103 protein-coding genes, 1 tRNA gene, 1 other RNA gene and 2 riboswitches (1 of these 107 running past the window's edge) are annotated in these 115343 nt (G+C 68.7%); of the genes, 44 read left to right on the top strand and 61 right to left on the bottom strand.

The genetic code is table 11. The features are described from left to right. The 20 genes from ACFW3F_RS11765 to ACFW3F_RS11670 form a co-directional block, all read right to left on the bottom strand. On the bottom strand, window positions 1–583 hold the 5' portion of the coding sequence (locus tag ACFW3F_RS11765) for a DivIVA domain-containing protein (RefSeq protein WP_388057429.1). Its footprint begins 233 nt before the window's first position; only the first 583 of its 816 coding nucleotides appear in the window; it begins with the start codon at window positions 581–583; its stop codon lies off the left edge, out of view. A gap of 300 nt (window positions 584–883) precedes the next feature. Then, window positions 884–1225 (bottom strand): YggT family protein, encoded by a 342-nt coding sequence (locus ACFW3F_RS11760; protein ID WP_388057427.1) that lies wholly within the window; start codon window positions 1223–1225, stop codon window positions 884–886. A 56-nt stretch (window positions 1226–1281) separates the two neighbouring features. Next, a complete protein-coding gene (locus ACFW3F_RS11755; RefSeq protein WP_388057425.1) occupies window positions 1282–1986 on the bottom strand; it encodes a cell division protein SepF in 705 nt (234 codons plus the stop codon). Window positions 1987–2099: 113 nt separating this feature from the next. Further along, complete coding sequence (locus ACFW3F_RS11750; RefSeq protein WP_388057423.1) at window positions 2100–2882, bottom strand: YggS family pyridoxal phosphate enzyme; 783 nt, start codon at window positions 2880–2882, stop codon at window positions 2100–2102. A gap of 25 nt (window positions 2883–2907) precedes the next feature. Then, on the bottom strand, window positions 2908–3714 hold the full coding sequence (pgeF, locus tag ACFW3F_RS11745; protein ID WP_388057421.1) for a peptidoglycan editing factor PgeF: 807 nt from the start codon (window positions 3712–3714) through the stop codon (window positions 2908–2910). Between the two features lie 8 nt (window positions 3715–3722). Next, the gene (ftsZ, locus tag ACFW3F_RS11740; protein ID WP_388057419.1) at window positions 3723–4889 is read right to left on the bottom strand and encodes a cell division protein FtsZ; all 1167 of its coding nucleotides are present in this window, start codon (window positions 4887–4889) and stop codon (window positions 3723–3725) included. Between the two features lie 328 nt (window positions 4890–5217). Then, the gene (locus ACFW3F_RS11735; protein WP_388057417.1) at window positions 5218–5919 is read right to left on the bottom strand and encodes a cell division protein FtsQ/DivIB; all 702 of its coding nucleotides are present in this window, start codon (window positions 5917–5919) and stop codon (window positions 5218–5220) included. Continuing rightward, window positions 5916–7451, bottom strand: coding sequence for a UDP-N-acetylmuramate--L-alanine ligase (gene murC, locus ACFW3F_RS11730; protein WP_388057456.1), 1536 nt, complete (start codon window positions 7449–7451; stop codon window positions 5916–5918). Before murC ends, ACFW3F_RS11735 begins: the two co-directional genes overlap by 4 nt. 49 nt (window positions 7452–7500) lie before the next feature. Further along, the gene (gene murG, locus ACFW3F_RS11725; protein ID WP_388057415.1) at window positions 7501–8691 is read right to left on the bottom strand and encodes an undecaprenyldiphospho-muramoylpentapeptide beta-N-acetylglucosaminyltransferase; all 1191 of its coding nucleotides are present in this window, start codon (window positions 8689–8691) and stop codon (window positions 7501–7503) included. Window positions 8692–8773: 82 nt separating this feature from the next. Then, on the bottom strand, window positions 8774–10591 hold the full coding sequence (gene ftsW / locus ACFW3F_RS11720) for a putative lipid II flippase FtsW (protein ID WP_388057413.1): 1818 nt from the start codon (window positions 10589–10591) through the stop codon (window positions 8774–8776). Between the two features lie 5 nt (window positions 10592–10596). Then, window positions 10597–12192 carry a UDP-N-acetylmuramoyl-L-alanine--D-glutamate ligase gene (gene murD, locus ACFW3F_RS11715; RefSeq protein ID WP_388057411.1) on the bottom strand — a complete coding sequence of 532 codons (1596 nt, stop codon included), beginning with the start codon at window positions 12190–12192 and terminating at the stop codon, window positions 10597–10599. Further along, the gene (gene mraY, locus ACFW3F_RS11710; RefSeq protein WP_159371047.1) at window positions 12185–13282 is read right to left on the bottom strand and encodes a phospho-N-acetylmuramoyl-pentapeptide-transferase; all 1098 of its coding nucleotides are present in this window, start codon (window positions 13280–13282) and stop codon (window positions 12185–12187) included. The genes murD and mraY overlap by 8 nt, the downstream gene beginning before the upstream one ends. Window positions 13283–13406: 124 nt before the next feature. Further along, window positions 13407–13892, bottom strand: coding sequence for a UDP-N-acetylmuramoyl-tripeptide--D-alanyl-D-alanine ligase (locus ACFW3F_RS11705; protein WP_388057409.1), 486 nt, complete (start codon window positions 13890–13892; stop codon window positions 13407–13409). After that, entirely contained in the window at window positions 13889–15550 is a 1662-nt protein-coding gene (locus ACFW3F_RS11700) for a UDP-N-acetylmuramoyl-L-alanyl-D-glutamate--2,6-diaminopimelate ligase (protein WP_388057407.1), read from the bottom strand. Before ACFW3F_RS11700 ends, ACFW3F_RS11705 begins: the two co-directional genes overlap by 4 nt. A 286-nt stretch (window positions 15551–15836) precedes the next feature. Continuing rightward, entirely contained in the window at window positions 15837–17762 is a 1926-nt protein-coding gene (locus ACFW3F_RS11695) for a peptidoglycan D,D-transpeptidase FtsI family protein (protein ID WP_388057405.1), read from the bottom strand. Between the two features lie 108 nt (window positions 17763–17870). Next, on the bottom strand, window positions 17871–18749 hold the full coding sequence (locus tag ACFW3F_RS11690) for a hypothetical protein (RefSeq protein ID WP_388057403.1): 879 nt from the start codon (window positions 18747–18749) through the stop codon (window positions 17871–17873). 2 nt (window positions 18750–18751) lie between these two features. Continuing rightward, the gene (rsmH, locus tag ACFW3F_RS11685; protein ID WP_388057401.1) at window positions 18752–19735 is read right to left on the bottom strand and encodes a 16S rRNA (cytosine(1402)-N(4))-methyltransferase RsmH; all 984 of its coding nucleotides are present in this window, start codon (window positions 19733–19735) and stop codon (window positions 18752–18754) included. A gap of 245 nt (window positions 19736–19980) precedes the next feature. Continuing rightward, window positions 19981–20421 (bottom strand): division/cell wall cluster transcriptional repressor MraZ, encoded by a 441-nt coding sequence (gene mraZ, locus ACFW3F_RS11680; RefSeq protein WP_388057399.1) that lies wholly within the window; start codon window positions 20419–20421, stop codon window positions 19981–19983. 606 nt (window positions 20422–21027) lie between these two features. Next, window positions 21028–21426: a DUF3040 domain-containing protein gene (locus ACFW3F_RS11675; protein ID WP_388057397.1), complete on the bottom strand. Its 399-nt coding sequence runs from the start codon at window positions 21424–21426 to the stop codon at window positions 21028–21030. Window positions 21427–21592: 166 nt separating this feature from the next. Next, window positions 21593–22066, bottom strand: a complete 474-nt coding sequence (locus ACFW3F_RS11670) for an SAV_6107 family HEPN domain-containing protein (RefSeq protein ID WP_388057395.1) — start codon at window positions 22064–22066, stop codon at window positions 21593–21595. A 370-nt stretch (window positions 22067–22436) separates the two neighbouring features. On the opposite strand from ACFW3F_RS11670, the gene ACFW3F_RS11665 reads away from it, so the two are divergent. From ACFW3F_RS11665 to ACFW3F_RS11655, 3 genes are all read left to right on the top strand, one after another. Beyond that, entirely contained in the window at window positions 22437–23111 is a 675-nt protein-coding gene (locus tag ACFW3F_RS11665; protein ID WP_388057393.1) for a GNAT family N-acetyltransferase, read from the top strand. 2 nt (window positions 23112–23113) lie between these two features. Beyond that, window positions 23114–24733, top strand: coding sequence for a phytoene desaturase family protein (locus ACFW3F_RS11660; RefSeq protein ID WP_388057391.1), 1620 nt, complete (start codon window positions 23114–23116; stop codon window positions 24731–24733). A gap of 189 nt (window positions 24734–24922) precedes the next feature. Continuing rightward, on the top strand, window positions 24923–25885 hold the full coding sequence (locus ACFW3F_RS11655) for an LppM family (lipo)protein (protein ID WP_388057389.1): 963 nt from the start codon (window positions 24923–24925) through the stop codon (window positions 25883–25885). A gap of 42 nt (window positions 25886–25927) precedes the next feature. On the opposite strand, the gene ACFW3F_RS11650 is transcribed toward ACFW3F_RS11655, so the two are convergent. After that, on the bottom strand, window positions 25928–26905 hold the full coding sequence (locus tag ACFW3F_RS11650; RefSeq protein ID WP_388057387.1) for a methylenetetrahydrofolate reductase: 978 nt from the start codon (window positions 26903–26905) through the stop codon (window positions 25928–25930). Between the two features lie 11 nt (window positions 26906–26916). On the opposite strand from ACFW3F_RS11650, the gene ACFW3F_RS11645 reads away from it, so the two are divergent. After that, window positions 26917–28059, top strand: coding sequence for a polyprenyl synthetase family protein (locus ACFW3F_RS11645; protein ID WP_388057385.1), 1143 nt, complete (start codon window positions 26917–26919; stop codon window positions 28057–28059). Continuing rightward, complete coding sequence (locus ACFW3F_RS11640) at window positions 28056–29633, top strand: alpha-(1->6)-mannopyranosyltransferase A (protein ID WP_388057383.1); 1578 nt, start codon at window positions 28056–28058, stop codon at window positions 29631–29633. The genes ACFW3F_RS11645 and ACFW3F_RS11640 overlap by 4 nt, the downstream gene beginning before the upstream one ends. Here ACFW3F_RS11640 and ACFW3F_RS11635 read toward each other — a convergent pair. Beyond that, window positions 29602–29967, bottom strand: a complete 366-nt coding sequence (locus tag ACFW3F_RS11635) for an Rv2175c family DNA-binding protein (RefSeq protein ID WP_388057454.1) — start codon at window positions 29965–29967, stop codon at window positions 29602–29604. The two genes, ACFW3F_RS11640 and ACFW3F_RS11635, sit on opposite strands and share 32 nt — an antisense overlap. A gap of 155 nt (window positions 29968–30122) precedes the next feature. On the opposite strand from ACFW3F_RS11635, the gene ACFW3F_RS11630 reads away from it, so the two are divergent. Continuing rightward, window positions 30123–31337, top strand: a complete 1215-nt coding sequence (locus tag ACFW3F_RS11630; protein ID WP_388057381.1) for a protein kinase — start codon at window positions 30123–30125, stop codon at window positions 31335–31337. A gap of 61 nt (window positions 31338–31398) precedes the next feature. Here the strand turns inward: ACFW3F_RS11630 and ACFW3F_RS11625 are convergent, their stop codons facing one another. Together ACFW3F_RS11625 and ACFW3F_RS11620 are read right to left on the bottom strand one after the other, a co-directional pair. After that, the gene (locus ACFW3F_RS11625) at window positions 31399–32790 is read right to left on the bottom strand and encodes a class II 3-deoxy-7-phosphoheptulonate synthase (RefSeq protein ID WP_388057379.1); all 1392 of its coding nucleotides are present in this window, start codon (window positions 32788–32790) and stop codon (window positions 31399–31401) included. Between the two features lie 43 nt (window positions 32791–32833). Next, a complete protein-coding gene (locus ACFW3F_RS11620; protein WP_388057377.1) occupies window positions 32834–33316 on the bottom strand; it encodes a polyadenylate-specific 3'-exoribonuclease AS in 483 nt (160 codons plus the stop codon). Between the two features lie 103 nt (window positions 33317–33419). Between ACFW3F_RS11620 and ACFW3F_RS11615 the strand changes: the two genes are divergently transcribed. Then, complete coding sequence (locus ACFW3F_RS11615; RefSeq protein ID WP_388057450.1) at window positions 33420–34991, top strand: mannosyltransferase; 1572 nt, start codon at window positions 33420–33422, stop codon at window positions 34989–34991. A 50-nt stretch (window positions 34992–35041) separates the two neighbouring features. Here the strand turns inward: ACFW3F_RS11615 and ACFW3F_RS11610 are convergent, their stop codons facing one another. The 6 genes from ACFW3F_RS11610 to ACFW3F_RS11585 form a co-directional block, all read right to left on the bottom strand. Beyond that, the gene (locus ACFW3F_RS11610) at window positions 35042–35749 is read right to left on the bottom strand and encodes a lysophospholipid acyltransferase family protein (protein ID WP_388057375.1); all 708 of its coding nucleotides are present in this window, start codon (window positions 35747–35749) and stop codon (window positions 35042–35044) included. Window positions 35750–35902: 153 nt separating this feature from the next. After that, window positions 35903–36910: an ROK family protein gene (locus ACFW3F_RS11605; protein ID WP_388057373.1), complete on the bottom strand. Its 1008-nt coding sequence runs from the start codon at window positions 36908–36910 to the stop codon at window positions 35903–35905. Next, a complete protein-coding gene (locus ACFW3F_RS11600; RefSeq protein WP_388057371.1) occupies window positions 36910–37416 on the bottom strand; it encodes a hypothetical protein in 507 nt (168 codons plus the stop codon). Before ACFW3F_RS11600 ends, ACFW3F_RS11605 begins: the two co-directional genes overlap by 1 nt. Before the next feature lie 184 nt (window positions 37417–37600). After that, complete coding sequence (locus tag ACFW3F_RS11595; protein ID WP_388057369.1) at window positions 37601–38830, bottom strand: ArsA-related P-loop ATPase; 1230 nt, start codon at window positions 38828–38830, stop codon at window positions 37601–37603. A 20-nt stretch (window positions 38831–38850) separates the two neighbouring features. After that, the gene (locus ACFW3F_RS11590) at window positions 38851–39288 is read right to left on the bottom strand and encodes an SRPBCC family protein (RefSeq protein ID WP_388057367.1); all 438 of its coding nucleotides are present in this window, start codon (window positions 39286–39288) and stop codon (window positions 38851–38853) included. Beyond that, the gene (locus tag ACFW3F_RS11585; protein WP_388057365.1) at window positions 39288–39740 is read right to left on the bottom strand and encodes a hypothetical protein; all 453 of its coding nucleotides are present in this window, start codon (window positions 39738–39740) and stop codon (window positions 39288–39290) included. The genes ACFW3F_RS11590 and ACFW3F_RS11585 overlap by 1 nt, the downstream gene beginning before the upstream one ends. A 108-nt stretch (window positions 39741–39848) precedes the next feature. Here ACFW3F_RS11585 and ACFW3F_RS11580 point away from each other — a divergent pair, with 108 nt between their 5' ends. Continuing rightward, entirely contained in the window at window positions 39849–41657 is a 1809-nt protein-coding gene (locus tag ACFW3F_RS11580) for an AMP-dependent synthetase/ligase (protein WP_388057363.1), read from the top strand. Between the two features lie 41 nt (window positions 41658–41698). Here the strand turns inward: ACFW3F_RS11580 and ACFW3F_RS11575 are convergent, their stop codons facing one another. From ACFW3F_RS11575 to ACFW3F_RS11555, 5 genes are all read right to left on the bottom strand, one after another. Then, on the bottom strand, window positions 41699–42823 hold the full coding sequence (locus tag ACFW3F_RS11575; RefSeq protein WP_388057361.1) for a glycosyltransferase family 4 protein: 1125 nt from the start codon (window positions 42821–42823) through the stop codon (window positions 41699–41701). Further along, a complete protein-coding gene (locus ACFW3F_RS11570; RefSeq protein WP_388057359.1) occupies window positions 42823–44238 on the bottom strand; it encodes a hypothetical protein in 1416 nt (471 codons plus the stop codon). The genes ACFW3F_RS11575 and ACFW3F_RS11570 overlap by 1 nt, the downstream gene beginning before the upstream one ends. Window positions 44239–44244: 6 nt before the next feature. Next, the gene (locus ACFW3F_RS11565; RefSeq protein WP_388057448.1) at window positions 44245–45264 is read right to left on the bottom strand and encodes an NlpC/P60 family protein; all 1020 of its coding nucleotides are present in this window, start codon (window positions 45262–45264) and stop codon (window positions 44245–44247) included. 231 nt (window positions 45265–45495) lie between these two features. Next, a complete protein-coding gene (locus ACFW3F_RS11560; protein WP_388057357.1) occupies window positions 45496–46179 on the bottom strand; it encodes a C40 family peptidase in 684 nt (227 codons plus the stop codon). 16 nt (window positions 46180–46195) lie between these two features. Beyond that, window positions 46196–46426, bottom strand: a riboswitch (cyclic di-AMP (ydaO/yuaA leader). Window positions 46427–46533: 107 nt separating this feature from the next. Beyond that, window positions 46534–46764, bottom strand: coding sequence for a hypothetical protein (locus tag ACFW3F_RS11555; protein ID WP_388057355.1), 231 nt, complete (start codon window positions 46762–46764; stop codon window positions 46534–46536). 245 nt (window positions 46765–47009) lie between these two features. On the opposite strand from ACFW3F_RS11555, the gene ACFW3F_RS11550 reads away from it, so the two are divergent. Together ACFW3F_RS11550 and ACFW3F_RS11545 are read left to right on the top strand one after the other, a co-directional pair. Then, window positions 47010–48842 (top strand): DEDD exonuclease domain-containing protein, encoded by a 1833-nt coding sequence (locus tag ACFW3F_RS11550; protein WP_388057446.1) that lies wholly within the window; start codon window positions 47010–47012, stop codon window positions 48840–48842. Window positions 48843–48865: 23 nt separating this feature from the next. Next, on the top strand, window positions 48866–49144 hold the full coding sequence (locus ACFW3F_RS11545) for an Lrp/AsnC family transcriptional regulator (RefSeq protein WP_014927322.1): 279 nt from the start codon (window positions 48866–48868) through the stop codon (window positions 49142–49144). A gap of 59 nt (window positions 49145–49203) precedes the next feature. Here ACFW3F_RS11545 and trpD read toward each other — a convergent pair whose 3' ends face one another. Continuing rightward, on the bottom strand, window positions 49204–50274 hold the full coding sequence (trpD, locus tag ACFW3F_RS11540) for an anthranilate phosphoribosyltransferase (protein ID WP_388057353.1): 1071 nt from the start codon (window positions 50272–50274) through the stop codon (window positions 49204–49206). Between the two features lie 100 nt (window positions 50275–50374). Further along, window positions 50375–50860, bottom strand: coding sequence for a hypothetical protein (locus tag ACFW3F_RS11535; protein ID WP_388057351.1), 486 nt, complete (start codon window positions 50858–50860; stop codon window positions 50375–50377). 153 nt (window positions 50861–51013) lie between these two features. On the opposite strand from ACFW3F_RS11535, the gene ACFW3F_RS11530 reads away from it, so the two are divergent. From ACFW3F_RS11530 to ACFW3F_RS11510, 5 genes are all read left to right on the top strand, one after another. After that, window positions 51014–51625, top strand: a complete 612-nt coding sequence (locus ACFW3F_RS11530) for a heme-copper oxidase subunit III (RefSeq protein ID WP_388057349.1) — start codon at window positions 51014–51016, stop codon at window positions 51623–51625. A 63-nt stretch (window positions 51626–51688) separates the two neighbouring features. Further along, window positions 51689–52585, top strand: a complete 897-nt coding sequence (locus ACFW3F_RS11525; RefSeq protein ID WP_388057347.1) for a c-type cytochrome — start codon at window positions 51689–51691, stop codon at window positions 52583–52585. After that, complete coding sequence (locus tag ACFW3F_RS11520; protein WP_388057345.1) at window positions 52582–53754, top strand: ubiquinol-cytochrome c reductase iron-sulfur subunit; 1173 nt, start codon at window positions 52582–52584, stop codon at window positions 53752–53754. The genes ACFW3F_RS11525 and ACFW3F_RS11520 overlap by 4 nt, the downstream gene beginning before the upstream one ends. Further along, window positions 53751–55373 (top strand): cytochrome bc complex cytochrome b subunit, encoded by a 1623-nt coding sequence (locus ACFW3F_RS11515; protein WP_388057343.1) that lies wholly within the window; start codon window positions 53751–53753, stop codon window positions 55371–55373. The genes ACFW3F_RS11520 and ACFW3F_RS11515 overlap by 4 nt, the downstream gene beginning before the upstream one ends. Window positions 55374–55572: 199 nt before the next feature. After that, complete coding sequence (locus ACFW3F_RS11510) at window positions 55573–57018, top strand: diacylglycerol kinase family protein (protein WP_388057341.1); 1446 nt, start codon at window positions 55573–55575, stop codon at window positions 57016–57018. Window positions 57019–57122: 104 nt separating this feature from the next. On the opposite strand, the gene ACFW3F_RS11505 is transcribed toward ACFW3F_RS11510, so the two are convergent. Next, window positions 57123–57539 (bottom strand): cytochrome c oxidase subunit 4, encoded by a 417-nt coding sequence (locus tag ACFW3F_RS11505; protein WP_388057339.1) that lies wholly within the window; start codon window positions 57537–57539, stop codon window positions 57123–57125. Between the two features lie 2 nt (window positions 57540–57541). Next, the gene (locus tag ACFW3F_RS11500) at window positions 57542–58642 is read right to left on the bottom strand and encodes a cytochrome c oxidase subunit II (RefSeq protein ID WP_388057337.1); all 1101 of its coding nucleotides are present in this window, start codon (window positions 58640–58642) and stop codon (window positions 57542–57544) included. A 406-nt stretch (window positions 58643–59048) separates the two neighbouring features. On the opposite strand from ACFW3F_RS11500, the gene asnB reads away from it, so the two are divergent. Then, window positions 59049–60974: an asparagine synthase (glutamine-hydrolyzing) gene (gene asnB, locus ACFW3F_RS11495; RefSeq protein WP_388057335.1), complete on the top strand. Its 1926-nt coding sequence runs from the start codon at window positions 59049–59051 to the stop codon at window positions 60972–60974. Between the two features lie 140 nt (window positions 60975–61114). On the opposite strand, the gene ACFW3F_RS11490 is transcribed toward asnB, so the two are convergent. From ACFW3F_RS11490 to ACFW3F_RS11475, 4 genes are all read right to left on the bottom strand, one after another. Beyond that, complete coding sequence (locus ACFW3F_RS11490; protein ID WP_388057333.1) at window positions 61115–61429, bottom strand: DMT family transporter; 315 nt, start codon at window positions 61427–61429, stop codon at window positions 61115–61117. Window positions 61430–61438: 9 nt separating this feature from the next. Then, window positions 61439–61505, bottom strand: a riboswitch (guanidine-III (ykkC-III) riboswitch). 65 nt (window positions 61506–61570) lie between these two features. Continuing rightward, complete coding sequence (locus ACFW3F_RS11485) at window positions 61571–62548, bottom strand: carbohydrate kinase family protein (protein WP_388057331.1); 978 nt, start codon at window positions 62546–62548, stop codon at window positions 61571–61573. A gap of 169 nt (window positions 62549–62717) precedes the next feature. Next, window positions 62718–63077, bottom strand: coding sequence for a HesB/IscA family protein (locus ACFW3F_RS11480; protein WP_388057329.1), 360 nt, complete (start codon window positions 63075–63077; stop codon window positions 62718–62720). 218 nt (window positions 63078–63295) lie between these two features. Further along, complete coding sequence (locus ACFW3F_RS11475; protein WP_388057328.1) at window positions 63296–64390, bottom strand: glycerate kinase; 1095 nt, start codon at window positions 64388–64390, stop codon at window positions 63296–63298. A 239-nt stretch (window positions 64391–64629) separates the two neighbouring features. Between ACFW3F_RS11475 and ACFW3F_RS11470 the strand changes: the two genes are divergently transcribed. The 3 genes from ACFW3F_RS11470 to ACFW3F_RS11460 are packed head-to-tail and all read left to right on the top strand — an operon-like array spanning window position 64630 to window position 67991. Next, complete coding sequence (locus ACFW3F_RS11470) at window positions 64630–65319, top strand: DUF3043 domain-containing protein (protein WP_388057326.1); 690 nt, start codon at window positions 64630–64632, stop codon at window positions 65317–65319. A gap of 3 nt (window positions 65320–65322) precedes the next feature. Then, complete coding sequence (cobT, locus tag ACFW3F_RS11465; protein WP_388057324.1) at window positions 65323–67176, top strand: nicotinate-nucleotide--dimethylbenzimidazole phosphoribosyltransferase; 1854 nt, start codon at window positions 65323–65325, stop codon at window positions 67174–67176. Between the two features lie 17 nt (window positions 67177–67193). Next, on the top strand, window positions 67194–67991 hold the full coding sequence (locus ACFW3F_RS11460) for an adenosylcobinamide-GDP ribazoletransferase (protein WP_388057322.1): 798 nt from the start codon (window positions 67194–67196) through the stop codon (window positions 67989–67991). A gap of 15 nt (window positions 67992–68006) precedes the next feature. On the opposite strand, the gene ACFW3F_RS11455 is transcribed toward ACFW3F_RS11460, so the two are convergent. Together ACFW3F_RS11455 and gcvT are read right to left on the bottom strand one after the other, a co-directional pair. Continuing rightward, complete coding sequence (locus ACFW3F_RS11455; protein WP_388057320.1) at window positions 68007–69113, bottom strand: branched-chain amino acid aminotransferase; 1107 nt, start codon at window positions 69111–69113, stop codon at window positions 68007–68009. 91 nt (window positions 69114–69204) lie between these two features. After that, a complete protein-coding gene (gene gcvT / locus ACFW3F_RS11450; RefSeq protein WP_388057318.1) occupies window positions 69205–70323 on the bottom strand; it encodes a glycine cleavage system aminomethyltransferase GcvT in 1119 nt (372 codons plus the stop codon). Between the two features lie 119 nt (window positions 70324–70442). Between gcvT and ACFW3F_RS11445 the strand changes: the two genes are divergently transcribed. From ACFW3F_RS11445 to ACFW3F_RS11420, 6 genes are all read left to right on the top strand, one after another. Next, on the top strand, window positions 70443–71987 hold the full coding sequence (locus tag ACFW3F_RS11445; protein WP_388057316.1) for a leucyl aminopeptidase: 1545 nt from the start codon (window positions 70443–70445) through the stop codon (window positions 71985–71987). Between the two features lie 241 nt (window positions 71988–72228). Further along, complete coding sequence (gene sucB, locus ACFW3F_RS11440) at window positions 72229–74025, top strand: 2-oxoglutarate dehydrogenase, E2 component, dihydrolipoamide succinyltransferase (RefSeq protein ID WP_388057314.1); 1797 nt, start codon at window positions 72229–72231, stop codon at window positions 74023–74025. A gap of 37 nt (window positions 74026–74062) precedes the next feature. Then, a complete protein-coding gene (locus ACFW3F_RS11435) occupies window positions 74063–74962 on the top strand; it encodes a TIGR01777 family oxidoreductase (protein WP_388057312.1) in 900 nt (299 codons plus the stop codon). Continuing rightward, window positions 74955–75680, top strand: a complete 726-nt coding sequence (gene lipB, locus ACFW3F_RS11430; RefSeq protein WP_388057310.1) for a lipoyl(octanoyl) transferase LipB — start codon at window positions 74955–74957, stop codon at window positions 75678–75680. The genes ACFW3F_RS11435 and lipB overlap by 8 nt, the downstream gene beginning before the upstream one ends. Beyond that, window positions 75677–76765, top strand: coding sequence for a lipoyl synthase (lipA, locus tag ACFW3F_RS11425; RefSeq protein WP_388057309.1), 1089 nt, complete (start codon window positions 75677–75679; stop codon window positions 76763–76765). Before lipB ends, lipA begins: the two co-directional genes overlap by 4 nt. 80 nt (window positions 76766–76845) lie before the next feature. After that, window positions 76846–77586, top strand: coding sequence for a DUF4191 domain-containing protein (locus tag ACFW3F_RS11420; RefSeq protein ID WP_388057307.1), 741 nt, complete (start codon window positions 76846–76848; stop codon window positions 77584–77586). A 196-nt stretch (window positions 77587–77782) separates the two neighbouring features. On the opposite strand, the gene ACFW3F_RS11415 is transcribed toward ACFW3F_RS11420, so the two are convergent. Further along, window positions 77783–78286 (bottom strand): RDD family protein, encoded by a 504-nt coding sequence (locus tag ACFW3F_RS11415; protein WP_388057305.1) that lies wholly within the window; start codon window positions 78284–78286, stop codon window positions 77783–77785. A 322-nt stretch (window positions 78287–78608) separates the two neighbouring features. Here ACFW3F_RS11415 and glnA (ACFW3F_RS11410) point away from each other — a divergent pair, with 322 nt between their 5' ends. Both glnA (ACFW3F_RS11410) and ACFW3F_RS11405 read left to right on the top strand, forming a co-directional pair. After that, window positions 78609–80042 carry a type I glutamate--ammonia ligase gene (gene glnA, locus ACFW3F_RS11410; RefSeq protein ID WP_086537680.1) on the top strand — a complete coding sequence of 478 codons (1434 nt, stop codon included), beginning with the start codon at window positions 78609–78611 and terminating at the stop codon, window positions 80040–80042. A 142-nt stretch (window positions 80043–80184) separates the two neighbouring features. Next, on the top strand, window positions 80185–80442 hold the full coding sequence (locus ACFW3F_RS11405; RefSeq protein ID WP_388057303.1) for a hypothetical protein: 258 nt from the start codon (window positions 80185–80187) through the stop codon (window positions 80440–80442). A 57-nt stretch (window positions 80443–80499) separates the two neighbouring features. Here ACFW3F_RS11405 and ACFW3F_RS11400 read toward each other — a convergent pair whose 3' ends face one another. Then, a complete protein-coding gene (locus ACFW3F_RS11400; protein WP_388057301.1) occupies window positions 80500–81561 on the bottom strand; it encodes a zinc-binding dehydrogenase in 1062 nt (353 codons plus the stop codon). 217 nt (window positions 81562–81778) lie between these two features. Here ACFW3F_RS11400 and ACFW3F_RS11395 point away from each other — a divergent pair, with 217 nt between their 5' ends. After that, window positions 81779–81964: a hypothetical protein gene (locus ACFW3F_RS11395; RefSeq protein WP_388057299.1), complete on the top strand. Its 186-nt coding sequence runs from the start codon at window positions 81779–81781 to the stop codon at window positions 81962–81964. Window positions 81965–82007: 43 nt separating this feature from the next. Here ACFW3F_RS11395 and ACFW3F_RS11390 read toward each other — a convergent pair whose 3' ends face one another. From ACFW3F_RS11390 to glnA (ACFW3F_RS11375), 4 genes are all read right to left on the bottom strand, one after another. Then, window positions 82008–82676, bottom strand: a complete 669-nt coding sequence (locus tag ACFW3F_RS11390) for a heme oxygenase (biliverdin-producing) (protein ID WP_388057297.1) — start codon at window positions 82674–82676, stop codon at window positions 82008–82010. After that, entirely contained in the window at window positions 82673–83623 is a 951-nt protein-coding gene (locus ACFW3F_RS11385; RefSeq protein ID WP_388057295.1) for an endonuclease/exonuclease/phosphatase family protein, read from the bottom strand. Before ACFW3F_RS11385 ends, ACFW3F_RS11390 begins: the two co-directional genes overlap by 4 nt. A gap of 97 nt (window positions 83624–83720) precedes the next feature. Continuing rightward, the gene (locus ACFW3F_RS11380; protein WP_388057293.1) at window positions 83721–86768 is read right to left on the bottom strand and encodes a bifunctional [glutamine synthetase] adenylyltransferase/[glutamine synthetase]-adenylyl-L-tyrosine phosphorylase; all 3048 of its coding nucleotides are present in this window, start codon (window positions 86766–86768) and stop codon (window positions 83721–83723) included. Between the two features lie 67 nt (window positions 86769–86835). Further along, entirely contained in the window at window positions 86836–88176 is a 1341-nt protein-coding gene (gene glnA / locus ACFW3F_RS11375) for a type I glutamate--ammonia ligase (RefSeq protein ID WP_388057291.1), read from the bottom strand. Between the two features lie 329 nt (window positions 88177–88505). Between glnA (ACFW3F_RS11375) and panB the strand changes: the two genes are divergently transcribed. The 3 genes from panB (at window position 88506) to ACFW3F_RS11360 (ending at window position 92033) form a co-directional block, all read left to right on the top strand. Beyond that, window positions 88506–89351, top strand: a complete 846-nt coding sequence (gene panB / locus ACFW3F_RS11370; RefSeq protein WP_388057289.1) for a 3-methyl-2-oxobutanoate hydroxymethyltransferase — start codon at window positions 88506–88508, stop codon at window positions 89349–89351. 88 nt (window positions 89352–89439) lie between these two features. Continuing rightward, entirely contained in the window at window positions 89440–90408 is a 969-nt protein-coding gene (pip, locus tag ACFW3F_RS11365; RefSeq protein ID WP_388057287.1) for a prolyl aminopeptidase, read from the top strand. A 131-nt stretch (window positions 90409–90539) separates the two neighbouring features. Further along, on the top strand, window positions 90540–92033 hold the full coding sequence (locus tag ACFW3F_RS11360) for a CHAD domain-containing protein (RefSeq protein ID WP_388057284.1): 1494 nt from the start codon (window positions 90540–90542) through the stop codon (window positions 92031–92033). Between the two features lie 148 nt (window positions 92034–92181). Here ACFW3F_RS11360 and ACFW3F_RS11355 read toward each other — a convergent pair whose 3' ends face one another. The 6 genes from ACFW3F_RS11355 to cobC form a co-directional block, all read right to left on the bottom strand. Further along, window positions 92182–93630 (bottom strand): RNB domain-containing ribonuclease, encoded by a 1449-nt coding sequence (locus tag ACFW3F_RS11355; RefSeq protein WP_388057283.1) that lies wholly within the window; start codon window positions 93628–93630, stop codon window positions 92182–92184. 115 nt (window positions 93631–93745) lie between these two features. After that, window positions 93746–94162: RNase P RNA component class A (rnpB, locus tag ACFW3F_RS11350), an RNA gene on the bottom strand. An 87-nt stretch (window positions 94163–94249) separates the two neighbouring features. After that, the gene (locus ACFW3F_RS11345) at window positions 94250–94942 is read right to left on the bottom strand and encodes a histidine phosphatase family protein (RefSeq protein WP_388057281.1); all 693 of its coding nucleotides are present in this window, start codon (window positions 94940–94942) and stop codon (window positions 94250–94252) included. A gap of 4 nt (window positions 94943–94946) precedes the next feature. After that, on the bottom strand, window positions 94947–95684 hold the full coding sequence (locus tag ACFW3F_RS11340; protein WP_388057279.1) for a zinc ribbon domain-containing protein: 738 nt from the start codon (window positions 95682–95684) through the stop codon (window positions 94947–94949). 80 nt (window positions 95685–95764) lie between these two features. Further along, entirely contained in the window at window positions 95765–96907 is a 1143-nt protein-coding gene (locus tag ACFW3F_RS11335) for a Nif3-like dinuclear metal center hexameric protein (protein ID WP_388057277.1), read from the bottom strand. Next, window positions 96885–98081: an Rv2231c family pyridoxal phosphate-dependent protein CobC gene (cobC, locus tag ACFW3F_RS11330; protein WP_388057275.1), complete on the bottom strand. Its 1197-nt coding sequence runs from the start codon at window positions 98079–98081 to the stop codon at window positions 96885–96887. The genes ACFW3F_RS11335 and cobC overlap by 23 nt, the downstream gene beginning before the upstream one ends. 30 nt (window positions 98082–98111) lie before the next feature. Between cobC and ACFW3F_RS11325 the strand changes: the two genes are divergently transcribed. Beyond that, window positions 98112–98798, top strand: a complete 687-nt coding sequence (locus ACFW3F_RS11325; protein WP_388057273.1) for an HAD hydrolase-like protein — start codon at window positions 98112–98114, stop codon at window positions 98796–98798. A gap of 48 nt (window positions 98799–98846) precedes the next feature. Further along, entirely contained in the window at window positions 98847–99326 is a 480-nt protein-coding gene (locus ACFW3F_RS11320; RefSeq protein WP_388057271.1) for a low molecular weight protein-tyrosine-phosphatase, read from the top strand. A 369-nt stretch (window positions 99327–99695) separates the two neighbouring features. Here the strand turns inward: ACFW3F_RS11320 and ACFW3F_RS11315 are convergent, their stop codons facing one another. Beyond that, a complete protein-coding gene (locus ACFW3F_RS11315; RefSeq protein ID WP_388057269.1) occupies window positions 99696–100700 on the bottom strand; it encodes a putative zinc-binding metallopeptidase in 1005 nt (334 codons plus the stop codon). 37 nt (window positions 100701–100737) lie between these two features. On the opposite strand from ACFW3F_RS11315, the gene ACFW3F_RS11310 reads away from it, so the two are divergent. Then, on the top strand, window positions 100738–101724 hold the full coding sequence (locus ACFW3F_RS11310) for an SURF1 family protein (RefSeq protein ID WP_388057267.1): 987 nt from the start codon (window positions 100738–100740) through the stop codon (window positions 101722–101724). Here the strand turns inward: ACFW3F_RS11310 and ACFW3F_RS11305 are convergent. Continuing rightward, window positions 101702–102637, bottom strand: a complete 936-nt coding sequence (locus ACFW3F_RS11305; RefSeq protein WP_388057444.1) for a cobalamin biosynthesis protein — start codon at window positions 102635–102637, stop codon at window positions 101702–101704. The genes ACFW3F_RS11310 and ACFW3F_RS11305 overlap by 23 nt on opposite strands. A gap of 226 nt (window positions 102638–102863) precedes the next feature. Here ACFW3F_RS11305 and ACFW3F_RS11300 point away from each other — a divergent pair, with 226 nt between their 5' ends. Both ACFW3F_RS11300 and ACFW3F_RS11295 read left to right on the top strand, forming a co-directional pair. After that, complete coding sequence (locus ACFW3F_RS11300; protein WP_388057265.1) at window positions 102864–103673, top strand: spermidine synthase; 810 nt, start codon at window positions 102864–102866, stop codon at window positions 103671–103673. A gap of 152 nt (window positions 103674–103825) precedes the next feature. After that, on the top strand, window positions 103826–105823 hold the full coding sequence (locus ACFW3F_RS11295; RefSeq protein WP_388057263.1) for a protein kinase: 1998 nt from the start codon (window positions 103826–103828) through the stop codon (window positions 105821–105823). Between the two features lie 46 nt (window positions 105824–105869). Here ACFW3F_RS11295 and ACFW3F_RS11290 read toward each other — a convergent pair whose 3' ends face one another. Beyond that, window positions 105870–106694 (bottom strand): maleylpyruvate isomerase family mycothiol-dependent enzyme, encoded by an 825-nt coding sequence (locus ACFW3F_RS11290; RefSeq protein WP_388057260.1) that lies wholly within the window; start codon window positions 106692–106694, stop codon window positions 105870–105872. Window positions 106695–106852: 158 nt separating this feature from the next. Between ACFW3F_RS11290 and ACFW3F_RS11285 the strand changes: the two genes are divergently transcribed. The 6 genes from ACFW3F_RS11285 (at window position 106853) to ACFW3F_RS11260 (ending at window position 112394) form a co-directional block, all read left to right on the top strand. Continuing rightward, complete coding sequence (locus ACFW3F_RS11285; RefSeq protein ID WP_388057258.1) at window positions 106853–108460, top strand: protein kinase; 1608 nt, start codon at window positions 106853–106855, stop codon at window positions 108458–108460. 75 nt (window positions 108461–108535) lie between these two features. Beyond that, window positions 108536–109519: a helix-turn-helix transcriptional regulator gene (locus tag ACFW3F_RS11280; protein ID WP_388057256.1), complete on the top strand. Its 984-nt coding sequence runs from the start codon at window positions 108536–108538 to the stop codon at window positions 109517–109519. 103 nt (window positions 109520–109622) lie between these two features. After that, the gene (locus ACFW3F_RS11275) at window positions 109623–110714 is read left to right on the top strand and encodes an NAD(P)H-binding protein (protein ID WP_388057254.1); all 1092 of its coding nucleotides are present in this window, start codon (window positions 109623–109625) and stop codon (window positions 110712–110714) included. Between the two features lie 53 nt (window positions 110715–110767). Then, a complete protein-coding gene (locus tag ACFW3F_RS11270; protein WP_388057252.1) occupies window positions 110768–111475 on the top strand; it encodes a type II CAAX prenyl endopeptidase Rce1 family protein in 708 nt (235 codons plus the stop codon). A gap of 183 nt (window positions 111476–111658) precedes the next feature. Beyond that, window positions 111659–111733: transfer RNA gene (locus tag ACFW3F_RS11265), tRNA-Val, on the top strand. 139 nt (window positions 111734–111872) lie between these two features. Next, window positions 111873–112394, top strand: coding sequence for a hypothetical protein (locus ACFW3F_RS11260; RefSeq protein WP_388057250.1), 522 nt, complete (start codon window positions 111873–111875; stop codon window positions 112392–112394). Here ACFW3F_RS11260 and ACFW3F_RS11255 read toward each other — a convergent pair. After that, window positions 112391–113590 (bottom strand): tyrosine-type recombinase/integrase, encoded by a 1200-nt coding sequence (locus tag ACFW3F_RS11255; RefSeq protein WP_388057248.1) that lies wholly within the window; start codon window positions 113588–113590, stop codon window positions 112391–112393. The two genes, ACFW3F_RS11260 and ACFW3F_RS11255, sit on opposite strands and share 4 nt — an antisense overlap. Window positions 113591–113923: 333 nt before the next feature. Between ACFW3F_RS11255 and ACFW3F_RS11250 the strand changes: the two genes are divergently transcribed. Together ACFW3F_RS11250 and ACFW3F_RS11245 are read left to right on the top strand one after the other, a co-directional pair. Then, window positions 113924–114121, top strand: coding sequence for a helix-turn-helix transcriptional regulator (locus tag ACFW3F_RS11250; protein ID WP_388057246.1), 198 nt, complete (start codon window positions 113924–113926; stop codon window positions 114119–114121). A gap of 274 nt (window positions 114122–114395) precedes the next feature. Further along, complete coding sequence (locus tag ACFW3F_RS11245) at window positions 114396–115319, top strand: bifunctional DNA primase/polymerase (RefSeq protein WP_388057244.1); 924 nt, start codon at window positions 114396–114398, stop codon at window positions 115317–115319. Window positions 115320–115343 lie beyond the last annotated feature (24 nt).

The following is a 115343-nucleotide window of genomic DNA, read 5'->3' as shown; positions in this document are numbered from 1 at the left end:
GCTTGCGCTCGGCGTCGCTCTGCAGCGCATCAGCGCGCTCCTGGGCCTGACGCAGCTGCGCCTCCGACCGGGTCTGCGCGTCGGCCAGGATGGCCTCCGACCGCTGGCGGGCATCGGCGAGCATGGCGTCGGACTTGGTCTGAGCCTCGGAAACCAGCGTGTCGGCGCGGGTCTGGGCATCGGAGAGCATCGCGTCCGCGTCCGCTCGGGCGCTGCCCGTGAGACGGTCCGCGGTGTCCTGGGCCAGTGCGAGCACTCGAGCAGCGCGCACATTGGCGTCGTCGTTGGTGGCCTGCGGGGCCGGGGGTGGTGTGGGAGCCGGGGGCTCGGGCGCCGCCGCGGGCTTGGCGAACATCTGGGTCCGGTCGTCCGCCGAGGCGCCGCCACCGGAGCGGGCGTCGGCGAGCTCACCTTCGAGCTCCTCGACGCGCTGCTTGAGGTCGGTGTTCTCCTCGATCAGCCGGGCGAGCTCGGCTTCGACGAAGTCGAGGAACTGATCGACCTCATCCTCGTTGTAACCGCGCTTACCGATGGGCGGTTTGCTGAACGCGACGTTGTGCACATCAGCTGGAGTCAGCCGCATGTCGGTTCCCCTCGTGTCTGGTGGTGAACTTGTGTTCAGTTGGCGGGCCGTCCAACCCGGATCGCGCGACGGTGAGTCGTTCGACCAATACAGGTTGTCACTAACTATTCATACCAGTCAAAAATTGTAACTGGCGACCAATCCTGTCACATGCGAACCGCTGGTTGCATCTCTCCGATGCGCTGTTGGAATGAAACAGTCATCCGAAGATGACTTAACACGGTAGACCATCGCCGTACCGCGGGATACCCGCCGCCGGATCGAGTGCGCCCCGTCGGTGCACGATCCGGGGCGGGGACATCACGGGCGGAGGAGGGGTCCGGCGATCGCCAGCGAGTCGGCCAGGGCGTCGGCGCGCAGACCGTTCACGATGTTCATACCGATGATGACGACGAGCATGACGATCATCAGCGACAGGTCGAGCCGGATGGGACCGAGCGGGATCGGCGGGAGGATGCGACGCAGAGCCTTGATCGGCGGGTCGGTCACCGTGAACACCATCTCGATGACGACCACCGCGGGCCCGGTGGGTCGCCACTCGCGGGCGAAGGTGCGGACCAGTTCGACGACCAACCGGCCCAGGAGGAGCAACCAGAAGATCAGCAGGAGGTAATACAAGACGCTCAACAGAATCGCAGCCACGCGTCAAGAGTGCCTGAACATCACGGGCGACGGCGAACCGAGGTACCCGACGTGGGTCAGGCGTGGTTGTAGAAGCCCGTCTCGGCGATCTTGCGGCGGTCCTCCGGCGATACGTCGACGTCGGCGGGCGACAGCAGGAACACCTTGGTGGCCACCTTGTCGAACGATCCACGCAGTGCGAACGCAAGGCCCGCGGCGAAGTCGACGAGTCGCTTGGCGTCGTCGTTGCTCATGTCGACGAGGTCCATGATGACCGGGTTGCCGTCGCGGAACCGCTCGCCGATGGTCCGGGCCTCGCCGTAGTCCGACGGCCGAAGCGTGGTGATCTTCTGCAGCGGGCTGTCGGCGAAGACGCGCTCGAGTTCGACGCGCGGGTCGGCGGCCATCGATCGCGGCGCGGCCGCGGCGCGCAGGGCCGCACTCGACGAGCGCTGCAGCGGCTCGAGACGGCCGGGCGCCCGCATCGGACCGTCGCCCGCCGCGCGCGGAGCCGCGTAGGCGAATTCCGCCACGTACTCCGGGGCGAGCTCGTAACCGGCATCGTAGTGGTGGCGGTCGGCCAGCTCGTCGCGGTAACCGGAGTCCCGGAACGAGGGCTCGTAGCCGGGATCGTAGGACGACTCACCGTAGTAGTCGTCGCGGTAGGCGCGCTCACGTGACCGCTCACGCAGCGACGGGGCCGACTCCTCGAGGTAGTCGTCCTCGTACTCGCTGGGCGGCACCATGCCGAAGTAAGCCTTGAACTTCTGCATCGTGGTCATTGACGGCCTCTCTCGTAGTGCGACGCCGGTTGCTGCCGTGCCGGGTGGTGCATCTGTTGTCAGTGAGCTATTTGCGCTTGCTGTGTCACTTGGTTCTGGTGTTACCAATGTGATTACTGAGAGACTAGCGGCCGCTCACCCATGATTCCGGTTCCGACACGCACGCATGTCGAGCCAGCGGCAATCGCCGTCTCCATGTCCCCGGACATACCCGCCGACAGCTGCGCCGCGTCGTCGAATCGGCCCCGGAACGCCTCGTGGATGCGCGCCGTCTCGGCCATCCAGTACTCGGGATGGCCGTTCAGCGGCGCGATGACCATCAGACCGCGCAGCCGCAACGAATCCGCGCCGACGACGAGCTCCGCCAAGCCCGGCAGGTCGTCTTCGACGACTCCGCCGCGTTGCGGGTCGCCATCGAGGCTGACCTGGAGCAGGATGCCGAGCGGGTCGGCACGCTCGTGTTCGTCCAGTGCCGCGGCGGTGGCGCGGTCGAGGGCGTCGACCACCTTGGGACGGTCGACGGAGTGCACCGTGCGCGCCCACCGGGCGACCGAACGCGCCTTCTTGGACTGCACCGAACCGATCATGTCGAAGACGGGAACGTCGCCGGGGTCCGGCGACTCCCGGTCACCGAGCACCCGGTCACCGAGCACCCAATCCCCGAGCACACTGGCCACCTTCCGTCCGGCCTCCGGCTCACGCGACTCCCCGAATGCGCGCTCCCCCAGCCGCATCAGCCTGCGGATGTCGTCCGCGGGGAAGAACTTCGTCACCACGAGGAGTTCGCAGGAACCTGCCGGACGGCGGGCGGCCTCGACCGCGGAGTCCAGGCGGCGACGCACAGACGCGAGCCGTTCCCCCAGTTCGACGGTGCGCGCATCAGATGACCCGGTCATGTCCCCATCCTTCTCGCCTCCGGGGTCATTCCCCGAGCGGACGCCGCTCGTCGTGTCGCTTCGGCCCGCCCGCTCCGCTCGCTCCGCTCCCGGCGCCGGGACCGTCGTCGTCGCGCTCGTCGTCGGAATCCGGGTCGATCCAGATGACCGACGCCAGTCGGCCCGTGGGCGCCCCACGCCGATGACTGAACAGGCTCGGGTCGGAGATCGTGCACCGCGGGTCGACCGCGACGCCGGCGACACCTGCTTCCAGCAGTTGTCGCCGCAGGCCGGCGCGCAGGTCGAGGCCGGCCGTGCCCTTCTTGGTACGGACCGCGCTGCCAGGCAGGTGCTTCTCGACGTCGGCCTGCATCTGCGCTGGGACCTCGTAATGGTCCCCGCTCGCGGCGGGACCGAGGAAGGCGCCGATGGAGTCCATACGGGCGCCGAGCTCGACCATCGCGCGCAAGGTGGCGGGCACGATGCCGATCCGGGCCCCCACGCGTCCGGCGTGGACCCCGGCGATCACACCGGCCTCGTCGTCGCTCAGCAGCACCGGGACGCAGTCGGCGGACAGCACCGCGAGGGCGAGACCGGGCGTGGTCGTGACGAGCGCGTCGGTGACCGGCACCGGCTCGTCGACCGGCCCCTCGACCACGGTGACGTTGCGGCTGTGGACCTGTTCCATCCACACCACCGACCCGGCGGCCACCCCGATCTGCTCGGCGAGGCGAATCCTGTTGGCCGCGACCGCTTCTGGATCGTCCCCGACGTGATCGCCCAGATTGAACGAATCGTACGGTGACACCGATACCCCGCCGGCACGGGTGGTGATCACACGACGCACCCGCATCCGGGAGCTCAGCGCTTCATGAACGACGGCACGTCGACGTCGTCGTCATCGAGCCGAACGGTGTTGCGACGGGGCGGTTCCTGCTCTTGCTCGAACGGATCGCCCGCACCCTTCGGCATGTCCCCGAAGAGCGGATCGTTCTTCGGCGGCGGGGTCACGGCACCGGCCTGACCCTGCCCGACAGCCGAACGTCCGGCTGCCGACGGAACCTCGGAACGCTTCTTCGGCGTGCCGCCGTCGAAGCCAGCGGCGATGACCGTGACCCGGACCTCGTCGCCGAGGTTGTCGTCGATCACCGTGCCGAAGATGATGTTCGCGTCCTCGTGCGCAGCTTCCTGCACCTGGGTCGCCGCGTTGTGGATCTCGAACAGGCCGAGATCGCTGCCACCGGCGATCGAGATCAGCACGCCGCGGGCGCCTTCCATCGACGCCTCGAGCAGTGGCGAGTTGATCGCCGACTCCGCGGCCTTGCGCGCACGCTCCTCGCCGCGCGCGGAGCCGATGCCCATCAGCGCACTGCCTGCATCGCTCATGACGCCCTTGACGTCGGCGAAGTCGACGTTGATCAGGCCGGGGGTCGTGATGAGGTCGGTGATGCCCTGCACGCCGTTGAGGAGGACCTCGTCGGCACTGCGGAACGCGTCCATCAGGCTGACCTGCGCGTCGCCGAGCTGGAGCAACCGGTCGTTCGGGATGACGATGAGCGTGTCGCAGGACTCGCGCAGAGCGGTGATACCGGCCTCGGCCTGCCCGCCCCGACGCTTGCCCTCGAACGAGAACGGCCGGGTGACCACGCCGACGGTCAGCGCACCCAGCTTGCGGGCGATCTGGGCGACGACCGGCGCGCCACCGGTGCCGGTGCCGCCCCCCTCGCCCGCCGTCACGAACACCATGTCGGCACCCTTGAGGAGTTCCTCGATCTCGTCGCGGGCGTCCTCGGCGGCACGGCGACCGACCTCGGGGTCGGCACCCGCGCCGAGTCCACGCGTCGAATCCCGACCGACGTCGAGCTTGACGTCGGCGTCGCTCATCAGCAAGGCCTGCGCGTCGGTGTTGATCGCGATGAACTCGACTCCCTTGAGTCCCTGTTCGATCATCCGGTTGACGGCATTCACGCCGCCACCGCCGATGCCGACGACCTTGATGACGGCCAGGTAGTTGTGCGGTGGCGTCATGCGCTCGCCTTCCTTGTGTGGTCGATCTCGTGTTGATTCGCGATCGTGTCTTGATTAGTCCGTGTGAACCGGCCGGCCCACGTCCGCTCGCCACAAACCCTAAACCTGAACCATAGATTTAGAGTTATGTCAAGTAACTCGTTGTGGTCATGACGCTAGGCATCGAGGGCCCAGGTATCCAGATCCGCCCTCGGCGTGTCGGGAAGTCGCACCGAATTCCGCCGAGATTCCCGGCTTTTCGTCAGTACTCGCCGATATCCGGGCCCTCTGACCCGGGTCCGCACCCCCGCGCACGCCGACCTCGACGACGACCCGGTGCGCCGCGATGTCACCGATAGGCCGGGAACTCGGGGCTCGACACGTTGTACATCGTCGCCTTCCGGGTCAGCAGATGCGTGAGGGTCCGGGCCTTCTCGGCGCCGCGGTCACTGTCCCCCCACACCACCGTGCGCTTCTCCGACAGAGTGAACTCGATGTCGACCGGCGAGGTCGCGGTCACCCGGATGACCTGCCTCGCCAGAGATTCGGGTAGTCCCGCCACTGCCGCGATGGTCTCCCTGGTGGTCGGGTCCGCCGGCCCCGGGTTCGGGGTGTCGAGCACCGGGAGCTTGAGCACCTCGGGCGGGACGCCCTGTGCGCGGTCGAAATCGAGGAACGCGACCCCCGACTTGTCGAGCACGTGGACGTCATCGCCGTTGTTGACGATCACGACCGGCACCCGCTCGACGACGGTGATGGTCAGCGAGGACGGATAACTCCGCTGGACGCGCGCCGACTCGACCGATGGGATCGTGGCGACGCGCTGCGCCACCGCCCGGGTGTCGACCTGCAGCAACGGAGTTCCGGACGGCACGGCCGCCACCCGCAGGATCTCGTCCGCCGGGATGGACCCGTTGTCGCGGACGTCGGTGCCGCGCACCGACATCAGCGGGGTGAGGTAAGCGATCAGGACGAGCCCGACGCCCAGCGCAACGACCATGAGCGTGCCGAGGACAACGCGGGACCGGCGGCGCTCCGGCCACCGGATCACGACACCCGCCCCGTCCGGTCGTCGGAATCTCCTGAACCGTCGACCGGTGATCCCGTCGAACTCGTCCGGGTCGCGGTGTCGTCGGGTGTCGACGCCGAGGCGAGCGCGTCGAGGATCTCTGGTCCCTGCATGGTGATGTCGCCCGCCCCCAGGGTCAGGACGACGTCGCCGGGCCGCGTCAGCCGGGCGACCTGCGCGGCCAGCCGCGACAGGTCCGGGGCGAAGATGCCGGGCACGGTCAGCTTGTCCGAGATCGTCCGACCGCTGACGCCGGGGATCGGGGCCTCGCGGGCTCCGTACACATCGGCGACCACGACCGCGTCGGCGAGGTCGAGGGCGGCTGCGAACTCGTCGGCGAATTCGACCGTGCGCGAGTAGAGGTGCGGCTGAAACACCGCGATGACGCGCCCGCCCGGCCCGCCGCGGGCGGAGACCATGTCCTGCGCCGCCGACAGCACGGCACGAACCTCGGTCGGATGGTGGGCGTAGTCGTCGATGACCTCGACACCGCCGCGCTGCCCGCGGAACTCGAAGCGGCGGTGGACGCCGCCGAAGGAACCGATACCGGCCACGATGCCGTCGAGCCGACCCACGCCGGACGGCGCATCGACCCGTGCCGCACCGATCACCGCGGCGATCGCGTTGAGCGCCATGTGCTCTCCCGGCAGCGGGAGGACCAGCTGGCGATCCTCGACATCGGGGCACAGCGGGGCGGTGAAACGGACCGTCGCGGCTCCCCCGACCCCGCGCGGTTCCCAGGACAGCATGGTCGCGACGTTGGGGACGGTCGGCGCCGACGCCGCGTGCGTCCCGCGTCCGTATCCGAGGACCTCCACTCCGCGCGCGGCGAGCGACTCCGCGACACGACCCGCCAGGGCCGCCGATCCGGCGTCGTCGAGGCACACGACGAGCGAACCGCCGGTGGTGATCCGCGCGACGAACCGGTCGAACACCTCGACGTAGGCATCGAGGGAACCGAAGAAGTCGAGGTGGTCGGCATCGATGTTGGTGACCACGACGACATCGGGCGTGTACTCGAGCAGCGAGCCGTCACTCTCGTCGGCCTCGGCGACGAAGACCGGGTCACCGCCGTGGTGGGCGTTGGTTCCCGACTCGTTCAGTTCACCACCGATCGCGAACGACGGATCGGTCCCGGCGTGCTGCAGCGCGACGACCGCCATCGAGGTCGTGGAGGTCTTGCCGTGGGTGCCCGCGATCAGCAGGCTGCGGTAGCCCGACATCAGCTGGGCCAGCACACGCGGACGCAGGAGCACCGGGATGCCGCGCGAGCGTGCCGCGACGAGCTCGGGGTTGGTCTTGGGGATCGCGGCGTGCGTGGTCACCACGACCGACGGGCCGCCGGGGATCTGGTCGAGCGCCGACGGATCGTGTCCGACCTGGACCCGGGCGCCACGCGTCCGGAGTTCGAGGATGCCGCGACTGTTCTTGGCATCCGATCCCGACACCTGACCGCCACGGGCCAGCAGGATGCGGGCGAGCCCCGACATCCCGGCGCCGCCGATACCGACCATGTGCACGCGGCTCAATTCGTCGGGGAGCGACCCCGGGGTCGACGCGGTGTCATCGCTCACGACGCGACCTCCCGCCCCGACGGCGCCCACCCCGGAAATCCCGGGCGAGTTCGATCGCCGCGCCGGCCACCGCCGCGGCCGCATCCCGGTGCCCGGTGCCCGCGGCAGCAACCGACATGCGTTGCAACCGCGCCGAATCCTTCAGCAGCGCAGGCACTTCGCGGGCGACCCACTCGGCATCGACCGTCGCATCGTCGACGATCAGTCCCCCACCGGCCTCCACGACGGGCAGCGCATTCAGCCGCTGCTCGCCGTTTCCGTGGGGCAACGGGACGTAGATCGCGGGCAAACCGGTCGCCGACACCTCGGCGACGGTCATCGCACCGGACCGGCACATCACCAGATCGGCGGCGGCGTACGCGAGATCCATGCGCTTGAGGTACCCGACGGCCCGGTAGGGCGGTGCGTCGTCGACGACGGCGGGGTCGATCGAGTTCTTGGGGCCGTATGCGTGCAGCACGCCGATGCCGGCCCTGCCCAGCGTCTCCGCCGCACCCGACACGGCATCGTTGAGTCGTTGCGCGCCCTGCGATCCGCCGAAGACGAGCAGCGTCGGCGCATCGTCGTCGAGCCCGAAGTAGTGGCGGGCCTTGGCGCGCAGCGCCGACCGGTCGAGTTCGGCGAGCACACCGCGGACCGGGATCCCGACGACCGTCGCATCCAGACCCGAGCCGTCGACCGCGGCCAGGACACGGTCGGCGAACCGGGCACCGACCTTGTTGGCGATGCCGGCCGAGGCATTGGCCTCGTGGATGACGATCGGGATTCGGTTGCGCCGGCGCAGGTGCATCTGCGCGGCCAGATACGCCGGCACGGAGACGTAGCCCCCGAAGCCGATGACGACGTCGGCGTCCACCTCGTCGAGCACCTTGCGGGTGGCGGCCACCGAACCGAGCAGCCGGCCCGGCGTGCGCGCCAGGTCGAGGCCCGGTTTGCGTGGCAGCGGCACCGGCGGGATCAGCTGCAGGTCGTATCCGCGTTCGGGGACGAGGTCGACTTCGAGGCCCCGGCTGGTGCCCAGCGCGGTGATGCGGGCGGTCGGATCGATACGGCTGACCGCGTCGGCGACGGCGAGAGCGGGCTCGATGTGGCCGGCCGTACCACCGCCGGCGACGACCACCGACAACGGACGGCCGTTCGGCCGCCCGGTCGTATCAGCATGTCCTGCACCCGAACTCACCGGCGTCGTCACTCCATTTCAGCCTTGATCATGTCTGCGGAGAACCCGTGTCAGCGGGTCTCCGGTCGCGGTGCCGGACCGTTCACCAGCGGCCCGCGCCGCGTACGCGACCATTCGGCCCACTCCGGCCACTCCCCCGATACCCGACACCGTAGTCGACGCCGTCTCGCGGAGACGTCCCAGGTCGGGGGCGGCGTGCGGGACCGCCGGCGCGCCCGGAGGCCGCCGATCGGGCGCCCCAGGTGTTGCCGCCGCCGGTCCGCGGAGCCGACCGGTCCTGCCTCCGATCGTCGCGCGGTGGCTGCGACGACGACTTGCCGCGCTTCCAGGGCAGCGCGAAGCGCCCACGGCTGCGTCCGGCGTCGGGCGACGGTGCTCGTCCGCTCGGTGGCCGACGCCGCGACACCGGCCCTCGACCCCCGCGGCCGCCTGCGGTGGCCGCACGCGGTCCCCCCGTGCGGCGCTGATCCAACCGGTCGCGCAACGACTCCGCACGAGTCTGCCGGTAGGCCACCGGCGTGGGGAGGCGTAACCACCGTGCGACGCGGCTCGGCGACCCACTGGTCAGGGTCGCCACCGCTTCGGGCTCGTGTCTGGCGGCGTTGGCGAGTAGCCCGAGCATCGCGAGGACGGTCAGGGTCGACGTGCCGCCCGCCGAGATCAACGGCAGCTGGATTCCGGTGACCGGTAGCAGCCCGATGACATAGCCGATGTTGATGAAGGCCTGCGCGGTGATGAGCACGGTGATGGTCGCCGACATCAGGCGCAGGAAGGGATCGGTCGACCGATGCGCGATCCGGAAGCCGATGTAGGCGAGGACGACGAAGAGGAACACCACCATGAGCCCGCCGAGCAGCCCGAGTTCTTCGCCGATGATCGCGAAGATGAAGTCGTTGTGCGCGTTCGGCAGATAGTTCCACTTGGCACTCGACTGTCCGAGCCCCACTCCGAAGACCCCGCCGTTCGCCAGGGCATACGTCGCCTGGCGTGCCTGGTAACCGGCGCCCTGCGGGTCATCGACGTTGCCGAGGAAGCTCATCACGCGCTGGGACCGGTACCCCTCGGCGAGGGCGAGGATCACGGCGAGCGCGATGCCGGACACCGCGAACGAGACGAACACCTTGACCGGCAGGCCCGCAAACCAGAGGAGGGCGCCGACGATGATCGCGATGGTGATCGTCGTCGAGAGGTTCGGTTCCAGGATGATGAGCAGGCACACGAGCATCGCCACCGGGACGAGCGGCACCAGCAGTTCGCGCAGTGAGGCGTTGTCTCGCCGACGGGAGGCCAGCAGGTGCGCGCCCCAGATACAGAGTGCGACCTTCACCAGCTCGGACGGCTGCACCGACAATCCGTAGATGACGAACCAGCGTCGTGCGCCCTGGCTGAGCGTGCCTATACCGGGGATGAGGACCAGCGTCAGCAGGACCACCGCGACGAACATCGACGGGGCGGCGAACCGCCGCAGGAGTCGCACCGGGACGCGCAGCATCAGATAGAAGACCACGAGGCCGAGCAACGCGAAGATCACCTGCGTGGCGAACAGTCCGTACGCCGATCCCTCTTTGGAGTACCCCTCGACCGATGACGCCGAGAGCACCATCACCAGACCGAATGCGGTGAGCAGGAACGACATCGTGAGGATCAGCTGATACGACGCCAGCGGCCGGGCCAGCAGGTTGCGGATCGCCTCCACGACGATCGCCGGGATCGATGCGGCGGCCGCGGCACCGGCGGATCGACCGGACGCGTCGCCGGTCGTCGGCTTGGTGGCGGCATTGCGCGTCGCGCCCGGTCGTTCGTTCTTCGTCCGCTTACCGCTGTCGGCGTCCTCGACACCGGCCGAGTCGTCGACGTCGTCGACGGGTTCGGTGTCCGCGGCCGGGGTCCGGCTGCTCATCCGACTCACCGTCCGGCGCGCGGAGAGCCGGCGACCCGATGCGCGGCGGCGGCGAAGGCGTCGCCGCGCGCGCCGTATCCGGCGAACATGTCCAGTGAGGCCGCCGCGGGGGCGAGGAGCACCGCGTCGGGGGCGGGCGAGCTCGCGACGGCGAACGCCCAGGCCTCCTCGACGGCCCGGTCCATGACCGCCACCGATGCCGACGAGCCCGTACCCGGGAGATCAACCGCTGACGTTTGGGGACCGGCCTGGCCCGGACGATGCACGTTCACCGTGCCATCGTCTCCTGTGAATACTGTGACTGTTGGGACTTCTGGGGCGTGTCGCGCGATCGCCTCGATCACGAGGTCGCGGTCGCGCCCGATCGCGACCACGCCGACGAGCCGTGCGCCCACCGCGGTGAGCATCTCGTCCATCGACGCACCCTTGAGCAGGCCACCGGCGATCAGGACAACCCGATCGAAGGCAGCCACGGCTGCCTGCGCGGCATGCGGGTTGGTGGCCTTCGAGTCGTCCACGAAGGCGATACCGTCCCGGGACGCGACGACCTCACCACGGTGACCGGCCGGCCGGAAGGCCGTCAGACCGGCCCGGACGGCCTCCGGTCCGATGCCGACCGCGAGCGCCAGGGCCGACGCCGCCAATGCGTCGGCGACACCCGACGGCCCGGACGGCCGGACGGCGTCGGCGTCGAACAGGTCGCCGGCCTCGAAGGCGCGGTCGGTCAACCGCCCGTCCTCGACTCCGAGCTGCCCGGGTTGCGGCTCGTTCAGGGTGAAGCCGATGCGCCGGCCCGCCGTGGGCAGGCGGGACGCGATCGGATCGTCGAGTCCGACGACGCTCACCGCGCCCCGCAGCGCGCCCGCTTTGGCGAGGGCGTAGGCCTCGAACGTGCCGTGCCAGTCGAGGTGATCCTCGGCGACGTTCAGCACGACCCCGGCATGCGGACGAACCGAGGGCGCCCAGTGCAGCTGGAACGACGACAACTCGGCACAGAGCACGTCCACTCGGGGGTGGGCCTGCATCGCATCGAGCACCGGCAGTCCGATGTTGCCGCAGGCCGCGCCCGCACGCCCCGAGGCCTCGACGATCCCGGCGAGCATCGAGGTGGTCGTCGTCTTGCCGTTGGTTCCGGTCACCACGAGCCAGGTGCGCGGTTGGCCCAGCAGTCCCGACGCGTCGACGCGCCAGGCCAGCTCGACCTCACCCCACACCGGCACGCCGCTCGCGGCCGCCGCCCGGACCAGGTGGTGGGTGGGCGCGAAGCCGGGCGACACGATGACCACCGCGGCCGTGGCCAGGGGGCCGGGGTCGGGCCCGGGGGCGGCGAGCAGATCCGACACGGCGACCGGTTCGACACCGTGCGACGCCAGTTCCGCGACGCCGGCGACCGTCACCGCCGCTGCCTCGCGATCGGCCGGGGAGGCATCGCGATCGGCGAAGCGGTCGTCGGCCAGCAGAACCCGCGCGCCGAGCGTCACCAGGAACCGGGTCGCGGACAGGCCCGCGGTGCCGGCACCACCGACCACGACGGTCCGGCCGGCCAGTTCGCGCGGGTCGGGCCCGGCAGTCTTCGGGTCCGGCACCGGGCGATCAGCCATTGGTGGTCAGGAACTCGCCGTAGAACAGGGACAGACCGAGGGCACAGGCGATGGCGGTGAGCAACCAGAATCGGATGATCACCGTCGTCTCGGCCCAGCCGCCGAGTTCGAAGTGGTGGTGGAAGGGCGCCATCCGGAACACGCGTCGGCCGGTGGTCCGGAAGAAGGCGATCTGGATGACCACCGACATGATCTCGGCGACGAACAGGGCGCCGATGACGACCGCGAGCAGCTCGGTACGCGTGGTGATCGACAGGCCGGCGAGCATCCCGCCGAGGGCCAGCGAGCCGGTGTCACCCATGAAGATCTTGGCGGGCGCGGCATTCCACCACAGGAAGCCCAGGCATGCACCGCCGCCGGCCACCGCGATGAGCGCGAGGTCGAGGGGATCGCGAACCTGGTAGCAGCCGGTGGGGATCTCGCTGGGTGGTTTCGCGCCACCCGCGCAGGCATTGACGAACTGGAAGAAGGTGACCAGGACGTAGGAGCCCAGGACCATCGCCATCGACCCGGCTGCCAGGCCGTCGAGTCCGTCGGTGAAGTTCACCGCATTCGACCACGCCGCCACCACGAGCCAGCAGAAGACCACGAACACCACCGACCCGAGCGTGATCGCGTCGATGTCGCGGACGTAGGACAGGTTGGTGCTCGCCGGGGTGTACCCGTAGTCGTTGCGGAACTGCAGCACCAGGATGCCGAAGAGGATGGCGGCGATGAACTGGCCGATCGACTTCGCCGTCTTGTTCAGGCCGAGATTGCGGTGCTTGCGGATCTTGATGATGTCGTCGAGGAATCCGACGACGCCCAGCGCGGTCGCGAGTCCGAGGACGAGCAACCCCGATGCGGTCGGTCCGTTCCCGGCGTCGGTGAAGACCCCGATCAGATGGGCGCCGAAGTAGCCTGCCCAGAGCGCGGCGAGGATCGCGACACCGCCCATCGACGGTGTGCCGCGCTTGGTCTGATGACTCTGCGGGCCCTCGACCCGGATCTCCTGCCCGAATCCCTGCCGGGAGAACACCTTGATGAGGACCGGCGTCAACAGGATCGACACCGCGATCGCGATCGCGCCCGCGAGGAGTATCTGTGTCACCGCGTTGCCCCCGCATCCTCTTCGTACCCGACCGGAATCCTGTGCTCGACCACGAGCGTCTCCCCGAACCTGTCCTGTGCCCCGCACCGGTGCGGCATCGCCGACCTGCTGGTTCCCCCGTAGGTCATGGCGCCGTCTCCTCGCCGGTCGCGGCGTCGACGACCTGCCATCCCCCGCTTCGCCCCCACGCGGTGATCACCGCGTCGAGATCGGCCGTGGCCGTCGCCAGCAGGACGACGTCGCCGGCCGCAGGCCGCCAGTCCGGGTCGGCGTCGGCGAGACCCGCGGCCTCGTCCACCGACTCGACGATGCGCGCTTCGTCGCCCCACGAACCCTCCATGACCGCGCCCTGATGAAGCGCGCGCACCGACCGCGAGTCGCCCACGCAGAGAGTCTTGTCGACAGCCAGCCGGACCGCCAGGCGACCCAGCAGATCGTGTTCGACCACGCGCTGGTTCTCGGTCAGGCCGCTCGGTGAGGCCAATTCGGCGATGATCGCCCACGTGCGGCCCGCGCCGGCCGACTCGGCGAGGCGCCGGAGCAGCAGGCGGGCGTCGTCGACGGAGACCGGCGGGTTCCCGCGGATCACCGTGACCGATGGTGTGGTCATCGCCGGTCCTCGGCAGCCGAGCCCGGGGCCTCGTCCGTGCGCGGCCCCCACGTGCGGGACTCCAGCGCGCGGGCCACGACCTCGCGGTCGTCGAACGGATGCTTCACGCCGTCGATCTCCTGACCTGCCTCGTGTCCCTTACCTGCGAACAGCACGATGTCGCCGGGTCGCGCCCACGCGATCGCCGCCTCGATGGCCGCGGCCCGGTCGCCGATCTCGCGGATCGGTTCGGCGCCAGCGGGTCGGTCGGTCCCGGGCACCGTCTGCGCCCCGGCGAGCACCTCGGCACGGATCACGCCGGGTTCCTCGGTACGCGGGTTGTCGTCGGTGACGATCACGAGCTCGGCGCCGCGTGCCGCCGCCTCCCCCATGAGTGGTCGCTTCCCGGTGTCGCGGTCGCCGCCGGCGCCGATGACGATGGCGACGCGTCCGCCCGTCTGTCCGCGCAGCGTCGCCAGCACCGCTTCGACGGCACCCGGTTTGTGCGCGTAGTCGACCAGAGCCAGGAAGGACTGCCCACGGTCGATGCGCTGCAACCGTCCCGGCACGCTCACCGACGCCACCGCATCGAGCGCAGCCGGCACCGACACACCTGCGGCGTGCGCCACGGCGACCGCGAGCAGACCGTTGGCCACGTTGTATCGGCCCGGCAGCGGGATGTGGAGCTCGTGGGTTCCGTCCGGCTCGGAGAACGGTGTGCGCGACGACCCATCCGCGTCGAGCGACGACGCACCCGCGTGCCAGTGGGCCGGCGTCGGTCCGGTGGACACCGTCACCGGTTGCAGGTGGGCGGCCTCTCCCGGACGCCGCGCGAGCTCGGCCATGCGTCGTCCCCACTCGTCGTCGACGCACACGACCGCACGGACGGCGTGGGTGGGCGCGGACGGGACGAACAGCTGCGCCTTCGCATCGAAGTAGGCACGCATGGTCTGGTGGAAGTCGAGGTGGTCCTGCGAGAGGTTGGTGAACGCACCGATCGCGAAATGCGCACCGTCGACGCGGCCGAGCGCCAGTGCGTGACTCGACACCTCCATGACGACGATGTCGACGCCGTCCTCGAGCATCGACGCGAGCAGCGCCTGCAGGGTCGGCGCCTCGGGTGTCGTCAACGAACTCGGCTGGGCGACGCCGTTCACCCGCGTCTCGACGGTGCCGATCAGTCCCACCGAATGGCCCGCGGACAGCAGGGCCGCCTCGACGAGGTAGGACGTGGTGGTCTTGCCCGACGTGCCGGTGATGCCGATCAGCTTGAGCCGCTGGGACGGGTTGCCGTAGACGCGGGCACTGACGTTCCCGAGGACCGTGCGCGGCGTGGGATGGATGAGCACCGCCACGGCGGTCTCCGGCGGCAGCACGCGGGCGAGTTCGGCCCGGCCGGCCGGGTCGGTGAGGATGGCCGACGCGCCGGCCGCCACCGCCTGGTCGGCGAACCGCGCGCCGTGCGTGCTCGACCCGGGCAGCGCGGCGAACAGGTCCCCGGGGCGGACCTCCTGGGCCCGCAGGGTCACCCCCGTCACCTGTGTATCGGCGTCGGCGCCGCCGACGAGGTCGAGTCTGGCCCCGGTGGCGGTGGACAGCACGGACACGGGGGTCGGCATGACCTCGCGCGGACGAATGGGTCCATCACCTCGGTCGGGTGATCGTCGACGAGACGCCATCGGTGCTCCTCGCCTCCTCGGTTCTTCTGTCGGCAGTTCTTCTCGGGCGAGCGGGCCGGCCGGCCTGCTCGGGGCTGCGCCCCACGCTGGACTGTGGGTTGTCGTGCGGGACGGACCGGTTGTTCGGGCGGCGGATCAGGTTGACCGCGGGCCGCGTCGGACCTCCGCCGAGGGCACAGAATCGCACTCACGATACCGACCCACCCGGACGGTCCCGGCACACGGTGCGCCCCGGGCGACCGGCCTGCGATCGCCCGCCGGTCCGGGTCGGACGAAGTGCCCGGGCCTAGCGCGCGGTCAGGGTCAACCGCGGTGTCGGCGCGGACAGCGGCACCTGCGCACGCTGGAGCATCCACGACGTGATGGTCGAGAACAACGGGGCGGCCGACTGGCCACCGGAGCCGTCGGAACTCCGCCGCGGGTTGTCGAGCATGATTCCGACGACATAGCGCGGGTTGTCGGCGGGAGCGATGCCCGCGAACGTGATGTTGTACCGCGAGTTCGAGTAGCACCCACACGACGGGTCCACCTGCTGCGCGGTGCCGGTCTTGCCGCTCACCTGATAACCGTCGACGGCCGCCTTGGTCCCGGTGCCCTGTTGCTCGCCGGTCGGATCGTCCTGCACCACCGACCGGAACATGTCCCGGACGGCACGGGCGGTGGACTCGCTCACCACACGGACGGGTTGAGGCCGCGCGCGGTCGTCCGGTGCCTCCCCGTCGCGCTGTTCCGAGGACAGTATCCGCGGCGAGATACGCAGCCCGTCGTTGGCGATCGCCTGGTACATCGCGGTCATCTGGAGCAGCGACATCGAAAGTCCCTGTCCGATGGGCAGGTTGGCGAACGAACCACCCGACCACTGACTCAGCGCGGGCACCTCTCCCGCGCTCTCCGCAGGCAGCCCCACCCCGGTTCGCTGTCCGAGTCCGAACTTCTTGACCATGTCGGCGAAGCGCTCCTCCCCGATCCGCTGCGCGAGCATCAGGGTGCCGACGTTCGACGACTTACCGAAGATGCCGGTGGTCGTGTAGGGCTCTACCCCGTGCGGCCACGCGTCGCGCACCGTCACGCCCGCCATCCGGATGCTCCCGGGCACCTGGTGGACCGTGTCCGGCTTGGTGATCCCGTATTCGACGGCCGCCGCGGCAGCGATCAGTTTGTTGACCGACCCCGGCTCGAACGGGGACGTGACCGCGGGATTGCCCAACTCGGCGTCCGGTTGCTCCGAGAGCGGGATCGACGCGTTGAAGGTCCCGTCGTTCGCCATCGCCAGCACCTCGCCGGTCTTCGCATCCAGCACGACCGCCGACGCCCCACGAGCACCCGAGGCCTGCTTGGCCTTCATGATCTGGCTCTGGACGAACCACTGGATGTCGGAGTCGAGTGTGAGACGGACCGTCGCACCGTTGAGGGCCGGGTGCACATTGCGCATGCTGCCGGGGATCACCGCGCCGTCCGACCCACGGTCGTAGGTCCGCGAACCGTCGGTGCCGGACAGGATCGAATCCAGCGACGCTTCGAGTCCGATGAGTCCGTTGCCGTCGTAGTTCACGTCGCCGACCACATTCGCCGCCAGGGACCCGCCCGGATAGAGACGAATACTCTGCGGGTCCGCGCCGACCTCCGGGAACTCTTCGGTGATCCGCGACGCGACGTCGGGACTCACCGACCGTGCGAGATAGACGAAGGTGTCCTCGCCGGTGACCTTCTCGAGGAGATCTTCTTCGCTGATCGACCCGCCGAGCGCCACCGACACCCCCTTGGCGATCTCCTTCAGTCTGGTCTCGACATCGGGCAGAGCCGGGTTCTTGCGATTCTCTTCCTCGATCGACTTGCGAACGGCCTTGGGCAGGAACGTCAACGACCTGGCCTCGTCGGTATAGGCCAGTGGACGCCCGTTGCGATCGAGGATCGCTCCGCGCTTGGCGGTGAGAACCTGGGTGTACTCGCGTTGTTGCGCGGCTTCGGCAGAGATCGAGCCCGCCTGCACGGTGTGCACGACGATCATCTTGACCGCGACCGCGAGGACCACCAGCAGGACCAGCACACCCGCCGCGCGCGCACGGAACACGAAAGTCTGCGGACCCCGGCCGTTTCGCCCACCGGGCCCCGTGCGCTTGGGACCTCCCGACCCCGCGCCGGGTCCTCGCCCGGGGCGACGTCTCGGGCCCGACGGCCCGGCGCCGAGCCGCTCGAAGGTCGCACGTGTCATGGTCGTCAATTGTTCACCGCTTCAACGTGGTTACACCGGATTTGACCCCGGCGGGTTGGAGATGACACCGGAGACCCGGCGCACGTCGTGCGCTGGGAGCCGACGAACTCACGGGGCGGGCACCACATTCGGCGCGGGGGTCGGCGTCGACGGCGCGGCCGGGGGCACCGCACTAGTTCCCGACGGCGTCGGATTCGCCCCGGACGGCAGCGGATTCGCGCCGGGCGGAGCAGTCTGCGACGGAGTGGATCCACCGGGCGTGGATTGACCCGGCGTGGATTGACCCGGAGTCGGTTGCCCGGAGGCGTCCGACGGTGTGGGCTGCGGCGTCGTGGTCCCGCCCGCGTCCGGCCCCTCGGAACCCGACCGTCCGCCAAGGCCGATCGAGTCATCCACCTGGCTCGGGTCGACCGATTCCGCGGGATCCGGTGCGGTGTCGGGATTCAGGCTCCCCATCGGACGGCCGGAAGCCGGCGCTGGTTTGCCCACCACTCGCGGACGTCGCGGATCGTCGACGATCATCCGGGCGGGATTGTCCGCCGGGATCATGCCGAGACGTGCTGCCTTGTCGGACAATTCGGGCGCCGAGTTGCCCGATTCATAGGTGCGCTTGAGCGCGTCGCGCTGGTCGATGAGGGACTGATTCTGCGTCCGTTCGATCCCCAGCTTGTAGGAGTCCTGTGCCGATTTGGTGGAAAGCCACAGACTCAAACCCAGCCCGAGTACCAGCAGCGCGATGACCGGCACCACGAATGGGGTGTGCTGCAGCCGCTGTCGCAGGGATACCCCGGTCATGGAGAGGCCGCCACCGGTTCGACGCGGTGGTGTGGCACGACCCGCCGCGGTGCGGCGGTGACGTCGGTCGAGCGCGCGCTGGGCGGCGCGCGATCGCGTGGCGCGTTCGGATTCGATGCGGGTCCGGCGTGACCGTCGTGAGTCGCGATCGTCGTCGGCGGCACGCGACGGGGCCTCGTGCAGGATGGTCATGCTCAGCCCTTCTCGACTCGTTCGATCGCGCGGACACGAACCGGCGCCGAGCGCGGGTTGGTGGCCAGTTCGTTCTCGTCCGGACGCTCTGCTCCGCGGGTCACCAGCCGGAATTCCGCTGCCGTACCCGGCAATTCGACCGGCAGCCCAGGCGGCGAGGTCGACGATGTGCGCGTGGCGAACTCGCGCTTGACGATCCGGTCCTCGAGCGATTGATAGCTCATCACGACGACCCGACCACCGATGACGAGGAAGTCCAGCGCCGCAGGCAATGCCTCACGCAGAACGTCCAATTCGTGATTGACCTCGATGCGCAGCGCCTGGAAGGTCCGTTTCGCCGGGTGACCGCCGGTCCGCCTGGTGGCGGCCGGGATCGCGGCATAGAGCAGTTCGACGAGGCGCGCACTGGTCGTGAACGGCTCCTTGTCCCGCTCACGCAGAACCGCCGACGCGATGCGTCCGGCGAAGCGCTCCTCCCCGTACTCGGAGAGGACGCGCGCCAGGTCACCGTGCGAATAGGTGTTGAGTACGTCGGCGGCCGTGAGGGGGTCGTCGGCGTTCATCCGCATGTCCAGCGGGGCGTCCACGGCGTACGCGAATCCACGCCCGGCCTGATCCAACTGCATCGACGACACGCCGAGATCGAACAGCGCGGCGTCGACCGCCGACTCCCCCGCGGCCTCCATCACATCTCGGATCTCGTGAAATGTCGCCTGATGCAGGGAGATCCGGTCGACATACGGGGCCAGGCGGGTACGGGCGATCTCGAGCGCCGAGGCATCTCGGTCGATCCCGACCACACGGGCGTTCGGGAACGACTCGAGAATCAGCTGGCTGTGCCCGCCGGCGCCGAGCGTGGCGTCGAGGAACACCCGCGGCTCATCGGATTCCAGTGCCGGGCTCAGCAACTCGACGATGCGACCACCCATGACGGGGATGTGTCCGAACTCGCCGGAGCGGCGCGGTTCGTCACCTGCATCGACCATGATGAAGACCCCCCATCGGCGTGTGTGCGGTATCGGCGGTGGGCGGCTTCTTCTCGTCGGCGAGAGCAGGCGGTCGGATGGAGCGGGGTCCCGGCCCGATCACGCACCTGGCGTTGGGGAAGTACGCCAGGGTCGGACCGGGCCGGGGCCTCGTGCCACCCGAAGCCTTTGGGCACCGAACTCGCCCATCGGTTGCTGTCTCTAGTCGGTTGCGTCTCTTGCGATCGCCGCGCCGAGCCTCCCGGCTACAGCACCGCGTTCAGTGCAGCGGAGTTGGCGGCCGAGAAGTTCTCCTCATGCCGGGTCTGGTACTCGTCCCAGGCGGCCGAGTCCCAGATCTCGAGGTGATCGAAGCTGCCGAACACCACGCACTCCTTGGACAGTCCCGCGTACACACGATGGTCGGGGGACAGGCTGATCCTGCCCTGACCGTCCGGTCGTTGTTCTTCCGAACCGGCGAAGAACGTTCGCTGGAAAGCCCGCAGATCAGGGTCGTTTCGGGACGCCTCGACGATCCTTGCCGCAATCGCATCGAACTCTTCGGTCCGGTACACCGACAAGCTGTGATCTTGGCCTTTTGTGACCACTACCCCTCCTGCCAGTGCATCGCGGAACTTGGCGGGCAACGTGAGTCGCCCTTTGTCATCCAATTTGGGCGTGTAGGTACCGACGAATCGCACAGACACGTCGACACCTCCTGCCCACTGGGCTCCGCGCCTTCCCTACACAGCCCGCTCGCTTCGCTCCCGGCGCTGCGGTTGTGTGCAGCCCGCTCGCTTCGCTCCCGGCGCTGTGGTGAATCGCTTCACCCAGTGATGCCACAGTACCCCACTTTCCACCACTTTCCACCCCCAGAACCCCCTAGCTCACCCCCACCCAGCAAAGTTGCAGTTCAGAGCGGTGAAACACCGCTCTGTCAGCGCGTGTTCCGGCGCGTCGCCTCCAGGTTCCACGCTGTAGCCACGTGACAAATGAGGTCTGATGAGGCCAAAGGGACGTCAAAGGTACGTCTACCGCCCACCCATTCGTGCAGGTGGGGCAAAGTGGGGCACCCGGGTGGGGAGAAGTGGGGCAGACCGGTGGGGAGAAGTGGAGCCCGTCGACCGTGCGCCCGATCCCGTCGACTGTGCGCCGCGTGGTCATCCAGTCAGCGCGAGAGGCGGGCGGCAACACAACAGAGCCGCGTACCCGTGGGGCACGCGGCTCTGACGTATGCGGTTGTCGCGGTGGTGTCGCGGTTGTTCGCCGGGGTCGTTCAGCCGATCGGCGAACGCGGAGTCAGGATCGGCAGATCACTCCTGCTCGAATCGGCGATTGAATCGCTCCTCCATACGTTCGGACAGCTTGCGCTTGGCACCGGAGGATCCGGACTGCTTCTTCCCCGCCCTGGGCGTCGGCGAACCGGCCTCGGTGGAATTGTCTCCCCACAGCGCGAAGAGGCCTGCCCCGAACATCACCAGGAACCCCAGAAGGCTCACTATCGGGAACCCGCCGATGTTGATGTTGACTATGAGTCCGCCGACCAGCATCACCAGACCGACGACGAAGACCGCCGCCGCCTGCAAGCGACGTCGTCCGCTCGACTTCCCCAGACGTCGACGCTTGACACTGGACGCAAACTTGGGGTCTTCCGCGTACAGCGCGCTCTCGATTTGTTCGAGCATGCGTTGCTCGTGCTCCGAAAGTGGCACCGACCCTCCTTCTCACTGATCCGCGACGCCGACGAAGGTCACCCGCGACCGGAAAGGCGTCTGCGCCTATATCGTCCCATGATACGAGGTGAAATCGACCGCGACCACCATTACTCGCCGTTGCAGATGACCGTCCGGTGCGTCAACCGGCAAAGTGTGGCCGGTTTCACGCTGTCGCCCCGATCTGAGGGGCGTCGGAACCGAGTTTTCCTTGCTCGTAGGCGATGACCATCGTCTCGACCTGACGGAGAAAGTCGAGGACGAGGAGCCGCATCCCCGCGACACTGTCGGGATCGACCGTGCGGATGATGCCGGACTCGATCTTCATCCGAACCGGTGAGAGCGCGGCGAAGCGGGCCGCGATCGGCGCCAGGTCCGGTGCGACCACGCCGATGCGGGTCCAGGCGTTCGACGTCCTACGCCGGACCGTGCCGACCGGCTCGTGCACCGCGAGGGCCGCACCCGAGGCACGAAGGGCGACGAGGTAGAGCTGGCGGAAACGCTCGGCACCATCCTCGACGCCATCGGCGTTGTCGAGGAGTAGGTGTGCACGCTCGAGGAGATCCCGGGCACGGCCGACCATCATCGGGTCGACCAAAGCCGCGTGGGTGAGAGCTGTGGCGCTGCGCTGCCTGGCCATGCCGTCCTCCTCATCGTGTTGCTGCGTCCGGCGGCAGACGCTTCCCTCGTCCGCCGCCGGACCGTGTCGAGGATGAACGCGAACAGCTTGCGGAGGCACATTCATCGAACATCCGTTCGACACGTTCAATATAGCTATCCCGGCGTCGGTGTTCAAGACATCTGTGACCCGACTCCATCGCCTGCGATGTACAACGCCACCACCTGCGACCCGATTCCTGCCGAGTGTGCATCATCGATAGGACAACTCCCGGGAGTGGCCCGCGATGCGATGCCCCAGGACGGGACGGTCCCGCCGTCCCCGATGCCGGGCGACCTCGCATGCGGGTCGACGACGACCGGAGACCGACGACGCAGAGAACGGAAGTCCGTTGACCATCCGTCTGGTGAGCTTGAGCGGCGACGACGCCCGCGCCTGGCTCGAGCCCGCATTGGAGATCTACGTGACCGCGATGAACTATCCGCGCGGCACCGAGATCCATCGGGCCGGCCTCTGGCGCGAGCACATCGCCCGGCCGGGATGGCGCGCGGTGGGCGCGATAGAAACCGTGACCCCGTACGAAGCACGGACCATGCCGGCAGCTCGACGCCGGGTGGGTCCACCGGTCGGCGTCGGACCCGACGACCTGCTTGTCGGGATCGCCTACGGCTACACCGGCGCGACGGGCCAGTGGTGGAATCAGCAACTGCGACTCGGACTCCGCGAGACGGGGCGCCCACCCGCGACGGTCGAGGCGATCGCCCGCGACTACTTCGAACTCACCGAGCTGCATGTGCACCCGACGGCCCAGGGACGAGGGATCGGACAGTGGCTGCTCGCCCGGCTACTCGCCGACCGGCCCGAACGTCATGTGTTGCTGTCGACGCCGGAGATCCCCGCCGAGGACAACCGCGCGTGGTCGCTGTACCGGCGGATGGGCTTCACCGACGTCCTGCGCCACTTCACCTTCACCGGCGACCCACGTCCGTTCGCCTTCCTCGGGCGTCCACTCCCGCTGGAACTACAACCCCCGACCGCGGCACAGCGCGTCGGTACCGGGAGCTGACCGTGCACGGCACTCGACGCGATGCCGTCGTCATCGGCGCGGGCCACAACGGCCTGATCGCCGCGGCCTACCTGGCGCAGGCCGGACGGAACGTGGAAGTCCTCGAGCGGGACGAGATCCCGGGCGGCGCCGTCTCGACCGTCGAACGCTTCCCCGGACATCGGGTCGATCGCGGGTCGTCGGCACACCTGATGATCCGGCACTCCCCCGTGCTCGACGACCTGGACCTGGCCGCACACGGCCTGCGTTACGTCGACTGCGATCCGTGGGCGTTCGTCCCGGCGACCGCGACAGCCCCGCCGATCGTCTTCCGCACGGACCTGGACGCGACCTGCGCTTCCATCGAAACTGCCTGTGGCGCAGCCGATGCAGCCGCGTATCGGCGATTCGTCGCGACGTGGATGCCGCGTGCCCGGGCTGTCATGGACGCGTTCTACCAACCCGCGACGATGGGCCGGTTCGGCCGGGCGTTCGGCGGCCTCGGCGACACCGCGAGCACGGCACGCACCGGGTTCCTCGGCCGGCGGAGCGGCCGGGTCATGAACCTCACCGCCGAGTTGATGACGTCGGGCGACTCCCTCCTCGACGAGTACTTCGAGTCCGAACAGCTCAAGGCCGGTCTCGCCTGGTTCGGCGCCCAGTCCGGGCCGCCCATGAGTGCACCCGGGACCGCACCGATGGTCGGCTTCGCCGCACTCATGCACCTCATTCCGCCCGGCCGCGCGATCGGGGGAAGCGGCGCCCTGACCGACGCGCTCGTGCACCGGATCGATCGGGACGGCGGCCGCGTCTCGTGCGGGGACCCGGCGGTGTCGGTCGCCCGCTGCGGCGACCATTGGCGGGTGCTCACCAGCAGTGGCGAAGCCCGCTGCGCCGGCACCGTCATCAACGCGTGTCACGTGCTGACCACGCTGGATCTCCTCGCGGCCGGCGGTTTCGACGCGGGGATCATCGACCGTTGGCGACGCGCCATCGTCGTGGGCAGTGGCATCGGGATGGCCGTCCGACTCGGGACGACGAGCCTGCCCGATTATCGGGATCTGCCGTCCGACCTGCCCGAACACGGTGTCCACTCGGCCCTCGGCCTACTCGTGACCGACCGTGCCCACCTCACCAGGGCCCACGCCGCGGCGTCGGTCGGTGAGCTCCCCCCGCGTCCCGCGGTGGTCGCGATGAGCTATTCGGCGATCGATCCGACGCTCGCACCGCCGGGCCGGTCCGTCATCAATCTCTGGGCGCAGTGGCATCCGTACCGGCTGGCCGAGGGCGACTGGTCCTCCGCGGCCGACCGCGCCGCGAAGGCCGTGTGCGAGGAGGTGGATCGTCATGCACCCGGATTCGCCGAATCGATCGCCCACCGATACATCCAGACACCGCGAGACCTCGCCGACGAACTCGGTCTGATCGGCGGCAACATCATGCACGTCGAGATGTCCATCGACCAGATGTTCATGTGGCGTCCGACCCCGGATCTCGCGGGTCACCAGGTCCCGGGCGCCGACGGTGTGTTCCTCGCCGGCGCGTCGACCCATCCCGGCGGAGGTGTCACCGGAGCGAGCGGATACATCACCGCGCACCTCGCGCTGCGTCGCGGACGCCGAGGGCTCCGCCGCCGATCCTGATCAGCGCGGTACCTCCGCGGTCCCGGCGGGCCGCGGCTGTGTCCGTTGTCACTGGTCCCTGAGATGCGCCCTGAAGACGGGCCCGAAAGCGCTGTGTCGCCGACGCCCACACGCGGGGCGGCTTCGGCCGGGCACCCGGACGCGGCGCGGCGTGACGGGTGACCCGCAGCGCGGCCGGGGTCTGGCACGATGAGCACCGTGCGTTCGTCGAATCCCGTACCGGGTGCGCCCGAGTCCCGCCGAGCCCGGCGCCTGTTGCCGGCCGCGGTGGCCATCGTCCTCGTCGCCCTGTCCCCGCTGATCGCCGGTTGTCTCGAGCGGTCGACGACGGTCGGTGACCGCTATTCGGGCAGCGTCGTCGTCGCGACCACCCCGGACAACCCGCGCGGGACGCCGCAGCTCGACCTGCCCGAGTCGATGGTCGGGCAGGTCTCGGTGACCGACTACCGGCAGGTGCCGGAGCAACCCGACGCGCCGTCGTCGACCCCCGGTGACACCGCCGAGCCCGGATCTCCTGCATCATCGGAGACCGCCAGGAACGACGACGCCGGCGCAGAGGGGAATCCCGACGAGGACGATCCCGCCACCCGCGTGGGGACGCGCGCATCGTTCAGCGACCTCACTGCGGGCCAGTTCGCCCAGCTCGGCGACATCGTGGCCGATGCCTACGGCGACACCTCGCTGACCATGGACCTCACCGCCAAGCGCAGCGGCGAGGTGGTGCGTTTCCGCGGCGACGCGGATCTGTCGGAACTCGTCCCGGCGCGCGACTACGTCCAACTGACCGTCACCTTCGGCGGTCCGGTGACCGCGACGAACGGCGAGCAGGTCGGCGAGTCGACGGTGACCTGGACACCTGCCCCCGGTGAACCGTCGGACTTCAGCGCCGACGCCACCTACCCGGACCCGGCGACCGCCGCGGTCAGCAGTTGGTCGTGGTTCGTCGCCCTGCTGTGCGTCGTGGTCGTCCTCGTGATCGTCCGGATCGCCTACGCCAAGCGCCACCGCGGTCCGCGACCCGGACGTCCCGTCCCGGGAAAGACTGCACCGCCGACGATCTCCGGCGAGGGACTCGCCGCCGCCGCCGATCCTGTCACGGGTCCGGCACCGGGGGCGACCGGACCGGACCAGACGCCGCCCGCCGCCAGGTGATCTGGACCGGCTGACGGCGCGCCGCCGCTCCGGCCGAGCAGCTCAGGCCGGGACGTGCAGGGCGGCGTCGACATCCACGCCGAGCCGCCCGAGGACCTCCGTGGTGGCCTTGGCGAAGTTCAGGCTGCAGAAATGCAGGCACGGCGCATCCTCGGCGATGAGGCGCTGTGCCATCTCGGTCGCGAAGTCGATGCCGACGGCGCGGACCGACGCGCGGTCCTCTTCGGCACCGTTGCCCGCGGCCTTGACGAAACGTTCCTCGACGTCGGGCGGGATCACCGAGCCCGACAGCTCGACCATCCGCCGGGCGGTGGCCAGCGAGGTCACCGGCATGATGCCCGGGATGATCGGCTTGGCCCCCTGTTCGGGATCGGCGGCCGCGACTCGATCGCGCAGCCGCAGGTAGTGCTCGACGTCGAAGAACATCTGGGTGATGGAGTACTCGGCACCGGATCGCAGCTTGCTGACGAGCGTGCGGGTGTCGTGGTCGACGTCGGGCGACCGGTGGTGGGTCTCGGGGAACGACGCCACGCCCACGTGGAAATCACCCAGGGTGTCGATGAGCCGAACCAACTGCTCGGCGTACTCGACGCCGTCGGGATGAGCGATCCACTCGCCGAGCGGATCACCGGGCGGGTCGCCACGAAGCGCGAGGATGTTGGTGATGCCCCGGTCGGCGTAGGCCCCGACGAGTGCGCGCAACTCCGCGATGCTGTGATTGACCGCGGTCAGGTGCGCGACCGGGAGCAGCGTGGTCTGCGCCGCCAGCTCACCGGTGATGCGCACCGTCCGGTCCCGGGTCGAGCCGCCCGCACCGTAGGTCATCGACACGAACGCCGGGGACAACCGCTCGAAGATGCGCACCGCCCGCCACAGCCGGGACTCGGCCTCGGCGTCACGCGGCGGGAAGAACTCGACGGAGAACGGGACCGGTCCGCGGTGCGGAGCGGACAGTCGTTCGACGATCGAGGGTGCGGGAGCGGTTGGGGTCACCGGCACAGTGTACGGAGCTGGTCGCATAGCCTGGCAGGGTGACCTCCACGATCCCCACGCCCACCTCGCTCGATGCGGTCCCGGGCGCCGTCGAGGCCGAATTACGTGCCTTCTTCGCCGATGCGGTTCCGGCCGCCACTGCGATCGCGCCGGTGGTCGGTGAGGCCGCCGAACTGATCCGGGAGTTCGTCCTGCGCGGCGGCAAGCGCATCCGGCCGGTCTTCGCATTCGCCGGCTGGCGCTGCGGGACGTCGTCCTCGGACCGAACCGTCACCGACGACGACGCTCCCGGCCCGCACGACGCGCTGCGCGTCTGCGCCGCGCTCGAACTCGTACAGGCCTGCGCTCTCATCCATGACGACATCATCGACCGGTCCGACACCCGACGCGGACATCCGACCGTGCACCGGGAGTTCGAGGCTCGGCACGCGGGCGCGGAGTGGACCGGGGATTCCGGTGCACACGGGGTCGCGGCCGCGATCCTGGCCGGCGACTTCGCGCTCGCCTGGGCGGACGACCTGGTGCACGGACATCGGCCGGGCGGCTCGACGAGTTGGGACGGCGACCGGCGATTGCCCGCCGAGGTGGGTGCGACGTGGGCGGCCATGCGGACCGAGGTGCTCGGTGGCCAGTTCCTCGACATCGTGAACGAGGCCGGCGGCGACGACTCGACCGAGGCCGCCTATCGCGTGATGGAGTTCAAGACCGCCGCCTACACCGTCGCGCGGCCACTCGAACTCGGCGCGCGACTTGCGGGCGGCTCGGAACAACTCGTATCGGGTCTGCGTTCGATCGGGCACGATCTGGGGATCGCCTTCCAGCTCCGCGACGATCTGCTCGGCGTGTTCGGCGACCCGGAACGGACGGGCAAGCCCTCCGGTGACGACCTGGTCGCGGGTAAGCGCACAGCCCTGCTGGCGATCGCCCTGCAGCGCGCCGATGCGGCCGACCCGGCCCTCGGCGCGCGGCTGCGCTCTTATCTGGGGCGTTCACTGGATGATGACGAGTTGAACACCGCCCGAAACATTTTCGTGGAGGTGGGCGCGGTGGACGAGGTGGAGAACTCGATCGACGAACTGTTGCGGTCGGCATTGACCGCACTCGACGCCGCCGATATCGGCGCGGACATCCGAACCGAATTGATCGCGGTCGCACATCGCGTCGCGCATCGCGAGGCGTGAGCACTCCCGCACCACGCGCTGCCGGCGGCGGCGCGGCCGGTCGACGCGATCTCGTCCTCGGCGCGATCGGGTCCGCCCTTGTCTGCCTCGGCAGCTTCGGTGTCGGCGACCCACCGCGCAATTCCGCTGTCCTCTCCGATCTCGGGCTGAGCTGGATCACCTACGGACACGGGAAGAACGTCTTCGGCACCCTGTTCTGGCTGGGTGTCTTCCTGATGGTGTTGGGGTGGGTCCGGCTCGGGCGCCGGATCTTCGGGACGGCGGCGCCGGGAGCGAAGCGAGCGCCCTCCCCTTCCGACGCCGTACCCACGACCCGCACGCTCGGTCGGTGGGTGCTGGTGTGGGCCGCACCGCTTCTCGTCGCGGTGCCGGTGTACTCCCGCGATGTCTACGCATATCTGGCGCAGGGGGCCGTGTTCGGCGCCGGGTTCGATCCGTACGCCGACGGTCCCGCCCATGCACCTGGTCCGCTCGTGGACAGCATGGCGCAGGTGTGGGCCACCACGACGGCACCTTATGGCCCGTTCTTCATGGGCATGCTGCGCGTCGTCACCGAGATCACCGGCGATCAGGTGGTCGTCGGTGTGCTGGCCATCCGGCTCGTACTGCTACCCGGACTCTTTCTGTCCCTGTGGACGATCCCGCGCCTGGCCGAACGGTTCGGCGCCTCTCCCCAGGCCGGGCTCTGGCTGGTGTTGTTCAATCCGTTGATTCTGATCCACCTCGTGGCGGGCCCCCATGTCGAGCTGCTGATGATGGGCGTACTCGTCACCGGGATCGTCTTGGTGGTCGACGGCAAGCACGTGCTGGGCACGTCGGTCCTGGCACTCGCGGTGTCGATCAAGATCACGGCCGGGATCGCGATGCCGTTCGTGTTGTGGATCTGGTTGTCGCACATCCGTTCTCGCCGACCGGTGACGGCTCGCGACGTGGTGACCGTGTTCGCGTCGATCGTCGGCATCGCGGTCGCGGTCTTCGGTGTGTGGACCCTGGCGATCGGTCTGGGACTCGGTTGGCTCACCGGTCTGGGTTGGGCCGACGTGATCATCAACTGGTTCACCATCCCCACCCTTGCCGCCCACCTGGTGACCTTGGTCGCGGCGCCGTTCGTCGCACTCAACCTGCAACCGGTGCTCGAGGTCACGCGGGCGATCGGTTACGTGGTTCTCGCGGTGACGCTCGTCGCGCTGTGGTGGCGCCACCGCCACGATGTGCGCGACGCGGTGGCCGGAATGGCCTGGGCGATGCTGGCCGTCCTACTGCTCGAACCGTCGACGCTGCCCTGGTATTACACCTGGGTGCTGGTGATCGCGGTGGCGTTCGAACTGCCGATGTGGGTACGGGCCACGGTCGTCGGAGCCTCGACCTTCCTGCTGATCGTGTTCCAGCCCGACGACGCGATCGTGTTCTACAAGCCGGTCGAGGTGGGCCTGGCTGCGGCACTGGCGGGCCTCGCAGCCTGGTCGCTCACCCGCCGGGACCCGTTGCGACTGGGCCGATTCGGCCGATGGGCGTGGGGCACGACCCCGGCCGGGGAGTCCGTCAGAAAGCCTGGGCCTGCGCCCGCCGGATGACCTCGCGGGCGAAATCGGTGCGCAGTGCCGCCGCGGGGTGCAGGCCGAGGTCGTCCTGCTCGGTGAACAGCCACTCCATCACCTCGTCGCGCGTGTAACCGCCGTCGAACAGCACCGCCACGAGACCGTAGAAGTGTTTGACGACACCGTCCTCGTCGAAGAAGAGCGCCGGGATCGCCGGATACCCGCCGTGGGAGACCGCGAGCAGGTGATGGTCACGGATGAGTGTTCGCACCCGGTTGGTCGACACCCCGAGGCGGTCGGCGACATCGTCGATCGACAGGAACTCGGTGTCGGAAGGCAGAGTGTCAGGCGACAACGGTAGGGAACCCACGTCGAAAGCGTAGCCGGTAGTGGGGATCGGGAGAAACCATCGGGTCGGGACGACCGTGATGCAGGAGACCGGCGTGACACCCGGTGTCACGACGCTCGGTGCCGGCATCGTGCCGATGCTCTCGACCGGCCCGGCCTGCAGGTAGATTCGGCAGCGTGAACTCCGCCGTCGACACGCTGCTCGGGACCGTCCTCGAGGGCCGGTACCGGATCGACGCGCCCATCGCGCGCGGCGGCATGTCGGCCGTGTACCTCGCCGTCGACCTCCGATTGGGGCGCGACGTGGCGGTGAAGGTGATGGACTCCCGGTACTCGGGCGACTCACAGTTCCTGCGCCGCTTCGAGTTCGAGGCACGTGCGGTCGCCGGACTGAAACACCCGGGGCTCGTCGCCGTGTACGACCAGGGCATCGACAACGGCATCGCGTTCCTGGTGATGGAATTGGTCGACGGGGGCAGTCTGCGAGAGCTGTTGCGCGAACGCGGTCCGATGCCGCCCCACGCGGTGGTCGCGGTGGCCGCGCCGGTTCTGGGTGGGCTCGGCACCGCGCACGCGGCGGGCCTGGTCCATCGCGACGTGAAACCGGAGAATGTGCTCATCTCCGACGAGGGCGAGGTCAAGGTCGCCGACTTCGGGTTGGTGCGAGCCGTGGCCGAGGCGGGGGTGACCTCGGCGAGCGTGATCCTCGGGACCGCCGCCTACCTGTCCCCCGAACAGGTCGAGTCCACCCACGCCGACGCCCGCAGCGACGTCTACTCCATGGGCGTGATGATGTTCGAACTCCTCACGGGCAGAACACCGTTCTCTGGTGACTCGCCGCTCGCACTCGCCTACCAGCGACTCAGTTTCGATGTGCCGGCGCCCGGTGACGTGATCGCCGGGGTACCCGAGGAGTTCGACGAGATCGTGCTGCGCGCGACCGAGCGCAACCCGGCCGATCGGTACGCGGACGGGTTCGACATGCAGCGCGCGCTGCTCGCCGTCGCCGACGAGCTCGATCTCCCGCCCTTCACGGTGCCCGCCCCGCGCCGATCGGCCGAACGACAGACGGTGTCCCGCTACCGGGGCCCGGATCCCGGCGGGCACGGCACCCGAGTGCAGTCGGTGCCGGGTCCGCACACCCCGGCGTCCGAGCCGGTGCGGCAGGCGCACACCGACACCCCGGTCGACCAACCGGAGATCGAACGCGACGACCCTGCACCGCCGCGCCCGGCGAGCCGACGCACCTCACGGCCCGAAGCCGGGGAACCCGAACTCATCGGCGGCAGCCGCCTGGGCGCGCTGCTGTGGATCGTCGTCGTGCTCCTGCTGACCGGCGGGCTGGGTGCCCTCGGTTTCTGGGTCGGCAGCACGTTCCTGGCCATCGGCTGACCCAGCCCTCAGTCGCGCCGCCCCTCAGCAGCGCCGCCCAACATCTCAGCCGCCCAACATCTCAGCCGCGCAGCATCTCCGCGACGAGGAACGCGAGTTCGAGCGACTGCTGGGTGTTCAGCCGCGGATCGCAGGCGGTCTCGTAGCGTCCGCCGAGGTCGAGATCCGAGATCTCCTGCGCGCCACCGAGACATTCGGTGACGTCCTCGCCGGTGAGCTCGACGTGGACACCGCCGGGATGACTGCCCAACGCGCGGTGCACCTCGAAGAAGCCCTGCACCTCGTCGACGATCCGGTCGAAGTGCCGGGTCTTGAAACCGGTCGACGCCTCGTGGGTGTTGCCGTGCATCGGATCGCACTGCCAGATGACCTTGTGCCCGGTCGCCTCGACGGCGCCGACGATCGCCGGCAGCACGTCGCGGACCTTGCCGTTGCCCATCCGCGCGACGAGCGTGAGCCGCCCCGGCACGTTGTGCGGGTCGAGACGCTCGACGTACTCGACCGCCTGCTCGGGCGTCGTGGTGGGTCCGATCTTCACGCCGATCGGGTTGCTGACGAGCTCGGCGAACGCGATGTGCGCGCCGTCGAGCTGGCGGGTCCGCTCTCCGATCCACAGGAAGTGCGCCGACAGGTCGTAGAGGACCTTGCCGGGACCGTCGGGGTCGTCGGCGAGTCGCAGCATGGCGCGCTCGTAGTCGAGGACGAGCGCTTCATGCGACGCGAAGATCGCCGCCGAGTTGAGGCTGCTGTCGGTGACCCCGCACGCGTCCATGAAGCGCAGACCGCGGTCGATCTCGGACGCGAGCGCCTCGTAGCGTGCGCCGGCCGGTGACGTGCGCACGAACTCACGGTTCCAGTCGTGCACCCGGCTCAGGTCCGCCTCGGCCTGGGTGAGGGCGCGGACGAGGTTCATCGCGGCGGCCGCGTTCGCGTACGCACGCACCAGCCGGGACGGGTCGTGTGCCCGAACCGCGGCGTCGGCCGGGAAACCGTTGACCATGTCCCCGCGGTACGACGGCAGACCCAGGGCGTCCACGTCGGACGAGCGCGGCTTGGCGTACTGACCCGCGATCCGGGCCACCTTGACCACCGGCATGCTGGCGCCGTAGGTGAGCACGACGGCCATCTGCAGCAGCGTGCGGATGTTGCCCTTGATGTGGGGCTCGGTGTTGTCGGCGAATGTCTCCGCGCAGTCGCCGCCCTGCAGCAGGAAGGCACGCCCCTCGGCGACGTCGGCGAGCTGCGCGGCGAGGGTCTGGACCTCGGCCGGCATACAGATCGGCGGCACCGATTCGAGGACCGTACGCATCTTGCGCGCCTCGTCGGCCGGCCAGCTCGGCTGCTGCACCGCCGGGCGGCTGAGCGCGTCGTCGAAACGCGTTTGGAGATCACCCGGAAGCGGAGGGAGCTCGGGGAGCTCGTCGATCGGCACGTCTACGGTCCAGTTCACCACCCGTCCAGGGTAAAGGAGACGCGGCCGTCGTCCCGTTCGCGGGTCAGACGCGGGCCTTCTCGATCGCCTCCCACCGGCGCAGGTTGTGCCGGGCGTCGCTCAGTGCGTCGTGTGCGTCCGAGGGGGTCGGCGGCAGCGCCGGACGACCCGCGGCCTCCCAGTGCTGGCGCAGTTCCCGTGTGAACCGGGGGATCGCGCGCGGCAGCGCGGTCATCGGACCCCAGAGCTGGCAGAGCACGACGTGGTCGTAGGCCCCCACCCAGGCCCACAGCTCGATGTCGGAGCCGTCGGCGGTGAGGAATTCGAGGAGGTCCTCCCGGATGCGGCGCCGATCCCGCCAGGCGGACGACGACGGCGACGGCAGCTTCGGCAACACATTGGCCCGCACCCAGTCCCCGGCCCGGCCGGGATCGAAATCGGTCGACACCGCGTAGAACTCGCGACCGTCCTCACCGACGACCCCGATCGAGACGAGCTCGATGGTGGTGCCGTCCTCGATGAACTCCGAGTCGTAGAAGAAGCGCATGGGTCAAGTATTCACACACCCTCGCGCCCACCCGTTCATCGCGCACCGTTTCGCCATACCGCCCTCTGCCTGTCTACCCTGGTATTTCGTGCGCTCCAGGTCTGTGCTGGCGACCGCTCTCCTGGCGGCGTCGATCATCGCGCGGCTCGTCTGGGACACGCTGACCGTGAACGGCAGGAACTTCGTGGACCTGCACGTTTACCGTGACGGTTCGGCGGGTCTCGCCGACGGGTCGCTCTATTTGTTCACCTACGCCGGTGAGACCGACTTCGCGCTGCCCTTCACCTATCCGCCGTTCGCGGCCGTCGTGTTGTACCCGCTGTCCCTCGTGCCGTGGGACCTCGTGGCGATCGGATGGCAGCTGGCCACGTTCGGCGCGTTGTACGCCTGCGTCGTGCTCGCCCTGCGCCTGTGCGGCTCGACCACCCACGTCTACGCGGTCGCCGCGCTGTGGACCGCGCCGGCGATCTGGTGCGAGCCGGTCCGGGTGACCCTCGACTACGGCCAGATCAACGTCTTCCTGATGCTCGGCACGCTCCTGGCGGTCACCTGGGCACGCAGCGATCGAGGAGTACTGGCCGGCGGTGCGCTCATCGGCCTGATGGCGGGCATCAAGCTGACCCCGGCGATCTCCGGTCTCTGGTATCTGGCCGCACGCCGACCGCTGGGCGCCGTGTCCGCGGCGATCGCCTTCTTCTTCACGGTCCTCGGCTGCCTGCTGCTGTTCCCTGACGTCACCCGGACGTACTACGGCAAGCTGTTCGGCGACGCCGAGCGCATCGGCCCCGTCGAGGCGGTGATCAACCAGAGTCTGCGTGGCACCCTGTCGCGCTTCGTCGGATTCGACGTGGGGACGGGCTGGATCTGGATGGTCGGCGTCCTGGTCGCGATCGTGGTGGCGGTGTTCGCCTGGCGGGCGGTGTCCGACGCGCTGGGCATCCTGCTCGTGGTGCAGTTCTTCGGACTACTGGTGTCGCCGATCTCGTGGGTACATCACTGGGTGTGGGTCATCCCGCTGGCGATCTGGCTCGTCCACGGTGCCGGATCGCGGCGTCGGGGCGCGCGGGCCGTGCTCGCGATGTGGGTCGCGGTCGCGGGGCTGGGTATCCCGTGGCTGCTCCGGGTCACCATCGAGTACGGCCCCGAGCCCCCGGCGGCCCTCGAGGCGATCTTCGGGGCTGCGTGGCCCTTCGCCACCGTCGTCACCTTCGCCTGGTTGATCGCGACCCGGGCCGCGCGCGACGACCCCCGGGACACGCGACCGCTCGACGTGGTCGCCGCGGCGATCGTCGCCGACGGCCGGTTGCTGCTCGCACAGCGATCCCGTCCCGCCGAACTCGCCGGCCAGTGGGAACTACCCGGTGGCCGTGTCGAATCAGGGGAAACGCATGCGGCCGCGTTGATCCGAGAGATCCGTGAGGAACTCGGCGCCGAGATCGAGCCGGGTGAGGGTGTGGGCTCCCCGGTGACGCTGCCCGGTGGACTGGCCCTCCACGCCTACCTGGCGCGGGTGCGCTCGGGCACTCCGACGGCACTCGAGCACCTCGACGTGCGCTGGTTCTCCGCCGACGAATTGCGACTCTTCGACGCCGCCGAGATCGTTCCGGCCGACCGCGAGTGGATCCCGGAGTTGTGCGAAGTCCTCGACGGCACCCGGGTAGGCGACGCCGGCTGATCCGGAAGGGGACTCGCTGCTCGCTCGCCGAGCCGGTTGTGCGGAGCTCCTCAGGCGGCGTCGGCTGCCGGCGGCTCGACCGGCGGGACCTGATTCTTGAGGCTCGCGGCGTAGACGTCGACGTACTGCTGGCCCGAGAGCTGCATCAGCTCGTACATGATCTCGTCGGTGACCGAGCGCTCGATGAAGCGGTTGCCCTCCATGCCCTCGTACCGCGAGAAGTCCAGGGGCTTGCCGATGCGCACCGCGACCCGGGTGGGTCGCGGCAGGATGCTGCCGGGCGGGTTGAACTTGTGGGTGTCGATCATGGCAACGGGGATGACCGGCACCCCGGTGTCCATGGCCAGACGCGCGAGCCCCGTCTTTCCCTTGTAGAGACATCCGTCCGGGGACCGGGTGCCCTCGGGGTACATCCCCATCAGTTTTCCCTTGTCGAGCTGACGGCGTGCCGCGGTGAGCGCACCCTCGGCCGCCTCGGCCCCGGACCGGTCGATGGGGATCTGGCCGACGGCGGTGAAGAACCAGCGCTGCAGACGTCCCTTGAGACCGGTGCCGGTGAAGTACTCACTCTTGGCGAGGAAGTAGATCCGGCGGTCCACCATCAGCGGCAGGAAGAAGCTGTCCATCACCGCGAGGTGATTGCTCGCCAGGATCGCCGGACCGTCGGTCGGGATGTTCTCGTGCCCTTCGATGGTCGGCCGGCCGAGGACCCTCAGGATCGGGCCGAGAAAGATGTACTTGAACGCCCAGTACCACATGAGATTCTCCTCGCCGCGCACACGACCCGATGACTTCCCGCCGGCCGATCGTCCCACGGAGACCGCGGGAACCGGCGGGTGCCCCGACGCCAAGACCTTACCCGCGTCGAACTCTACCGTCCGGCCAGGACCGGCCGTGGACTCGCGGAGTGCTCAGAGGCCGGAGACCGGACGAGTCTCGGCACGGGGATCGGCCAGTGGCCGTGCGGCCGTCCGGATCGCCTGCCGCGCAACCTCTGCCGCACCGACGACACCGGCGGTCTCGCCGAGTTGGGTACCGCGGATCCGAGCGAGCTGGCGGTGTCCGGCACCGGTGACCTGACGGGCGTAGTGTTCCCTGGCCTCGTCGAGGAACAGGCCCGACGCCGCGCCGACGCCACCGGCCAGCACGATGAGGTCGGGGTCGAAGATGTCGGCGATCATCGCGAGCCCCTGGCCCAGCGATGTCGCGAACCGCGCGAACGCCGCCACCGCGACCGCGTCCCCGTCGGCGGCGGCTCTGGCCACCCGGCGGCCGGTCAGCGACCCGGGATCGGCCGCGACGTCTGCGGCGAGCTGACTGCGACCCCAGTCGCCGTCGGCGAGCAACTCCACCACCGTGTCCACCAGCGCGGTGCCGCTGCAGTACCGCTCCCAGCAGCCGCGCTTGCCACAGGCGCAGGCGCGCCCGTCCGGGACGATCGTCAGATGCCCGAGTTCCGGTGCGACGCCGTAACTTCCGCGGTAGATCTCCCCCTCGATGACGAACCCGGCACCGATGCCGGTGCCGATCGCGAGGACAACGGTGTTGTGACCGCGCGCGGCCGCACCGAACCGCCATTCGGCCACGGCGGCCGCATTGGCGTCGTGCTCGGCGTAGACCGGGATGCCGACGCGCCGGGTCATCTCCTCGGCCACCGGCGCCTCGCGCCACGGCAGGTGCGGCGCGAACCGGACGATCCTGCGGTCGGTCGTCAGGAAGCCGGCGATCGCGAGTCCGACAGCCTTCGCGTCCCAGCGCGAGGTCAGCTCACCGACGAGCCGGTCCAGGCAGTGTTCGAGCGCTTGCGCGGTCGGCGGGGTCTGCGCGCGCAGCGTGTCCAGCATCGTGCCCCGGTCGTCGACCACCGACGCGCGCACACTGGTGCCGCCGATGTCGATGCCGATGGTCAAGTCGCCCATCAGTTCTCCTGCCCGGAGCCGGGTCCGGGTGACGGCGCGCTCCGCCCCGGTCCATCACCGGGACGCGGTGTCCCGGTGTCGCGACCGGCCGCCGGACCGTTGAAGCGCACTGCGATCGGTTCGTACTGCCGTGGCGCCGACGAGGTCGTGGGCGAGGAGCGCAGCGCCTCGGCGATGGCCTCCAGCACGGCGATGACCGCCGCGATCAGACGGGCGACCAGGTCACCGATCTCGGCGAGCAGCGAGGTGATCTCCCCGGATGCCCCCGAGAGCGCGTGTCCCAGTGGACCCCCGTCGACGAGGGCCGCGAAACCGGGTCGGGCTCCCGCCGCTTCCCCACTGCCGGGGGTGTGCGACTGTGGAGCCGGCGCGAAGAGCCCGGCCAGGTTGTCGATCTGGGTGGCCAGCCCGAGCAGCAGGTCGCGGACCGGGTCTGCGGGGCCGTCTCGGCGGTCGTCCGCGGACCCGTCACCGGCCTGCCGGAACGTCTCGTCGTCCGTGCCCATCGCGAACTCTCCCCTTCTCTGGCCCCGCGCGTCCACCCACCCGCGTGTCTGGCGTCCGGGTCACCGGAACCGTACCGCGCCGGTTCGGACAGTGCGGTCTCCGAACGTACCCCGCCCGGGCCGGTCCGTTCCACCATTGCCGTCGCGCAGGATCGTGCCACCTCGTCGCGGCCGGTCAGCTGGATCAGTCCTGTGGTCGTGGCCAGACCGACGGGTCGGGGACGAACCTGATACCCAGGGTCGTTCCGTCCCAGTCGGCGTCGACCACCGCGCACCGCCGCAACACAGACGGTAGGCGCACGGGATGGCGGAATCCGGCGATCGTCACCAGCAGGTCGTCTCCGCTGCGCCCGAGAGCAAGCGAATCCGGGTCCGGGAGGCGCTGCGGCCAGGACAACCGATACACCGGACCGGCGGGACGGCCGTCCACGCGCCCCTGCCCCGCCTCGACCTCGGCCGCTGCCGAACCCCGTGGCACGCCGTGCGGCGCAGGCAGCGACACCGAGAGCTTCCGCAACCGGGCCATGCGATCGATCCTGTCGACCGATTTGTCGACCACCTCGACGCGCACCGATCGGGAACTGTCGGAACCCGCGAGTTCGGCCCGCACCGTCTCGGCGATCTCGGTCGCGGATTCTGCACCGACGCCGCCGTTGACCTGCACCGACGCCAGCGGGAGCCCCATCAGGTCCGCGGTGGCGACGTGGTGGCCGGTCAGTCGCCGGCTCCGGTCGTCGGCGGCGAGAACGAGGTGCACTGCCACCGCGTGCGGATCGGCGAACAGTTCCGCGATGTCGAGGCAATCCCGGTCGATCGCGTCGACCGCGGCCGTCAACTGCGCGACCATCGGACGCTCGGCAGCCATCGCGAGACGTCGGTGCCGCGGCCAGAACCGGTTGAGCGCCTGGCTGAGAACCGCTCCACCACGCAAGAACTGCAGCGGGTCGCCGCATCCGGAACAGTCGACGACGATCCGCTGCCACCGGCCGCTGACCGCCTCGTCCCGAATGCGTCGCAGGAGGAGGAAGTCGTCGATCCCCGGCAACGAGGTGAGCTCGGCGGCATCGATCCCGGCCAGCGTGCCGACCCCGGGCAGCGCCGTCTTGCTGCGGCTCACCGTGTGCTCGAGCACCTCGACGAAAGCCGACCAGGTGCGCTCGGTGAGGTCCAGCCGGTCCAGGGTCAGCAGATGGAGGTACTTGGAGACGACGACCGGTTCGCCGGGCCGGCGATACACCCGCGCCCAGTCGGGCACCGGCGACCAGCGGTCGACGGTGATGAGAAGGGTGTCGGATTCGGCGACCGTCAGTCCCGATCGGGGCGCCGACCGGTCCGACCGGGAGGCGACGGGGCGCTGGGTCGCACCGGCTGCTGCGATCGCGGAGACACCAGAACCCCCCGGACCGAGCACCACGTGGATGGGCGTGAGATCGATCAGCCTTCGACCCTCTTCTTGAGGTCGTTCAGCGCCGCATCGGTGATGGCCTTCTCGGCACGCCTCTTGAGCTGCCCGATCATCGGCACCTGCAGGTCGACCATGAGTTCATAGGTCACCTTCGTCGATCCCGGAACCTGTTGGGTCAGAATGTATCGCCCGCGCTGATCCTTCTGCAGATCACTGGACACCAGGCGCCACGACACCGATGTGGTGTTCGAATCCCACTCGTAGGCAAGTACATACGTGTCCTGAAGGACACCGGCGTCGAGCACGAAGCGGACCTCGAGGGCCCGGCCGGACTCATCGGTGCGCAGCACCTCGACCTCGCGGGCGGCGGTCACCCACTCGGGATAGTGCTCGAAGTCGGCGATGACGGCGAGGATGGCGTCGGCATCGGCGCCGATGACTATGTCGCGTTCGGTGTGATCGGCCATCACCGAGTCCCGGCCGGAGTCGCGTCGGCCCCCGTGGCCGGCCAACCGGCGGCGGGACCACCGACGACCCGGCCTTCCTCGAGCAGTCGCTTGACCTCGAAGGAGACCTCCTTACCGATCACGCGACGCTCTTTGTTCGCCTCGGCCAGCACGTCGGCACGGACACGTGGGTCCTCGGGCAGTCGGCCGGTGGGTTCGGCGTGGAGGAAGTAGTGCAGGACGAAGCCGTCGAGGACCGCCTCGTTCCAGATCTCCATCGTTCCCGACACCGGGCCCTCGACCCGCCAGCGCACGCCCTGCTCGCCCCGGTCCTCGGTGACGGCCAGACGGAGGTCCGGCCACCACTGACGCCACTTGGCGGGGTCGCCGATCACGGCGGCTGCCGACGGCGGTGCCGCGGCGACGAAGACCTCGTCGGCCACCTGGATGCTCGTCACGCCCACTAGCTTCACATACTCGTGTCGACGCAGGGTAGTGCACCCGAAAGCGACGTCGCGATGAGTGCGGTTCAGCAGCGGGGATACGATTCGGTGACTGATGTCTACTGGAGGGTAACCACGATGGGTGAGTACAGCGTGCCCGCGACGTTCTCGATCGACGACGACGAGAACTGCACGAACATCATCTTCGGCCTGGCGCAACGATCGCCGCAGCACATCGTGTTCCGCCACAAGCAGGGCGACCGGTGGGAACCGGTCACCGCCGCCGATGCCGCCGCTCGTATCTCCGCGATCGCCAAGGGCCTGATCGCGTCCGGCGTCAACCCCGGCGACCGGGTGGCACTGTTGTCACGCACACGCCTCGAGTGGAACCTCTTCGACTTCGCGATCTGGTCCGCCGGTGCGATCACCGTCCCGATCTACGATTCGTCCTCCGCGGGCCAGATCGAATGGATCATGCAGGATTCCGGCGCCGTGGCGATCGTCCTCGAGGACGACGGACATCGCGCTGAATTCGAGTCCATCGACTCCCTCACCGCGCCGGTGACCGTCTTCCAGATCGACCGCACCGATGCGCCGGGTGCCGTGGACGAGCTCGTCGCGGCGGGTGCGGACGTCCACGACGACGAGGTCGCGGCACGCCGCGGGACCGTGAAGGCCGCCGACGCGGCGACCCTGATCTACACCTCGGGGACGACCGGGCGCCCGAAGGGCTGCGAGCTCACCCACGCCAACATGCTCTCCGAGGTGCGGGCGGTTCTCGCCGGCGACATCCTCGACAAGGTCATCGCACGCGACGAGAAGCGCCTGCTGATGTTCCTGCCCCTCGCCCACGTCCTCGCCCGGGCCATCACGCTCGTCGCCATCGAGGCCGGCGCGGAGGTCGGGCACACCAGCGACATCCCGAACCTGGTGGACGAGTTCGCCGTCTTCAAGCCGTCGCTCATCCTGTCGGTGCCGCGCGTGTTCGAGAAGGTCTACAACACCGCCCGCCAGAAGGCGCACGACGGTGGCAAGGGCAAGATCTTCGACGCCGCATCCGACACCGCGATCGCGTACTCGCAGGCGAAGGAGAAGGGTCAGGTCGGTCTCGCGCTGAAGGTCAAGCACGGCGTCTTCGACGCACTCGTCTACAAGAAGCTCCGGGCCGCCCTCGGCGGTGAGTGCCAGATGGCCATCTCCGGTGGCGCGCCGCTCGGTGCCCGCCTCGGCCACTTCTTCTCCGGCGTCGGCGTGCCCGTCTTCGAGGGGTACGGCCTGACCGAGACCACCGCGGCCTTCAGCGTGAACACGCCCTCGGCCTCGAAGATCGGTAGTGTCGGGAAGCCACTGTCGGGCAACGACGTACGGATCGGAGACGACGGCGAGGTCCTGCTTCGCGGCGGCGTCGTCTTCACCGAGTACTGGCAGAACCCGGAGGCCACCGCGTCGGCAGTCGTCGACGGCTGGTTCCACACCGGTGATCTCGGCACCGTCGACGCCGAGGGGTTCATCACCATCACCGGCCGCAAGAAGGAACTGATCGTCACCGCGGGCGGCAAGAACGTCTCCCCCGCCGGACTCGAGGACGTCATCCGCGCCAATGCGCTGATCTCGCAGGCAACCGTCGTCGGCGACGCCAAACCGTTTGTGGCCGCACTCATCACGATCGACCCCGACGCGTTCCCGGCATGGAAGGAGCGCATGGGCAAGCCCGCGTCCTCGACCGTCGCCGACCTCGCCGACGACGCTGATCTCCGCGCCGAGGTCCAGTCGGCCGTCGATCTCGCCAACAAGACGGTGTCGCATTCCGAGGCCATCAAGAAGTTCCGCATCCTGCCCACGGACTTCACCGAGGAGACCGGCGAGATGACGCCGACCCTCAAAGTGAAGCGCAACGTCGTCGTGGAGAAGTTCGCCGGCGACATCGAGGCGATCTACCAGCGGTGAGCTACCGGCGACCGGCGCGGGATGCCCGCGCCGGTTGCGCCTCAGAGCAGCTGACGCAGCCGGGCGGCCATCTGACTCCACTGCCAGTTCTCGACGACGTAACGCCTTCCGGCCCGGCCCATCTCGGCTGCCGCCGCGCGGTCGCCGAGGATCGACAGGATCGCCAGGGCGACCGCGTCGACGTCGGTGCCGTCGACGGCGGTGCCGGTGACGCCCTCCTCGATGGTCTCCGGCGCGCCACCGGACAGGCCGGCGACCACGGGCACGCCGGTGGCCGACGCCTCGAGGTAGACGATGCCCAGACCTTCGACGTCGAGTCCACGACCCCGCGTCCGGGACGGCATCGCGAAGACGTCGGCGATGTTGTGGTACGCGGCGAGTTCGGCGGCGGGCACCGATCCGGTGAAGATCACGTCGCTCGCGACCCCCGCGTCTTCGGCGAGGTCGCGCAGCGTCTTCGCATAGGGACCACCGCCGACGATGACGAGGGCGGCGTCTGGGATCGTGCGCCGGATCAGCGGTAGCGCACGGATCAACACGTCTTGCCCCTTGCGTGGCACCAGTCGCGACAGGCAGAGGATTGTCGGCCGGTCCCCCAGGTCGAGTCGATCGCGAAATTGCTGCCTCAGCACCGGATTCGGGGCGAAACGATCGGTGTCGACGCCGGGCGGCAGGTGTTCGAGCGCCGCGCGGGCGCCGAATGCCGATGCGAAGCGGCCGCGGGTGTATCGGCTGACGAAGGTGATCACGTCGGTGTGGCGACCGATGTGGCCGAGCACCTGTCGCGCACCCGGCAGCATCGACCACCCGACTTCGTGGCCATGGGTGCTTGCGACGATCCGCTGCGCGCCCGCGCGGCGCATCGCGGGTGCCAGGATGGCCAGCGGTGCGGCCGCCCCGAACCACACCGTCGAGATCTCTTCCCTGCGCACGATCTCGGCGGCTCGGCGTGCCACGAACGGAGTGGGCAGCATGAGGGTTGTCGGGTGCCGGTAGACCCGGTAGGCCGCTGCGGCGTCGAACTCCTCGTGCGAGGCGCCGCGCCATCGAGGCGCGTAGACGACCACGTCCTCCGGCGGGAGCAGGTCCACCAGGTTCTGCAGGTAGGACTGGATGCCGCCGGGCCGCGGCGGAAAGTCGTTGGTGAGCAACAGTGTTCGAGACATCAGCTGACCTGCCGTGCCAGCCAGCGTTGCCAGTCGGCGACCAGTTCGGCGCGTGTCAGTCCGAGGCTCGAGGTGATGGCCGCGTCCTGGGCGGCCGGGAGGGCCGACGCCGCGACTCCCAGGTACATCTTCTTGAGCCGGGCCTCGTCGAAACGATCGGCGACGTAGGCGGCCAACGACCACGCACTCTGATAAGCCACCTGTGAAGTCTGCCCGTCCATCGCGAAGTCGGTGTCGGCGGGTGGGCCCGCGGGCATCGCGCCGGCGCGCACGGACGCGGTCAGATCGGGCGCGGCGTCGGCGAATCGCGTGTAGGTGCCCCTGCGGCCGACGTACTCCGCCACGCCCTCGGTGATCCACAGCGGCGCGTCGAGCGCGGTGGAGGTGCGGGCGGCGACGTGTGTCAGCTCGTGCCGGAGGACCACGGCGAGTGTCGGCGGCGCCAGTTCCCGAACCGCCGGGGTCAGCACGATCCGCTGCCCGGTCGCCGTGCGCTGCACGAGGTCGACGCTGCTGTGCACCGTCGCGGCGGTCGCCGCGCCGGTGGCCGCGCGGCCGTCGGGCACCAGCGCGCTGAACTCGTCGTCGGTCGCGGTCGCCACGACGACCGCGCGACGATCCCAGGAGTCACCCCAGAACGCGGTGACGGCGTCGACCGCCCCGGGCAGTTCCCGTCGCAGCGTCGCCACCGTCGGAGCCGTCCGGGGATATGAGGCGACCACCGACGTGCCGCCGGCGGTGGCGGTGTCGGCGACCTGGAGGCCGGGCAGCTCCCACATCTGCGTCGGCGACGGCTCGCGACCCAGGGCCTCGGCGTCGCCGACGAGGCGCCAGTCGTCGCCGTGACGGGCGACCACCAACTGGATGCCGACGACAACCTCGGCCTCGGCGACCCCTGGGACGGTCTCGCCGCCGAGCGCGTAGCGCAACTCCACCGGTGCCACCCATGAGTCCGAACTCCCCCCGGCGTCGAGAAGCTCCTGGAGCTCACCGGGGACGAGCACCTCCGCCTCCTCGGTGGGCGCGAGCTGGTACTGGAACCGTACGAACCGCAGGGTGCCGGAACGGCCGTTCCGCGGAGCGAACCGGCGGGGCGCGAACGTGGCGGTCGCGGTGCTGAATCTGTCCTTGAAGGCCGGGGTGGCGGCGGTGTCGAACAGGGTGCCGATCGCCCGTACGTCGCCGGAACTCACGGTCGAGGTGAGCGAGTCGAGCAGCCGGGTCACCCCCGCGGCACGATCACGCTCGTAGACGTTGACCTCGGTGCTCGACGACGCGGGCGCGGTGGACGAGCCGGGGCCGCCGGGCACTCCGACCGTGCCGCATCCGGTGGCCACGACAGTGGACAGGGCGACGACAGCGGCCAGGGCGACGATGGCGGAGGCCGGGCCGGCACGCCGGCGCCGTGGGATCACCGGGGACTAGAACCGGCGGGCGGAGTTGTACGGTCCGGCTTCGTCGAGCGGTTCGACCTTCACCGGGACACCGAAGGTCGAGGCATGGATGACGTAACCGTCGCCCACGTACATGCCGACGTGATGGGCGTCCGGGTAGTAGATGATCAGGTCACCGGGCTCGAGGTCGTCTCGCGCCACTGATTGCCCGCCGGCCATCTGCGCCTGACTCGACCGTGGGATGGTCTTGCCCGCCTGGCGGAAGGCCCACACCATGAGTCCCGAGCAGTCGAACGAACTCGGTCCGGTCGCGCCCCACACGTACGGATCCCCGATCCGGGTCAGCGCGGCGTGCGTGGCGATCAGTCCGGCGGCGGTGCCCTTGGGCACCAGTCGCGGATCGAAGTCGAAGGTCGGACCGCGCAGCGCAGCCAGCTGCTTGCCGGTCATGGACTTGTAGATCGACCGGATCTGGATCGCCTGGAGCTGCAGATCGGCCTGCTTGGTCTGCAGGTCACCGCGAACCCGTTCGGCGCGCGAAACCGCCTCGGAGGCGGCCACGGCCGTCTGCTCGGCGTCCTTCTTGGCGATGGCGGTGCGTGCCCGCACCTTCTTGATGGCGGTCAGGTCCACCGACGCCTGACGCGAGATCATGTCGAGGCCCGACATCTGGTCGAGAAGCGCCTGCGGGGAGTCGCTCACCATCACTGCGTAGAGCCCGCTGACCCGCGCGCCCTGGTAACTGGCGCGGACGATCGCATCGACCCGGTTCTGGTGCACCGCGAGCTGAGCACGGCTGGTGTTGAGCGTCTGCTGCGCCTCCGCCGCGGCCTTCTTGGCCGACGCGACGATCCCCCGTTGCTTGTCGTACTCGATCTTGGCGTTGTGCATCGCCTCGGTGGTCTTCTCGGCGTCGATGCCCAGCTTCTTGTAGCGGTCGAGCAACTGGTCGGCCGACCGTGCCGGAACCGCATGGGCGTCACCGATTCCACCGGAAACGGTCGGGACGAGCGTTGCCAGCGCCGTCAGGACACAGATTGCGAGCATCAGCGGACCCGAACGCAGACGTGGTCGCGTCGCGCGCGCCCGTTCCTCCCCGATCAGCACGGTCGTACCCACTCCCTCGTGTGTGCTTGTCGATCTGCGAGCAGTCCCGGCCCCCGACGACCACCCTAGGGCGGCCCGCAGTACCCCTGGACCGATTCGGGCGGATCGCAGATCGCGATACCCCCGTTCGGTGACCCTCGTGCTCAGTCTGCTCTCGTGGTTCGGTTGTCGTCAGTACCGACGGATACCCGTCAGGGTCCATTCCTTGACGGCGTCACGCTTGACCGGGGTGCCGTAGTTGGACGAGTGGACGAACTGTCCGTTGCCGACGTAGATGCCGGCGTGGCCGCCACCGTTGAAGATCATGACGTCGCCGGGCTTGGCGTCGGAGTAGGACACTGCGCGTCCGCCACCGAGCTGGCCGTAGCTGTCGCGCGGGACGGTCTTGCCGGCCTGCTTGTAGGACCAGTAGACGAGACCCGAGCAGTCGAATGCGTTGGGGCCGGCGGAGCCGTAGGAGTAGGGCGAGCCGATCTTGCTCTCGGCGGCCTTGACGGCCTTCTCACCCGCGGTCAGCTGCGGCTGGCCGAGCGGAGCGCCACCCTGGGGGCGGAACTGCTGCGGGATCTGGTCCGGCGCGATGCCCGGCACGGTGAACTGTCCCAGGTTGGGGATCTCGACCGTGGCCGCGGGCGACTTCTTCACAGGCGTGGCCTCAGGCGCCGGCTTGGCCTCGGGGGCCTTCGCACCGGGCAGGGCCGGGATCTCGAAAGTGCCCAGCGGGGTGTGGACCGGGGCGGCGAGCGCAGGGCCGGCAGCTGCGGCGAGCGAACCGAGCGTGATCGATCCGGCGATCACCGCCTTCTTGGCGACCGTGCTGCCGCGGTTGGGCTGTTCCAAACGATGTTTGGCCACGAAGCGAGTTCTCCTTCAGATCTTCCTCTACCGCCGACCGAGTTAGCTGTCGGGTTCGGGCCGGAAGAGTGGCCCTACACGTTTTCGAACATGAGGCATCCACTGGACACTCATGCATGGCAACGCGATTCACCCCGATTCGGAACGGATTCGCGCGAGAGACATCAGTGATGATGCGCTCCGACGAGCCCGCCCGAAGGTTGTGGTTCCCCGGTTCGCCGCGAGGGCGATTGAGCGGTGACTACTGCGGACCACTTCTGTTGAAGCGGGACGCTCCGCAAAGGTCTCAGAAAGGTTACGAAATCGGATGCGCTCTGTCCACTAGGCGACTGACAGCCAAACCTCGCCCGATTTTCAACCGGCCCGCAGCACCGTGAGAGAGGCACGCTGATCTGTGCCCTGAACTGCAGTTTTGGCCGATCTTGCAGATCGTGCAGCACCACTCGTCACCATTGCAGCAGCCTGCAGAACGTCGATTGCGAGGTCGAGTTCGGCGTCGGCGTCGGCAGTCGCAGTCGTTACCGAAACTCCACCTTCGTCCGGCATATCGTCCCAGCTCGGGCCGCCAAACAGCACCGTCATCATGCACCCGTCGCAAGCGACGGGACGAGCCGGGCAGCGCGCGCAGTCGACGTACATAGTGTGATCTCCATCTCATCTGACGGGGTGGGGCCGTGTCGGCCCTCGTACGGGTCCTTGTGACCGTGAGAGCACCGCATTTCTCACGTCCAGGTGGAGACTAGGGGCGCCCACCGACAAGTCCGTCGAACAGCGATCGACACAGCAGTCACACGAGCCACACGCCGAGCAGTCGGTGCGTCGGCGTCGTGATGTCAGTGGATCGAACTAGTGTTCGCCGGGTGACGCAGACCAGCGTGGACGGCTCCCCCGCGGGGCAGCTCACCTTCGCCGACCTGGAGGCCGCCGATCAGGTGGCCACGGGCGAGACGTCGAACGAGTTCAGCGACCGCTCCCTCTTCGACACGACCCTCGTCGTCGTCGACCTCGAGACCACCGGGTCGGACCCGGCCCGTGACCGGATCACCGAGATCGGCGCGGTCAAGATCCGCGGCGGTGAGGTCATCGGCGAGTTCGCCACCCTGGTCGACCCCGGTCGTCCGATCCCGCCCCAGATCGTCACCCTCACCGGCATCACCACCGCGATGCTGACCGACGCACCGCGGATCGAGTCGGTGCTGCCCGCGTTCTTCGAGTTCGCCCGCGGTTCGATCCTGGTGGCGCACAACGCCCGCTTCGACATGGGTTTCCTGCGCCAGAACGCGATCCGCCTCCAGCTGCCGTGGACGTTCAGCCTGAGCCTGTGCACGGTGACCATGGCCCGGCGCATCCTCACGCGCGACGAGGCGCCTACGGTCAAACTCAGCGCCCTCGCCGACCTGTTCGCCGTCTCGGTGCGTCCCACGCACCGGGCCCTCGACGACGCGCGCGCCACGGTTGAGGTGTTCCACCGACTTCTCGAACGGGTCGGGAACCAGGGCATCGCGACCGTCGGCGACCTGACGTCCTACCTGCCCCGGACAGACCCGCGGCTGCGGGCCAAGCGCTCCCTCGCCGACCACGTCCCCTCGCGCCCGGGCGTGTATCTCTTCCGCGGCCCGTCAGACGAGGTCCTCTACGTGGGCACCGCCGTGGACCTCCGCCGCCGGGTCCGCTCGTACTTCGGTGGTGGCGACCCACGTCGCCGCATCGCCGAGATGGTGCTCCTCGCGCAGCGCGTCGACATCGTGGAGTGCTCCCACGCCCTGGAGGCGGCGGTACGTGAACTGCGTCTGCTCGGTGCACACGCGCCGGCATACAACCGGCGTTCGACCCAGCCGCACAAGGGATGGTGGGTGACGCTGACCGAAGAGCGCTACCCCCGGCTGAAGGTCACCCGCACGCCCACCGACGAGTCGATCGGCCCGGTCGGCAATCGCACCAACGCGGCGACCGTGGCCGATGTGATCTCGGCGGCCGCAGGTCTGCGCACGTGCACGACGCGACCCGGTGTGAATGGTTACCACTGGTGCCCCGACGCCGACGGGAGGCGTCGCCCCGGATCGTGCCGGGCGTCGACCGCGCAGCCACAGACCGTCCCGGACTACTCCCCGCGGGTCACCGCGGCACGCCGGCTCATGCGCGGTGAGGCCGACGAACTCCTCGACGGCCTCACCTCACGCCTCGCCGATCTCGCGCAGGCCCATATGTTCGAGACCGCGGCACGGCATCGGGACCGGCTCGCGCTCACGATCGACAGCCTCGCCCGCTGTCAGCGACTGGCCGCGCTGTGCGCGATCGCCGAGATCGTCGTCGCGCGGCCCGACGGCGAACGTGGATGGCACTTCGCGGTCATCCGGCACGGACGGCTCGCGGCAGCTGGACGCGCTCGACGCGGCGTCTCCCCCATGCCCGTCGTCGACGCACTGATCGCCGCGGCCGAAACCGTGCTGCCCGGCGTCGGCCCGCTACGGGGCGCGCCGGCCGAGGAGGTCGGTCTCGTCTACCGCTGGATGACCGAGCCGGGAGCGCGCATCGTGTCGACGAGCGAGCCGGTCGCGCTGCCGGCGGGCTCGGCCGAGCGCCGGCTCGGATGGTCGCAATCAGCGCACGACGCACGTTCGGCACGGCCCGTGACGGACGCTCGCGCACGGCGGGCCGGCTGAGCGCCGCCGACTAGGCTTGCGCCATGATCACTGCCATCGTCCTCATCCAGGCCGACATCCACCGCATCCCGGAGACCGCCCAGGCCGTCGCCGACATTCCCGGGGTCGAAGAGGTCTACTCCTGCGCGGGCGACGTCGACCTGATCGCGAAGATCCGGGTCCGCGACCACGAGCAGATCGCGACGGTCGTCACCGGCAAGATCAATCGCCTACCGGGAGTGCTCAAGAGCGCCACGCACATCGCGTTCCGCAGCTATTCCAGCTCCGACGTCGAGGGCGGTTTCTCCATCGGCGAGAGCTGACGCGCCCAGATCGTGCGCGTCGCACCTCGGCGAGCCGCAGTCCGACCGGCGAGCCGCAGTCAGACCGACGCCGCGAGTTGCCCGCTGAGCTGTACCCACCGCTGGAGCAGGTCTGCGGCGGCGCCGTTGTCGATGGCCTCGGCGGCGCGATCCTTCGCCACGCCGAGCGCTGCGGTCAGCTCCGCCGCACTCATCGGCGCCTCCTGCTCGAACGCGACTATCGCACCGGCAGAATTCAGCAGCACCGCGTCGCGAACCGGTCCCGTGGTCCCGGACAGCAGTTCGCGCGCGATCGCGGCGTTGACCGTCGCATCGCCACCCTGCAGGGACGAGAGCTCCACCCGCTCGATCCCCAGATCGGTCGGGTCGATGGTCAGTTCGTTCACCTGCCCGGCAGCGACCTGCCACACCGTCGAGGTGGTGGTGGTGGTCAGTTCGTCGAGGCCGTCGTCGCCGCGGACCACCAGTGCCGATCCGCCGCGCTCGGCGAAGGCCCGCGCCAGGACCGGTGCGAGATCGGCGAAGGCGCAGCCGATCAGTCCACGCGACGGCGTCGCCGGGTTGGTCAGCGGGCCCAGCACGTTGAAGACGGTCGGGATGCCGATCTCCTTCCGAGGCGGACCGGTGAAGCGGAACGCGGGGTGGAAGACCGGCGCGAAACAGAACCCGATCCCGAGTTCCTCGACGCATCGCGCCACGGCGGCGGCGTCCAGGGAGATGTTGACGCCCAGCGCCTCGAGCACGTCGGCACCACCACTCTTCGACGACGCCGCGCGGTTGCCGTGTTTCACCACCGCGACACCCGCAGCGGCGATCACGATCGACGTCATCGTCGAGATGTTCACGGTGTGCGACCGGTCGCCACCGGTACCGACCACGTCGACGGCCGGACGGCTGACATCCACGAGGGTCGCGTGGTCGAGCATCGCCCGCGACAGGCCGAGAAGCTCCGCCGGAGCCGCACCCTTCATCTTCACGCCGACACCGAACGCGGCGATCTGGGCTCCGGTCGCACTGTCGGTCATGATCTCGTTCATCGCCCACGCCGCCTCGTCGGCGCTGAGGTCGAGACGATCGATGATCTTGCCGAGGATCTGCGGCCAGCTGAAGTCGGACTGTGCGGTGCTCACGAGCACAAAGCCTAGTGGTGCGTCTCGGAAACAGGTGGCCGGTATCCGGTGGAGCGCCGGAGATGGGGCCGCCCGATTCTCCGACGCGACTCGTGGCTGCTCAGCCGGGCGGACGCTGGAGGACGGCCCACTCGCGCGCGAATCCGCCGTGGCGCGAGCCGAGGCTGGCCATGCGGGATCGTTCCTGCGACAGGTGCATCGCGTCGAGTAGCTGGACCCGGGCGAGGACCAGCACCACGAGTCCCTCGGCGCGGGGCGACGGAGCCGGTCCCCAGCGCTCATCGGCGATGGACTCGTACCCGTCGAGTGCGGCCACCGCTGCCGCGTCTGCCTGCCGATCGGGTGGCACCTCGACGTGGTGACGCAGGATCACCTCGTCGTCCGCGCGCCAGGACGACGCCTCGAGAGCGACCGAACTGGCGATCGCATCGTCTTCGGAACGGGCGACGACCTCCACCCGCTCGCCCAGCGTCAGCGGCCCGGACTCGGCCCGGGGTCGCAGCCGCGAGCGGAGCCGCGCCAGACGACCCTGCTCGACGACGCGGCCGTTGAGGTCGCGAGGGCCGGAAGACGCCGAACTGGACATGAACACACGGTAGCCAGTCGGACGCTTCGCACGCCCCTTTCGGACACGCCGGAGGCCATCGGATACCGCCTCGGACCTGCATCTGGAGAATTGGTCGACGGCAATTTCCGACCCGGGTGGCCACCGCTTACTACGAACCGTCATACTTCACTTGTGACAAGCGCTGTAGGTACCTCAGGAACAGCCATCACCTCGCGCGTGCACTCGCTGAACCGGCCCAACATGGTCAGCGTCGGCACGATCGTGTGGCTGTCCAGTGAGCTCATGTTCTTTGCTGGCCTCTTCGCGATGTATTTCGTCGCCCGTGCCAACTCCGCGGTCGGCTGGCCGCCGCCGCCGACCGAGTTGAATCTCGCCCTCGCCATCCCGGTGACGACGATTCTCATCCTCTCGTCGGTGACGTGCCAGATGGGCGTCTTCGCCGCTGAACGCGGTGACGTCTTCGGCCTGCGGCGCTGGTACGTCATCACCCTGATCATGGGATCGATCTTCGTGATCGGGCAGGCGTACGAGTACACCGTTCTGGTCGGCCACGGCACGACGCTCGCGTCGGACGCCTATGGCTCGGTCTTCTATATGACGACCGGGTTCCACGGCCTCCACGTGATCGGCGGTCTGATCGCGTTCGTGTACCTGCTGATCCGGACCAAACTGTCGAAGTTCACCCCGGCGCAGGCAACCGCCGCAATCGTTGTCTCCTACTACTGGCACTTCGTCGACATCGTGTGGATCGGGCTGTTCGTCACGATCTACTTCATCCGATGACACCGAACACGAGCGCAGCTCGCTCCAGAACAACAGTCCGCCCCGCTTAGTAGAGAGTCACAGATGAGTTCATCTCCACCGCGTCCGTCGGATAGCGGCACCGAGGTCGGACCCGATGCCTCGGCCCGACGCTCCTCTGCACGCGACGCCGGCCGCCGCGCCAAGGCCCGACGCAAGCTCCGTCGGCGCGCAGGCGGCACCATCGTGCTGCTGGCCGGCCTCGTCATGGCAGGCGTGCTCGCGTCGGTCCTGACCCCCGACCCCCAGGTCGCGGTCGCCGACGAGAGCAATGCCGCGATGATCGACGACGGTCGCAAGCTCTACGAGACCTCGTGCATCACCTGTCACGGCTCCAACCTGCAGGGTGTGCCCGATCGCGGTCCCTCACTGCTCGGCGTCGGCGACGCCGCCGTCTACTTCCAGGTGTCGACCGGCCGCATGCCTGCGGCCCGTGGCGAGGCCCAGGCCCAGCGCAAGCCCGCGAAGTTCACCACCGAGCAGATCGACCAGCTCGGTGCGTACATCCAGGCCGAGGGCGGCGGGCCGCAGGTGCCGCGCAACGCCGACGGCACCGTCGCGATGGGTGAGCTCCGCGGCGACAGCATCGGTCGCGGCAGCGAGCTGTTCCGGCTCAACTGCGCGTCCTGCCACAACTTCACCGGTCGCGGTGGCGCACTGTCCTCGGGCAAGTTCGCACCCAACCTCGACGGTGTCAACGAGGCACAGATCTACACCGCCATGCTGACCGGTCCGCAGAACATGCCCAAGTTCTCGAATCGACAGCTGGATCCGGAAGAAAAGCGGGACGTGATCGCCTACGTCAAGTACGTCAGCGAGGCCAAGCCCAGCGGCGGCCTCGGACTCGGCGGATTCGGCCCGGTGAGTGAGGGCATGGTCATGTGGTTCGTGGGCGTCATCGCCATCGTCGCAGGCGCCATGTGGATGGGATCTCGAGCATGAGCGCCAACAACAACGGCAGCGGGGACAAGAACGTCCCGTCGCGGGACGAACTCGACCAGATGAGCACCGACGAACTGGTCAAACTCGGTACCAATCTCGACGGGGTCGAGATCATCCACCGGTCCGAGCGTTACACGGTGCCCGGCACCAAGGTCGAGAAGCGTGCCGAGCGCCAGGTGGCCATCTGGTTCACCATCGCCGGCGTGTCCGCGCTCGCGTGCCTCGGCATCTTCCTGTTCAACCACTGGGAGTTCGCCCTTCCCGACGACCCGAACTACTGGTGGTACACCTTCAACACGCCGCTGTTGGGCGTGACGTTCGGCCTGTCGGTGCTCGCCATCGGCGTCGCGATGATCCTCATCACCAAGAAGTTCATCCCGGCGGAGATCTCGGTCCAGGACCGCCACGACGGCGGATCGGCCGAGGTCGACAAGAAGACGATCGTCGGACTCCTGCAGGACACCGGCACCACCTCGACCCTGGGTCGACGCAAGATGATCATCGGCTCGGCCGGTTTCGGTCTCGGCGCCTTCGCGGTCACCGGGCTCGTCGCCTTCCTGGGTGGCTTCATCAAGAACCCGTGGGCCGAGGGTCCCGATTCGCCGCTGTGGCACTCGGGTTGGTCCCCGATCTACAACCCGCCGGAAGCGCCCAACGAGACCATCTACATGCGTCGCGACACCGGCAACCCGTTCCAGGTCGCACTGGTCCGGCCGGAAGATCTGGACGCCGGCGGCATGGAGACCGTGTTCCCGTGGCGTCGTTCGGACGGGTTCGGCGAGTCCGAGCACTCCCGCCACCTGCTCGAGGAGGGCCTCCACCTGGTCCGCAACCCCGTCATGCTCATCCGTCTGCGTCCCGAGGACGCGGCCCGCGCCGTCAAGCGCAAGGGTCAGGAGAGCTTCAACTACGGTGACTACTTCGCCTACACCAAGGTCTGCAGCCACCTCGGCTGCCCCGCCTCGCTCTACGAGCAGCGGAGCAACCGCATCCTGTGTCCCTGCCACCAGTCGCAGTTCGACGCGCTCGAGTACGCCAAGCCCATCTTCGGACCGGCCGCCCGTGCGCTCGCCCAGCTGCCGATCACGGTGAACAACGAGGGCTACCTCGTTGCCGCAGGCGACTTCATCGAGCCCGTCGGACCGGCATTCTGGGAGCGTAGATCATGAGCATCGCCGATCGTCTCGGCACTCAAGCCGAAGAAGTTGACTCGCGATATCACCTCGCCGCGGGTATGCGCCGCCAGATCAACAAGGTGTTCCCCACCCACTGGTCGTTCATGCTCGGCGAGATCGCCCTCTACAGCTTCATCATCCTGCTGGTCTCGGGCGTCTACCTGTCGCTGTTCTTCGATCCGTCGATGACCCGCGTCGTGTACGACGGCGCCTACCAGCCGCTCAACGGCGTGATGATGACCAAGGCGTACGAGACCACGCTGAACATCTCGTTCGAGGTGCGTGGTGGTCTGTTCGTCCGGCAGATCCACCACTGGGCGGCACTGCTGTTCGCGGCGTCGATCATCGTCCACATGGCGCGCATCTTCTTCACCGGTGCGTTCCGTCGTCCGCGTGAGGCCAACTGGATCATCGGCTGCCTCCTGCTGGTGCTGGCGATGTTCGAGGGCTTCTTCGGCTACTCGCTCCCCGACGACCTGCTCTCGGGCACCGGCGTCCGCGCCGCGATGAGCGGCATCGTCCTGGGTATCCCGGTCGTCGGTACATGGATTCACTGGGCGCTGTTCGGCGGTGACTTCCCCGGCGTGATCATCATCCCGCGCCTCTACGTGCTGCACATCCTGCTCTTCCCGGGCATCATCCTGGCGCTGATCGGCGCGCACCTCGCGCTCGTCTGGTACCAGAAGCACACGCAGTTCCCCGGCCCCGGACGCACCGAGAAGAACGTGGTCGGCGTCCGGATCATGCCGGTGTTCGCCGCCAAGGCCGGCGCGATGTTCGCCTTCGTCACCGGCGTGCTCGCGATCATGTCGGGCATCTTCCAGATCAACCCGGTCTGGAACATCGGTCCGTACAACCCGGCGCAGGTGTCCGCGGGATCGCAGCCGGACATATACATGATGTGGACCGACGGCCTGATACGTCTGTTCCCGGCGTGGGAGCTCTACCTGGGCAACTACACGGTGGTCATGTCGAACTGGGTCGTGCTGATCATGACGATCATCTTCGGTGTCATGTTCGCGTACCCGTGGATCGAGAAGAAGCTGACCGGCGACGACGCGCATCACAACCTGCTGCAGCGTCCCCGCGACACCCCGGTGCGGACCGCGATCGGTGCCATGGCGTTCTCGTTCTACATCCTGCTGACGATCGCGTGCATGAACGACATCATCGCGTTCAAATTCCACATCTCACTCAACGCGACGACCTGGATCGGCCGTATCGGATTGATCATCCTGCCGCCGCTGGTCTACTTCATCGCGTACCGCTGGGCGATCTCGTTGCAGCGCAGCGACCGTGAGGTCCTGGCCCACGGCATCGAGACCGGCATCATCAAGCGGCTCCCGCAGGGTGAGTACATCGAGGTCCACCAGCCGCTCGGCCCGGTCGACAGCCACGGGCACCCGATCCCGCTCCCCTACGAGGGTGCGGCTCTGCCCAAGCGGATGAACAAACTCGGTTCGGCAGGTGCGCCGGGTACCGGCTCGATCCTCACGGCCGATCCGCCGGAGGAGCAGCTGCGCAACGTCGAACTCGAGCACGAGATCGAAGCCGGCGAACGCAAGGCTCTCCGCGAGCTGCAGGCCAAGGGCGGCAACCCCTTCGGCGAGTAGCCGACTGCGAGGAGTTCTCGCACACGACCCACCGCGGGCCGTCGAGCACCATCAGGTGCACGACGGCCCGCGGTGCGTTCCCGGCCGCACACCACTCCCCTCCCCCACGTCGCTGCCCCGGCGGGTCCGATGTGGCACGGTGTACCCCATGCGCCGGTTACCTCCCCGAAGTTCCGGTCTGTCCCAGATCACCCGCGGGATGGGCACTCTCGACGCCGAGATCTACGACTCGATCGCTCGTTCCCCGAGCCCCCTGCTGGACGCGACGATGCCGGTACTCACGCGGGCCGCCGATCACTCCAAGCTCTGGACGGCCATCGCGGTCGGGCTCGCGGTGTCCGGGCGGCCGTCTCTGCAGCGCGGCGCCGCGCGCGGGTTGGTCTCGCTCGCCGTGACGAGTGTCGTGACGAACCAGGGGGCCAAGCGCGTCCGCCGCCGGTCACGTCCCGCACACGGCCTGATCCCGCTGTCCCGACGCGGACACCGGCGCCCGACCTCGAACTCGCTGCCGTCGGGGCACTCCGCGAGCGCCGCCGCGTTCGCGGTGGGTGTGGCGGTGGAGAATCCACCTGCGGGCCTGCTGCTGTCCGCTCTGGCGGGGCTCGTGGGGTTGTCCCGGGTGGCGACCGGTGCCCACTATCCCGGCGATGTCGTCGCCGGGCTCGGCATCGGTGCCGCGATCGCGACCATCGGTGCGCGCGTCGTGCCGCCCATCACCGAACCGTCACTGTCTCTTGCCGCACCGTCGGTCGTCGATGTGCGCCCCAATTCCGACGGTGCAGGTCTGGTCGTCGTCGTGAACCCGGGGTCCGCGGATGGCCGCGGGCGTCGTGTGGTCGAGACGATCCGTGGGAGACTGCCGGCCGCCGAGATCATCGAACTCGACGAGACCGACGACATGGCAGCCGTTTTCGCCGAAGCCGCGACCCGCGCGGAGATCCTCGGGGTGGCCGGCGGCGACGGCACCGTGGCATGCGCAGCCGCACCGGCACTCGCCGCCGACATCCCGCTCGCGGTCTTCCCGGCCGGCACCTTCAACCACTTCGCCCGCGACATCGGTTGCGGCACGGTGGACGCCACCATCGCGGCCATCCGGTCCGGGTCGGCGTCCCGGGTCGACGCGGTGTGGCTCAACGACTCCCGGCTGATCCTGAACACCGCCAGCATCGGCGCGCACCCCGACTTCGTCCGGATGCGGCGACGATTGCAGCGGAGGATCAGCCGGCCGCTCGCGACGGCGGCAGCTGTGCTGCACGTCCTCCGCAAGGACCCGCACGTGCGAATCGAGGTGGAGGGCCGGGTGCTCGACGCGTCGCTGTTCCTCGTCGGCAACTCGATCTACCAGCCCACCGGCTTCCTGCCCGCACGCCGTGTCCGACTCGACGACGGACTCCTCGACGTACGGATTCTCGAGACGAGCCACCGCTGGGCGGCACTGCGGCTCTTGGGCTCACTGGCCCTCGGACGCCTCGAGCGCTCCCACCTGTACCACGAGATGCAGGTTCCCGAGTTCCGGTTCACGGCCGTCGACGGCCCTGTCGCCGTCTCGCACGATGGCGAGGTCGAGGATTCGTACTCCCGGGCCGACTTCCGGGTCGACTACCGCGTCCTCAAGGTGTTCCGGCCCGCCCGAGAGCGGTCCTGACCCGGCAGGCCGACCGCACCTCCACCGCAACGCGACGAGCCCCACCGGTGATATCCGGTGGGGCTCGTCGCGTGCAGGTCGTACATGGCGTGTGGTGCGCCGCCTCAGTGCTTCTCGGGACCGACGTGGTACTCGAAGACCAGTCCGGCAGACGTGCCCATGATGACCACGGCCGCGAAGATCGAGAGCCAGAAGTTGCCGGTGGCGAAGCCGACCGCGAAGGTCGAGGCACCGAGCGCGATCAGGATGGGCCACCAGGAGTGCGGGCTGAAGAAGCCCAACTCACCGGCGCCGTCCTCGATCTCGGCGTCTTCGTAGTCCTCGGGGCGGATCTCGACGCGCCGGGCGACGAACCGGAAGAACGTGCCCGCGATGAGCGTCAGGCCGGCCGCGAAGAACAGGCCGACGACGCCGACCCACTCGATGCCCTTGCTGGTGAAACCGGTGAAGAGGGTGTACGCGACGCCCGTCAGAAAGAAGAAGGCGGTCAGCATCTCGAAGAGGCGTGCCTCGATCTTCATCGTCAGCTCACTTTCTTGGTGCAGTTGGCGAGAGTCGGGTCGTCCGGATTACCCGTGGCACCGACCGAACCGTCGGTGGCGCGGCGGGTGTCGAACGGCACCGTGGTCACCGATTCCGGCGCCTGGCAGATCGCCTCGAGAGCCTCGGCGTTCGTGGCTCCCGGGTTCGCCTCACGGAACCGGATGTAGCTGTCGAAGTCCTCCGGCGCGACCGCGCGAACCTCGAAGTTCATCATCGAGTGGTAGGTGCCGCACATCTCCGCGCAGCGGCCGACGAACGCTCCGGTCCGGTCGATCGACTTGATCTGGAAGACCGGGTCGGTCGCGTTCTGCTCCGGGAACGGGAACACGTCGCGCTTGAACAGGAACTCCGGCACCCAGAACGAGTGGATGACGTCGGCCGAGGCGATGTTGAACTCGATGCGCTTGCCGGTCGGCAGAACCAGCACGGGGATCTCCGACGACGAGCCGACCGTCTCGATCCGGTCGAACTTCAGGTAGTCGCGGATGTCGTCGTCACGACCGCCGGCCGGGCCGGGGAGCTCGCCGTGCTCGCCACCGTGGTCGCCGCCACCGGCGTGCTCGCTCTCCGAACCGCTACCGGTCTGCTCCTGGACCTCGAACGGGTTGCCGTTCTGCTCGAAGCCGTCGTAGGTCGTGCCGTCGGAGAACTCGACCTGGTTGTAACCGAACTTCCAGTTCCACTGGAACGCAGTCACATCGACGACGACCTTCGAGTCGTCGTTCTTGCTCTCGACGTTGTTCTGCACGATCACCGTGAAGTAGAAGAGCACGGCGATGATCACGAACGGGATGGCCGTGTAGGTGAGCTCCAGCGGCACGTTGTACGCGGTCTGGCGCGGGAACACGCCCTTCTTCGCGTCGTTCGCACGGTGGAACGTGATCGTCCAGAAGATCAGCGCCCAGACCAGGATGCCCATGACGAGCGCCGCGATGACCGACCAGGTCCACAGATCGACCATCTCTTTGCCGTCGGGCGTGACGCCCTCGGGCCAACCGAAACGCATCGCCTCACTGGCGTCGCAACCCGACATCAGCAGTGCGCCGAGGCCGAGAGTGGCGACGAATCCCAGTCGCTTCATCGTCCGCGACGCTGATGAGACACGCCTCGCTCGGGGCCGTCCACCGTGTGCCAATTTCACGCCTTCCTGCTCGCTCACCGGCGCCCTCGCGCCGAGGTGAGTGCATGCCACATGACCTGCACGGGGCAAGGTCTTGCCGTGGACACACAGCAATTCTTGCACCTAGTACTACGCAGCGTAGACCAACCCGCGGAAGCTGTCGGAATCGGGGCGCGATCGGTGTCGTGTCCCGCTCGTCCCTACCCGTACCGGTGTCCGCGACTCACCGACAGCCGTCCTGTTCGCTCGCGTCGTCCCACCCCCGCCACGTCGGACCGGACCGTCCGCTTCAGGCATACTCGGACGCGATCCGGCGCGGCGCGGGGAACCCGTGCGTGTACTGGCAACTGAACGGAGAGAACGAGACGTGTGTGGTCTGCTCGGCCTGCTGACATCCGACGGAACGGCCGCCGATGTCGTCGAACCGGTGGCGGTGGCCTCGCATTGCATGCGGCATCGCGGACCCGACGAACCCGGCACATGGCACGACGACGACATCGTGTTCGGGTTCAACCGGCTCTCGATCATCGACATCGAGCATTCGCATCAGCCCCTTCGCTGGGGCCCGCCCGAGAACCCCGACCGGTACGCGCTCGTGTTCAACGGCGAGATCTACAACTACCTCGAGATCCGCGCCGAACTCGCGAAGGACGAGGGCGCACTGTTCCGCACCGAGGGCGACAGCGAGGCGATCGTCGCGGCGTTCCACCACTGGGGCCCCGACGCGGTCCGACGCCTGCGCGGCATGTTCGCGTTCGCGATCTGGGACACCGAGAACCGCTCGCTCTTCCTCGCCCGCGATCCGTTCGGCATCAAGCCGCTGTTCGTGGCGTCGGGACCCGGCGGGCTGATCTTCGGCAGTGAGAAGAAGAGCCTTCTCGAACTGATCGAGCGGGTCGGGTTGTCCACGGAGCTCGATCCCCGCGCCATCGAGCACTACACCGTGCTGCAGTACGTCCCCGAGCCCGAGACCATCCACGCCTCGATCCGGCGACTGGAGTCGGGCTGCCACGCGACCGCGACGCCGGGGAGTCCCCTGTCGATCCGGCGCTACTTCACCCCCCAGTTCGGTGTCCGTCCGGTCACCGACGCCACCCGTCAGAAGCGCTACGACGAGATCGCCGACGTCCTCGCCGATTCCGTCGCCAAGCACATGCGCGCCGACGTCACGGTCGGGTCGTTCCTCTCCGGCGGAATCGACTCGACGGCGATCGCCGCGCTCGCGATCCGGCACAACCCCGACCTCATCACCTTCACCACCGGTTTCGAGCGCGAGGGCTACTCGGAGGTCGATGTCGCCGCCGAGTCCGCGGAGGCGATCGGCGCCCGGCACGTCGTGAAGGTCGTCGGGCCGTCGGAGTTCATCGAGGCGATTCCCTCGATCGTCTGGTATCTCGACGACCCGGTCGCCGACCCCGCGCTCGTCCCGTTGTATTTCGTGGCGGCCGAGGCACGTAAACACGTCAAGGTCGTGCTCTCCGGGGAGGGCGCCGACGAGTTGTTCGGCGGTTACACGATCTACAAGGAACCGCTGTCCCTCGCCGCCTTCGACCGGCTACCCCGTGTGCTGCGGCGTGCCGCCGGCAAGGTCTCCGAGCGGATTCCGGAGGGAACCCGCGGCAAGAGCCTGCTCCACCGCGGCTCACTCACGCTCGAGGAGCGCTACTACGGCAACGCCCGCAGCTTCGACGACGCGCGGCTTCGCGCGGTGTTGCGCGACTACCGCCCCGAGTGGACCCACACCGACGTCACCGCGCCGATCTACGCGATGAGCGAGGGCTGGGATCCGGTGGCCCGCATGCAGCATCTCGACCTGTTCACCTGGCTTCGTGGCGACATCCTGGTCAAGGCGGACAAGATCACGATGGCGAACTCGCTCGAGTTGCGGGTGCCCTTCCTCGACCCGGAGGTCTTCGCAATCGCCGAAGGTCTCCCCCACGACGAGAAGATCGCCCACGGCACGACGAAGTACGCGTTGCGCAAGGCACTGGAGCAGATCGTCCCGGCGCATGTCCTGCACCGCAAGAAACTCGGCTTCCCGGTCCCGATCCGGCACTGGCTGGCCGGTACGGAGATGTTCGACTGGGCGCACGAGACCATCACGAACTCCCAGACCGACCACATCTTCGCCAAGGACGCGGTACTCGCGATGCTGAACGAGCATCGAGAGGGCGTGGTGGACAACAGCCGTCGACTCTGGACGGTCCTGATGTTCATGGTCTGGCACGGCATCTTCGTCGAGGGCACGATCGTCCCGGAGATCATCGATCACACCTACCCGGTGCGGGTCTAGTCCGGAATCCCGCTCTGCGGCAACCGAACCGCCCCTGCAAACCGCCCTGAGCAACGGAGTCGACGACGATGGGTCGCCGAGTCCCGCACGGAGGGCTTCTTTCGGGGGCGTTTTTCGGGGGCGGTTGTCGGCTGGGCGGCTCAGTGGGCGAGCTTGAGACCGATGACCCCGCCCACGATCATCAGCAGGAAGAACACCTTGAGTACCGAGACCGCCTGTTCACCGGTGGCCATCGCGTAGACGACGGTCAGCACCGCGCCGATGCCGACCCACACCGCGTACGCGGTCCCGACCGGCAGGTCGCGCATCGCGTAGGCCAGTCCGGCCATGCTCGCCGCGAGTGCCACGATAAAGACCACCGACGGGCCGAGTCGGCTGAAACCCTCCGACTTGCCCAGCGCGGTCGCCCATACGGCTTCCAGCACACCGGACACCACCAGGATCAGCCACGACATGACGCCTCCTCCGGGCCGTCTTGTCGCACACCGGGTACAGCACCCCTCGTCCGGGAGCCCTCGATCGGGACTCCGTTCCAACGTCTCACGCCCGGGCGCGGGTGGCAACGTCAGACGCGTCACCACCCGGGACCGGCCGGCTCAGCCGGCGAACGCCGCCTTGATCTCCGCGGCGGCCTCGGTGCCGTAGGCGCCTTCGATCCGGGCCAGGGCCGAGTCCGACTCCCACGACCAATCCTGCGTGGAGACGGTCTCGAGCACGAGGACCGCGACCATCGAGCCGACCTGCGCGGCACGTTCGAAGCCGAGCCCCTTGGACAGCGCGGACAGGAACCCGGCACGGAAACCGTCGCCGACACCCGTCGGGTCGACCTTCGCCGTCTCCGGCACGACGGGCACGTGAATGCGGGTGCCGTCGCGGTCGACGATCTCGACGCCGTCCTTGCCGAGGGTCGTGACGCGGACGCCGACCATCTCGGCGACCTGCGCCTCGGACAGCCCGGCCTTCTGCCGCAGGAGTCCCCACTCGTACTCGTTGGTGAACAGGTAGGCGGCGCCGTCGATGAGCGTGCGGGTCTGCTCGCCGTCGAGGCGAGCGAGCTGCTGCGACGGGTCGGCGGCGAACGGGATGCCGGCAGTCCGGCACTCCTCGGTGTGACGGAGCATGCCGGCCGGGTCGTCGGCACCGATGAGGACGAGATCCGGCGCACCGACCTCGGCGATGACCTCGGTCAGGGCGATGTCCCGACTCTCGCTCATCGCACCCGCGTAGAACGTGGCCAGCTGGGCCATCGTCTCGTCGGTCGTGCACATGAAGCGAGCGGTGTGGTGGGATTCCGACACCCGGACACCGCGGCAGTCGACACCGTTGGACTCGAGCCACTGGCGATAGTCGTGGAAGTCGGACCCGACGGCGCCGACCAGGACCGGGGCGCCGCCGAGCTGCCCCATCGCGTAGCAGATGTTCCCGCCGACACCGCCGCGCCGGACGACGAGGTCCTCCACCAGAAAGCTGAGGGAGATGTGTTCGAGGTGGTCACCGAGCAGCTGCTCGGAGAACTTGCCCGCGAACTTCATCAGATGATCGGTTGCGATGGACCCGCACACAACGATTGCCACTGGAGATCTCAGCCCTTCATGTGGTTGCCCGCCAGGCGATGCCGGCAGGTGGTGACCCTATAGGGAATGACACAGACAGGTGTCCACGCTACTCACACCCTCAGCACACGACACCGGCCGCACCCCCGAGGGATGCGGCCGGCGTGGAAAGCCTCTGACGAGCGTCGCGTCAGTTGAACGAGTCGCCGCAGGCACAGCTGCCGGTGGCGTTCGGGTTGTCGATGGTGAAGCCCTGCTTCTCGATGGTGTCGACGAAGTCGATGGTGGCTCCCTGGACGTAGGGAGAACTCATCCGGTCGACGGCGAGCTTGACGCCGCCGAAGTCGGTGGTGATGTCCCCGTCGAGGGTGCGATCGTCGAAGAAGAGCTGGTATCGCAGGCCCGCGCAACCACCCGGCTGTACGGCGATACGAAGCGCGAGGTCGTCGCGGCCCTCCTGATCGAGCAGCGCCTTCGCCTTGGACGCGGCAGCGTCGCTGAGGATGACGCCGGTGCTCGTGGCTGTGCCCGTTTCGTTCTGCACGGTCATGGATGCTCCTGTAGGTGGTGTGGTCCCGATGCGATGTGGCCCGATGCCGTCGTGGGTGGCGGCCCCGCACGGTCGTTCGGGATTCACCCCGCTCGCCGGGAGGTCGACCGGTTGTGCCCGTGCGTATAACCGTACTCCTCCCCGTGGTATTCCCGTCCAGTCGGACGGGCGTTTCCGCGGGGTTCCGCGCCCGGTCTCGCCCGCCGGTCCGGTCAGGGTCAGCCCGGCGCGACCGCCGACCCGAGGTCCGACGCGACCGACTCCGTGAGCGCCGCCAGCTGGTTCTCCGCATCGTTCATCGCGACCTCGACCGAACCGGCGACCTCCACGATCGCATGTGCCGCCGCGACGCCGGCCGCGGCGATCTCGTCCGCGCTCAGCGCGACCTGTCCCGCGAGGACGATCGTCGCGGCACCGGCGCCCCGGGCGCCGAGTGACGACGCGGCGGAGTGCAGCGCGGAGACGACCTTGCCCCGCAGGGTCTGCGCGTCGAACTTTCCCTCACCGGTGACGACGACGTCCGCGGCGGCGACCTCGGCGGCCAGGCCGGTCGCCTCCGCGACGACAGTGGCACCGGACACCCGCGTACCGCCGAGCGCGAGGAGCGCCGCACCCAGGCCACCCGCGGCACCGGCACCCGGCTCGTCGACGATGTCCCGACCGGCGAGGTCGGCCAGGACCCGCGACCAGTCGCCGAGACGCTTCTCGAGCAGTTCGACGGTCGCGGGGTCGGCCCCCTTCTGCGGACCGAACACCGTCGCGGCGCCCTGCGGGCCGAGGAGCGGGTTCTCCACATCGGACGCCACGATCAGCTCAACGCCGCGTAGTCGTTCGCGGGCCCGCGCGGCTCCACCGAGAGCGTCCATCAGCCCCGCACCGCCGTCGGTCGTGGCACTGCCTCCGAGGCCGACGACGATCCGACCCGCCCCGCGCGCCAACGCCGCGACGACGAGTTCCCCGACACCTCGGGTATCGGCCCCCAACGCCGTTCGCGGCGTCGGCGAGCCGCCCAGCTGGTGCAGTCCGCACGCCTGCGCGCATTCGATGTAGGCGACCGAGACCTCGGTCGACCGATCGTCGAACAGCCACCTCGCGATGACTCCCGCGCCGAGGGGGCCGGAGACCGACTCGGCGAGCTCGGTCCCGAATCGAGACGCGAGAACGTCGACGAAACCCGGCCCGCCGTCGGACTGCGGGGCCACGACGAGCTCGTCAGTCGGCCGCGTAGCGCGCCACCCCCGGGCGATCGCACGCGCGGCGACCACCGCGGACATCGTGTCGCCGAACGAGTCCGGGGCGATCAGGATGCGCATCGAGACCCTGCCGCAGACTCTGTGCGTGCCGCACCGCGCGTCGTATCGTTCCCGGTCATGAGCACGGAGTATAGGTAGCCGGCCCCACCCCGGCAGCGCGACTTCGGCGCCCGCGGGACCCACCGGGATGACGCCGGGACCGTCGCGGCCCCCTCCTCGGCGCGCCGGCGAGCGGTGACCACCCGATAGCAACGACCACGCGTTTGTCTCGCGACACCGATCACCTAGGCTCTACAGGCGTGAAGCTGCCATGGAAGAAGGACGACACCCAGGCGGATTCCGGCGACAGCTCGGTCTCCACCTACACCGCCGACGACGAGTCCGGCACCGACGTCGCGCCCTCGGCCAAGGGCAGCAAGTACACCCCGGGCAAGGGACGGCCCACGCCGTCCCGCCGGCAGGCCGAGAACAGGCGGCGCGGACCCGTCGCACCGCCGCCGACGAATCGTTCCGAGGCACGCGCCCGCAAGAAGGAACTCAAGTCCACGCTCTCCAAAGAGGAGAAGCGCCAACTCTCCACCGAGCGTCGCGAGAAGCGGCTCAAGCAGCGGGAACGGATGATGGCGGGCGACGAGGCCTACCTGATGCCGCGCGACAAGGGCTCCTCGCGGCGCTACACCCGCGACATCGTCGACGCCCGGCGCAATTTCGCCGGGTTGTTCATGCCGTTCGCCATCCTGTTGATCGTGCTCATGTTCCTGGTCCCGCAGGCCGCGGCGTTGACGAACCTGATCCTGGTCGCCTTCGTCGTGCTCATGGCGATCGACGGTGTGATCCTGGGACGCATGGTCAACAGGCGCGTCGCCGAACGCTTCCCCGAGTCCAGCGACGGAGGCTTCAAGCTGGGTTGGTATGCGTTCACCCGCGCGATGCAGCTGCGCAAGATGCGCGCTCCGAAACCGATGGTCTCGCCGGGCGACGAAGTCTGATAGATGACCGATCGCGCAGTGCGCACCCTCGTCCTGGGAGGCGTGCGCTCGGGTAAGTCCGCGCACGGCGAGTCGCTGCTCGGCGGCCACCAGCAGATCCGCTACCTGGCCACCGGACCGCTCACGTCGTCCGACGGGGAGTGGATGGACCGCGTCCGGGTACATCGCGAACGCCGCGACGACCGGTACACGACGATCGAGACCACCGATCTTGGGCACGCACTCCGCGCCGCACCCGACATCCCGGCCCTCGTCGACGATCTCGGCAACTGGCTCACCGCGCAGATCGACGCCGTCCACGGCTGGACCTCGGGTTCGGAAATCGACCTCGACGGCCCGATCGACGACCTCTGCGACGCACTGCGCGCGATGTCGGCCGATGTGGTGCTGATCAGCCCGGAAGCCGGGCTCTCGCTCGTGCCGCCCACCCCGGCCGGCCGGGTGTTCCAGGACCTGCTCGGAACCCTCAACGGCCGGATCGCCGCGGTGTGCGAGCGGGTCGATCTCGTCGTCGCAGGCCGGGTTCTCCACCTCCCGGCCGAGCCGGCGGCGACGACCTCGCACCCGGCGGATGTCGTCGGGGCGCCGGCCGAGGCTGCCCCGCACCAGGGCACCGCCGACAGTGCCGACGCGATGTCGGACGCGGCGACGACTGCGCCCGACCGCGGCGAATCCACCCCGACCATCGCGTCCATGAACGCGACCACTGTCAGCGCAGCACCGGAACCCGTTGCCGGCGTGGGCGTTTCCGAGCGACCCCGGCCCGACCCGACGGATGCCGAGGTGTTCGCGCCGATCACGCCGCCGGACGAGGCGGTCGCTCAGGACGCGCGCAACCGCCAGGCGAGCCTCACGAAGCCACCGGGATCGCTCGGCCGCGTCGAGGAGATCGGCGTCTGGATCGCCGCATGCCAGGGTCAGTGCCCGCCCGCGCCCCTCACTTCCCCCACCGTCGTCGTCTTCGCCGGCGACCACGGCGTCGCCCGCGGCGGGGTGTCGGCGTTCCCGCCCGAGGTGACCGCCCAGATGGTCGCCAACATCTCCGCGGGCGGTGCCGCGGTGAACGTGATGGCCGGGCGCGTCGGCGCAACGGTGAAGGTCGTCGACATGTCCGTGGACGCCGACACCTCACCGGAACTGTCGCGGTACAAGGTCCGGCGCAGCAGCGAGGACCTCCGCACCACCGACGCCATCACTCTCGCCGAAGCCCGCCAGGCCCTGGCCGCCGGCCGCGCCATCGCCGACGATCTCGTCGACTCGGGCACCGATCTGCTGATCGCGGGCGAGATGGGCATCGGCAACACCACCCCGGCGACCGTCCTCGTGGGCGCGCTGACCCGTCGCGAGCCGGTCGAGATCGTCGGCCGCGGCACCGGCGTCGACGACGCCGGGTGGATGCGCAAGACCGCCGCCATCCGCGACGGTATGCGCCGTGCGCGCAAGGTGATCCACGACCCGCTCGCGCTGCTCGCCGCCGTCGGCGGGGCCGATCTGGCCGCCACCGTCGGCTTCCTCGCCCAGGCGGCCCTGCGCCGCACACCGGTCATCCTCGACGGCGTGGTGATCACCGCCGCGGCGATGGTCGCCAACGAACTCGCGCCGGGGGCGATGCGCTGGTGGATCGCCGGACACCGGTCGGTCGAACCCGCACATCAGATCGCACTCGACCATCTCGACCTCGTTCCGGTGCTCGACCTCTCGATGCGACTCGGCGAGGGCAGCGGCGCCGTCCTGGCGTTGCCGATCGTGCAGTCGGCCGCCGACCTGCTCGTCTCGATGGCCACCTTCGACGAGGCCGGGGTGACCGACAACGGCGCCCCAGATGCAGACACCACCGACGACACCGAGACAGCCTGACGCCGAACGGATCCGCCATGATTCCGCCGACCCGGACGCTCCGGACCGCGTTCAGTTGGCTCACGATCGCGCCCGTCGGGGGTCACGACACGTCGGCCGCCCCCGATCGGTCGCTGGGGGCCGCGGTGATGGCGGCGGTCCCGGTGGTGGGCGCGGTACTGGGTGCCGCGTCGGCGATCGTGGCCTTCGGCCTCGCGCACACCGGGCTCCCCATGCTGATGATCGGGGTGCTCGTCGTCGTCCTGATCGCCGCCGCCACCCGTGGCATGCATCTCGACGGGCTCGCCGACACCGCCGACGGATTGGGATGCTACGGGCCGCCCGAGCGTGTCACCGAGGTCATGCGCAGCGGTACCGTGGGACCGTTCGGCGTGGCGACCTTGGTCCTCACGCTCGCCGTACAGGCGACCGGATTCGCTGCGCTCGCAGATGAATCACGGTGGTACGAAATAGCTTTCGCCATCGCACTCGGCCGGCTCGGCGCCGTCATCGGCACCCGCCGGTCACTGGAACCGGCCCATCCCAACGGCTTCGGCGCGCTGGTGGCGGGTACCCAGCGCACCTCCGTCGTCGTGTGGCTGCTCCTCGCACTCGCCGCGACCGTGCCACTCGGACTGTCGCCCAACGGATTCGACGGCGGCCACCTCGAGGCGGCCACCGTCGTCCGGGGCGTCATGGTCGTGCTGTGCGTCGCGGCATTCGCCTGGTGGTTCACCCGGCACTGCGCGCGGCGGATGGGCGGGATGAGCGGCGACGTGCTGGGCGCGACGATCGAACTCGGGGTCGCGCTCGGCGTCGTCGGCCTGCTGCTCTGACCGCCGCGCCGTTGCTCAGCGGCGGTAGAGCTCCGTCATCCACCCGTGGGTGTCGGCGAACGTCCCGCGCTGGATGCCGGTGAGGGTGTCCCGCAACGCCTGGGTCACCTCACCGGTTTCGCCGTTGTTGATGGTGTAGTCCTCGCCCTCACCCTTGACCCGACCGACCGGGGTGATGACCGCAGCAGTGCCGCAGGCGAACACCTCGGTGATGTCGCCCGACGCCACACCCTTGCGCAGCTCTTCGGTGGTGATCTTGCGCTCTTCGACCTCGAAGCCGGCATCGGTGGCCAGTGTGAGTAGCGACGAACGCGTGATGCCGGGCAGCAGCGATCCCGACAGCTCCGGGGTAACCAAGCGGGCGTCGGCGCCTGAGCCGAACACGAAGAACAGATTCATGCCGCCCATCTCCTCGATGAAGCGGCGCTCGATCGCATCGAGCCACACGACCTGGTCGCACCCCTGCTCGGTGGCCTGTCGCTGCGCGAGGAACGCGGCGGCGTAGTTGCCACCGCACTTGGCGAACCCGGTCCCCCCCGGCGCCGCTCGCACGTACTCGGTGGAGAGCCAGACACTCACCGGCTTGATGCCGCCGGCGAAGTAGGCGCCTGCGGGCGACGCGATGACCGAATAGATGTACTGGGTGGACGGCGCATTCACGCCCAGGCTCGCCTGCGAGGCGAACATGAACGGGCGCAGATACAGCGAATCCTCGCCACCGGCGGCGGGCACCCATTCGTTGTCCGCGTCCAGCAGTGCCTTGAGCGAGGCGATGAAGTCCTCGACCGGCAGCGCCGGCATCGCGAGTCGCTCGGCGCTGCGCTGCAACCGCGCCGCGTTGGCCTCGGGCCGGAACGCGGCGATCGAACCGTCCGGCTGCCGGTAGGCCTTCAACCCCTCGAACACCTCTTGGCCGTAGTGCAGAACCGTCGCCGCCGGGTCCAGCGCGATCGGACCGTACGGCTTCACCGTGGCGCTGTGCCAGCCCACCTCGGCGTCATAGTCGATCATCACCATGTTGTCGGTGAAATGGCGCCCGAATCCCGGGGCGGACAGGATCTCCGCGCGCCGGCCCTCAGACACCGGGTGCGGGTGCTCGGTACGGTTGAACTCCAAGGTCATGGCGCCATCGTACCGTCGGCCACAAGAGCATTTCCGCGCCCGGTCGGGTCACCGCAGGACCCCGGTGGGGCGTCGTCGAAGTGCTCGCAGGTCACACGTGTGACGGCACGAACGGCGGGATCACGACCTCGCACGCCAGGTCGCGGCCACGGACGTCGACGACGACCTCGTCACCCTTCCGCACCCCCGACGCCGTGTCCAGCAACGCCAGTGCGATGCCCTGTTTCAGGGTGGGCGAGAACGTGCCCGACGTACAGGTCCCGATCTGGTCGGCACCCCCGGAGTCACCGGCGAGACGGACCGCGCACCCCGCCCGCGGGACCCCACGACCGGTCGCCCGCAAACCGTAGAGTCGACGCGACGGACCGGCCTCCTTCTCGGCCAGCAGGGCATCGCGACCGAAGAACGACGGCTTGTCCCAGCCGACCGCCCAGCTCGACCGCGCCTGCACCGGAGAGATGTCCGGGCCCAGCTCGTGCCCGTGCAGCGCATAGCCCATCTCGGTCCGCAGGGTGTCCCGCGCGCCCAGACCCGCGGGCAACCCGCCGGCTGCGGTGATCGCCTCCAGCAGGACGTCGAAGACGGCGCCCGCGTCGTCCCACCGCGGCACGATCTCGTAACCCCGTTCCCCGGTGTAGCCGGTCCGGCAGACCCGTACCCGGGCCGTTCCGCCCGGCGTCGCCAGCTCGGCGTCGGCAAAGGCCATGTACTCCATGTCGGCGGGCAACCCGAGTCCGGTCAGGATGTCCGCGGACTTCGGCCCTTGCACCGCCAGGACAGCCAGGTCGCGGTGCCGGTCGGTGATCGAGATTCCCTCCGGCGCAACCGCTTGCAACTGGGCGACGACGGCCGCGGTGTTCGCCGCATTGGGCACCAGGAACACCTCGTCGTCACCCACCAGGTACGCGATCAGATCGTCGACGACTCCGCCGGAGTCGTTGCAGCACAACGTGTACTGCGCCTTACCCGGGACGATCTTGCCGAGGTCGTTGGTGAGCGTCGAGTTGACGAATGCCGCCGCACCCGCGCCCGACACCAGCGCCTTGCCGAGATGACTGACGTCGAAGATGCCCACGGCCTCCCGCACCGCGGCGTGCTCGGCGACCGTGCCCGAGTACGACACCGGCATGTTCCAGCCACCGAACTCGGCGAATGTCGCGCCCAGGGCGGCATGGCGGTCGGCGATCGGCCCGGCGAGGAGTTCACTCATGGCGCCCACGCTATCGGGCGGCCCGTGCCCCCGGGCGCCGACCGTGCGAGACGGCACCACTGGCGGATGGGGGTTCGTGGCACCCCCGGCCGCGGCGCCGCTGTGGCAGAGTTGACCGGGTGAGCAAGAACGACACCGTCGACCGCGCACGCGGCCCCGAACTCGAACTGTCCACCTCGATCGGCAAGGACGATTCCGTCCTTGTCATCGGCCTGATCAGCGCGTCGTCGCCCGACGACGAGGGCGCCGGCCCCGCTGCCGAACCGACGCTCGCCATCGGCGACGGCCTCCTCGACGACGCCCAGGCCGCCGCCATCAGCGCCGCACTGACCGCGCTCGGCGCCACCGGCTCGCACGGCGAGGTCACCCGGACCGCGGCCCCCGACACGCTGCCGGTCGGTGTCGTCGTCGCCGTCGGCCTCGGCGACGCCGACAACCTCGACGACGCCGATCAGGTTCGCCAGGCAGCGGGCATCGTGGCCCGCGAGCTCGATGGACACGAGTCGGTGGCCACCACGCTCTCCTCGACCGACCTGGTCGCCGCGGCCGAGGGACTGTTCCTCGGCGCCTACCGGTTCGACGAGTTCCGCTCGGACAAGTCGAAGCCGAAGAAGACTCCGCCGCAACGCATCACGCTGCTCGTCGAGTCGAAGTCCAAGGAGGCCAAGGCCGGCCTGGAACGCGCGATCGCGGTCGCCGACTCTGTCGCCATCGCACGCGACTTCGTCAACACCCCGCCGAGCCACCTCTATCCCGAGGAGTTCGCCGCCCGTGCGCGCACGCTCGGGAGCAAGGCCGGCCTCAAGGTCGAGATCCTCGACGACAAGCAGCTCGAGGCCCAGGGTTACGGCGGGATCATCGGCGTGGGCAAGGGCTCCTCCCGGCTCCCCCGCCTCGTCCGACTGACCCACGCCGCGAAGAAGTCGCCCACGAAGGTGGCACTCGTCGGCAAGGGCATCACCTTCGACACCGGCGGCATCTCGATCAAGCCTGCCGCCAACATGGACGCCATGACCTCCGACATGGGCGGTGCCGCCGCGGTCATCGCGACGACGATCCTGGCCGCACGCCTCGACATCGACGTCACGGTCACCGCGACCGTGCCGATGGCCGAGAACATGCCGTCGTCGACCGCCCAGCGCCCGGGTGATGTCCTGACGCAGTACGGCGGACGCACCGTGGAGGTCCTCAACACCGATGCCGAAGGTCGCCTGATCCTCGCCGACGCGATCGTGCGGGCCTGCGAGGACGATCCCGACTACCTCATCGACACCGCGACCCTGACCGGTGCGCAGATGGTGGCGCTCGGTACCCGGACCCCCGGCGTCATGGGCACCGACGAGTTCCGCGACCGCGTGGCGGCCCGGTCGGCCGATGTCGGCGAGAACGCCTGGGCCATGCCGCTGCCCGCGGAACTGCGCGCCGATCTGAAGTCGCGCGTGGCGGACCTGGCGAACGTCACCCCGCACCGCTGGGGCGGCATGCTGGCCGCCGGGATCTTCCTGAAGGAGTTCGTGCCCGAGGACGTGCAGTGGGCCCACATCGACATCGCCGGACCCGCCTTCAACACCGGCGGGCCGTGGGGATACACCACGAAGGGCGGTACGGGCGTACCCGTCCGGACCATCGCCGCGGTGCTCGAGGACATCGCCGCGAACGGCTGACCGAACGGCCGGCAGACAGTGACCGACACCCGCGACGGGCCCGATGAGAATCGTTACCGACGAGTACGAGCCGAACCGAGTCGGCGACGCACCGTGCGGGTAGGGTTGGCCGCGGGGATGAGCGGCTGATCCGCCACTCATCTGCGCGGTCTGAAGAACCGCCCCCGACCCCGTGCCCACGGCGCACACACCATTGGGCATCACCTACAGACCACCACGTCGAGTTCAGGAGTTCACAACGATGGCCTTCTCCGTCCAGATGCCCGCCCTTGGTGAAAGTGTCACCGAGGGGACAGTCACCCGGTGGCTGAAGGAGGAGGGCGACACCGTCGAGGCCGACGAGCCATTGCTCGAGGTGTCGACCGACAAGGTGGACACCGAGATCCCGGCCCCCACTTCGGGTGTGCTGACGAAGATCATCGCCCAGGAAGACGACGTCGTCGAGGTCGGCGGCGACCTCGCCCTGATCGGTGATGCCGACGAGGCCGGATCGGACGACTCCGGTTCCGACTCCGCCGGTGGCGACGAGCCCACCGACGCCGCTCCGGAGCCCGAGCCCGAGCAGGCGGCCGAGGAGCCCTCCGTCGACGAGGACGCTCCCGCCGAGAAGCCCACGGCCGACACCGGTTCCGGCTCCGCCGAGGGCACAGATGTCCTGATGCCCGAACTCGGTGAGTCGGTCACCGAGGGCACGGTCACCAACTGGCTGAAGTCCGTGGGCGACGAGGTGGCCGCCGACGAGCCGCTGCTCGAGGTCTCCACCGACAAGGTCGACACCGAGATCCCCTCTCCCGTCGCCGGCACCCTGCTGGAGATCCTCGCGCAGGAGGACGACGTCATCGAGGTCGGCGGCAAGCTCGCCGTCATCGGCGACGCCTCGGCCGCGCCGTCGAAGAAGGAGCCGGAGCCCGAGCCCGAGCAGAAGTCGGAACCGGAGCCCGAGCCCGAGCCCGAACAGAAAGCCGAGCCGGAGCCGGAGCCCGAGCAGGCGCCGGCCCCCGAAGAAGAGCAGAAGCCCGAACCCAAGGCCGCCGAGTCCAAGGCAGAGGTCGCCGAGAAGTCCGATCCGCCGACCGTCGAGTCGACTCCGTACGTGACCCCGCTGGTGCGCAAGCTGGCCGCGGAGAACAACATCGATCTCAATGCGATCAAGGGCACCGGTGTCGGTGGCCGGATCCGCAAGCAGGACGTCCTCGCCGCCGCCGAAGAGGCCAAGACTCCGGCGCCGGAGGCCAAGCCTGCCGCGAAGCCCGCGGCATCGTCGGCACCAGCCGCGTCGTCGGGCTCCCCGGAGATCCGGCCCGAGCTCGCCGAACTGCGCGGGACCACCCAGAAGATCAACCGCATCCGGCAGATCACCGCCAAGAAGACCCGCGAGTCGCTGCAGCAGAGCGCCCAGCTCACCCAGGTCTTCGAGGTCGACATGACCCGCATCGCCGGGCTCCGCAAGGCGGCAAAGGAGAGCTTCAAGGCGTCCGAAGGTGTCAACCTGACGTACCTCCCGTTCATCGCGAAGGCTGTCGTGGAGGCGCTGAAGGCGCATCCCAACGTGAACGCGTCGATCGACGAGGACAAGAAGGAGATCACCTACTACGACAAGGTGCATCTCGGTATTGCCGTCGACACCCCGCAGGGACTGCTGTCGCCGGTCATCCACAACGCCGACGATCTGTCGATCGCAGGTCTGGCACGCGCCATCGCGGACATCGCGGGACGGGCACGCTCCAACGGCCTCAAGCCCGACGAGCTCGCCGGCGGCACCTTCACCATCACCAACATCGGCAGCCAGGGTGCGCTGTTCGACACCCCGATCCTGGTTCCGCCGCAGGCGGCGATGCTCGGTACCGGAGCGATCGTCAAGCGCCCGGTCGTCATCACCGGCGAGGACGGCTCGGAATCGATCGCGGTGCGCTCGATGTCCTACCTACCGCTGACCTACGATCACCGTCTCATCGACGGCGCCGACGCCGGCCGCTTCCTCACCACGGTGAAGAAGCGTCTCGAAGAGGCCGCCTTCGCCGCGGACCTGGGCCTCTAGCCCAGATCTCCTTCAGACGGCACACCGAGGACACACGATGCGCATCGCCGTCGCAGGTTCACAGGGACTCATCGGCAACGCCCTGGTCAATTCGCTGCGCGCGGCGGGCCACACGGTCACACGTCTGGTCCGCCGCGAGGCACGCGCCGATGACGAGTTCAGCTGGGATCCCGAGACGATCGGTGTCCCGCACGAGAGTCTCGAGGGCGTCGAGGCGGTGGTGTCGCTGGGTGGCGTGGGAGTCGGCAACGGCCGGTGGACCGGCCGGTTCAAGCAAGAACTGCGAGACTCCCGGATCACGCCGACCGAGGTACTCGCCGAGGCCGTGCGCGACCTCGGCATCCGCACATTCCTGAGTGCGAGTGCGTCCGGCTACTACGGCGACACCGGCAGCCGTCCCGCCGTCGAGACCGACGGTCCCGGAGAGGGTTTCCTCGCGAACCTGGTCGTCGACTGGGAGACCGCCGCCCGTACCAACGTCGGTGCCGACACCCGCCTGGTCCTCCTGCGGACCGCGCCGGTACTCAGCGCGCAGGGCGGCCTCCTCGGGAAGCTCCGTCCGTTGTTCAAGCTCGGCCTCGGCGGGCCGATCGGCGACGGGAAGCAGTACTTCTCGTGGATCAGCCTGATCGACGAGGTACGTGCCATCGAATTCCTCCTCGAATCCGATGTGTCGGGACCGGTGAACCTGAGCGCGCCGGGCGCCGTCCCGTTCGGCGAGTTCTCGTCAGCGCTCGGCCGCGCCGTGCATCGCCCGACGGTGCTCCAGGTCCCGGCATTCGCGGCGCGCCGGGTCGGCGGCGAGATGGCCGAGGAAATGATTCTGTTCAGTCAGCGCGTTGCACCTGAGGTGCTGACCGATCACGGATTCACCTTCACCCATCCCGGTGTCGACGAGGCCCTGGCCTACGCCACCGGAGCCAACCGTCATGACTGACCGACCCATCCGCGCGAGTACCGGGCCGGTCGAGGTCCGTCGACTCGGCGTCGTGGACTATCAGGCGGCCTACGAACTCCAGCACGGTCTCGCCGCCGACCGCGCGGACGGCGTCCTCGACCACGACGTCCTGCTGCTGCTGGAACACCCCGCGACCTACACCGCGGGCAGACGCACCGAGGACTCCGACCGGCCCACGAACGGTGCGCCGGTGGTGGATGTCGACCGCGGCGGACGCATCACCTGGCACGGCCCAGGACAACTCGTCGGCTATCCCATCGTCAAGCTCGCCGAGCCCCTCGATGTCGTCGAGTACGTACGCCGCCTCGAGGCTGCGCTCATCTCGGTCTGCGCCGGACTCGGCGTGACAACCGGGCGGGTCGACGGCCGGTCGGGGGTGTGGATCACCGACGACGCCGGGGAACGCAAACTCGGGCAGATCGGCATCCGAGTCGCGCGTGGGATCGCCCTGCACGGCTTCGCGCTCAACGTCGATCCCGACATGTCGGCGTTCGAGGCGATCGTCCCCTGCGGCATCGCCGACGCCGGGGTGACCTCCCTCGCCCGCGAACTCGCACGGCCGTTGTCGGTGGAGTCGCTTCTCGACACCACTGCCGACGCGGTGGTGTCCGCGCTCGACGGCCCGACTCTCGACCCGGTGCCCGCCACCACACAGTCCGTACCACCCACCTCTGCAAGCGTAGGATCGATTCAGTGACCGCGTCCCCCCTCACCCCCGGACCCGGTGCCCCCGACGCCACACCCTCGGCATCGGCACCCGCACCCTCAACCGCCGGCCCCGCACCCGAAGGCCGCAAACTGCTGCGCCTCGAGGTGCGCAATGCGCAGACCCCCATCGAACGCAAACCGGAGTGGATCCGGACCCGCGCCACGATGGGCCCCGAGTTCACCGAACTCAAGAGCCTGGTCAAGCGTGAAGGCCTGCACACCGTCTGCGAAGAAGCCGGCTGCCCCAACATCTACGAATGCTGGGAAGACCGCGAGGCGACCTTCCTCATCGGCGGCGAACAGTGCACCCGCCGCTGCGACTTCTGCCAGATCGACACCGGCAAGCCCGACCCGCTCGACCGCGACGAGCCCCGCCGCGTCGCCGAGAGCGTGCAGGCGATGGGTCTGCGCTACTCGACCATCACCGGCGTGGCCCGTGACGACCTGCCCGACGAGGGCGCCTGGCTCTACGCCGAGACCGTTCGCGCGATCCACCGCCTGAACCCCGGTACCGGGGTGGAGAACCTCATCCCGGACTTCCACGCCAAGCCCGATCTGCTGGCCGAGGTCTTCGACGCCCGGCCCGAGGTGCTCGCACACAACCTCGAGACGGTGCCGCGCATCTTCAAGCGCATCCGCCCTGCGTTCCGCTACGAGCGGTCCCTCGAAGTTCTCACCGCTGCACGCGATTTCGGCCTGGTGACGAAGTCGAACCTCATCCTCGGCATGGGCGAGACACCGCAGGAGGTGCAGTCGGCCATCGTCGATCTGCACGAGGCGGGATGCGACATCCTGACGATCACGCAATACCTGCGTCCCTCCCCGCGGCATCATCCGGTCGAGCGCTGGGTCAAGCCCGAGGAGTTCGTCGATCACTCCGAGTTCGCCGACGAGGTCGGTTTCGCCGGTGTGATGGCGGGTCCACTGGTGCGCTCGTCGTACCGGGCAGGCCGGCTGTACGCCCAGGCGATGGCACATCACGGCCGCGAGATCTCGCCGGCTCTGGCGCACCTGGCAGCCGAGGGTTCGGCCAGCCAGGAGGCCTCCAGCCTGATGGCACGCCTCGCCCGCTGACCCTCGTCGTCGCATCCGGTGACCTTTCCGGCGGTCACCCGATGCCCCGTTCCGCCAATCCACAGACGTAAACTGGCCTCATGGCAAAGGCGCAGGTGAGCAAAGAGGTCAAGGCCGAGAAGAAGAAGGCCCGTAAAGCGGCATCGAAAGAACGGCGCCAGCAGCTCTGGCAGGCCTTCCAGATGCAGCGCAAGGACGACAAACGACTCATCCCCTACATGGTGGGTGTGATCGTCCTGTCGATCGCCGTCTTCACCGCACTCGGGTTCGTGCTCGGCTCTCCGTGGCTGCTGATCCCGCTCGGCGTCGTACTGGGCATCCTGGGCGCGTTCATCCTGTTCGGTCGCCGGGTCCAGAAGAACGTGTACACCAAGGCCGAGGGACAGCCGGGGGCCGCCGGCTGGGCGCTGGGCAACATGCGCGGACAGTGGCGGGTGAAGCAGGCCGTCGCCGGCACCTCGCAGCTCGACGCCGTACATCGCGTGATCGGCAAGCCGGGCGTCATCCTGGTCGCCGAGGGTTCCCCGACCCGCATCAAGTCGTTGCTGGGCCAGGAGAAGAAGAAGGTGGCGCGCGTCGTCGGCGACACCCCGATCTACGAGATCATGGTCGGTAACGATGATGGCCAGGTTCCGCTGTCGAAGCTCGAGCGGCACCTCAACAAGCTGCCCAGCAACATCGACCGCAAGCGGATGGAAACCCTCGAGGGCCGGCTGTCCGCCCTCGGCAGCAAGGCTCCCGGGCCCGGGATGCCCAAGGGGCCGCTCCCTGCGAACGCCAAGATGCGCAGCATGCAGCGCACGGCACGCCGACGCGGCTGACGAATCCGCCCGATCCCGTCGACCGGGCGTCCGATCCCGTCGACTGGGCGTCCGATTTCGTCGACCGTGCACCGAATTGCGTCGACTGTGCGCCCAGGTGGGTTCGACGGGCCACGACCTACGACAAAACCCACCACCGATGGAGATTCGGTGGTGGGTTTTGTGATGGCTACCGTATGCGGCGGATCGGCCGCCGTCAGCGAGTCCGGACGAGTGCGGTACCGGTTGCGCGGTCGTGTAGAGCGCGCCCGTTGTAGTCGTTGATCAGCGCCGGGACCAGGAAGATCATGAGCAGCTGACGGAAGAAGGCCCGGACGATTCCGACCGCCGCCGGGCTCAGCTCGCCGGTCGACTCGGCGGTGTTGCGCTCGGGCCCGAAATCCACTCGTGCCACCCGCATCCCGATGACGAGCTGGCCCGGGGTGAACCCGAACAAGGTCACTGCGAAGATGCCCATCACGAACCACACGCCGAGCTGTGTGGTGGCGAGGTGAGGCGAGTAGAAACCGACGAACAGCAGTGCCAGTCCGGCGGCGATCAGCCAGTCGACGAGAAGGCCGGCGACCCGCGGCCAGCCGGTCGCCAGCGATCCGGGGCCGCTCTCCGGCAGGCCGAGATCTTGCCCCCGGTGCTCGTTGTCCACGCCGTCCGCGGGACCGATCTGCGGTCCCGACAACCAGGAACCAGTGGCTCGTCCCATCGGTGATGACTCCTCTCACGCGACCGCGCACCCCCTCGGCCCGCGTCGTCGCCGCACTGGCAACCATCGTAGTCGCTGGTTGTCGCGACCCGTCCCGCCCGGTTCGGGCCTGCCGCTAGGGTTGGGGTGCGCCGAGTGCGTCGCGCCCCGGACACGCTGTGTAGCGAACACCACTGCTCGTGTAACACGGGGGAAACACGGACTTAGCGCATGGGCAACCTCGCCTCCATACGGTTGCCGTTGAGATCCGCTGCTGTTTCTCAGTGGCGGATGTGGCGTGTCCCCATACACGGACCACCGATCACGAAGGAGTCACCGCACGGTGTACAGCAGTAAAGAAGAACTACTCGAGGGCATCAAGAAGGAAGGTGTCGAGTACGTCGACATCCGATTCTGCGACCTGCCCGGTGTCATGCAGCACTTCTCGATCCCCGCGTCGGCTTTCGACGAGGACGTCTTCGAGGACGGTCTGGCATTCGACGGCTCGTCGGTGCGTGGCTTCCAGTCGATCAACGAGTCGGACATGATGCTGCTGCCCGACCCGGCCACCGCGCGGATCGACCCGTTCCGCAAGGCCAAGACGATGAACCTCAGCTTCTTCGTCCACGACCCGTTCACCCGTGAGGCCTACAGCCGCGACCCGCGCAACGTCGCCCGCAAGGCCGAGGACTACCTCGCCTCCACCGGCGTCGCCGACACCTGCTTCTTCGGCGCCGAGGCCGAGTTCTACATCTTCGACTCGGTCTCCTTCGGGTCCGAGATGAACGGCACCTTCTACGAGGTCGAGTCCGAGTCCGGCTGGTGGAACACCGCCTCGCCGACCGATCCCGACGGCAGCCCGAACCTCGGCTACAAGGTGCGCCCGAAGGGTGGCTACTTCCCCGTCGCCCCGTACGACCACTACGTCGACCTGCGCGACGAGATGTCGACGAACCTGACCAATTCGGGCTTCGAGCTCGAGCGCGGCCACCACGAGGTCGGCACCGCGGGCCAGGCGGAGATCAACTACAAGTTCAACACGCTGCTCCACGCAGCCGATGACGTGCAGCTGTTCAAGTACATCATCAAGAACACCGCGTGGCAGAACGGCAAGTCCGTCACCTTCATGCCGAAGCCGCTCTTCGGCGACAACGGCTCGGGTATGCACGCCCACCAGTCGCTGTGGAAGGACGGCAAGCCGCTGTTCCACGACGAGGCCGGCTACGCGGGCCTGTCGGATCTGGCGCGTTACTACATCGGCGGCATCCTGCACCACGCGCCGTCGCTGCTGGCGTTCACCAACCCGACCGTGAACTCCTACAAGCGTCTGGTCCCGGGCTACGAGGCCCCGATCAACCTGGTCTACAGCCAGCGCAACCGCTCGGCATGTGTGCGTATCCCGATCACCGGCAACAACCCGAAGGCCAAGCGCCTCGAGTTCCGTTGCCCGGACAGCTCGGGTAACCCGTACCTGGCGTTCGCCGCGATGATGATGGCCGGCCTGGACGGCATCAAGAACAAGATCGAGCCGCACGAGCCCGTCGACAAGGACCTCTACGAGCTCCCGCCGGAGGAGGCCAAGAGCATCCCGCAGGCTCCGACCTCGCTGGCCGCGGTCATCGACCGCCTCGAAGAGGATCACGAATACCTCACCGCCGGTGGCGTGTTCACCGAGGACCTCATCGAGACCTGGATCGCGCTGAAGCGTGAGAACGAGATCGAGCCGGTGCAGATCCGTCCGCACCCGTACGAGTTCTCCCTGTACTACGACTGCTGAGCCTCTGGGCTCGACGTCCGACCCGGCCCGCTCCGCGATCGCTCTCCGATCGCCGAGCGGGCCGTTTCGTTGCCGGATGGCCGGGACATCAATCCGCGCGAGGCGCCGTATCCGACGGGTCCACCGTGCGACGATGAGCCGCATGGGCACACTTCTGACGTCCGACGAATTCGAGATCCGGTTGCTGTTCGCGGAGTCGGTCCCGGAGGTGATGCAGTTCGTCCGCGACGTGGTCCGACGACGCGAACCGATCGCCCTCGAGCTCGAAGGGTCGGCTCACATCGTGAATCTCGCCAATGTGCGGCATTTCTCGTTGGTCGACCAGACCGCCGAGGACGACGCGCTGGACTCGGACGAGCGAACCACGGTCGTCCTCTCCATCGCCGAGGCCAAGGAGTAGAACAAGCGGCGTCGGCGTCGAGTCTCGGGTGTACCACCTAGGCGAGCCGACGACGCGTCAGGCGTCGCCCGCGGCGATGATCACCTTGAGCGCATGCTCGTCGGCCGCACGACCGAACGTGTCGTACGCCTCGTCGAACTGATCGAACGTGAACCGGTGGGTGATGAACTTCTCCGGCGTGATGTCGCCGCGTTCGATGCTCTCCAGCAGTTCGGGGGCCGTGGTGGCATTGACCAGTCCCGTGGTGATCGTGAGGTTGTTGATCCAGTCCCGCTCGATGGGGAATGTGACGCTCTCGCCGTGCACGCCCACGTTGGCGACATGCCCGCCGGGTCGTACCGAGTCGAGCGCGACGCCGAAGGTCGCCGGGACACCGACGGCCTCGATTGCCACGTCCACACCGAGCCCGCCCCGGCTGAGCTCCTTGAGCTGGGCGACCACGTCTCCGCCGGCGTTCACGTCGATCGTGTGCGTGGCTCCGAAGTCGCGGGACTGCTCGAGCCGGAACTTGTTGCCGTCCACCGCGATCACCTTCGACGCACCTGCGGCCGATGCCGTCATCACCGAAGCGAGACCGACCGGTCCGACCCCGACGACGGCGACGACGTCGCCCTCTCCGACGGCGCCGTACAGCACTCCGATCTCGTAACCGGTCGGCAGGATGTCACTGAGCATGGTGCCCTGCTCCGGCGTCACCTTCTCGGGAAGCGCGATCAGACCGTTGTCGGCGAACGGAACCCGGACGTACTCGGCTTGGGTGCCATCGATGAGGTTACCGAAGATCCATCCGATGCCACCCACCGTCTGGCAGTGCGACGTCAGACCCGCTCGGCAGAACTCGCACGTACCGCATTTGCTCACGCACGACACGATCACCCGATCCCCGACCCGCACCCGCTCACAGCCGGGACCGACCTCGGTGACCACGCCGACACCCTCGTGACCGAGAATCCGCCCCGGCGTGACCGCCGGTACGTCGCCCTTGAGGATGTGTAGATCGGTCCCGCAGATCGTGGTCACCTCCATCTTGACGATCGCGTCGGTCGGTTCCTGCAGAACGGGATCCGGAACGTCCTCCCACGCTTTCTGACCGGGACCGTGATAAACGAGAGCTTTCATCGCCGACTCCTCTGTGTGCGGGCCATGCGCGCAGCGTAAGCCCGTTCGCGCACGTGAGCCGTCTCATGTTGAGACCGCCGTCGGCCGGCGAGGCTCACCCGGAGCGGCCGTCTCCGCTCGGCGATGCGTTGGGAGTGAACACCCTCACACGTGATCCGTATCACTTTTGGGACTTGTTACTCTGCCGACTCACACGGTACGACCGTAGTTTGGACGGATGACCCGTGATGTATATGTCGAAGACCTTGTACCCGGCGACCGGATCAGCCTCGAAGGCACCCCGAGAGTGGTTCGCACCACCAGCCGTCTTGACGACAATCAGCTCCGCATCGAACTCGTGAAAGGCCACGACGACCTGAGTGAGGTCGTGTTGGACCGCACGGTCAAGCTCCAGGTCAACTGAGCCGCAGCTCATCGGATCCCGACCGCGCGAGCATTCCTCTGGGTCAGGCCGCTCGCGCGCCGTCGAGATCGCCGAACACCGCTTGGTTGTGATCGAAGGCCGCGATGGCCTCGTCGACGAGCCGATCGATTCCGTCCGGGTCGAGGGGTAGCGCGTCGAGCCGTGCCCGATACGCATCCTTGTAGCGCTTGAGTTTGTCGATCTCGTCGAACGAGTAGAAGCTCAGCGCCCCGTCTTCGACGCCGTAGTGCTCTCGCATGCGGTGGGCGACCACCTGTCCCCCGCTGAGGTCGCCGAGGTACCGGGTGTAGTGGTGGGCGACGTAGCGTGCCGGGTCAGCACGGGTGGACTCGATCGCGGCCACATACCGCGCCACCGCCGGCAACGGCGTAACGTGCGACGGATCGATGCCGAAGGACGCAAGGTCGGCGCCGAGTCGTTGCAGGCGTAGGAGTTTGGTGTCGAGCACCGCATCGGCGACCGGATCCCCGGCCAGTTCCGCCCCGACCCGTTCGAGCGCCTCGTAGACGAAGTAGAGCTGGACCGCGAGGCGCTGATACTCCCCGGTGTCCAACCGGCCCGACATCAGGTCGTCGATGAACGGCGCGTGTTCGGCGCGTTCGTGCGCCACCGCGGTGGCCGATCGGAGCCGTTCGGAGATGCTCGGGCGGTCGGCGGCCGTGGGTTCGGCATTCTGCAGATCGGGGGTCATGATGCCACCAGTGATACCACCAGAGTCCGGTGATCGGAACCCGGCAGGTAATGGGTGTCCATCGACGTCGCCACGAACCCGCGCAGGATGACGCGGTCGATGGCGACCAGCGGCCGGTTGCCGATCTGCTTGTCGGTCGGATAGCTCGGCAGGAACCCGGCGCCGGCCAGGTCGGTGCCGTCGACGAGACCGTTGGTCAGCAGGCTGCGATATTTCGCGTGATTCCAGGTGGAGTTGTAGTCCCCGATCGCGATGACCCGGCCGGGTGGGAGTTGCTCGAAATGTGCGGCGAGCGTGTCCATGTCGGCGAGCCAGTCCCAGTTCCGGCCCCACAGCGGCGCGGCCGGGTGGATGGCGAGCACCTGCGTCCCGGCTGCCCCCGGCAGATCGGTGCGGGCCTGCAGGTTGTGCAGGACCGTTCCCGGGATGTTGTACCGCTCGTCCAGCGGCCGCTTGCTGAACAGCGCGGTACCTGCCGCATACGTGTACGGAATGGCGAACTCATGTGGAAGCGTGCGGCCGATCTCGCTGCGCCGCAGTCGCTCCAATGCCTCCGGGGTGACCTCTTGCAGCGACACCAGATCGGGGTCGGCGTCGGCGACGATCTTCTCGAGCGCGTCGAGGTCGCCCCCGCCGAAGAGGAGGTTGGCCGAGACCACCGTGAATCGCTCGCCGGACGGTGCGGCCTCGGCGATCACGAGCGGCACCTGGGTGTAAGCCAGCCCGCCGACCGCCACGATCGCGAGCGCCAGCATGAACCAGCGTCGCAGGACCGCGAAGACGACGATCGCGATCAACCCGGGAATCAGTGCGAACTGCACGGCACTCGTGAGGTACAGCGCGACGTCACCGCGTGACGGGTAGAAGTGCAGGAACACGCCCAGCACCACCCCGGCGAGCATCGCCCACCCCAGGACGTACGCCGCCGCCCACAGAAATCTCGTCATCGCTCCCCCATGTGACCCGGTGTTTCCCCCGCCGGATTCATCTGTTGCCGGTGGCCCGTCGTCTTCCCGTCAGGCTCGTCTGTTCGGTGTCGACGTGTCAGGCCCCGAAGACCTTGAGCACCACGGCCTTGGCCCGGCGCGTCACGCGGAGATAGTTCTCCAGGAACTCGTTGGCCTGATCCTCCGGCCATCCGGCTGCGAAGGCGATCTGGCGCAGTTGCGTACCCGGCCCGGGCAGCTGGTCGATCGGTTTCCCGCGGACCAGGACCAGAGCGTTGCGCGCCTTCGTCGCGGTCGTCCAGGCGTCCTTCAGCAGCGCGACGTCGTTCTCCGACAGCAACTCCGCCGCGCCGATGGCGTCCAGCGACTCGAGAGTCGACGTGTTGTGCAGGCTGCGGTATCGGTGTGCGTACTTGAGCTGGAGAAGCTGCACGGTCCACTCGATGTCCGCGAGGCCGCCGCGGCCCAGTTTGGTGTGGGTGGCCGGATCGGCCCCGCGCGGCAGCCGTTCGGCGTCCACCCGGGCCTTGATCCGGCGGATCTCCTTGACGGCGTCGTTGCTGACCCCGCCGGCCGGATAACGCACGTGGTCGATCATGTGCAAGAAGTCGATGCCGAGGGCCTCGTCGCCCGCGACCTGGTGGGCGCGGAGCAGCGCCTGGACCTCCCACGGCTGCGCCCAGTGCGCGTAATAGGCGGCGTACGACGCGAGCGTCCGCACGATGGGGCCGTTGCGGCCCTCGGGGCGCAGTCCGGTGTCGACTTCCAACGGCGGATCCGCGCTGGGGCTGCCCAGCATCGATCGCACGTTCTCGGCGATCGTCTGCGCCCATTTGAGCGCCTCGGACTCCTCGGCGTCCCGATCGGGCTGACACACGAACATGACGTCGGCGTCCGAGCCGTAGCCGAGCTCACCACCGCCGAGCCGGCCCATGCCGATCACCGCGATGCGGGCCGGTGCCTGCTTTCCCCGCTCGCGCTCGGAGATGTCGACGGCCACCGTGAGCGCCGCATTCAGGACCGCCGCCCAGACGCTGGAGAGGGCCTTGCAGACCGCCGGCACATCCATCAGACCCAGGACGTCGGCGGAGGCGACGCGCACCAGTTCGGCCCGCCGATGGGAACGAGCCACGGCCACAGCGCGTTTCATGTCCGGCTGGCGGACGGTCGATGCGATGAGGCCCTTGGCGACGTCCTCGGGCCGTACGTTGCAGAGCTTGGGCCCATCGGGTCCATCGGAGTACTGGTGGATGACCTCGGGCGAGCGCGTCAGCATGTTCGCGATGTACTCCGACGTGCCCAGCACCTTCATCAGCCGTGCTGCGACGACACCGTCGTCGCGTAACAGCCGCAGGAACCAATCGGTGTCCTCCATGACGTCGCACAGTCGGCGATAGTTCAGCAGACCCGCGTCGGGATCGGGTGTGTCCCCGATGTGTTCGAGCAACTGGGGCAAGATGAGGAGCTGGATCTGACCGCGACGCCCCGGCGCATTCGACAGGGCCCGGATGTGGCTGAGCGCGCGGTCGGGCTTGGCGTAACCGAGTGCGGCCAGCCGCCTCTCGGCAGAGGTGTCGGTCAGGGTCAACTCGTCGGTCTTGAAGCGTGTGACCGCCTCGAGCAGCGGCCGGTAGAACAGTTTCTGGTGCAGGCGCCGGACCCGCAGACTCTGATGGCGTATCTGTTCGCGCAGCACGCTGGTGGCGTCGAGTTCGCCCTCGCGCCGGATGTGGGCCGCGCGGGCGAGCCAGCGCAGGGCCTCATGATCGTCGGGCTGCGGCAAGAGGTGGGTCCGCGACATCCGCTGCATCTGCAGGCGATGCTCCAGCAGACGCAAGAACTGGTACGACGCACTGAGATTCGCGGCGTCGTCGCGACCGACGTACCCGCCTGCGGTCAGCGCGGCCAGTGCGTCGACGGTCGGCATCACGCGCAGGTTCTCGTCGACCCGGCCGTGCACCATCTGCAGCAGCTGGACCGCGAACTCGACGTCACGCAGACTGCCGCGTCCCAGTTTGAGGTTGCGCTCGCGCTCGTCCTCGGGCAACAAGGACTCGACGCGGCGCCGCATCTTCTGCACCTCGGGCACGAAGTCGGGTCGCTCGGCGGCCTTCCACACCATCGGCTTGACCGCGGCGATGTAGTCGTCGGCGAGCTGCATGTCGCCGGTCATCGCGCGCGACTTCAGCAGGGCCTGGAACTCCCAGGTCTTCGCCCAGCGCTCGTAGTAGGCCACATGGGATTCGAGGGTTCGCGTCAGCGCGCCGGACTTGCCCTCGGGCCGCAGCGCGGCGTCGACCTCGAAGAACGCGAGCGAACCGATGCGCATCATCTCACCCGCGATGCGCGCCGCGGTGCCATCGGCCGGATCACTGACGAAGATGACGTCGACGTCGCTGACGTAGTTGAGCTCGCGCGCACCGCATTTGCCCATCGCGACGACGGCGAGGCGAACCGAGAGGGGTTCGTCGCCGCAGACCTCCGCGAAGGCGACGGCCAGCGCCGCGGTCAGGGCGGCATCGGCCAGGTCGGACAGGTAGGCGCCGACCTCGGGCAGCCACATCACCGGCTCGTCCTCGACGGTGGAGGCGACATCGTGGGCGGCGAGCTGCAGGATCAGGTTGCGGTAGGCCAGGCGCAATGCCACGACGGCCTTCGGGCCGGTGAGCGCGGCCCGGTACACGCGATTGCCCTTCTCGACCTCGCCGGGCACGGCCTCCGCCTCGACCGAGGCGAGCATCAGACGGTCGACCTCGGTACGGTCGGGCAGCTCGTCGGGAAGCAGCAGCCGCCAGCTCGACGGTTCGGCCACGAGGTGATCGGCGAGGGCGTCGGAGGAACCGATGACCGCGAACAGGCGCCCCCGGAACGAGCGTTCCGCACGTACCAGGGCATCGATCTCGGACCACTCGTCGCCGGCGGCGCCGCGGAGTCGGACGAGCGTGCGCAGTGCGAGGTCGGCGTCGGGAGACCGCGACAGTGCCCACAGCACATCGACCGACTCGGGAGTGTTCCAACCGAGATCGGCGAGGTCCCGCGGAGCGGAGTCGTCGAGGAGACCCAGTCGTCCCGCGCTGGGGACCGTGCTGCGTCCGGCTCGCCCGGGGGGGCCGGACCGTGCGGGGGGTCCCGATCGTGTTGTCACATCACAAAAGTAGCGACCCCGTCCGCCGAATACGACACCGCGGTCCCGGACCGGGACGACCCGGACCCTAGAGCGGCAGGTAGTTCTGCAGCTCGAACGGCGTCACGAGGCTGCGGTAGTTGGTCCATTCGGACCACTTGTTGCGCAGGAAGTAGTCGAACACGTGCTCGCCGAGAGCCTCGGCGACCAGCTCCGAGTTCTCCATCTCCTTCAGCGCATCGGCCAAGCTGCCCGGGAGCTCCTTGTAACCCATCGCACGGCGCTCGGCCGGGGTGAGCGCCCAGACGTCGTCTTCGGCCTCATCGGGCAGCTCGTAGTCCTCGTTGATGCCCTTGAGTCCGGCGGCCAGCAGGACCGCGAAGGTGAGGTACGGGTTGCACGCCGAGTCGGGGCTGCGGACCTCGACGCGCCGCGAGGAGGCCTTGTTCGGTGTGTAGAGCGGGAGGCGGATCAGCGCGGAACGGTTGGCACCGCCCCAGGTCGCCGCGGTGGGCGCCTCGCCGCCGTGGATGAGCCGCTTGTAGCTGTTGACCCACTGATTGGTGACGGCACTGATCTCCGAGGCGTGGTGCAGGATGCCGGCGATGAACTTCTTGCCGGTGGCCGAGAGCTGCATCGGGTCGTCGGGGTTGTGGAAGGCGTTGATGTCGCCCTCGAAGAGGCTCAGGTGGGTGTGCATGGCCGAACCGGGATGCTCGCTGAACGGCTTGGGCATGAAGGTCGCCCACACGCCCTCGTTGATCGCCACCTCCTTGATGAGGTAGCGGAACGTCATGACGTTGTCGGCCATCGACAGGGCGTCGGCGTAGCGCAGGTCGATCTCCTGCTGCCCGGGCGCGCCTTCGTGATGAGAGAACTCGACCGAGATCCCCATCGACTCCAGTGCCTCGATCGCATGGCGCCGGAAGTTGGGTGCGGCGTCGTGGACGGCCTGGTCGAAGTAGCCGCCGGAGTCCGCCGGGGTCGGCACCGACCCGTCGAGCGGTGCCTCCTTGAGCAGGAAGAACTCGATCTCGGGATGGACGTAGCAGCTGAAACCGAGGTCGGCGGCCTTGTTCAGCTGGCGACGCAGGACGTGACGGGAGTCGGCCCAGCTGGGGGTGCCGTCGGGCATCGCGATGTCGCAGAACATGCGCGCCGAGTGGTGCCGGCCGGCCGACGTGGTCCACGGCAGCACCTGGAAGGTCGACGGATCGGGTTTGGCGACGGTGTCGGCCTCCGAAACCCGGGAGAAGCCCTCGATGGCCGAGCCGTCGAAGCCGATACCCTCGGCGAACGCGCCTTCGAGTTCGGCCGGGGCGATCGCCACGGACTTCAGATAACCGAGCACGTCGGTGAACCACAGTCGGACGAAACGGATGTCGCGCTCTTCGAGGGTCCGCAGCACGAATTCCTTTTGGCGATCCATGGTCGCCGACCTTAGAAGTACGCTGTTAAATCCGTGTTACACGCACGAATCCAACTCGCTGTGCAGCGGTTTTGCGTGAGCCATCCCATGATGTGAGACGCACGGTTGGACGCCTGGGACTCGACAGACGATCCGGCTCGCGCGCGACCGGCGCCCGGAGTCGCACGCCACGTGTCGGCCCCACCACTCGCGTATGTGACCAATCGCATAAACATCGCCGGTCACAACGTGCCGCCCCGGTGAAACAATGGCCTACGTCCGTGTTCAACCCGGGTACCCGCCGCGCCGCTCTCCGGCCAGCCGGGACTCGAGGCAGAAAAGAGACAACGATGTCCGATTCCTCGGTTTACGGTGCGCCCGCTTCCGGCCAGTCCGCCAAGCGCCGTGTGACCCGCGTCCACCACCTCGCCCAGATGAAGGCCGAGGGTGAGAAGTGGTCGATGCTCACCGCTTACGACTACTCCTCCGCCCGCATCTTCGACGCCGCCGAGATCCCGGTGCTCCTCGTCGGTGACTCCGCGGCCAATGTCGTCCTGGGTTACGACACCACCATCCCGGTGACCCTCGACGAGATGATCCCGCTGATCCGCGCCGTCGTGCGCGGTGCACCGCATGCACTCGTCGTCGCCGACATGCCGTTCGGCAGCTACGAGATCGGGCCGCAGCACGCACTCGAGAACGCGTTCCGGATCTTCAAGGAAACCGGCGCACACGCGGTGAAACTCGAGGGCGGCGAGCGCGTGGCACCCCAGATCGCCGCGTTGACCGCGGCCGGCATCCCGGTCATGGCACACATCGGTTTCACGCCGCAGAGCGTCAACGGGCTCGGCGGGTTCCGCGTCCAGGGGCGCGGCGACGGAGCCGATCAGCTCATCGCCGATGCCATCGCCGTCCAGGAGGCGGGAGCCTTCTCCGTGGTGATGGAAATGGTCCCGGCCGACCTCGCCGGTCAGATCACCCGCAAGCTCACCATCCCGACCGTCGGTATCGGCGCGGGCAACGAGACCGACGCCCAGGTCCTGGTGTGGCAGGACATGGCCGGTCTCACCCACGGCAAGACCGCCCGCTTCGTCAAGCGGTTCGCCGATGTCGGTGGCGAATTGCGTTCGGCCGCCGAACAATACGCCGACGAGGTGCGCCGCGGAGTGTTCCCCGGTCCCGAGCACAGCTACTGACCCACGGGTTGTCCGTCCCGACTCGGCACGACCGTCGTCTCCGACGGCCAACCGCCCGTGCCGCGCCTCGACGCCTACGCTGACGTCCATGCTGAACTTCTACCCGGAGATCGAGCCCTACGCCGCCGGCCACCTCGACGTCGGTGACGGCCAGCAGATCTACTGGGAGACCTCGGGCAATCCGGACGGGAAACCCGCGGTGTTCGTGCACGGCGGGCCCGGCGGCGGAACCAGTGCGATGCAGCGCAGGTTCTTCGACCCGGCCAAGTACCGGATCGTGCTGTTCGACCAGCGCGGCTGCGGGCAGTCCCGGCCCCACATCGCCGACGGGGCCGACCTGACGGTCAACACGACGCCGCACCTCATCGCCGACATGGAACGCCTCCGTACTCACCTCGGGGTCGAGCGCTGGCAGGTCTTCGGCGGTTCCTGGGGATCGACGCTCGGTCTGGCCTACGCGCAAGCTCATCCCGAGCGGGTCACCGAACTCGTACTGCGTGGCATCTTCTTGCTGCGGCGCAGCGAGATCGACTGGTACTACAGCGGCGGGGCCGCGCACATCTACCCCGACCTGTGGGAGAGCTACCTCGCACCCATACCCGTCGACGAACGCGACGGCGACCTGGTCGAGGCGTATCACCGACTGCTCACCTCCGGCGACGTCGCGACGGCCCGCGCCGCCGCCCGCGCCTGGACGGGCTGGGAGCAAGCCACGAGTTATCTCCTCCCCCGCCCCGATGAGGACGAGGCCGACTCGTCCGAGGACGACCGGGACCGATTCGATCTCGCCTTCGCATCGATCGAGAACCATTACTTCGTCAACCACGGATTCCTACGCGACGGTCAACTCCTCGACGAGATCGACGCCATCGCCTCCATCCCCGGCGTGATCGTCCAGGGCCGGTACGACGTGGTGTGCCCGGCACGCAGCGCGTGGGACCTACACCGTGCCTGGCCCGCCGCGGATCTGCACATCGTCGCCGACGCCGGGCACGCGTCCTACGAACCGGGCATCCGGCACCACCTCATCGAGGCGACCGACCGGTTCGCGCGATAACCCGACGACGACCGTCGCATCGGATCACCAGGGGTGTGGCTCAACAGCAGATCGCCGGAGACCGGTCTCCGACTGCTGAGACACACCACTAAACTCGACAGACAGCCGTCGAGAAATCTCAGGAGGAACAGGTGGCCGCATCCGAGCAGGTCGAAGTGGAGCTCAAGTTCGACGTGGACGCCGGACACGTGGCCCCCGACCTGCGAGCCCTCCCGGGCGTCGTCTCGTCGACCACCCCGGAGACGTTCTCCCTCGACGCCACCTACTTCGACACCGAGAACCTGGACCTCGCCGGCAACAGGATCACCATGCGGCGGCGGACCGGGGGCACCGACGAGGGTTGGCATCTCAAGCGCCCCACCGACATTCCGGGAGCACGGCGCGAGCTGCAGGTGAGCTTCGACGAGGCACCCGCGGACGGGGAGGTTCCCGAGGCCCTGTCGGCCCCGGTCCTCGCCCACATCCGCGCGCGCACACTGATCCCGGTCGCGGTGATCTCGACGACGCGTACCGTGACCCGGTTGCTGGGAGCCGACGACGAGCCGCTCGCCGAACTCGCCGAGGATCTGGTGACCGCGCAGTCGCTCCTGCCGGGTGGCCATTGCCAGCAATGGGCGGAGTGGGAGTTCGAACTGCTCTCCGGCGGCACATCCAAGCTGCTCAAGGCCGCCGACAAGGCGCTGCGCGCCGGGGGCGGCCGTGAGGCGTCGAGTGCGTCGAAGCTCGCCCGGGCGATCGGCGCGACACCGACCGTGCACGAACCACGACTCTCCAAGCGGCCCACCGCACTCGAACTCGTGGTGACCGACATCGCGCTGCACCGCAATTCGCTTGTCGCCTACGACCCGCTGGTGCGGGTCGACGCCCCCGACGCCGTGCACCAGATGCGCGTGGCCTGCCGCCGACTCCGCAGCGTGTTGTCGGGCTTCCCCACCGTCCTCGACGCCTCGCGCACCGCACACATCGGCGCCGAACTCAAGCTGCTCGCCCAGATCCTCGGCGACGCGCGCGATTCGGAGGTCCAGCTGGAGCTGAACGAGTCGCTGCTGCGCGGCGAACACGCGTCGCCGGAGTTGCTCGCCGAACTCGCCGGGACTGAGGTCGCCGCCCACGATCGCGCGCTTCGCGCCGCGCACGCAGCCATGTCGTCGAAGCGGTATTTCACCTTGCTCGACACCATCGACGGCCTGATCGCCTCTCCCCCGCCCGGACCCGACGCCGACCTACCGGCGACCACTGTCGTCGACAAGGCGATCGCCCGCAGCCGCAAGCACATTCACCGGGCGCAGGCCCGCCTCGCCGGGTTCGCCGAGGGTTCGGACGAGTGGGAGGAGCAGTTGCACACCATTCGCAAACGCGCGAAGCGGTTGCGCTACAGCATCGACGCGACCGAACCGCTCGGCAAGAAGAAATACCGTGAGGTCGGTTCGGCGGCCAAGAAGATCCAGTCGGCCCTCGGTGATTTCAACGACACCCGGATCAACCGGACACGACTCGCCGAGATCGCCGCGGCCGGGAACCTCGGTGGCCCGGACATGTTCGTGCTCGGTCGGATCGACGCCCGGCTCGAGGCCGACGGACACCGCGCGATCGCGGCGTATCGAAAGGTCGCGAAGGAACTCTGACCGCCAGCCCGCTGGTCGGCCCCGCTGGTCGAGCAGGCCGCCCCATGGCTGGTTGAGCCGGCACCGAGCGCAGCCGCTGGGCCGAGCAAGCGACGAAGGAGCGCGTCGAGGTCGAGGCGCCGTGCCGAAGCCACTCGGCGACAACAGCTCACACCCGGCGGAACTCCACCGTCCGGCTCATCTCGTCGGCCTTGGTCAGCTCCACGACGACCCGGTCGCCGGGGCGCAGATCGCCGGCGCCACGCGCGATCACCGCGGGTTCGGCGAGGAAGATCTGCGCCGCTCTGCGTTCGGTGGCGGCCGACATCACCACCGCGTCGAACCGCTCACCCACCCGCTCGCGCAGGATGACCGCTTCCGCGAGGTCGATGCTCGCGCGATCGGCGGTGGCGCCGAGCGTGTCGGCCGACCGCAGGATCTTGGGCAACGTCGGCAGCGCGCGCTGCACCCAGTCCGGTACCGGCGCACCGGCGGTGACCGCCAGGCACACCTCGGTGGCGAACCGATCGCCGAGTCGCCGCAGCGGCGCGGTGACGTGGGCGTAGAGACCACCGATCGCGGAATGCCGCATGCGGGCCCGGTCGACGGCCTCGACGTCGTCGGACCCGGTGAGCGCGAGATAGTTGGCGCCCCGCATCAGCCCACCTGCAGCCGATTGCAGGGCCAGTGTGCTCGGCTCGTCGCCGGGCAGACCCGCCAGGAACCGTCCCACCGGTAATCCGTCGGACCAGTGCACACCGAGGGCCCGCGCGGCCGCACGGAGATCGTCGACCGCGTCCTCCTCGGCCGGCGGCAGGGTGCGCAGCAACCCCACGCCGGCCTCGGCCATGAGCGTGCCCGCGCACATCCCGGCCAGCAGCGACACCTGTGAGTTCCACATGTCGGCAGGTGTGTGCGCCTCGAGATCGAGCCGCCACCCGCCCGCGGTACGGACGACCGTCTGATCGGGCAGGTCGAGTTCGACCGCACCCCGCTCCAGCGCGACTTCGCGTCGCAGTTCGCCGAACGCGGGCAGTGCCGCGATGGACGGATGCAGCCGGCCGACGGCGGCATCGGCCGTCACACCGGCGTAGTCGAGACGCGCGACCGACCGGATGCGGGACCGTCGCACCCGCACATCGGTCACCGATCCGTCTGCGGCCACTCGGATGGTCCACAGCACGCACAGCCTGACCTGTTCGGGCAGAAGAGAACCCGCGCCCTCGGACAGTTCGCGGGGGTGCAGCGGGACCGAGCCGTCCGGAAAGTACACCGTGGTGCCGCGTCGTCGGCTCTCCTGGTCGAGCGCGCCCTCCGGTGTGATGAGCGCCGCGACGTCGGCGATCGCATAGTCGACGACGAACCCGCCGGCGTCGGCGGTGATGTGCACCGCCTGGTCGAGGTCTCGCGAGGTGGGCGGGTCGATCGTGACGAAGGGGATCCCGGTGTGGTCCTCGCGGTCCTCGGCGTACCGGTCGGCGTCCGGGGCGCCGGAGTCGATCAGTTGGGCGGTGGCCCGGGCTTCGGCCAGGGCGTCGTCGCCGTACTCCTCGTCGACACCCAGTTCGGTGCGGATACCGGCGAAGTCGATGTCGGGGGCCGAGAGGATGCGCTTCACTCCTCCAACCCTAGAGAGCCGGTGGAGCCGGCGGGTCACGACGCGGCCCTCTCCGCGTCGTGGCGCCTCTTCGTCGGTCGAGGCGCGACTCTCCGCTGCCGAGACGGGAGAAGGGCGAACGAGTCGGCACATAAGCCGGATCCTGTACCCGCACGGTCGGTGAGACCGGTGCGGGTGGCGACCATCCATCTGGGCACACCGTCGCCGGGTACCTCGAGCGGCCCACCCGCGGGCTGGGGCGAGCAGCCCTCGTGACGCCCGCGCACATGCACCGTGAGGTGCATGCTTCGGCCTTGCTCCGGGTGGGGTTTACCGAGCCGACACGGTCACCCGTGCCGCTGGTGCGCTCTTACCGCACCGTTTCACCCTTACCGGCCTCACGGCCGGCGGTCTGTTCTCTGTGGCACTGTCCCGCGGGTCACCCCGGGTTGCCGTTGACAACCACCCTGCTCTGCGGAGTCCGGACTTTCCTCGGTGTGCGGCGTGGCGGGAAACCGCCCGTTCCGCGCACCGCGGCCGCCCGGCCGACTCGTTCGCGCACTCAGGATACGCCCAGAACGAGTGCGCTACGGCATCCGGTCCGGTCGGGGGCGGTCGTCGAAGCCGGCGCCCGGCGACGTCAGACGCGCCAGTGTGCCGCGTCGTTGACGAGCCGGACCACCGAGCCACCGTCGTCGAAATACTCGGCGATCGACACCGAGGCGAGGTCGAGGTGCAGCCGGAACAGCAGCTCGGGGCCGACGCCCAGCGCGTCCTGCAACAGCGTCTTGATGGGCGTGACATGCGAGACCAGCACCACGCACTGCCCGGAATATCTGTCCAGCAGTTCGGCTTTGGTGTGCGCGATGCGCTCGGCGACCTGCGCGAAGCTCTCACCACCGGGCGCCGGCACGGTGATGTCGGACAACCACTCGCGGTGCAACTCCGGGTCGCGCTCGGATGCTTCGGTGAAGGTCAACCCTTCCCAGTCCCCGAAGTCGTTCTCGATCAGTCCCTCGTGTTCGACGACGTCGATCCCGGTCAGCGCGCCCACCTCGTCAGCGGTGGCGCGGGCACGACGCAACGGCGACGTCACGATGGCGGCGATCCCGTCCTCGCGCGCGACGCGCTGCGCGGCAGCCCTGGCCTGGCGTCGGCCTTCGTCGGTGAGCTCGGGATTCCCGCGCCCGGAGTAGCGGCGCTCGATCGAGAGCGACGTCTGTCCGTGCCGGAGCAGGACGAACCGCGTCGGCTCGCCGCGCCGCCCCTGCCACGACGGCGCCTTCGTCGTCGAATTCCCTTCGGAGGCCGACTCTTCGGCAGTTGCTGTCACGAGACTAGAGCCCGGACTCGACGGTCCGCACGAGGATCGCGCCGCACTCTTCGCAGCGGACCACCTCATCGGAGTGCGACGCACTGATGGTGGCGATGGTCCCGCGATCGAGTTCCATCCGGCACGCGCCACATCGGCGTGCCCGCAGCAGTCCGGCACCGATGCGGCCGCCGGCGCGCTGCTTGTCGTACACCGCGAGCAGCGGTGGGTCGATCTCGGCCTCGAGGGACTCGCGGCGTTCCCGCACCCGCGAGAGGTCCTCGTCGATGGCGCCCAGAGAGCGGTCTCGCCGGACCTGGGCCTCGGCGACCTTCTCCTCGAGGTGGGCGATGGTCGCCGCGGCTCGATTGCGCTCGGACTCGACGGCCTCCTGCTGCTCCATCAACGACAGCATCTCGTCCTCGAGGACCGCGCGCCGACGACCCAACCCGGCGAGTTCGTGTTGCAACTCCGACAAGGCTTTCGGCGCCAGGCCACCACCGGTCAGCAGCGCCGAGTCCTTGGCCTCCCGGTTGGCCATGCCGGTCACCTCGGAATCGATGCGACGATACTCGCGCCCCAGGTCCTCGGCGGCGATCTCCGCACGCACCAGATCGTCTCGCGCGGCGTCGATCGCGGAGTTGTGCTCGGCGATCTCGGCGTCCTCCGGCAGGGTCTTGCGTCGATGGACGAGACGGTTGATCTCGGCATCGGAGTCCGCGAGATCGAGCAGCAGTCGCTGCACGGCGGCGTCGACTTTCATTGCGGCCTCCTAGTCCCTGAAAGTCCCCCTACCGTACGCGTGGGGTCCGGGACAGTCGGCGGCGGCTCGGGTTTGCCGATTCAGCCCGGACTGTGTAGCGCGAACGGATCGGTCGGCGCATCGAAGACCGTCACCGGCAGCCCCGATTCGGCCTCCAGCAACGCCCCTACCTGGGCACACCACGGGAATTCGGTTGCCCAGTGCCCCGCGTCGACGAGTGCGGGCCCGCCGTCGCGGAGACTCTCGTCGACCGGATGATGGCGAAGGTCGGCGGTCAGATAGACGTCGACGCCGAGACCGCGGACACGTCCGAGCAAGGAGTCCCCGGCCCCGCCGCACACCGCAACGGTCCGCACCAGCGCGTCGGGGTCGCCCGCGGCGCGGACGCCGGTCGGGGTACGCAACACCCGGGCGGCCTGATCGACGAAGTCGCGCAGCGTCATCGGTTCGGCGAGCGACCCGACCCGGCCCAGCCCGACGTCGCTGCCGAGGTCGGCCAGTTCGAACACGTCGAAGGCCGGTTCCTCGTATGGATGGGCGTCGCGCAGGGCACGCAGGACCCCGGCCCGCAGCCCACGGGTGGCGACCATCTCCACCCGTGCCTCGTCGACGTGTGTGCGCATCCCGATCTCACCGATGGTCGGCGACGCGTCCTCACCCGCCTCGAATTGTCCGGTCCCGACGACCGTCCACGAGCAGTCCCGGTAGTCGCCGATCGCCCCCGCGCCCGCGGCGAACATCGCCTCACTCACCTGCTCGACGTTGCCCTCCGGCACCATCACGACCCACTTGTCCATCGCCGCAACCGGTTTCGGGTCGATGGGGACGGTCCCGCGGAGCCCGAGACAGTCGGCGAGTGCGTCGGAGACGCCGGGCCGCGCACTGTCTGCGTTGGTGTGCGCGCACAGCAGCGCGATCCCGTTTCGGATCAACCGGTGGACGATCCGGCCCTTGGGGGTGTCGGCGGCCACGGTGGTGACGCCGCGCAGCAGCAGGGGGTGGTGCGCGACGACGATCCCGACGCCGGCCTCGATCGCGGCGTCGACCACCGCTTCGGTGACGTCCACGCACACCAGCACCGACCGCGCGGAATCGGCCGGGTCTCCGCAGACCAGACCGACCGCATCCCACGATTCGGCGAGGGCGGGCGGATACGCACGCTCGACGACGCCGACCACGTCGCCGACCGTGACGGACGCTTCAGTCGGCGTCGTCGACTCCACTGTCGATCTCCTCTCGTACCAGGTCGATCGCGCGCGTGAGCGCCCGAACCTGCGCAAGCCCGCGCACGGCCAGCCGAAGATGGGAATCTCCGAGGCCGACGAAGTTGGCGCAGCTGCGCACCGCGAAGCCGTGGCGGATCAGACGCTGTTTCACCTCGGTGGCGTCGCGCATCTCGACCAGGACGAAAGGTGCCGCGGGCTCGGCCGCCACCCGGACCCCGCCCCGCGTCAACTCGTCCACCATCTCGGCGCGCTCGCCGGCGACCATCCGCGCGGTCTCGGCGCAGTAGTGCTGTCCTTGCTCCTCGACGCAGGCGGTCAATGCGGCGAGCGCGGGCGTCGACACCGCCCACGGTCGACGGCCGGCGCGCAGTCGGTCGAGCAGTCCCGGCGGTCCGAGCAGATAACCCGCACGTAGTCCGGCCAGACCGAACGTCTTTGTCACGCTGCGGATCACGAGAAGATCGGGCCAGTCGACGGCGGCGAGCGACTGGGGTTCGGGCGACCCGTCGGCGCCGAGTGTGAGGTCGGCGAAGGCCTCGTCGATCACGATGATCCGACCCGGCCGGCGCAACGCGGCGATGGCCTCGACGGGATGCAGTACCGAGGTCGGGTTCGTGGGGTTGCCCAGGATGACCAGGTCGGCGTCGTCGGGCACGGTCGAGGTGGTGCCGCTGCCACCCGGAGTGGGGAGCTGCCACGGTGCGGTCAGCGCGACCTGCGTGATGGGTATGCCCGCGGCCCGCAGCACGATCTCCGGTTCGGTGAACGACGGCTGGATCAGGGCAGCATGGCGTGACCCCAGCCGCGGGAGCATCTCGAATCCGTCAGCAGCCCCGGAGAGCAGCAGCACGTCCTCCGGACGGCGACCATGTGCCGCGGCGATCGCGTCGACGGCGCGTCGCTCGTGCGCTCCGCTCGGATAGCGCGCGAGGTCGTCGAGTCCCGACCGGATCGCGTCGAGCACGAACGGAGGCGGCGTGCCACGGACGTTGACGGCGAAGTCGACGAGCCCCGGCGCCGCGTCCTGGTCACCATGTCGTTCCAGGTCGGTGAGATCGGCGCGCGGCGGACGCGTCTGCGCCATCCCCTCGCCGGCACGTACCCGTCCGACGGATGCGGACGGGTACGAGAGACCGCTCTCGACATCGAGCGCGTCGTACCCAGCTGTCATGTGTTCAGACCTTACGTGCACGATGGAGACGTGACGACGACGCCGGATCCACGCCACCCCGAGACCGTCCTTCTCGTCGACCTCGACGGCACGGTCACCGACAGTTTCGCAGGGATCGAGAACAGCTTTCGACATGCGCTCGCCGTGGTCGGGGCACCCGAACCCGACCCCCGCGTCGTGGCCGGCATCGCCGGACCGCCGATGATCGACACCCTCAATGCACTGGGGCTCTCACCCGAGTCGGCCGACAAGGCGATGCTCGCCTATCGAGAGCGTTACACCGAGGTCGGCTGGCTGGAGAACTCGGTGTTCGACGGGATGGGCGAGCTGCTCGCCGATCTCGCCGCCGGGGGGCGGACCCTGGCGATCGCCACGTCGAAGAACCAGACCACCGCGCGCCGAATCCTCGAGCACTTCGGTCTCGCGGACCACTTCCGCTACATCGCCGGGGCCAGCGACGACGGCACACGTCGCGAGAAGGCCGACGTGATCGCCTCGGCCCTCGCCGAGCTCGGACTGCCCACCGACCCGCAGACCGGCCACGTCACCGGTCCGGTCGTCATGATCGGCGATCGCAGCCATGATGTGCTGGGCGCAGCCACATTCGGCATCTCAGCGATCCTCGTGCGTTGGGGTTACGCTCTGGACGGGGAGGAACAGGGCGCGACCTGGGCGGTCGGGTCCGTGGCCGAACTGCGCGATGTCCTGGGTGCGTGACCCCCACCCGACGGACGGCTGACGGCGAATCGACTTGTTGAGGTAGCAGTGGCTGACGAACTTCACATCTGCTTCGTGTGCACGGGCAACATCTGCCGGTCACCGATGGCGCAGAACATCTTCCGGACGGCGCTCGACGACGCCGGGCTCGGCGGCAAGGTGCGCGTGTCCAGCTGCGGGACGAGCGGCTATCACGTCGGCGAACCGGCCGACAACCGCGCTCGGACCGAACTGGTCGCGCACGGCTACTCCGATGCCCACGTCGCCGCGCTGCTCGGGCCCGAGCACTTCGACGCCGATCTTCTTCTCGCCATGGACGAGGGCCACGTGCGTGAACTCGAACGCAAGCGACTCGGCGACCGCACGCGGTTGCTGCGCTCGTTCGACCCCTCGGCGTCCGCCGACGACCTCGATCTCGCCGACCCGTACTACGGGACCACCGACGACTTCGTGGTGACGCGGGAGCAGATCGAGAGTTCGATGCCGGGACTCATCGACTGGGTACGGGCCGAGCTCGGGGTCTCCTGAGCGCGACCCGCACCACCGCGGCCCGCCGGGGCCGACGTGCGAACGAACGCTGCGCTCCCTGAGGCGTGAGCAGCCACCCTCTACTCCCCGACGTCCGAGCAGCCACCCTTTGTTCCCTGAGGTGCGAGCGAAGCGACCTTCTGCTCCCTGAGGTGCGAGCGAAGCGACCTTCTGCTCCCTGAGGTGCGAGCGAAGCGAGCCACGAAGGGTCCCGCAACGTGTCTCACCAGGCCCTTCGAGGCTCGTCGCTAACGCTCCTCGCACCTCAGGGACCAGGGGTTATGCAGTTCTCTCGGATCAGGAGGCCGGTGGGTGGCTCTTCGATCCGGGAACAAGGCATTGCGGTGTCATGAACCCAGAACCCTGGCCTCAGGCCGCCGGGGCGACGAGATTGTGCACGAATCGGATCTTGGTCAGAACCGCCTCGGGCAGCACGAACGGGTACAGGTCGGGGTGACCCATCGACCGGTTGATCTGGTTGAGCGCCCACGTCAGCGGTAGCCATTCGTCGACGACGCGATCGAAGCCGACATCGCCGGGCGACACCCCGTCGAAGGTCGCTCCCGCCGGCGCCATCGCGAACGCCGCAGCGGTGTCGAGGGTGTCGCGGATGTGCAGGTAGTGCGCGAACGTCTCGGCGAAGTCCTCCGCCGGGTGCATCGTCGCGTACGAGGACACGAAGGTCTTTCGCCACCCCTCGGGAGCGCCCTCGCTGTAGTGGCGATCAAGGGCCGCTTGGTAGTCCTCGTCGGGATTCCCGAACAACTCCTCGAAGCCCGGGCGACGATCGTCGGTGATGAGGACGAGCTGGTAGTAGTGACCGACCTCATGCCGGAAGTGGCCGAGAACGGTCCGATACGGCTCGTCGAGTTCGACACGCATCTGTTCGCGGTGGACGTCATCACCTTCGGCGAGGTCGAGGGTGATGACGCCGTTCGCGTGGCCGGTGATGACCGACTGCTTCGCGCTGGAGAGCAGGTCGAAGGCCAGGCCCGAATCCGGGTTCTCCTCCCGCGTCTCGACGGGCAACCCGAGTTCGTCCAGTTCCAGGACGAGGCGGCGCTTGGCGGTCTCGGTCTGGCCGAAGATGACCAGCGCCTCGGTGTCCTCGTCGCCCGGCCGGGTGCGGGTGAGGCGGCATGACTCACACAGGGTCGGTTTGCCGCTCCACTTCACCAGCCAATTACATTGCGCGACCTTGGTGTTGGCACAGCGTTCGAGCAGCACACCGTCGACCTCCGCGCGCGCCTTCTCGTCGAGGACATGGATGGACCTGCTTTTCAACCAGAACCCGAGGGCGCTCCGGCAGTTCAGACACAGACTGTTCTCGAAGGAGAGACGCTGACCGCACTTCAAGCAGAGGAAGTCTCGCATTTCGATCAGGCTACCCCCGCTCGGTAGCCTGGGCGGTGTGCACGTACTGCGAACGATCCTCAAGCCCGGGTGGATCGCCCTCGGTCTCGTGGTCGCGGCGTTCGCGGTGGCCTGCTTCACCCTCCTCGCACCGTGGCAGCTGGGCAAGAACTCCGACACCGAACGGCGCAACGACCTGATCCGTACCGCCACGTCGATCGAGACGGCGCCGCTGGCCGAGGTCGCGCCGTCGTCGACCTTCGTGCCGTCGTCCGAGTGGCGGTCGGTTGCGGTGACCGGGCGTTATCTGCCCGAGCACCAGGCCCTCGTCCGGCTGCGCAACATCGACCAGCAACCCGCGGTGGAAGTTCTCACCCCGTTCGCGGTCAGCGGGTCCGACCGGGTCATCCTCGTCAACCGCGGGTTCGTGCGCCCGGTCGAGGGCGCCGTCCCCGACATCCCAGCCCCGCCGGTGGGCGAACAAACAGTAGACGGCCGGATCCGGGCAGCCGAGAGCGTGAGCACCGACCGCGGCACCCGCGTCGAGAACGGCGCGCTGACCGTCGCAACCATCAATCCGGGCCTGGTAGCCGCCGCGACCTCGACCCCGATGGACGACTTCTACCTGCAGCTCTCCCCCGACCAGCCCGGTTCACTCGGCGAGATCTCGCTGCCACAGCTCGACACCGGCCCGTACCTGTCCTATGGCCTGCAATGGCTGGCCTTCGGTGTGATGGCCCCCCTCGGCGTCGGATACTTCCTTTACACCGAGATCCGCGCTCGGCGTCGCGCGGCCGCCGCGGCAGCGGAGACCACTGTCTCCACCCCGGCCGGCTCCGACCCCGATCCGACGTCGGAACCGATGGCAGCTGCCGCGCCGGTGGTCGAAACGCGCGCTCAGCGTCGGCAGCACCGCCGAGAAGAGCTGCGGGCCGCGGGCGGAACCACGGTGACCCAGCAGGTCGGCGACATCGGCTACGGCCCGCGGACCGGCGACGAGACCGGCGACGTGCGCGACAAGCTCACCCGGCGATACGGCGGCTGAGCCGGCGCACTGCTGCCACCACGCCCGGTCGGGCCACCGCGGCAGCCGCGCACACCAGCACCGTCGCCCGCTGTACGCGCCGCGACAAGGCGACGGCGGCGCCAAGATCCGCCGGTCCCGGCGCGGGTCCGGAGCCCAGCGTCGGGCGCACCTCGACCCCGTGCGGATAGACGGTCCGCCCACCGAGCTGCACCCCCAGCGCACCCGCGAATCCGGCTTCGACGACCCCCGCGTTCGGACTCGGATGGGCAGCGCTGTCCCGACGCCAGGCGGCGATCGTCCGGCGTGGTGCCCCGCCGACCACCACCAGGATCGAACCCGCGAGCCGCGCCGGCAGCAGGTTCGCGACGTCGTCCACGCGCGCGGCCGCCCAGCCGAAGTTCCGGTAGCGCACGTTCCGGTAGCCGACCATCGCATCCAGCGTGTTCACCGCCCGATACCCCAGCACACCGGGGACACCCGCGATCGCCCCCCACACCAGGGGTCCGACAGTCGCATCGGAGGTGTTCTCCGCAATCGACTCGAGAGCTGCACGACACAGACCCGCCTCGTCGAGTGACTCCGGGTCCCGACCGCACAGGCTCGGGATGAGTGCGCGCGCGGCGGCGATGTCGCCGGCCTCCAGCGCCTCGGCGACCGCGTCGCCGACCCGGCACAACGAGGTACCGCCCAGCGCGACCCACGTCGACGCGGCGGTCACCGCGATCCCGGCGAGGCCCGGAAAACGGCGACCCGGTAGTGCCGCGAGGACCACCGTCGACCCCACCATCACCCCGACCAGCGCGGCACCCGCCACCCGCGAATCCCGATAGAGATGCCGCTCCACCGCACCGGTCAGCAGACCGAACCCGGCCACCGGATGACCACGAGTCGGATCACCGAACACTTCGTCGGCGACGAACCCGACCACCAACCCCGCGGCGGTGACGACACCGCGGCGGCGATCGAGACGCGGACGACGAACATGCGGCGGTCTGAACACCGCGCGATCGTATCGACCCGGGTCCGTGCTCATCCGGCCCGCTCGCTTCGCTCCCGGCGCCGTGCTCATCCGGCCCGCTCGCTTCGCTCCCGGCGCCGTGCTCATCCGGCCCGCTCGCTTCGCTCCCGGCGCCGTGCTCATGCCACACTTGTCCCCCGTGGCCCGGACAACCGCACACCCGACACCCGGTCGGTACGACATCGACACCGGCGTCGCCGAACTGAGCCGCGACACCATCGCCGGTGGATGGCTGCTGACGATCAACGGAGCCCACAGCTCGCACATCCATCCCGACGACCCCACCGCGCTCGACTTCGAGTACCTGCGGCAGATGGCGGCCGTCATCGAGGAACGACACGCCGCCACCGACCGTCTGCGTGTCCTGCACCTCGGCGGGGCGGCCTGCGCGCTGGCACGCCATCTCGATCACCGCTATCCGGACGCCCGCCAGGTGGCCGTCGAGATCGACGCCGAACTCGCACGCCTCGTGCGGGAGTGGTTCGACCTCCCCCGCGCGCCGAAGCTTCGCATCCGTGTCGGCGACGCGCGGCAGGTCGTCGAGTCGCTGCAGCCCGGTACCCGTGACGTCGTCGTGCGTGACGCTTTCGCCGGCGACCGCACGCCGCGACACCTCACGACCCGCGAGTTCACCGAACGCGTCCGCGACGTCCTCGCCCCGGGTGGGCTGTACCTCGCCAATTGCGGCGACAGCCGGGATCTCGCCGGCGCCCGCGCCGAAGCCGCGACCGTCGGATCGGTGTTCGAGCACCTCGCACTCATCGCCGACGCCGCGATGTTCAAGGGCCGACGTACGGGCAACATCGTGATCGCGGGCAGCGACGTCGCGCTCGATCCGTCGCCAACGCTCATCCGCACCCTGCTCAGCGATCCGCTGCCGGCGCAGATCCAGTCCGGCGACCGTGCACGCGAGTTCGCCCGCGGCGAGGCCCTCGCCGACGAGACGTGAGGTCGGTTCCGCCCGTGGGCCACGGGACACGGGCCGCACGTCCACTCCGCACAATGGATAGGGTTGATTCGATCCCGAGGCCGACCTGACGCGGACGTAGAGTCGACTGTGCCGACACCGGGAAGCAGACACCGGGGAAACCGAGGGATGACGTGACCGATCCATCGTCGCGTGCGGGCACGACGCTGGGCCCGTACCGCATCGACAGACTCCTGGGTCGTGGCGGTATGGGCGAGGTGTACGAGGCCTACGACACCGTCCGGGAACGCCGCGTCGCGCTGAAACTCCTACCACCACACCTGGTGCACGACAAGGACTTCCGCGAACGATTCGAGCGGGAGTCGAAGACCGCCGCGAAACTCTCCGACCCACACGTCATCCCGATCCACGACTGGGGCGAGAAAGACGGCGTCCTGTTCATCGACATGCGGCTCGTCGACGGGCAGGACCTGCGCAAGCTGCTCGCCGCCGGTCCGCTCCCGGCGTCCCGGGCCGTTGCGATCCTCGGTCAGGTCGCGTCCGCCCTCGACGCCGCGCACCGCGACGGCCTCGTCCATCGAGACATCAAGCCGGACAACATCCTCGTCGATGCCGACGACTTCGCCTACCTCGTCGACTTCGGTATCGCCCAGGGAACCAGCGACAGCCGGCTCACCCAGATCGGCACAGCGCTCGGAACTCTCGCCTACATGGCACCGGAGCGATTCGGCGACGACCCCGCCGGGCCGAGCTCGGACAACTACGCGCTCGCCTGCGTGCTCTTCGAATGTGTCACCGGTCAGACGCCGTATCCGGCAAAGACCGACCAGGGTCTGATGACCGCACACATCACCAAAGAGCCACCGACGATGGGGGGCCCGCTCGACCCGGTGATCGCACGTGGACTCGCCAAAGACCCGGCGCAACGCTATTCCACGGCACGCGAACTGATTCGGGCCGCGTCGACCGCGCTCACCGATCCACCTGCGTCGTCGGCGCCACCGACGGTGACACCGCGGATCGTGACCCCACCCCCGATGACACCGCCCCCGATGACCCCACCCTCGATGTCGCCACCCTCGATGTCGCCGCCCACGTACACGCCGGGCGGGTCCGGCTCGGACACGTTCGCCAAGCCAGGCGGACCGGTTCCCTCGGACCGCACGATCATCTCGCCCGGCACACCGGCATCCGGCCAGGCCGGCACCGCACGCGGGTTCACGCCACCGCCCGGACATTCCGGCCCGCAGAGACACTCGGGCCCCCAGTCGTACTCGGGTCCCCAACAGTTCTCGGGTCCCCAGCAGTTCTCGGGCCCCCAGCAGTTCTCAGGTCCTCAACGATTCTCCGGCCCCCAGCAGTTCTCGGGCCCCACCCAGTGGGGTGGCCCGCCTGCGGCCCCACCAGGGAAGTCGAACACCGGCCGGAACGTCGCCATCGCGATGGGTGTCGGGCTGGTCGTGATCGCGTTGGCCGTGACCGGCATCGTCGTGGTCCTGTCCGGGTCCGGCGGCGACGACGCGGCCACGCCGAGCACGTCGACCAGCGCACTCCCGGCGGGCACGGTGACGTGCGACTACCCCGCGCGTACAGCTGTCGGCGGGATCACCGAGCCGGCACCCGCCAGGAGTCAACCCAACACCGGGACGGTCGGCGCGCAGATCCCCATCGCGGGGCAGGGCACGATCGATCTGACGCTCGACCGCGCCGAGGCGCCCTGCAACGTCGGGGCGATGGTCTCGTTGATCGAGTCCGGCTTCTACAACAGCAGCAAATGTCACCGCGCCTCGCGGCAGTACCTGATCTGCGGCTCGTCCGGGGGCCGGGAGGGAACCAATCCGGGCTGGACCAGCCCGGACGAACTACCGGACAACCTGCCGTCGGCCGGCACCGACGACGACGGGGTACCGCAGGTCACCTACCCTCGCGGCAGCGTAGGCATCCTCGATCTGCCCGACGACGAGGGCGCCACCGGATCGACCACGTTCTTCCTGCTCGCCGACGACACCGACCTCCCCCTGACCTACTCGATCGTCGGCACCATCGACCCGTCCGGACTGGCCGTACTCGACAAGGTCCTGGCCGGCGGCTTCACCCCGACCCGCCCCGGGGCGGCGTCGGGCCCGCCGAACCAGAACCTGCTGATCCAGAAGGCGACCGTCAGCGAGTAGCGCGCGGAGTCCAGTGGATCCGGACCGAGCCGCGACGGGCCGCCGGTCAGATCACGTAGTTCATCCGGCTCAGGATCGCTTGTCCCAGAGCCTGATCGCCGTGCAGTTCCACTGCGGCCGGATCCGCGTCGCGTCGGCCACCGGCATACCGCGACAAGTTGGTCGCGTCCAGACGGATACGCACATCGGCCGCGTCGTCACCGCCGTCGAACCCGTCGACGACGCCCGCCCGGTCCCCGACCGCGATCCGCACCGTTCTCGGGGACACCCCGGTGATGTCGAAGAGCACAGTGCTGCCCGCGGGCGCATCGGCGCGCTTGCCGACGACGAACGGCAGGGACGCACCGATCTCGTCGAGTGCGAACGACGCCGGACCGGGTTCGGCCACCGCGGAACGGTCGGTGCCATCACGCAGGTCGATCTCGTGCACCCAGCAGTCGAAGATCCGGATCCGCATGAAGCGACCGTAGGTGTCGGATCCGGCGGGCGTCATCGTCGAGGCGTCGAAGTCGTCCTGCGACATGGCTTTCAGCGCCGCAGTGCGAACGCCGATGATCTCGTCGAGGGCCGCGACGACCTCGGCTCGCGGCTTCGGACGGTAGTGGTCGACCCACTTCTCGTTGAGTTCGCCGATCGGATTGCGGACGTGCTCGAGGGCGCTGACCGTGCGGGTGGCCTCGACATCACGACCGTCGAGCATGCTCTCGGTACCGACGATGTGGGCCACGATGTCGGCATTGGTCCAGCCGGGCAGGACCGAGGGAGCCGACCACTCGGCGTCGTCGAGCGTGCGGGCGAGCTCGCCGATCACACCCCACTGCGTGATCAGTGCGTCGGTCACCTCGTCGATCGGCAGGATCGTCGTCGCCATCGTCACTCCTCGGGTCTGTGTCGGCGGTGTGGTCGCCGGAGGGCCATTCGGATCAACCGTATCGGGGACCCAACCGTGAATCCCGGGACCCGCCGAACGGGGGACAACGGCCGGTGTCGGCTGACGGCGGAGCACGGCGCACCCCTACGCTTGTCGATGTGTCTGCATCCGTGCGCGCCGGTGACCGGCTCGGCCCCTACCTCATCGAGGGGCTGATCGGCCGGGGCGGAATGGGTGAGGTCTACCGCGCCATCGACACCCGCAAGGATCGGGTCGTCGCCCTGAAGTTGCTCGGACCCCAGGTCGCCGACGATCCCGCGTTCCGCGACCGGTTCCATCGCGAGTCACGCGTCGCCGCCCGCCTCAACGATCCGCACGTCATCCCCATCCACGACTGGGGTGAGGTCGACGGCCGCCTGTTCATCGACATGCGCCTGGTAGACGGCCGGGACCTGCGCACGCTGCTTGTCGAGGACGGGCCCTTGCCGGCCGAACGTGCGTTGCGGATCGTCGGCCAGATCGGTGACGCTCTCGACGCGGCGCATCGTTCCGGGCTCGTCCATCGTGACGTCAAACCCGACAACATCCTCGTCGACGATCGCGACTTCGCATACCTCGTGGATTTCGGTCTCGCGCAGGCGGATACCGATACCCGGTTCACGAGCACCGGCACCGCGGTCGGTTCCTTCGGCTACATGGCGCCCGAACGATTCGGCGACGGCGCCGTGGGACCTCCCGCGGACATCTACGCGCTGACCTGCGTGCTCTTCGAATGCCTCTCCGGCACACATCCGTTCGCGTCGGCCACCACCATCGAACGCTTGATCGCCGCCCATCTCACCACCCCACCGCCGCGTCTCGGCGCGGTTGTCGACCAGGTCATCGCCCGCGGGATGGCGAAAGATCCGGCGCAGCGGCAGCATTCGTGTGCCGAACTCGTCGCCGACGCCGGGGCCGCGCTGCGCTCGCAGCCTCTCGGTGGTGCGCCGACGATCATTCCCACCGGACCCCCGACCGTCGTGCCCGTCTCTGCCGCCGGGTCCACTCTCGGCGCCCCGTCCGGTCAGGCCGCCCCGTCCGGTCCGGCCGGGCCCTCTGGACCGGGCGCGCCGTGGGATGCCACCCGAGCCGCGGTCTGGACCGCGCCGCCCCGGCGCCGCTCGCCCCTGGTCCCGATCATCGTGGCCACGGTCGTCGTACTGCTGATCTGCGCCGGTATCGTCGCCTGGGCGGTCGTCACCACCCAGCGGGACGGCCCGGCCACCGCCGGCGATGTCACACCACTGCCGACGGCCACCGAGACCACGCGCTCGCCGACGATGTCGGCCTCGGTGGTGCCCAGCCCGATTCCCGGACCCACTTCTCCACCGGGTCCGTCGTCCCAGCCCGGACCGGCACCAGAGCCCTCGGCGAGTTCACCGCGCGCGATCGTCCCCGGCGACCTCGGGCTCACCGTGCCGATGACCCGGCCGGCGTGCGACGGCACGGGGATCGTCGTGGTCGCCAACGCGACCGCGCCCGGGACCTACGCCGCCGAGGTGCAGAACTATCTGGACCAGAACCCGGGCGCGAGCTATCTCCGCACGGATCAATCGTGTCCGTCACTACGACAGAGGTTCGACGACGGCAGCCCGATCTACGCGGTCTATTACGTCGCGGGTCCAGCTCAGAGCGACGTCTGCTCGCTCAAGGGCCGTCTGGGTCCGGCCGCCTACGGCAAGTGGCTCGACATGGTTTCCGACCCGAGTGCTCAGATCGCCTGCTGACCCGCCGACGACCTGAACCGAGCGCCGGGTAAACAAGGACCGAACCTGTCCGCATCATCGGGCACGATGAGACGCATGTTGGAAACCTCCGCGCGGTTGCTGGCGTTGTTGTCACTGCTGCAGACACGACGGGAGTGGTCTGGTCGAGAACTCGCCGAGCGCCTCGACATCACCACCCGCACCGTGCGCCGCGACGTCGACAAGCTGCGCGAACTGGGTTATCCGGTGGATGCCAACATCGGATCGCGTGGCGGCTATCGCCTCGGCGCCGGTGCGGAGATGCCGCCGCTGCTGCTCGACGACCAGGAGGTCCTGGCGGTGGCGCTGGGGCTCGACGCGGTGACCACCGGCGCGGTCGCCGACATGGCGGAGGCGTCGGCGGGCGCACTCGCGAAGCTGCGGCAGGTCATGCCGTCGAGGCTGCGGCACCGGCTCGACGCATTGCGGATCGAGGCCGTGCCCCGCACGGCACCGGCGAGCGCGGTGTCCGCCGACCGGCTCACCGAGATCGCGACCGCGTGCCACCGCAGCGAGCGTCTGCGATTCGACTACCGGCGCAACGACGGCGAGGAGAGTCGGCGCGAGATCGAACCCTATCGGCTGGTGCGGAACGGAAATCGTTGGTATCTCGTCGGTTTCGACGTGCAGCGGGTCGCCTGGCGTTCCTTTCGCGTCGACCGGATGGAACCGAAGGTGCCGACCGGACCGCGGTTCACCCCACGCGAGCCGCCCGAGGGCGGTGCTGCGGCGTTCGTGCTGCGCGGTCTCGGTTCGGTGTACCGCCGCGCCACCGCGCGGGTACGCATCCACGCGCCGCTCGACGAGGTGTCGGAGATGGTGCACGAGTCCTGGGGCGCACTGGAATCCGGCGACGAACACAGTTGTGAGGTCACGCTGTACAGCACGTCGCTGACCTCGATCGCGCGCTGGATGTATGCCTTCGGAACCGACTTCACCGTTCTCGAACCTGCCGAACTCCGTGCCGAGTTGGTGGCGGCAGCGGAGTACCACGACCAGGTCGCCCAGCGGTATCGGCGGGCCGTCGACGCCCAACCGTGACCGGCACCACACCCCGTGATCCGGCCGTGACATCGGCACCGTGTCTGTCACATGAACGCCGCCGACCCGACCGACTCCGCCGAATTTCTCTACCGTCGGTGTCATGCGACTTCTCATCACTGGCGCCACGGGGTACGTCGGGTCCCGATTGGTGTGTGCACTGCTCAACGAGGGACACGACGTGGTCGTCACCTCGCGAGACACCCGAAAACTCGCCAAGTTCGGCTGGTCGTCGCAGGTCATCAAGGTGGCCATGGACGCCGATGACCCGGCTTCGGTCAAAAAGGCGATGGCGGATGCCGGCCAGATCGATGCGGTCTATTACCTTGTCCACGCCATCGGCCAGGCCGATTTCGCCAACGGCGACCGTGACGCGGCCCGCAACGTCGCCGAGGCCGCCCGCGACTCCGGAGTCAGCCGCATCATCTACCTCGGCGGTTTCGTCCCGTCGGACGACAAACTGTCGACCCATCTACAGAGCCGCGCCGACGTCGCCGAGGGGCTCGTCATCGACGGCGGGCCCGAACTCGTGTGGTTGCGTGCCGCGGTGGTCATCGGTGCCGGTTCGACGTCGTTCGAGATCATCCGGTACATGGCCGACCGGTTGCCGGTCATCCCCGAGCCCGAGTGGATCGCCAACGAGATGGACCCCATCTCCATCCGCGACGCCGTGCATTACCTGACTGCAGCGGCCGACTCGGCTCTCGTGCCCGCCGGGCACTACGACATCTCCGGCCCCGACAGTGCGCGCTACATCTCGATCCTGCAGGAGTACGTGTCGGCGATCCGGATGCCGAGGCTGCGCCTGCCGGTGTTCGGGATCTCCACCCGCCTCGCCGGACGCGTCGGTGGCATGCTCGTGCCGGTTCCCGCGTCGCTCACCGAGGAGCTCGTCACCTCCCTCGACCATCCGATGACCGCGTCTGAACACCGCATCCGCGATCTCGTCCCGCCACCGGACGGCGGCCTGACGCCGATGCGCGAAGCCGTCCGCGCCTCGGTCCGATCGCCGTATCCCCGATCGGTGTGCGATCTCGACGACCTGCATCACCTCGCCGACACCGACCCGGCCTGGGCCGGTGGCGACTGGCTCCGCGTGAAGCGCGGCGTCGTGGAGACGATCGGTACGTCCATCGGGGTGGCCACGAAGGTCGTCGGTGCCCTCCGTTCGGGTCGCGCCAATGTAGCGTCGTGACCGACAACCGATGATCGACCGATTCCCTGACCGATCGAACTAGGTGGTGATCAGTGCTGGTGACCTCACTGGCGCGCGACCTGTACGACTCCGTCGCCGCGGACCGCGACCCCGATCCCGGCGCCCACTACATCCGACGACGCTGGCTGGTCGGCATCTTCCTCGTCATCGGCGCCATCGTGCTGGGTGTGTCACTGCGTGTCGAACCCGGTGACGCGGCGTTCTATCCCCTGACGATCGCGCTCGCGGCGGTGTGGATCGTCGGTGCGTTCCTATCCGGACCGCTGCGGCTCGGCGCGTTCAGCCCCACGCCATCCCGCCCGCCCGACCGGATCGGCGCGATCGGACTCGGCGTCGTCGTGGGTCTGGCGGTGGGCGGGGCGTTCGTGGTCGGCGGCCTGATCGCACGAATGATCCCCGGTGTCAGTGACCTGGCCAACCAAGTGCTGGCGTTCGCCGACTTCGGCAGCCTCGCCGTGGTCACCGCGATCACGATGGTCAACGGCCTCGCCGAAGAGCTGTTCTTCCGCGGCTCGGTCTATTCGGCGGCACGCCCACACAACCCGATCCTCGTGTCGACGTTGATCTACGTGCTGGTCACCATGGCCAGCGGCAACGTGATGCTCGGCTTCGCCGGCGCCGTCCTCGGCACCGTCTGCGCCATCCTGCGTCGCAGCACCGCCGGGATCCTCGCACCGGCGATCACCCACGTGATCTGGGGCGCCGTCATGGTCCTGGCCCTTCCGCCGATCTTCGCCTGACCGCTGCTTTCTGATCCGAAAGAACCGCCATAACCCCTGCTCCCTGAGGTGCGAGGAGCGCAAGCGACGAGCCTCGAAGGGTCCGGCGACCCGAGCTCCTACGTCAGCACCAACCCAATTTGAGCGACCGGCCTTGGAGCGACTAAATTCGTGTGGGCAGCGCCACGTGTGTGGCCGCGGCACGCGCGTATAGCTCAGCGGTAGAGCTCTGGTCTTACACACCAGCGGTCAGGGGTTCGAATCCCTTTGCGCGCACCATATAATCGCAGTTCAAAGGCCCAACGCCTCGCAAGCGCTGAGACCGATAGGTCTGCAGTCCGCAATCAGTCCGCAGTACGAAACACGTGAACCTCTCGTCGGGCGTTACTTGGCGCTCCTGTTTCGTACTATTCGCCCCATGGATAGTTCCGTGCCGTTGTGGGCTTTCGTCGGGCTCGGGTTGGCTGCGCCGCTGGTTGCGTTGTTTAGCGTCCTACTCACGATCGGAGCGGAGAGCAGGCGTTCGCATCGGGATTGGCTGAGACACACGAAGTTCGAAGCCTACGATGCCCTTTTCGGAACCTTTCACGCCCTGACACAGACCTACAGCCGCTACCTCGACTTGCCGACCGTCACACCCGAGAAGGTCACGGAGCTGAATGACACAGCACAGAGATTCAAGGACCAGTACGAACGAACGATGCTGGTGGCGTCGATGAGGGTCTCTCTCTCGATGGAACGGGAGCTGTTTCCAACCTGGCTAGACGTCTACATCGCAGTCGAGGATGCGGTCGTCGGCGAACCGCCAGCAAACCCGCGCCGCGACGCGTTCGGTGACCTCGGTGAGACCCGGAGAGCGGTGCGATACGACCTAGGGGTGCGTCGTGATCCTGACCTGTTTGGGAAATGGCGGGACCGAGACTACGTCGTTCGCGGTTAATTGTTGCCACTGATCGCACGGTCTAGAAGCGAGAGCGCGCGGTCAGTCTCCGACGCGAACAAGTGTCCGTAAACGTCGGCCGTGAGCTTCAGCGAATGGTGCCCCATCCAGTCCTGAACTTGCTTCGGCGGGACGCCCGACGTGAGCGTGATCGACGCGAACGAGTGGCGCAGCGAGTGCAGAGTCGCGTCGCCGTCGACGCCCGCGAGGTCCCGCGCCGGAGCGAACACGCGCTTGCTGAAGTTCCCGCGGCGCAACGGCCCACCGGCAGTAGTCGTGAACACGTACTCCCCCGCATCACGGTCAGTGATCTGGACCCGCAACGGATCGACCAACGCCGCTGGTATGGGAACCTCGCGCGTCTTGCGATTCTTCGGCACGCCGACGACCACGCGCCCCGAGACCTCAGAGACGGCGGTGTCGATGATGAGACGTCGCTTGTCGAGCTCAACCCTCGAAACCCGCAGACCGGCAAGCTCGCCGAAGCGCAAGCCACACAGACCGAGCACCCGCAGCGCGAGACCATTCGATGAGACCGGGGCTTCGACGGCCGACCAGTCGGCGGACGCTTTGCTCGCCTTGCCCGCGGCGATCCGGGACGACCGCGTCGCGGCGAGGTAGTCGGCTGCGCGTCCGAGCCGTTCGATCTCGGCGGGGTCGAGGAACACCTTGTCAGTTCGCGTCATCGCGGGGAGCGGGACGTCACTCGCAGGATTCGACCGCAGCCGCTTCGACCGCACTGCGAGCCCGAGGATTTGATGCAGCACCGCGTGGCAGTGCCGGACCGACGACGCCGAGAGCTTGCGGTCAGACGTCTCGGCGGTGCCGTCGGTGAGTCCGCCGACCCACATAACGATCTCATCGTGGTCGACCTGCGCCAGCGGGACATGCCCCCACCGTGGTTTGACGTGCTTGGTCCACACGTTCTCGTAGCTCGCCTCGGTCGCGGCCGTCTTCGCCTTGTTGCCCGCGCGCCAGGTCTCTGCAACCTCGCCGACCGTGACGGCCGACTTCGACGGGTCCACCCATTCGCCGCGCACCACCGCGGCCGACTGTTCGCGCAACCACGCATCGGCCTGTTTCTTCGCCTTGTCCCTAAAGCTCTTCGTGTGCTCGCGCCCGTCGGTTCCGACGTATCGAGCCAAGTAGCGCATCCCTCGCCCGTGACGGGCCGACGGGGTGCCGTCATTGCGCACCCATCGGTCCTCGACACGAGCACCGGTGCGCCGCTTGGTCGGGACGGATTCAGGAGTAATCGGTATGAGGCCATAGTATCCGCCGCCAAACTTTAGGAGGTCAGGACATAGAGCGTGACGAACGACACATAATGTCGCATTTCCGCAGCTCGCGAGAAGTTATCGCGGTTAATCAGTAACCGATCCATCTGACTCCTGCCAGCACCGATAGGAGTTGTCACGGTTGACGTCAAATACACTGGTATGCAGTCACTTTCGACAAATTTGCCCCAGGGTGTCTTAATTCTCTCAGGCCGCTCAAGCGACCACCGGACACACCAGGGAGACCCGTCCATGAAATACACCAACGACGCATTGACCGTCACCGAAGCCGCCGCCTACCTCGGAATCTCGCGGCAGACGCTCTACAACCTCCGCTCGGCCGGCGTGGGCCCAGCGTCCTACCTGATCGGGAATCGGCTGCGGTACGACCGCCGAAACCTGGATCTCTACATCGCGCAGCGCAAGGCCGCGACATTGGTCGCTGGCTGATCTCATCTCACGCGCTGCCCCGGCGAGCAACAAACAAGCGCGAAAGCGTTCGCGCTCAATGAAAGTAGGAGAATTGCCTAGGAACGAGGAACGGGGCCCGGCTGCCCCGCCGAGCCCCGTCGCCGCACTGAGCGGTGAGCAGGAGAATGCCCATTTCGACGTTACGTCGAGCATCGGACAGTTCGCCCATGCTCGGACCGACCCAGATTCGCTGTCGATTGACCTCGATCCGGAGATCACTGCGCACACGCTGGCCGATAGCGACGTGTTGCCCATGAGGGTGCTTCCCATCGCCAACAACGGCAAGTCGCCGCTGATCGGCAAAAGCTTTCACGCTGCGACCACCGATCACTCGGAGATCTCGCGGTGGTGGAAGCGATGGCCGGACGCGAACCTCGCCGTCGCCGTGCCGCATGGGGTCCTGGTGATCGACATTGACCTCGACAAGCCCGTTGCCGCCCAGACGATTACCAGCCTCGAATCCGAGTACGGTCCACTGCCCGCAACGCGCACCGTCCGCACCCCTAAGGGTGGTTTGCATTACTACTACGCGGTTCCCGATGACGTCCGCTTCCGGGGGATCGCAGGGCCCGGCGTCGACTTGCGCGCGGGTGGCCGCCACTACGTGCTGGTGCCGCCGAGCAGGATCGGGACGGTGCGCTATGAGTACCTCGACGGCGACGAGTGGACCCCGCTCGCGGAGTTGCCGCTGTCATGGGTTGCTGGTCTTGAGCATCAGCGGCCGACGCTGCGCACCACTAAGTGGGGAATTCTGCCCGCGGCGCTGCGCGGTATCGGTCACGTGCAGTTGGAGACGGTGACGCTGGCCGATCTAGGGGGCTACCTCGACGCGCTGCCCTCGGGACGGATGGACACCCTCATGTCCCGCGCCGTCGAGCCGACCAAGCTGGCCGAGTCGATGCGCAGGGCCGCACACGACACCCTCACGCGGGTTAGCTACCGGGTGATCGCGCTCGCCGCCGGAGGGCATCCCGGCGGACGCGACGCGGTGCAGCGGGTCATCGTTGCGTTCGCGGCCGAGATCGAACGTCGGTTGCACGCCGGGGAGCCTGCGCGTGATCCCGATGAGATCACCTCCGAGGTCGTGCGTGCCGTCGCGGGTGCGGGGCGGATTCAACCGGTCGCTGCAACAGCGGGATCGGTTGGCCCTGAGCGTAGTAGTTCGTCGAGTTTGTAGGCGGGACTTCGAAAGCCGTGTCGT

It is taken from the genome of Gordonia sp. NPDC058843 (assembly GCF_042743165.1).
In the GTDB taxonomy this organism is placed as follows: Bacteria; Actinomycetota; Actinomycetes; order Mycobacteriales; family Mycobacteriaceae; genus Gordonia.
This window is presented reverse-complemented; position numbering and strand designations above follow the sequence as displayed.

Bases quoted from the DNA above. Each gene is read 5' to 3' on its own strand.
- ACFW3F_RS11655 (WP_388057389.1), top strand. From the start codon at position 24,923: ATGAGCACCGTGCGTTCGTCGAATCCCGTACCGGGTGCGCCCGAGTCC.
- ACFW3F_RS11505 (WP_388057339.1), bottom strand. From the start codon at position 57,539: ATGAAGATCGAGGCACGCCTCTTCGAGATGCTGACCGCCTTCTTCTTT.
- ACFW3F_RS11695 (WP_388057405.1), bottom strand. From the start codon at position 17,762: ATGACACGTGCGACCTTCGAGCGGCTCGGCGCCGGGCCGTCGGGCCCG.
- ACFW3F_RS11395 (WP_388057299.1), top strand. From the start codon at position 81,779: ATGACCCGTGATGTATATGTCGAAGACCTTGTACCCGGCGACCGGATC.
- gcvT (WP_388057318.1), bottom strand. From the start codon at position 70,323: ATGAGTGAACTCCTCGCCGGGCCGATCGCCGACCGCCATGCCGCCCTG.
- ACFW3F_RS11455 (WP_388057320.1), bottom strand. From the start codon at position 69,113: ATGACCTTGGAGTTCAACCGTACCGAGCACCCGCACCCGGTGTCTGAG.
- murD (WP_388057411.1), bottom strand. From the start codon at position 12,192: ATGGCTGATCGCCCGGTGCCGGACCCGAAGACTGCCGGGCCCGACCCG.
- glnA (WP_388057291.1), bottom strand. From the start codon at position 88,176: ATGGATCGCCAAAAGGAATTCGTGCTGCGGACCCTCGAAGAGCGCGAC.
- ACFW3F_RS11575 (WP_388057361.1), bottom strand. From the start codon at position 42,823: ATGTCTCGAACACTGTTGCTCACCAACGACTTTCCGCCGCGGCCCGGC.
- ACFW3F_RS11390 (WP_388057297.1), bottom strand. From the start codon at position 82,676: ATGACCCCCGATCTGCAGAATGCCGAACCCACGGCCGCCGACCGCCCG.
- rsmH (WP_388057401.1), bottom strand. From the start codon at position 19,735: ATGGTCGATGCAGGTGACGAACCGCGCCGCTCCGGCGAGTTCGGACAC.
- ACFW3F_RS11755 (WP_388057425.1), bottom strand. From the start codon at position 1,986: ATGACCACGATGCAGAAGTTCAAGGCTTACTTCGGCATGGTGCCGCCC.
- ACFW3F_RS11460 (WP_388057322.1), top strand. From the start codon at position 67,194: ATGATTCCGCCGACCCGGACGCTCCGGACCGCGTTCAGTTGGCTCACG.
- ACFW3F_RS11340 (WP_388057279.1), bottom strand. From the start codon at position 95,684: ATGAAAGTCGACGCCGCCGTGCAGCGACTGCTGCTCGATCTCGCGGAC.
- ACFW3F_RS11610 (WP_388057375.1), bottom strand. From the start codon at position 35,749: ATGTGGTACTGGGCGTTCAAGTACATCTTTCTCGGCCCGATCCTGAGG.
- ACFW3F_RS11250 (WP_388057246.1), top strand. From the start codon at position 113,924: ATGAAATACACCAACGACGCATTGACCGTCACCGAAGCCGCCGCCTAC.
- ACFW3F_RS11260 (WP_388057250.1), top strand. From the start codon at position 111,873: ATGGATAGTTCCGTGCCGTTGTGGGCTTTCGTCGGGCTCGGGTTGGCT.
- ACFW3F_RS11275 (WP_388057254.1), top strand. From the start codon at position 109,623: ATGCGACTTCTCATCACTGGCGCCACGGGGTACGTCGGGTCCCGATTG.
- ACFW3F_RS11385 (WP_388057295.1), bottom strand. From the start codon at position 83,623: ATGACGAGATTTCTGTGGGCGGCGGCGTACGTCCTGGGGTGGGCGATG.
- ACFW3F_RS11580 (WP_388057363.1), top strand. From the start codon at position 39,849: ATGGGTGAGTACAGCGTGCCCGCGACGTTCTCGATCGACGACGACGAG.
- ACFW3F_RS11605 (WP_388057373.1), bottom strand. From the start codon at position 36,910: ATGGGCGACTTGACCATCGGCATCGACATCGGCGGCACCAGTGTGCGC.
- ACFW3F_RS11690 (WP_388057403.1), bottom strand. From the start codon at position 18,749: ATGACCATCCTGCACGAGGCCCCGTCGCGTGCCGCCGACGACGATCGC.
- ftsW (WP_388057413.1), bottom strand. From the start codon at position 10,591: ATGAGCAGCCGGACCCCGGCCGCGGACACCGAACCCGTCGACGACGTC.
- ACFW3F_RS11525 (WP_388057347.1), top strand. From the start codon at position 51,689: ATGAGTTCATCTCCACCGCGTCCGTCGGATAGCGGCACCGAGGTCGGA.
- lipB (WP_388057310.1), top strand. From the start codon at position 74,955: ATGACTGACCGACCCATCCGCGCGAGTACCGGGCCGGTCGAGGTCCGT.
- ACFW3F_RS11420 (WP_388057307.1), top strand. From the start codon at position 76,846: ATGGCAAAGGCGCAGGTGAGCAAAGAGGTCAAGGCCGAGAAGAAGAAG.
- ACFW3F_RS11650 (WP_388057387.1), bottom strand. From the start codon at position 26,905: ATGCGACCAGCTCCGTACACTGTGCCGGTGACCCCAACCGCTCCCGCA.
- ACFW3F_RS11280 (WP_388057256.1), top strand. From the start codon at position 108,536: ATGTTGGAAACCTCCGCGCGGTTGCTGGCGTTGTTGTCACTGCTGCAG.
- ACFW3F_RS11480 (WP_388057329.1), bottom strand. From the start codon at position 63,077: ATGACCGTGCAGAACGAAACGGGCACAGCCACGAGCACCGGCGTCATC.
- ACFW3F_RS11555 (WP_388057355.1), bottom strand. From the start codon at position 46,764: ATGATGACGGTGCTGTTTGGCGGCCCGAGCTGGGACGATATGCCGGAC.
- ACFW3F_RS11620 (WP_388057377.1), bottom strand. From the start codon at position 33,316: ATGCGCTTCTTCTACGACTCGGAGTTCATCGAGGACGGCACCACCATC.
- ACFW3F_RS11590 (WP_388057367.1), bottom strand. From the start codon at position 39,288: ATGGCCGATCACACCGAACGCGACATAGTCATCGGCGCCGATGCCGAC.
- ACFW3F_RS11500 (WP_388057337.1), bottom strand. From the start codon at position 58,642: ATGAAGCGACTGGGATTCGTCGCCACTCTCGGCCTCGGCGCACTGCTG.
- pip (WP_388057287.1), top strand. From the start codon at position 89,440: ATGCTGAACTTCTACCCGGAGATCGAGCCCTACGCCGCCGGCCACCTC.
- ACFW3F_RS11565 (WP_388057448.1), bottom strand. From the start codon at position 45,264: ATGCTCGCAATCTGTGTCCTGACGGCGCTGGCAACGCTCGTCCCGACC.
- ACFW3F_RS11600 (WP_388057371.1), bottom strand. From the start codon at position 37,416: ATGGGCACGGACGACGAGACGTTCCGGCAGGCCGGTGACGGGTCCGCG.
- ACFW3F_RS11415 (WP_388057305.1), bottom strand. From the start codon at position 78,286: ATGGGACGAGCCACTGGTTCCTGGTTGTCGGGACCGCAGATCGGTCCC.
- ACFW3F_RS11705 (WP_388057409.1), bottom strand. From the start codon at position 13,892: ATGACCACACCATCGGTCACGGTGATCCGCGGGAACCCGCCGGTCTCC.
- cobT (WP_388057324.1), top strand. From the start codon at position 65,323: ATGACCGATCGCGCAGTGCGCACCCTCGTCCTGGGAGGCGTGCGCTCG.
- ACFW3F_RS11405 (WP_388057303.1), top strand. From the start codon at position 80,185: ATGGGCACACTTCTGACGTCCGACGAATTCGAGATCCGGTTGCTGTTC.
- ACFW3F_RS11435 (WP_388057312.1), top strand. From the start codon at position 74,063: ATGCGCATCGCCGTCGCAGGTTCACAGGGACTCATCGGCAACGCCCTG.
- ACFW3F_RS11400 (WP_388057301.1), bottom strand. From the start codon at position 81,561: ATGAAAGCTCTCGTTTATCACGGTCCCGGTCAGAAAGCGTGGGAGGAC.
- ACFW3F_RS11510 (WP_388057341.1), top strand. From the start codon at position 55,573: ATGGGCACTCTCGACGCCGAGATCTACGACTCGATCGCTCGTTCCCCG.
- sucB (WP_388057314.1), top strand. From the start codon at position 72,229: ATGGCCTTCTCCGTCCAGATGCCCGCCCTTGGTGAAAGTGTCACCGAG.
- ACFW3F_RS11700 (WP_388057407.1), bottom strand. From the start codon at position 15,550: ATGGCGTCTCGTCGACGATCACCCGACCGAGGTGATGGACCCATTCGT.
- ACFW3F_RS11490 (WP_388057333.1), bottom strand. From the start codon at position 61,429: ATGTCGTGGCTGATCCTGGTGGTGTCCGGTGTGCTGGAAGCCGTATGG.
- murC (WP_388057456.1), bottom strand. From the start codon at position 7,451: ATGGTCGGTATCGGCGGCGCCGGGATGTCGGGGCTCGCCCGCATCCTG.
- ACFW3F_RS11245 (WP_388057244.1), top strand. From the start codon at position 114,396: ATGAGGGTGCTTCCCATCGCCAACAACGGCAAGTCGCCGCTGATCGGC.
- ACFW3F_RS11535 (WP_388057351.1), bottom strand. From the start codon at position 50,860: ATGTCCAGTTCGGCGTCTTCCGGCCCTCGCGACCTCAACGGCCGCGTC.
- pgeF (WP_388057421.1), bottom strand. From the start codon at position 3,714: ATGCGGGTGCGTCGTGTGATCACCACCCGTGCCGGCGGGGTATCGGTG.
- ACFW3F_RS11670 (WP_388057395.1), bottom strand. From the start codon at position 22,066: ATGGCCAGGCAGCGCAGCGCCACAGCTCTCACCCACGCGGCTTTGGTC.
- ACFW3F_RS11290 (WP_388057260.1), bottom strand. From the start codon at position 106,694: ATGGCGACGACGATCCTGCCGATCGACGAGGTGACCGACGCACTGATC.
- ACFW3F_RS11475 (WP_388057328.1), bottom strand. From the start codon at position 64,390: ATGCGCATCCTGATCGCCCCGGACTCGTTCGGCGACACGATGTCCGCG.
- ACFW3F_RS11750 (WP_388057423.1), bottom strand. From the start codon at position 2,882: ATGACCGGGTCATCTGATGCGCGCACCGTCGAACTGGGGGAACGGCTC.
- ACFW3F_RS11520 (WP_388057345.1), top strand. From the start codon at position 52,582: ATGAGCGCCAACAACAACGGCAGCGGGGACAAGAACGTCCCGTCGCGG.
- ftsZ (WP_388057419.1), bottom strand. From the start codon at position 4,889: ATGACGCCACCGCACAACTACCTGGCCGTCATCAAGGTCGTCGGCATC.
- cobC (WP_388057275.1), bottom strand. From the start codon at position 98,081: ATGACAGCTGGGTACGACGCGCTCGATGTCGAGAGCGGTCTCTCGTAC.
- ACFW3F_RS11550 (WP_388057446.1), top strand. From the start codon at position 47,010: ATGTCAGTGGATCGAACTAGTGTTCGCCGGGTGACGCAGACCAGCGTG.
- panB (WP_388057289.1), top strand. From the start codon at position 88,506: ATGTCCGATTCCTCGGTTTACGGTGCGCCCGCTTCCGGCCAGTCCGCC.
- ACFW3F_RS11515 (WP_388057343.1), top strand. From the start codon at position 53,751: ATGAGCATCGCCGATCGTCTCGGCACTCAAGCCGAAGAAGTTGACTCG.
- ACFW3F_RS11315 (WP_388057269.1), bottom strand. From the start codon at position 100,700: ATGCGAGACTTCCTCTGCTTGAAGTGCGGTCAGCGTCTCTCCTTCGAG.
- ACFW3F_RS11545 (WP_014927322.1), top strand. From the start codon at position 48,866: ATGATCACTGCCATCGTCCTCATCCAGGCCGACATCCACCGCATCCCG.